115 protein-coding genes, 4 tRNA genes and 2 pseudogenes (2 of these 121 cut by a window edge) are annotated in these 113035 nt (G+C 61.9%); 88 read left to right on the top strand and 33 right to left on the bottom strand.

What is annotated here, in order from left to right; translation table 11 throughout:
* Both nuoN and HMPREF1531_RS01090 read left to right on the top strand, forming a co-directional pair.
* Positions 1-145 carry the 3' portion of an NADH-quinone oxidoreductase subunit NuoN gene (gene nuoN / locus HMPREF1531_RS01095; RefSeq protein ID WP_016668042.1) on the top strand. It extends 1403 nt beyond the left edge of the window, so only the last 145 of its 1548 coding nucleotides appear in the window; the start codon falls outside the window, past its left edge; its stop codon occupies positions 143-145.
* 113 nt (positions 146-258) lie between these two features.
* Entirely contained in the window at positions 259-1224 is a 966-nt protein-coding gene (locus HMPREF1531_RS01090; protein WP_016668041.1) for a polyprenyl synthetase family protein, read from the top strand.
* Between the two features lie 88 nt (positions 1225-1312).
* Here HMPREF1531_RS01090 and HMPREF1531_RS01085 read toward each other — a convergent pair whose 3' ends face one another.
* The 5 genes from HMPREF1531_RS01085 to HMPREF1531_RS01065 all read right to left on the bottom strand — a co-directional run bounded on the left by HMPREF1531_RS01085 (position 1313) and on the right by HMPREF1531_RS01065 (position 8195).
* A complete protein-coding gene (locus HMPREF1531_RS01085; RefSeq protein WP_016668040.1) occupies positions 1313-1690 on the bottom strand; it encodes a DUF805 domain-containing protein in 378 nt (125 codons plus the stop codon).
* Between the two features lie 146 nt (positions 1691-1836).
* Positions 1837-3789: a M13 family metallopeptidase gene (locus HMPREF1531_RS01080; RefSeq protein ID WP_036896913.1), complete on the bottom strand. Its 1953-nt coding sequence runs from the start codon at positions 3787-3789 to the stop codon at positions 1837-1839.
* Positions 3790-3824: 35 nt separating this feature from the next.
* Positions 3825-5357 carry a hypothetical protein gene (locus tag HMPREF1531_RS01075; protein ID WP_016668038.1) on the bottom strand — a complete coding sequence of 511 codons (1533 nt, stop codon included), beginning with the start codon at positions 5355-5357 and terminating at the stop codon, positions 3825-3827.
* 16 nt (positions 5358-5373) lie between these two features.
* Positions 5374-6414, bottom strand: a complete 1041-nt coding sequence (locus HMPREF1531_RS01070) for a 2-oxoacid:ferredoxin oxidoreductase subunit beta (protein WP_016668037.1) — start codon at positions 6412-6414, stop codon at positions 5374-5376.
* A complete protein-coding gene (locus HMPREF1531_RS01065; RefSeq protein WP_156860270.1) occupies positions 6411-8195 on the bottom strand; it encodes a 2-oxoacid:acceptor oxidoreductase subunit alpha in 1785 nt (594 codons plus the stop codon). The genes HMPREF1531_RS01070 and HMPREF1531_RS01065 overlap by 4 nt, the downstream gene beginning before the upstream one ends.
* Before the next feature lie 249 nt (positions 8196-8444).
* Between HMPREF1531_RS01065 and mptB the strand changes: the two genes are divergently transcribed.
* Together mptB and HMPREF1531_RS01055 are read left to right on the top strand one after the other, a co-directional pair.
* Positions 8445-10034 carry a polyprenol phosphomannose-dependent alpha 1,6 mannosyltransferase MptB gene (mptB, locus tag HMPREF1531_RS01060; protein ID WP_016668035.1) on the top strand — a complete coding sequence of 530 codons (1590 nt, stop codon included), beginning with the start codon at positions 8445-8447 and terminating at the stop codon, positions 10032-10034.
* A complete protein-coding gene (locus HMPREF1531_RS01055; RefSeq protein WP_016668034.1) occupies positions 10031-10969 on the top strand; it encodes an enoyl-CoA hydratase/isomerase family protein in 939 nt (312 codons plus the stop codon). The genes mptB and HMPREF1531_RS01055 overlap by 4 nt, the downstream gene beginning before the upstream one ends.
* Before the next feature lie 28 nt (positions 10970-10997).
* On the opposite strand, the gene HMPREF1531_RS01050 is transcribed toward HMPREF1531_RS01055, so the two are convergent.
* Positions 10998-11888: an exodeoxyribonuclease III gene (locus HMPREF1531_RS01050; protein ID WP_036897926.1), complete on the bottom strand. Its 891-nt coding sequence runs from the start codon at positions 11886-11888 to the stop codon at positions 10998-11000.
* 84 nt (positions 11889-11972) lie between these two features.
* Between HMPREF1531_RS01050 and HMPREF1531_RS01045 the strand changes: the two genes are divergently transcribed.
* Genes HMPREF1531_RS01045 through HMPREF1531_RS01030 form a run of 4 tightly spaced genes read left to right on the top strand, consistent with a single transcriptional unit; the run spans position 11973 to position 14469 of the window.
* Positions 11973-12770 (top strand): TIGR03943 family putative permease subunit, encoded by a 798-nt coding sequence (locus HMPREF1531_RS01045; RefSeq protein WP_016668032.1) that lies wholly within the window; start codon positions 11973-11975, stop codon positions 12768-12770.
* A 7-nt stretch (positions 12771-12777) separates the two neighbouring features.
* Positions 12778-13785, top strand: coding sequence for a permease (locus HMPREF1531_RS01040; RefSeq protein WP_016668031.1), 1008 nt, complete (start codon positions 12778-12780; stop codon positions 13783-13785).
* Between the two features lie 28 nt (positions 13786-13813).
* A complete protein-coding gene (locus HMPREF1531_RS01035) occupies positions 13814-14230 on the top strand; it encodes a hypothetical protein (RefSeq protein ID WP_016668030.1) in 417 nt (138 codons plus the stop codon).
* A gap of 8 nt (positions 14231-14238) precedes the next feature.
* Positions 14239-14469 (top strand): RNA-binding S4 domain-containing protein, encoded by a 231-nt coding sequence (locus tag HMPREF1531_RS01030; protein WP_016668029.1) that lies wholly within the window; start codon positions 14239-14241, stop codon positions 14467-14469.
* A 105-nt stretch (positions 14470-14574) separates the two neighbouring features.
* Here HMPREF1531_RS01030 and HMPREF1531_RS01025 read toward each other — a convergent pair whose 3' ends face one another.
* On the bottom strand, positions 14575-15066 hold the full coding sequence (locus HMPREF1531_RS01025; protein WP_016668028.1) for a YajQ family cyclic di-GMP-binding protein: 492 nt from the start codon (positions 15064-15066) through the stop codon (positions 14575-14577).
* A gap of 117 nt (positions 15067-15183) precedes the next feature.
* On the opposite strand from HMPREF1531_RS01025, the gene HMPREF1531_RS01020 reads away from it, so the two are divergent.
* Positions 15184-15268 (top strand) — tRNA-Tyr (locus HMPREF1531_RS01020).
* A 51-nt stretch (positions 15269-15319) separates the two neighbouring features.
* Here HMPREF1531_RS01020 and HMPREF1531_RS01015 read toward each other — a convergent pair.
* A complete protein-coding gene (locus tag HMPREF1531_RS01015) occupies positions 15320-16240 on the bottom strand; it encodes a pseudouridine-5'-phosphate glycosidase (protein ID WP_016668027.1) in 921 nt (306 codons plus the stop codon).
* Between the two features lie 144 nt (positions 16241-16384).
* Between HMPREF1531_RS01015 and HMPREF1531_RS01010 the strand changes: the two genes are divergently transcribed.
* The 6 genes from HMPREF1531_RS01010 to HMPREF1531_RS00985 all read left to right on the top strand — a co-directional run bounded on the left by HMPREF1531_RS01010 (position 16385) and on the right by HMPREF1531_RS00985 (position 18860).
* Positions 16385-16457: transfer RNA gene (locus tag HMPREF1531_RS01010), tRNA-Thr, on the top strand.
* Positions 16458-16514: 57 nt separating this feature from the next.
* A tRNA-Met gene (locus tag HMPREF1531_RS01005) sits at positions 16515-16587 on the top strand.
* Positions 16588-16623: 36 nt separating this feature from the next.
* Complete coding sequence (gene rpmG, locus HMPREF1531_RS01000; RefSeq protein ID WP_016668026.1) at positions 16624-16794, top strand: 50S ribosomal protein L33; 171 nt, start codon at positions 16624-16626, stop codon at positions 16792-16794.
* Positions 16795-16887: 93 nt separating this feature from the next.
* Complete coding sequence (locus HMPREF1531_RS00995; RefSeq protein ID WP_016668025.1) at positions 16888-17310, top strand: FAS1-like dehydratase domain-containing protein; 423 nt, start codon at positions 16888-16890, stop codon at positions 17308-17310.
* A gap of 16 nt (positions 17311-17326) precedes the next feature.
* Positions 17327-17725 carry a MaoC/PaaZ C-terminal domain-containing protein gene (locus HMPREF1531_RS00990; protein ID WP_016668024.1) on the top strand — a complete coding sequence of 133 codons (399 nt, stop codon included), beginning with the start codon at positions 17327-17329 and terminating at the stop codon, positions 17723-17725.
* The gene (locus HMPREF1531_RS00985; RefSeq protein ID WP_016668023.1) at positions 17718-18860 is read left to right on the top strand and encodes a UDP-N-acetylmuramate dehydrogenase; all 1143 of its coding nucleotides are present in this window, start codon (positions 17718-17720) and stop codon (positions 18858-18860) included. Before HMPREF1531_RS00990 ends, HMPREF1531_RS00985 begins: the two co-directional genes overlap by 8 nt.
* A gap of 87 nt (positions 18861-18947) precedes the next feature.
* Here the strand turns inward: HMPREF1531_RS00985 and HMPREF1531_RS00980 are convergent, their stop codons facing one another.
* Entirely contained in the window at positions 18948-20150 is a 1203-nt protein-coding gene (locus tag HMPREF1531_RS00980; protein WP_036896910.1) for an amino acid aminotransferase, read from the bottom strand.
* A 127-nt stretch (positions 20151-20277) separates the two neighbouring features.
* On the opposite strand from HMPREF1531_RS00980, the gene HMPREF1531_RS00975 reads away from it, so the two are divergent.
* The 19 genes from HMPREF1531_RS00975 (at position 20278) to gltX (ending at position 44949) form a co-directional block, all read left to right on the top strand.
* Positions 20278-20350, top strand: a tRNA-Trp gene (locus HMPREF1531_RS00975).
* A gap of 106 nt (positions 20351-20456) precedes the next feature.
* Entirely contained in the window at positions 20457-20843 is a 387-nt protein-coding gene (secE, locus tag HMPREF1531_RS13155; RefSeq protein ID WP_232210205.1) for a preprotein translocase subunit SecE, read from the top strand.
* A gap of 19 nt (positions 20844-20862) precedes the next feature.
* Positions 20863-21702, top strand: coding sequence for a transcription termination/antitermination protein NusG (nusG, locus tag HMPREF1531_RS00965; protein WP_016668021.1), 840 nt, complete (start codon positions 20863-20865; stop codon positions 21700-21702).
* A 101-nt stretch (positions 21703-21803) separates the two neighbouring features.
* A complete protein-coding gene (gene rplK / locus HMPREF1531_RS00960) occupies positions 21804-22232 on the top strand; it encodes a 50S ribosomal protein L11 (RefSeq protein ID WP_016668020.1) in 429 nt (142 codons plus the stop codon).
* A 123-nt stretch (positions 22233-22355) separates the two neighbouring features.
* On the top strand, positions 22356-23057 hold the full coding sequence (gene rplA / locus HMPREF1531_RS00955) for a 50S ribosomal protein L1 (RefSeq protein ID WP_016668019.1): 702 nt from the start codon (positions 22356-22358) through the stop codon (positions 23055-23057).
* Between the two features lie 178 nt (positions 23058-23235).
* Positions 23236-24954 (top strand): AMP-binding protein, encoded by a 1719-nt coding sequence (locus HMPREF1531_RS00950; protein ID WP_156860122.1) that lies wholly within the window; start codon positions 23236-23238, stop codon positions 24952-24954.
* 340 nt (positions 24955-25294) lie between these two features.
* A complete protein-coding gene (gene rplJ / locus HMPREF1531_RS00945) occupies positions 25295-25981 on the top strand; it encodes a 50S ribosomal protein L10 (RefSeq protein ID WP_016668017.1) in 687 nt (228 codons plus the stop codon).
* 15 nt (positions 25982-25996) lie between these two features.
* Complete coding sequence (rplL, locus tag HMPREF1531_RS00940) at positions 25997-26389, top strand: 50S ribosomal protein L7/L12 (protein ID WP_016668016.1); 393 nt, start codon at positions 25997-25999, stop codon at positions 26387-26389.
* 373 nt (positions 26390-26762) lie between these two features.
* Positions 26763-30254, top strand: coding sequence for a DNA-directed RNA polymerase subunit beta (rpoB, locus tag HMPREF1531_RS00935; RefSeq protein ID WP_036897914.1), 3492 nt, complete (start codon positions 26763-26765; stop codon positions 30252-30254).
* A gap of 51 nt (positions 30255-30305) precedes the next feature.
* Positions 30306-34196 carry a DNA-directed RNA polymerase subunit beta' gene (locus tag HMPREF1531_RS00930; RefSeq protein ID WP_016668013.1) on the top strand — a complete coding sequence of 1297 codons (3891 nt, stop codon included), beginning with the start codon at positions 30306-30308 and terminating at the stop codon, positions 34194-34196.
* A gap of 231 nt (positions 34197-34427) precedes the next feature.
* The gene (locus HMPREF1531_RS00925; protein ID WP_016668012.1) at positions 34428-35225 is read left to right on the top strand and encodes a hypothetical protein; all 798 of its coding nucleotides are present in this window, start codon (positions 34428-34430) and stop codon (positions 35223-35225) included.
* Between the two features lie 65 nt (positions 35226-35290).
* Positions 35291-36232, top strand: a complete 942-nt coding sequence (locus HMPREF1531_RS12640; protein ID WP_016668011.1) for an LCP family protein — start codon at positions 35291-35293, stop codon at positions 36230-36232.
* 572 nt (positions 36233-36804) lie between these two features.
* Positions 36805-37593: a TrmH family RNA methyltransferase gene (locus HMPREF1531_RS00910; protein WP_036896900.1), complete on the top strand. Its 789-nt coding sequence runs from the start codon at positions 36805-36807 to the stop codon at positions 37591-37593.
* Between the two features lie 415 nt (positions 37594-38008).
* Positions 38009-38380 (top strand): 30S ribosomal protein S12, encoded by a 372-nt coding sequence (gene rpsL / locus HMPREF1531_RS00905; RefSeq protein WP_016668009.1) that lies wholly within the window; start codon positions 38009-38011, stop codon positions 38378-38380.
* Complete coding sequence (gene rpsG, locus HMPREF1531_RS00900; RefSeq protein ID WP_016668008.1) at positions 38380-38850, top strand: 30S ribosomal protein S7; 471 nt, start codon at positions 38380-38382, stop codon at positions 38848-38850. Before rpsL ends, rpsG begins: the two co-directional genes overlap by 1 nt.
* Positions 38851-38985: 135 nt before the next feature.
* Complete coding sequence (gene fusA, locus HMPREF1531_RS00895; protein ID WP_016668007.1) at positions 38986-41085, top strand: elongation factor G; 2100 nt, start codon at positions 38986-38988, stop codon at positions 41083-41085.
* A 241-nt stretch (positions 41086-41326) separates the two neighbouring features.
* Complete coding sequence (gene tuf, locus HMPREF1531_RS00890) at positions 41327-42517, top strand: elongation factor Tu (RefSeq protein WP_016668006.1); 1191 nt, start codon at positions 41327-41329, stop codon at positions 42515-42517.
* 379 nt (positions 42518-42896) lie between these two features.
* Positions 42897-43436, top strand: coding sequence for a DUF4112 domain-containing protein (locus tag HMPREF1531_RS00885; protein WP_016668005.1), 540 nt, complete (start codon positions 42897-42899; stop codon positions 43434-43436).
* Positions 43437-43548: 112 nt separating this feature from the next.
* Positions 43549-44949 (top strand): glutamate--tRNA ligase, encoded by a 1401-nt coding sequence (gltX, locus tag HMPREF1531_RS00880; protein ID WP_016668004.1) that lies wholly within the window; start codon positions 43549-43551, stop codon positions 44947-44949.
* Positions 44950-44986: 37 nt separating this feature from the next.
* Here the strand turns inward: gltX and HMPREF1531_RS00875 are convergent, their stop codons facing one another.
* A complete protein-coding gene (locus tag HMPREF1531_RS00875; protein WP_016668003.1) occupies positions 44987-45781 on the bottom strand; it encodes a hypothetical protein in 795 nt (264 codons plus the stop codon).
* Between the two features lie 457 nt (positions 45782-46238).
* Between HMPREF1531_RS00875 and rpsJ the strand changes: the two genes are divergently transcribed.
* The 25 genes from rpsJ (at position 46239) to HMPREF1531_RS00750 (ending at position 60473) form a co-directional block, all read left to right on the top strand.
* Positions 46239-46550, top strand: coding sequence for a 30S ribosomal protein S10 (gene rpsJ, locus HMPREF1531_RS00870; RefSeq protein WP_016668002.1), 312 nt, complete (start codon positions 46239-46241; stop codon positions 46548-46550).
* A gap of 11 nt (positions 46551-46561) precedes the next feature.
* The gene (gene rplC, locus HMPREF1531_RS00865) at positions 46562-47221 is read left to right on the top strand and encodes a 50S ribosomal protein L3 (RefSeq protein WP_016668001.1); all 660 of its coding nucleotides are present in this window, start codon (positions 46562-46564) and stop codon (positions 47219-47221) included.
* A complete protein-coding gene (gene rplD / locus HMPREF1531_RS00860; protein ID WP_016668000.1) occupies positions 47218-47889 on the top strand; it encodes a 50S ribosomal protein L4 in 672 nt (223 codons plus the stop codon). The genes rplC and rplD overlap by 4 nt, the downstream gene beginning before the upstream one ends.
* Positions 47886-48197: a 50S ribosomal protein L23 gene (rplW, locus tag HMPREF1531_RS00855; RefSeq protein ID WP_016667999.1), complete on the top strand. Its 312-nt coding sequence runs from the start codon at positions 47886-47888 to the stop codon at positions 48195-48197. The genes rplD and rplW overlap by 4 nt, the downstream gene beginning before the upstream one ends.
* A gap of 23 nt (positions 48198-48220) precedes the next feature.
* Positions 48221-49057, top strand: a complete 837-nt coding sequence (gene rplB / locus HMPREF1531_RS00850; protein WP_016667998.1) for a 50S ribosomal protein L2 — start codon at positions 48221-48223, stop codon at positions 49055-49057.
* Between the two features lie 15 nt (positions 49058-49072).
* Complete coding sequence (rpsS, locus tag HMPREF1531_RS00845) at positions 49073-49354, top strand: 30S ribosomal protein S19 (protein WP_016667997.1); 282 nt, start codon at positions 49073-49075, stop codon at positions 49352-49354.
* Between the two features lie 30 nt (positions 49355-49384).
* Positions 49385-49810: a 50S ribosomal protein L22 gene (rplV, locus tag HMPREF1531_RS00840; RefSeq protein WP_016667996.1), complete on the top strand. Its 426-nt coding sequence runs from the start codon at positions 49385-49387 to the stop codon at positions 49808-49810.
* A gap of 2 nt (positions 49811-49812) precedes the next feature.
* On the top strand, positions 49813-50637 hold the full coding sequence (gene rpsC / locus HMPREF1531_RS00835) for a 30S ribosomal protein S3 (RefSeq protein ID WP_016667995.1): 825 nt from the start codon (positions 49813-49815) through the stop codon (positions 50635-50637).
* A gap of 2 nt (positions 50638-50639) precedes the next feature.
* Positions 50640-51059, top strand: coding sequence for a 50S ribosomal protein L16 (rplP, locus tag HMPREF1531_RS00830; protein ID WP_016667994.1), 420 nt, complete (start codon positions 50640-50642; stop codon positions 51057-51059).
* A 2-nt stretch (positions 51060-51061) separates the two neighbouring features.
* On the top strand, positions 51062-51298 hold the full coding sequence (gene rpmC / locus HMPREF1531_RS00825; RefSeq protein ID WP_016667993.1) for a 50S ribosomal protein L29: 237 nt from the start codon (positions 51062-51064) through the stop codon (positions 51296-51298).
* Positions 51295-51567: a 30S ribosomal protein S17 gene (gene rpsQ / locus HMPREF1531_RS00820; protein ID WP_016667992.1), complete on the top strand. Its 273-nt coding sequence runs from the start codon at positions 51295-51297 to the stop codon at positions 51565-51567. The genes rpmC and rpsQ overlap by 4 nt, the downstream gene beginning before the upstream one ends.
* 354 nt (positions 51568-51921) lie before the next feature.
* Positions 51922-52290, top strand: a complete 369-nt coding sequence (gene rplN / locus HMPREF1531_RS00815) for a 50S ribosomal protein L14 (RefSeq protein ID WP_016667991.1) — start codon at positions 51922-51924, stop codon at positions 52288-52290.
* A gap of 2 nt (positions 52291-52292) precedes the next feature.
* The gene (gene rplX, locus HMPREF1531_RS00810; RefSeq protein WP_016667990.1) at positions 52293-52661 is read left to right on the top strand and encodes a 50S ribosomal protein L24; all 369 of its coding nucleotides are present in this window, start codon (positions 52293-52295) and stop codon (positions 52659-52661) included.
* A 23-nt stretch (positions 52662-52684) separates the two neighbouring features.
* On the top strand, positions 52685-53323 hold the full coding sequence (rplE, locus tag HMPREF1531_RS00805) for a 50S ribosomal protein L5 (protein ID WP_051123389.1): 639 nt from the start codon (positions 52685-52687) through the stop codon (positions 53321-53323).
* Positions 53324-53330: 7 nt separating this feature from the next.
* The gene (locus HMPREF1531_RS00800) at positions 53331-53516 is read left to right on the top strand and encodes a type Z 30S ribosomal protein S14 (protein ID WP_016667988.1); all 186 of its coding nucleotides are present in this window, start codon (positions 53331-53333) and stop codon (positions 53514-53516) included.
* A 74-nt stretch (positions 53517-53590) separates the two neighbouring features.
* On the top strand, positions 53591-53998 hold the full coding sequence (rpsH, locus tag HMPREF1531_RS00795) for a 30S ribosomal protein S8 (protein WP_016667987.1): 408 nt from the start codon (positions 53591-53593) through the stop codon (positions 53996-53998).
* 29 nt (positions 53999-54027) lie between these two features.
* Entirely contained in the window at positions 54028-54570 is a 543-nt protein-coding gene (gene rplF / locus HMPREF1531_RS00790) for a 50S ribosomal protein L6 (RefSeq protein WP_016667986.1), read from the top strand.
* Between the two features lie 2 nt (positions 54571-54572).
* Positions 54573-54956, top strand: coding sequence for a 50S ribosomal protein L18 (rplR, locus tag HMPREF1531_RS00785; RefSeq protein ID WP_016667985.1), 384 nt, complete (start codon positions 54573-54575; stop codon positions 54954-54956).
* 23 nt (positions 54957-54979) lie between these two features.
* Positions 54980-55588, top strand: coding sequence for a 30S ribosomal protein S5 (rpsE, locus tag HMPREF1531_RS00780; protein ID WP_016667984.1), 609 nt, complete (start codon positions 54980-54982; stop codon positions 55586-55588).
* Positions 55581-55763 (top strand): 50S ribosomal protein L30, encoded by a 183-nt coding sequence (gene rpmD, locus HMPREF1531_RS00775; protein WP_016667983.1) that lies wholly within the window; start codon positions 55581-55583, stop codon positions 55761-55763. Before rpsE ends, rpmD begins: the two co-directional genes overlap by 8 nt.
* 2 nt (positions 55764-55765) lie before the next feature.
* Positions 55766-56212, top strand: a complete 447-nt coding sequence (gene rplO, locus HMPREF1531_RS00770) for a 50S ribosomal protein L15 (protein WP_016667982.1) — start codon at positions 55766-55768, stop codon at positions 56210-56212.
* Positions 56213-56333: 121 nt separating this feature from the next.
* Positions 56334-56843 (top strand): PH domain-containing protein, encoded by a 510-nt coding sequence (locus tag HMPREF1531_RS00765; protein WP_016667981.1) that lies wholly within the window; start codon positions 56334-56336, stop codon positions 56841-56843.
* Between the two features lie 257 nt (positions 56844-57100).
* Complete coding sequence (locus HMPREF1531_RS00760) at positions 57101-57721, top strand: succinate dehydrogenase cytochrome b subunit (protein WP_198011052.1); 621 nt, start codon at positions 57101-57103, stop codon at positions 57719-57721.
* Complete coding sequence (locus HMPREF1531_RS00755; protein ID WP_016667979.1) at positions 57718-59718, top strand: fumarate reductase/succinate dehydrogenase flavoprotein subunit; 2001 nt, start codon at positions 57718-57720, stop codon at positions 59716-59718. The genes HMPREF1531_RS00760 and HMPREF1531_RS00755 overlap by 4 nt, the downstream gene beginning before the upstream one ends.
* Positions 59715-60473 carry a succinate dehydrogenase/fumarate reductase iron-sulfur subunit gene (locus tag HMPREF1531_RS00750; RefSeq protein WP_016667978.1) on the top strand — a complete coding sequence of 253 codons (759 nt, stop codon included), beginning with the start codon at positions 59715-59717 and terminating at the stop codon, positions 60471-60473. The genes HMPREF1531_RS00755 and HMPREF1531_RS00750 overlap by 4 nt, the downstream gene beginning before the upstream one ends.
* A gap of 54 nt (positions 60474-60527) precedes the next feature.
* Here HMPREF1531_RS00750 and lysX read toward each other — a convergent pair whose 3' ends face one another.
* On the bottom strand, positions 60528-63788 hold the full coding sequence (gene lysX / locus HMPREF1531_RS00745; protein WP_016667977.1) for a bifunctional lysylphosphatidylglycerol synthetase/lysine--tRNA ligase LysX: 3261 nt from the start codon (positions 63786-63788) through the stop codon (positions 60528-60530).
* On the bottom strand, positions 63785-64966 hold the full coding sequence (locus HMPREF1531_RS00740) for an alpha/beta hydrolase (protein WP_016667976.1): 1182 nt from the start codon (positions 64964-64966) through the stop codon (positions 63785-63787). Before HMPREF1531_RS00740 ends, lysX begins: the two co-directional genes overlap by 4 nt.
* Before the next feature lie 298 nt (positions 64967-65264).
* Between HMPREF1531_RS00740 and secY the strand changes: the two genes are divergently transcribed.
* The 3 genes from secY to map are packed head-to-tail and all read left to right on the top strand — an operon-like array spanning position 65265 to position 67983.
* Positions 65265-66578: a preprotein translocase subunit SecY gene (gene secY / locus HMPREF1531_RS00735; protein WP_016667974.1), complete on the top strand. Its 1314-nt coding sequence runs from the start codon at positions 65265-65267 to the stop codon at positions 66576-66578.
* Positions 66575-67150, top strand: a complete 576-nt coding sequence (locus tag HMPREF1531_RS00730; RefSeq protein ID WP_036896889.1) for an adenylate kinase — start codon at positions 66575-66577, stop codon at positions 67148-67150. Before secY ends, HMPREF1531_RS00730 begins: the two co-directional genes overlap by 4 nt.
* Entirely contained in the window at positions 67147-67983 is an 837-nt protein-coding gene (gene map, locus HMPREF1531_RS00725) for a type I methionyl aminopeptidase (protein ID WP_016667972.1), read from the top strand. The genes HMPREF1531_RS00730 and map overlap by 4 nt, the downstream gene beginning before the upstream one ends.
* 74 nt (positions 67984-68057) lie before the next feature.
* Here the strand turns inward: map and HMPREF1531_RS00720 are convergent, their stop codons facing one another.
* Positions 68058-68675 carry a TetR/AcrR family transcriptional regulator gene (locus HMPREF1531_RS00720; RefSeq protein ID WP_016667971.1) on the bottom strand — a complete coding sequence of 206 codons (618 nt, stop codon included), beginning with the start codon at positions 68673-68675 and terminating at the stop codon, positions 68058-68060.
* 113 nt (positions 68676-68788) lie between these two features.
* On the opposite strand from HMPREF1531_RS00720, the gene HMPREF1531_RS14035 reads away from it, so the two are divergent.
* Positions 68789-72454: an ABC transporter ATP-binding protein gene (locus tag HMPREF1531_RS14035; protein ID WP_016667970.1), complete on the top strand. Its 3666-nt coding sequence runs from the start codon at positions 68789-68791 to the stop codon at positions 72452-72454.
* Positions 72455-72467: 13 nt separating this feature from the next.
* Here HMPREF1531_RS14035 and HMPREF1531_RS00705 read toward each other — a convergent pair whose 3' ends face one another.
* A complete protein-coding gene (locus tag HMPREF1531_RS00705; RefSeq protein ID WP_016667969.1) occupies positions 72468-72749 on the bottom strand; it encodes a YciI family protein in 282 nt (93 codons plus the stop codon).
* Positions 72750-72967: 218 nt separating this feature from the next.
* Between HMPREF1531_RS00705 and infA the strand changes: the two genes are divergently transcribed.
* The 7 genes from infA (at position 72968) to rplQ (ending at position 76619) form a co-directional block, all read left to right on the top strand.
* The gene (gene infA, locus HMPREF1531_RS00700) at positions 72968-73189 is read left to right on the top strand and encodes a translation initiation factor IF-1 (protein WP_036897891.1); all 222 of its coding nucleotides are present in this window, start codon (positions 72968-72970) and stop codon (positions 73187-73189) included.
* 16 nt (positions 73190-73205) lie between these two features.
* Entirely contained in the window at positions 73206-73319 is a 114-nt protein-coding gene (gene rpmJ, locus HMPREF1531_RS00695) for a 50S ribosomal protein L36 (protein WP_016667967.1), read from the top strand.
* Between the two features lie 209 nt (positions 73320-73528).
* Complete coding sequence (rpsM, locus tag HMPREF1531_RS00690) at positions 73529-73903, top strand: 30S ribosomal protein S13 (protein WP_016667966.1); 375 nt, start codon at positions 73529-73531, stop codon at positions 73901-73903.
* Positions 73904-73945: 42 nt separating this feature from the next.
* Entirely contained in the window at positions 73946-74353 is a 408-nt protein-coding gene (gene rpsK, locus HMPREF1531_RS00685) for a 30S ribosomal protein S11 (protein WP_016667965.1), read from the top strand.
* Positions 74354-74383: 30 nt separating this feature from the next.
* The gene (gene rpsD / locus HMPREF1531_RS00680; RefSeq protein ID WP_016667964.1) at positions 74384-74989 is read left to right on the top strand and encodes a 30S ribosomal protein S4; all 606 of its coding nucleotides are present in this window, start codon (positions 74384-74386) and stop codon (positions 74987-74989) included.
* A 51-nt stretch (positions 74990-75040) separates the two neighbouring features.
* Complete coding sequence (locus tag HMPREF1531_RS00675; RefSeq protein WP_016667963.1) at positions 75041-76066, top strand: DNA-directed RNA polymerase subunit alpha; 1026 nt, start codon at positions 75041-75043, stop codon at positions 76064-76066.
* A 28-nt stretch (positions 76067-76094) separates the two neighbouring features.
* Positions 76095-76619 carry a 50S ribosomal protein L17 gene (rplQ, locus tag HMPREF1531_RS00670; RefSeq protein ID WP_016667962.1) on the top strand — a complete coding sequence of 175 codons (525 nt, stop codon included), beginning with the start codon at positions 76095-76097 and terminating at the stop codon, positions 76617-76619.
* Positions 76620-76785: 166 nt separating this feature from the next.
* On the opposite strand, the gene HMPREF1531_RS00665 is transcribed toward rplQ, so the two are convergent.
* Positions 76786-77667, bottom strand: coding sequence for a patatin-like phospholipase family protein (locus HMPREF1531_RS00665; RefSeq protein ID WP_036897888.1), 882 nt, complete (start codon positions 77665-77667; stop codon positions 76786-76788).
* Positions 77668-77808: 141 nt separating this feature from the next.
* Here HMPREF1531_RS00665 and HMPREF1531_RS00660 point away from each other — a divergent pair, with 141 nt between their 5' ends.
* From HMPREF1531_RS00660 to meaB, 4 genes are all read left to right on the top strand, one after another.
* Positions 77809-78702, top strand: a complete 894-nt coding sequence (locus HMPREF1531_RS00660; RefSeq protein WP_016667960.1) for an NAD(P)-dependent oxidoreductase — start codon at positions 77809-77811, stop codon at positions 78700-78702.
* Positions 78703-78939: 237 nt separating this feature from the next.
* A complete protein-coding gene (mutA, locus tag HMPREF1531_RS00655) occupies positions 78940-80823 on the top strand; it encodes a methylmalonyl-CoA mutase small subunit (protein WP_016667959.1) in 1884 nt (627 codons plus the stop codon).
* Entirely contained in the window at positions 80820-83009 is a 2190-nt protein-coding gene (gene scpA / locus HMPREF1531_RS00650) for a methylmalonyl-CoA mutase (RefSeq protein ID WP_016667958.1), read from the top strand. Before mutA ends, scpA begins: the two co-directional genes overlap by 4 nt.
* The gene (gene meaB / locus HMPREF1531_RS00645) at positions 83002-84018 is read left to right on the top strand and encodes a methylmalonyl Co-A mutase-associated GTPase MeaB (RefSeq protein ID WP_016667957.1); all 1017 of its coding nucleotides are present in this window, start codon (positions 83002-83004) and stop codon (positions 84016-84018) included. The genes scpA and meaB overlap by 8 nt, the downstream gene beginning before the upstream one ends.
* 88 nt (positions 84019-84106) lie before the next feature.
* Here the strand turns inward: meaB and zupT are convergent, their stop codons facing one another.
* Genes zupT through HMPREF1531_RS00620 form a run of 5 tightly spaced genes read right to left on the bottom strand, consistent with a single transcriptional unit; the run spans position 84107 to position 87512 of the window.
* A complete protein-coding gene (gene zupT / locus HMPREF1531_RS00640) occupies positions 84107-84889 on the bottom strand; it encodes a zinc transporter ZupT (RefSeq protein ID WP_016667956.1) in 783 nt (260 codons plus the stop codon).
* Position 84890: 1 nt separating this feature from the next.
* The gene (locus tag HMPREF1531_RS12635) at positions 84891-85394 is read right to left on the bottom strand and encodes a hypothetical protein (RefSeq protein WP_016667955.1); all 504 of its coding nucleotides are present in this window, start codon (positions 85392-85394) and stop codon (positions 84891-84893) included.
* Positions 85394-86329, bottom strand: coding sequence for a ketopantoate reductase family protein (locus tag HMPREF1531_RS00630; RefSeq protein WP_016667954.1), 936 nt, complete (start codon positions 86327-86329; stop codon positions 85394-85396). Before HMPREF1531_RS00630 ends, HMPREF1531_RS12635 begins: the two co-directional genes overlap by 1 nt.
* 9 nt (positions 86330-86338) lie before the next feature.
* Complete coding sequence (locus tag HMPREF1531_RS00625; RefSeq protein ID WP_016667953.1) at positions 86339-86548, bottom strand: hypothetical protein; 210 nt, start codon at positions 86546-86548, stop codon at positions 86339-86341.
* 1 nt (position 86549) lies between these two features.
* The gene (locus HMPREF1531_RS00620; RefSeq protein WP_016667952.1) at positions 86550-87512 is read right to left on the bottom strand and encodes an SPFH domain-containing protein; all 963 of its coding nucleotides are present in this window, start codon (positions 87510-87512) and stop codon (positions 86550-86552) included.
* A gap of 185 nt (positions 87513-87697) precedes the next feature.
* Here HMPREF1531_RS00620 and HMPREF1531_RS00615 point away from each other — a divergent pair, with 185 nt between their 5' ends.
* Positions 87698-88654 (top strand): diacylglycerol/lipid kinase family protein, encoded by a 957-nt coding sequence (locus tag HMPREF1531_RS00615; RefSeq protein WP_198010957.1) that lies wholly within the window; start codon positions 87698-87700, stop codon positions 88652-88654.
* A gap of 544 nt (positions 88655-89198) precedes the next feature.
* Here HMPREF1531_RS00615 and HMPREF1531_RS00610 read toward each other — a convergent pair.
* On the bottom strand, positions 89199-89954 hold the full coding sequence (locus HMPREF1531_RS00610) for a type 1 glutamine amidotransferase (RefSeq protein ID WP_016667950.1): 756 nt from the start codon (positions 89952-89954) through the stop codon (positions 89199-89201).
* The gene (locus HMPREF1531_RS00605) at positions 89951-91207 is read right to left on the bottom strand and encodes a Mur ligase family protein (protein WP_016667949.1); all 1257 of its coding nucleotides are present in this window, start codon (positions 91205-91207) and stop codon (positions 89951-89953) included. The genes HMPREF1531_RS00610 and HMPREF1531_RS00605 overlap by 4 nt, the downstream gene beginning before the upstream one ends.
* A gap of 394 nt (positions 91208-91601) precedes the next feature.
* On the opposite strand from HMPREF1531_RS00605, the gene HMPREF1531_RS00600 reads away from it, so the two are divergent.
* From HMPREF1531_RS00600 to HMPREF1531_RS14030, 6 genes and pseudogenes are all read left to right on the top strand, one after another.
* A complete protein-coding gene (locus tag HMPREF1531_RS00600; protein ID WP_016667948.1) occupies positions 91602-93293 on the top strand; it encodes a nitrite/sulfite reductase in 1692 nt (563 codons plus the stop codon).
* Positions 93290-94045 carry a phosphoadenylyl-sulfate reductase gene (locus tag HMPREF1531_RS00595; protein ID WP_016667947.1) on the top strand — a complete coding sequence of 252 codons (756 nt, stop codon included), beginning with the start codon at positions 93290-93292 and terminating at the stop codon, positions 94043-94045. The genes HMPREF1531_RS00600 and HMPREF1531_RS00595 overlap by 4 nt, the downstream gene beginning before the upstream one ends.
* On the top strand, positions 94042-94941 hold the full coding sequence (cysD, locus tag HMPREF1531_RS00590) for a sulfate adenylyltransferase subunit CysD (protein ID WP_016667946.1): 900 nt from the start codon (positions 94042-94044) through the stop codon (positions 94939-94941). The genes HMPREF1531_RS00595 and cysD overlap by 4 nt, the downstream gene beginning before the upstream one ends.
* A complete protein-coding gene (locus tag HMPREF1531_RS00585; protein ID WP_016667945.1) occupies positions 94941-96254 on the top strand; it encodes a sulfate adenylyltransferase subunit 1 in 1314 nt (437 codons plus the stop codon). Before cysD ends, HMPREF1531_RS00585 begins: the two co-directional genes overlap by 1 nt.
* The gene (locus HMPREF1531_RS00580; protein ID WP_016667944.1) at positions 96254-97156 is read left to right on the top strand and encodes a sulfite exporter TauE/SafE family protein; all 903 of its coding nucleotides are present in this window, start codon (positions 96254-96256) and stop codon (positions 97154-97156) included. Before HMPREF1531_RS00585 ends, HMPREF1531_RS00580 begins: the two co-directional genes overlap by 1 nt.
* Positions 97149-97685 (top strand): annotated as a pseudogene (locus HMPREF1531_RS14030) (sirohydrochlorin chelatase); the annotation flags it as partial. The gene HMPREF1531_RS00580 and the pseudogene HMPREF1531_RS14030, both read left to right, overlap by 8 nt.
* A 137-nt stretch (positions 97686-97822) precedes the next feature.
* On the opposite strand, the gene HMPREF1531_RS14025 reads toward HMPREF1531_RS14030, so the two are convergent.
* Positions 97823-98377 (bottom strand): TetR/AcrR family transcriptional regulator C-terminal domain-containing protein, encoded by a 555-nt coding sequence (locus tag HMPREF1531_RS14025; RefSeq protein ID WP_016667942.1) that lies wholly within the window; start codon positions 98375-98377, stop codon positions 97823-97825.
* 132 nt (positions 98378-98509) lie between these two features.
* On the opposite strand from HMPREF1531_RS14025, the gene bioB reads away from it, so the two are divergent.
* Positions 98510-99607: a biotin synthase BioB gene (gene bioB, locus HMPREF1531_RS00565; RefSeq protein WP_016667941.1), complete on the top strand. Its 1098-nt coding sequence runs from the start codon at positions 98510-98512 to the stop codon at positions 99605-99607.
* Between the two features lie 123 nt (positions 99608-99730).
* Here the strand turns inward: bioB and HMPREF1531_RS00560 are convergent, their stop codons facing one another.
* From HMPREF1531_RS00560 to HMPREF1531_RS13465, 8 genes are all read right to left on the bottom strand, one after another.
* Positions 99731-100621 carry an alpha/beta hydrolase family protein gene (locus HMPREF1531_RS00560; RefSeq protein WP_084669347.1) on the bottom strand — a complete coding sequence of 297 codons (891 nt, stop codon included), beginning with the start codon at positions 100619-100621 and terminating at the stop codon, positions 99731-99733.
* Between the two features lie 619 nt (positions 100622-101240).
* The gene (locus HMPREF1531_RS00555; RefSeq protein ID WP_016667939.1) at positions 101241-102305 is read right to left on the bottom strand and encodes a DUF3644 domain-containing protein; all 1065 of its coding nucleotides are present in this window, start codon (positions 102303-102305) and stop codon (positions 101241-101243) included.
* 5 nt (positions 102306-102310) lie between these two features.
* Positions 102311-103654 (bottom strand): Shedu immune nuclease family protein, encoded by a 1344-nt coding sequence (locus HMPREF1531_RS00550; protein WP_198010956.1) that lies wholly within the window; start codon positions 103652-103654, stop codon positions 102311-102313.
* 152 nt (positions 103655-103806) lie between these two features.
* Positions 103807-104340 (bottom strand): excisionase family DNA-binding protein, encoded by a 534-nt coding sequence (locus tag HMPREF1531_RS14020; RefSeq protein ID WP_016667937.1) that lies wholly within the window; start codon positions 104338-104340, stop codon positions 103807-103809.
* Positions 104341-104628: 288 nt separating this feature from the next.
* Positions 104629-105120 carry a hypothetical protein gene (locus HMPREF1531_RS13775; RefSeq protein ID WP_198010955.1) on the bottom strand — a complete coding sequence of 164 codons (492 nt, stop codon included), beginning with the start codon at positions 105118-105120 and terminating at the stop codon, positions 104629-104631.
* Positions 105086-106246, bottom strand: a complete 1161-nt coding sequence (locus HMPREF1531_RS00540; protein ID WP_232210253.1) for a DUF262 domain-containing protein — start codon at positions 106244-106246, stop codon at positions 105086-105088. The genes HMPREF1531_RS13775 and HMPREF1531_RS00540 overlap by 35 nt, the downstream gene beginning before the upstream one ends.
* Positions 106189-106407 carry a DUF262 domain-containing protein gene (locus HMPREF1531_RS14015; RefSeq protein ID WP_016667934.1) on the bottom strand — a complete coding sequence of 73 codons (219 nt, stop codon included), beginning with the start codon at positions 106405-106407 and terminating at the stop codon, positions 106189-106191. The genes HMPREF1531_RS00540 and HMPREF1531_RS14015 overlap by 58 nt, the downstream gene beginning before the upstream one ends.
* A gap of 32 nt (positions 106408-106439) precedes the next feature.
* Positions 106440-106796, bottom strand: a complete 357-nt coding sequence (locus HMPREF1531_RS13465) for an excisionase family DNA-binding protein (protein ID WP_016667933.1) — start codon at positions 106794-106796, stop codon at positions 106440-106442.
* Positions 106797-107319: 523 nt separating this feature from the next.
* Here HMPREF1531_RS13465 and HMPREF1531_RS14010 point away from each other — a divergent pair.
* Entirely contained in the window at positions 107320-107718 is a 399-nt protein-coding gene (locus HMPREF1531_RS14010; protein ID WP_156860118.1) for a hypothetical protein, read from the top strand.
* A gap of 2 nt (positions 107719-107720) precedes the next feature.
* On the opposite strand, the gene HMPREF1531_RS00525 is transcribed toward HMPREF1531_RS14010, so the two are convergent.
* Positions 107721-108557 carry a MurR/RpiR family transcriptional regulator gene (locus HMPREF1531_RS00525; protein WP_269593316.1) on the bottom strand — a complete coding sequence of 279 codons (837 nt, stop codon included), beginning with the start codon at positions 108555-108557 and terminating at the stop codon, positions 107721-107723.
* A 202-nt stretch (positions 108558-108759) separates the two neighbouring features.
* On the opposite strand from HMPREF1531_RS00525, the gene HMPREF1531_RS00520 reads away from it, so the two are divergent.
* The 5 genes and pseudogenes from HMPREF1531_RS00520 to HMPREF1531_RS14005 all read left to right on the top strand — a co-directional run.
* Positions 108760-110409: an NAD-dependent malic enzyme gene (locus HMPREF1531_RS00520; protein ID WP_016667930.1), complete on the top strand. Its 1650-nt coding sequence runs from the start codon at positions 108760-108762 to the stop codon at positions 110407-110409.
* Positions 110410-110482: 73 nt separating this feature from the next.
* On the top strand, positions 110483-110623 hold the full coding sequence (locus HMPREF1531_RS13460; protein ID WP_016667929.1) for a hypothetical protein: 141 nt from the start codon (positions 110483-110485) through the stop codon (positions 110621-110623).
* Entirely contained in the window at positions 110620-111051 is a 432-nt protein-coding gene (locus HMPREF1531_RS00515; protein ID WP_016667928.1) for a hypothetical protein, read from the top strand. The genes HMPREF1531_RS13460 and HMPREF1531_RS00515 overlap by 4 nt, the downstream gene beginning before the upstream one ends.
* Before the next feature lie 126 nt (positions 111052-111177).
* Positions 111178-111546 (top strand): hypothetical protein, encoded by a 369-nt coding sequence (locus tag HMPREF1531_RS12625; protein ID WP_016667927.1) that lies wholly within the window; start codon positions 111178-111180, stop codon positions 111544-111546.
* Positions 111547-111637: 91 nt separating this feature from the next.
* Positions 111638-112043 (top strand): annotated as a pseudogene (locus HMPREF1531_RS14005) (transposase); the annotation flags it as partial.
* 75 nt (positions 112044-112118) lie between these two features.
* Here HMPREF1531_RS14005 and HMPREF1531_RS00500 read toward each other — a convergent pair.
* Positions 112119-113035 carry the 3' portion of a carbamoyl-phosphate-synthetase gene (locus HMPREF1531_RS00500; protein ID WP_232210203.1) on the bottom strand. It continues 43 nt past the right edge of the window, so the window shows 917 of its 960 coding nt (coding positions 44-960); the start codon falls outside the window, past its right edge; it ends in the stop codon at positions 112119-112121.

Below are 113035 nucleotides of genomic sequence, written 5' to 3'. Positions count from 1 at the left end.
CCCCAGCGAGCAGACCGCGGTCGTTCAGCCCGGTGCGGGCACGTGGACAGTCATCTGGACCGGGATCATCGGCACCTTTGTGCTGGGTGTCTGCCCGGGACCGCTGCTCGAAGTACTCAACAACGCTGCGGTGTTCCTGCGCTAAGCGCAGGAGAACAGTTCGCGTACCCGTGTGCGGCCTCGTCATTCGGCAGGGGACCAGCGCACGGGTACTGTGCTGTGTGCGGCTTTCTGCACGTGAGCGATGAACGGAGCGACATGACCGACCAGCAATTCGAGACGTTGGTCTCTGACGCTTTGGAGACCTTCGAGAAACGTCTTGATGCGGTGGTGCGCAGCGACAATCCTTTTGTCGACGCTGTAGCCCGGCACACCACGTCAGCCGGAGGAAAGAGATTTCGCCCCGGACTGGTGATCACCGCTGCCCAGCTGTTCGGCGGGGGCGACCCGGAACAGGTGCTGCGGGCTGGATTGGTTGTGGAGCTCACTCATGCCGCATCGTTGTATCACGACGACGTGATGGACGAGGCGGAGTTACGTCGTGGTGTGTCCAGCGCCAACAATGCCTACGGGAACTCCGTGGCCATCTTGGTGGGTGACTTCCTGTTCGCTCGGGCCTCCTCCGAGGTGGCGGCTCTGGGCCCGGTCTACGTCGACCTGCAAGCCCGCACCTTCGCCGAGCTGGTCACTGGACAGATCGCCGAGACGGTCGGCCCCGCCGATGGTGTCGATGCCATTGAGCACCATCTGGCGGTGATCGGCGGCAAAACAGCTTCGCTAATCCGCACTTCGGCACTGTTCGGGGGAATGGTCGCTGGTGCTGATCCGACCCAACTGGATGCGCTAGCCGCCTACGGGTGGGAGATCGGCATGGTCTTCCAGCTCTCCGACGACCTCATCGATGTGATCTCCGACACCGCCGGGAAGACCCCGGGAACAGATCTGCGTGAGGGAATCCCCACCCTACCCACCCTGTTGCTGAGAGCCTCGAACGATCCTGCCGACCGCGCACTGGTTGCTCAGATTGACGACGGTTTGAGCGACGATGCGGTGCTCGCATCGGTGCTTGCCGAGCTTCGGTCGAATAAGGTGATTGATCAGGTGCGGGCTCAGATTGCGGAGCGGGCTGATGCTGCTCGCACCCACCTAGCCCCGCTACCGGATGGCCCCGCCAAGGATGCCCTGGCACAGCTGTGCGACGAGGTGGTGCGTCGCTCGGCCTGAGCGGTTTCTCGCGGATGGGCCAACGGAAAATGCCACGAGGGCCGACCCGTGGCGGGTCGACCCTCGGCGTGATTTGGTACCGGACTGGTCAGGCCTGATCGGCTGGGGCCAAACCGTACTTGTTCGGGCCCGGGCTTCCGGACATGAACAGCATCACCAGGACGATGAGGGAGCCAACAAAGGGGATCAGACCCAACAGGACGAACCAACCGGAGCGATCCTGATCGTGGAAACGACGGACCATAACGGCCAGGTTCGGGATAAAGATGGCCAAGCCGTAGATGCCGGACAGGATGCTGACGGGCGAGGAACCGGTTTCGGACATGGTGAGGCTGGTCAGTGCGCCAAGAACAATACCGATGGCAAAGTTTGCCACAAACCAGACGGCCCACTCACGTTGGGATGCGCGGCCAGTGAAGGTCGCGTACTGCGACAGGGTGCTCTTGAGAGAATCGGTCACGCTCATGTGTTTGTACTCCTTGTGATTGATCTTGTGAAATGAACCTTAGTGACTGGGGGAGGCCACCTTCGAGTTGTTGGCAATCTTGTTGAGGGATCGGTCCGGGAAAAACCGCCAACACCCGGGCGTGATCTGGCCCGAGGGTGGGGGTATCACCAGATACGCACCCGCTGTTGCGGGTCCAACCACATGGCGTCACCGGGGGTGGTACCGAAAGCCTCGTGAAAGGCGTCCAAGTTACGCGGGGTTTGGTTGCAGCGGACTTCATCGGGAGAATGCGGATCGGTAGCGACCCGCTCCCGGGCAGCTTCGGGTCGGGTGATGGATCGCCAGGTCTGCGCCCAGCCGAAGAAGAAGCGCTGGGCACCGGTCATCTGGTTGATCGGTTCTGGTTCCTGGTCGCCGACGGCCAGTCGCCAGGCATCGTAGGCTATCGACAGCCCACCTAGGTCGCCGATGTTCTCCCCGAGGGTCAGTTCCCCGTTCACCTTCACCTCGGGGGCTGCGGTGGGGGATAGCTGCGAGTACTGGTCGACTAAGGCCCCGGTACGAGCCTCGAAAGCGTCGCGGTCCTCGTCGGTCCACCAGTTTCGCAGCCGACCATCGCCGTCACAGGTGGAGCCTTGATCATCGAAGCCATGCCCGATCTCATGGCCGATCACCGCCCCGATCGCCCCGTAATTCACCGCGTCATCGGCCTCGGGGGAGAAGAACGGTGGCTGCAGAATGGCTGCTGGGAAGACGATCTCGTTGCGCAGCGGGTGGTAGTAGGCATTGACCGTCTGTGGGTACATCAACCACTCGTCGGGATCGATGGGGCCGGACAGCTGGGTGATCATGTGATCAAAGGCGAACGAATCAGCGCGCAACACGTTGCCGATCAGGTCATTTTCCGAGATCTCCAGAGCGGAATAATCCCGCCATTTGACGGGGTAGCCGATCTTCGGGGTGAACTTCGCCAGTTTTGCCAAGGCCTCGTCCCGGGTCTGTTTAGTCATCCAGTCCAGGCGGGAGATGGAGATCCGGTATGCCTCGAGAAGATTGTTCACCAACTCGTCAACGCGCGCCTTGGTCGGTGCGGTGAAGTGCCTGGCGACATAGGCCCGCCCGACGGCCTCACCGAGCACCCCCTCCACCAACGAGACGCCTCGCTTCCAGCGCTCCCGAATGACCGGGATGCCCTGCATCGTGCGGCCATTGAAGTCGAAGTTCTGCTCGACGATCTCCTCGGTGAGGTAAGGGGCCAGGGCGTCGACCAGTTGCCAACGGCACAATGCCTTCCAATCGGCCAGCCGTTCGGCGGTCACCAGTCCGGCCACCTGTGGGCCGTAGGTGTGCTGGGCATTGACCACCTCGGCCACCGTAGAAACCGGCAACCGTGCCCCGGTCAGGAAGCGGTCCCAGCATAGCTCGGGGGTGTCAGCGACAAATTGCTCCCAGGTTTGGGGATGATACATCTGCACCATGTCGCGGGTGCGCACCTTGTCCCAGTGACAGGCGGCGATCCTGGTCTCCAGGTCGAAAACTGCTGTGGCCTGAGCAGGGGCATCGGGCACGCCCGCCAGCTCCAGCATTTTCGTTAGGTGGGTGCGGTAGGCGGAGCGGATTTCGGCGTGTTCCTCGGCCCGGTAGTACTCCTCATCGGGCAGCCCGATGCCCGACTGGCCGACGAAGACCAGGTAGCGGGACGGGTCACCGGGATCGGCGTCATTGTCCATGTCGAAAATGCCGCCTACCCCGTGACGAGTAGCCCATCCCCAGTACTCAGCCAAGTCACCTATCGAATCGATCGCGTCGATGCGCTTGAACGGTGCGGCCAGCGGGGTGATCCCGGCTGCCTCGATGGCCTTGGTGTCCATGAAAGATGCGTAGAGGTCGGCGATGCGTCTGGCGTCCGGGTCATCTGTGACCTGTGCGGAATCCATGACGATCTGCTTGACCGCTTTCTCTGAGGCCTCGCGCAGTTCATGGAAAGAACCCCACGACGGTTTGTCGTCGGGTATCTCGGTGGTGGCAGCCCAAACGCCGTTCACATGCGTGAATAGATCGGTGGCTGGGCTGACGGTATTGTCGAAGGAGTTCAGGTCCAAGGCTTCATGGCTCATCGAGCCCACGTTACCTGCCCTTCCGAATCGCCTGTTCAGGTGGCCCAGGCGATCTGCAGCTGGTCGGCGCTCTGCACCACCAGGGACGCGGATACCGAGGCGGACACCGAGTTCAGGTTCTGCTCGCCGTTGGTGGATCCATCGGTGTAGGTGAACGACACCGAGAACTTCAGCAGCACCGACATCTGGCCTCTGCTTGGATCCCTGGAGTCCAGGGCCGGAGGAGCATTGGAGAAGGGGTCATTGGCCAAGGACCAGCGTACCGACGATGGGTCATATGGGGTGTTAGTGCCCAGCTGGTTGGGGCAGCCGGTGGGGGTGAGGGTCTTGGCCGCCAGACAACTGTTCAGTGCGGCCGATGCGGCTTGGATCAGGGCTGTGCGGCCCTGCTCGGTGATCATCGGGGTGAGGGAACGCTGCACCTGGGCATCGAATTCCAGGTTCGTGATGGTCAGGGAGTTGTCGGCTGGATAGTCGATGAATGGCAATCCGCTGGTCACGGTGTAATGGCCGGGGAGCAGTTGGACAGTGTTAGAGGTGAGGACCACCCCGTTCAACACGATCGGCATGCTGTCGTCGGCGGGACTGGCCAGGGTGATCTCTACCGTGGAATGGGACAGCTGCCACGACCCAGTACTATCGCGCACCACCCTGATCTGGGTATCCACCTGCTGGTCACCTAGTCGGTAGTGGGCTTCAATCGAGGTGGCGTTGTCCGGGGCATTGGGCACCCTGATGTCGGTGATCGGGTGGGTCTGCAGGGAACGAGCATAGGCCTCCTGAGTGATGATCGAGGTATTGCTGGTTCCTGTCGCTCCCAGCGACATGGCGAGCTGGGTATTGCCCTCGGACAGGGCCTGCAGGTATTCACGCACCAACTGGTCGGCTCGTGCGAATCGTGGACCGGTGCTTCCGGATTGGGAGATCTGGGTCTCGGGGGGCGGGGCCGGATGGTGCAGATAGGTGACGTAGGCCCATCCAGCAAGCACCGCCACCAGGACAGTGGCGACTACCAAGGTGGCCATCCGTTTCCAGTTGATTGGTGGGGTCTCTTGCTCCACGACCTCGACGGGGGCCACGTAGCGGTTGACCGGGCGGGCATAGCCACCAACTCGGGGCACCCCAGAGATCCAACTGGGTGTGGTGGTGCCGGTGTCGGTGTTGCGGCTGGCGGGCGTGGAAATGGAGCCGGGATCGCCGGACGGGACCGTGATACTGGACGGGGATGTGACGCTGGTGGGGGTGGTGGGAGTTTCGCGCAGCACTGTTGCGTCGTCGTTGAGTTCCTGCTGGATCGAGAAGGGCTGGACGTGGGCGGACAAGGACTGCTGCGGCTGGGCTGGGTTCTGATGCTGGGCGGGAACCGGCTTTTGGGGTGGGGTGATGCGTTGATCTGGGCTTGTCTGCTGGGCCGGGATCACCGGCTGTGACTGGCCCGGATGAGGCATTGAGGTTGGGGTGTCCCGGATGACCGTGGATTCTTCGTCATCAGGATTCCATCGCCGGGATGGGATGCTCCGGGGCGGGCGCAGCACCGTTGCGTCGGGATCTTCTGGCGGCTCACCCACGGCAACTCCTCCGGTCTCAGTGCACCTGCCACGTGTCCTCCCCGGCTAGCAGGCGCTGGATCGATTCATCGGTCGATGCTCCATTGTTGCTCATGGCGGTGTCCACTTGGGCTCGCGCCATGTCATCAAAACTAGGCCGATCTACCTGACGTAGCACCCCGATGGGAGCCCGACGGATGATTCCGGTGTCGGTCAGCCGGGACAAACCAAAGGCCAGGGTCGGATCGAGGCGGTGGGCGTCGTGCACCAGCACCGACTCCATGCCGACTTCATCGACCGGTGCCACAACCAACTCGCCATCGCTGGCGCGCACTACCCCGAGCCTGCTTGAAGCCGAGAGAATCGGGCGGTTGTGCTCCAGCAACAGGAAACCCTCTGCATCCTCGGCGTGCAGGGAATCGTAGGCGCCATCGTTGAATATCGAGCAGTTCTGGTAGATCTCCACGAACGACGCACCTCTGTGCGCGAAGGCTGCCCGGATCGTCTCGGTGAGATGGGTTTTGTCGGAGTCGGTGGTGCGGGCCACGAAACTGGCCTCCGCGCCCAGGGCCAGCGACAACGGGTTCAGCGGAGTGTCAACGGTGCCTGTGGGTGAGGACTTGGTGATCTTGCCAAGTTCCGAAGTGGGGGAGTATTGGCCCTTGGTAAGCCCGTAGATGCGGTTGTTGAACATCAGTACCGTGATGTTGGGGTTGCGCCGCATGGTGTGGATGAAATGATTTCCACCGATCGACAACGCATCACCGTCGCCGGTGACCACCATCACCGCTAGATCGGGTCTGGTGATCGTCAACCCGGTGGCGATGGTCAGCGCCCGGCCGTGGATGGAATGCATCCCGTAGGTGCCGACGTAGTAGGGGAACCGCCCCGAGCAGCCGATACCGGACAGCACCACCGTGTTCTCCCGGGCAATGCCGAGTTGCGGCAGCAGCCCCTGGACCGCAGCGAGAATTGTGTAGTCGCCGCAGCCCGGGCACCACTTCACCTCTTGACTCGATATGAAATCCTTGCGGGCCAGTTCGGTGCTGGGTGCGGGTACCAAGGACAGGCCGTTCATCGTGTTGTCTCCTTGATCTCGTGAACCAGGTGATCGGTGAGTTCCCCGACCGGCAAGGGCATCCCTCGCACCCGTGACCAGCACCGTGCATCGACTAGATAGACGGAACGCAGCAGCATGGTCAGCTGACCGAGGTTCATTTCCGGAACGATCACCTTCTGGTAGCCGTGCAAGATTTCCCCCAGATTCGCCGGCATCGGATGGAGATGACGCAGGTGCACCTTGGCGATGGCATGGCCTTGTTCGCGGACCCGGCGCACCGCGGCGGTAATCGAGCCCCATGTGGAGCCCCAGCCAACAATCAATACCCGGGCTGAACCTGAGGGGTCGTCGACCACCGCATCGGCCACCGGGATGCGGGCGATGTGCTCTGCCCTGATGCGCACCATGGTGTCGTGGTTGTCGGCGTCATAGGACACACTGCCGCTGCGGTCGGATTTCTCCAGTCCACCGATGCGGTGCTCCAGCCTGGGGGTGCCGGGGACGGCCCACGGTCGGTCCAGGGTTTCGGGATCACGCAGATAGGGCAGGAAAGTGCCGTCGGGGGAATTCGGGGTGGTGGCAAAACCGACGTTGATCGGTTCCATTTCCTTGACCGAGGGGATCGCCCAGGGTTCGGCGCCATTGGATAGATAGCCGTCGGAGAGCACCACCACCGGAGTGCGGTGGGTCAGTGCGATCCGGGCGGCCTCAATGGCCACATCAAAGCAATCGGCGGGGGAGCGGGGGGCCAGCACCGGCAGCGGCGATTCGCCGTTGCGGCCGAACAGAGCCTGTAGCAGATCGGTCTGCTCGGTCTTGGTCGGCATCCCGGTCGACGGCCCGGCGCGCTGCACATCGACAACGACCAGCGGCAGCTCGGTCATCACTGCCAGATTGAGCATCTCTTGTTTCAGGGCGAAACCTGGTCCAGACGTCGTAGTGACTCCCAAGGCACCGCCGAAGGAGGCTCCCAAAGCTGCGCCGATGGCCGCGATCTCGTCTTCGGCCTGGAAGGTCTGCACACCATGGGATTTCATCCGTGACAATTGGTGCAGCAGATCGGAGGCCGGAGTGATCGGGTAGGAGCCCAGGAACAACGGCACCTTCGCCAGGTGGGCTGCCGTCACCAGCCCCAAGGATAGAGCATGGGAACCCGCGATCTGCCGATAACATCCGGCTGGTACCTCGGCCGGATCCACCTCGTAGCGCACGGCGAATATCTCGGTGGTGTCGCCGTGGTTCCATCCGGCACGCAAGGCCGCAGTGTTGGCGTCGCGGATCTGCGGTTTGTCGGCAAATTTCGCCGCAATCCACTCCAGGGTTGGGGTCAATTCGCGGGAGTAGAGCCAGGAGACTAGCCCCAGCGCGAACATGTTGCGGGTGCGGGAGACCGCCTTGCGGCCCAGTCCGAAATCGGCCACCGCCAGTTTTGTGGCCACGGTCAGGTCGAGGCTGACCACCTGGTAGGAGCCCAGGCTGCCATCGTCCAGCGGATTAACCTGGTAACCCGCACGGGTGAGATTGCGTTTGGTGAACTGGGATTCGTCGATGATCACCACGCCCCCTCGCTTGAGGGAACTCAGATGCACCTTCAACGCTGCCGGGTTCATCGCGACCAAGGCATCCAGTTCTTCGCCGGGGGTGACGATATCGCGGTCGGCGAAGTGCACCTGAAAGGAAGACACCCCGCCCAGCGATCCCTGGGGGGCCCGGATCTCGGCCGGGAAATCCGGCAGGGTGGCTATGTCATTGCCCTGGTGAGCAGCGTCGGCACCGAAGCGGTCGCCAGTCAGTTGCATACCGTCCCCGGAGTCGCCGGCAAATCGTACAACCGCCCGGCTGACATGCTCGGCCACGGCGACCTCCTATGAATGTTCAACTACATATGGGATGCGAAAATAACCTATCCCGCCCTCGGAGCCCTACAAAGATGGATCGGAGCGTGGTTGTCGGTTGTTTGCCTACGAGAGCGCGGATGACCACTGGGAACACCCGTGACGACGCCCCGGAATGCGTGCGAGGTTCAGCTGCCAGCGTAGGCTCGTGCCATGACCTCGGCTCCTTCTCCGCCTCCCTGGTGGCGTGTGCAGTGGGATGCCGTCGTTGAGGCATGGTCGGTGCGGATTGTGCGCCGTGGCCTGATCGGCACCGCACTCATCACCCTGGGAGCCCTTTCGCCTGCATATCTACCACGCAATTCAGCGCTGTGGCATATCCAGGACAAGGTAGGTGGGTGGCCCTCTCAGCTTGGGGGAACCCTGGTCACCATGCTCGGGCTGGTCCTGCTGCTCGACGCCTGGCTGAGGTTGCGGCCGCGTTCCGGAGCGGTTGCGGGCGAGGTGCATGCTTATCTGCACGTGCGGCACTGGGCCGTTTTGCTGATCTGGGGATTGCCCTTCTTCTTCGCCCCGCCGATCTTCTCCCACGACGCCTACTCCTATGCTGCCCAGGGCTGGATGGTGCACAACGGCATCAACCCCTACGAGGTGGGTCCGGCTGTGCTACCCGGAGCTTTCGCCGACCAAGTCTCCTGGGTGTGGCGTGACACCCCGGCTCCCTACGGCCCGCTGGCCCTGCAGCTCCAGCACATGATCGTCGACCTATCAGGTTTCCGCCCCTATGCTTCGGCGGTCATGATGCGTCTTTTGGCCCTGTTTGGGGTCGGGATCATTGGCTTGCTGGTTCCCCGCATCGCAGAACGTCGCGGGGCCGATGTCGCCAAGGCTGCTTGGTTCGCCACCCTCAACCCGATCCTGATTATCGACTTCATCGGTGGGACCCACAACGACTGTCTGATGATGGCCTTCGTCATTGCAGGCTTGTGGGCGACCGGTCTTCCTAAACGCCCGATCACCATGCGCGGACGCAGCTTCAACCCGCATCGCTGGGGATCGCTGTGGTGGATTCCTGGGGCAGTGCTTGTCGGATTGGGGGCTGCGATCAAACAGCCCGCCTTCATGGCAGCTTACGCCCTCCCGTTGGTCGTCCATCCGTGGCTGTCGTGGCGGATCAAGGAGGTGGCTGTTGTCATTTTGCGTTCGGTGATCAGCATCGCGGTGTCTATCGGAACCTTTGTGGTGGTCTCAATGGCCACCGGGTTGGGATTCGGCTGGCTGAATGCGGTCAACGTTCCCGGCAAGGTGATCACCATCGCTCCTTTTACAGTGCTTGGACAGGGGGCACAGTTGGTGCTCAACCACTTCGGAGCCGATCCGACCGGCTGGGCGGCCATCACCGCGGCCCGTACCTTCGGGGTTGTTTTCGCCGCGGTGGTCGTCGCGTTGATGGCGGTGACCGTGGCCCGTCGCCACCCGATGCGTTTCCTGTCCATCGGCTACCTGGTGGTAGCCCTGTCCCTGCCTGCGGTGCGGTCCTGGTACATCCTGTGGGGTGGGCTGCTGCTGCCGTTGACCAATCCGTCGAGACGGATGTATCAAATCGCCACCTGGGTGACCATCGTGCTGCTCTGCTACAACGGCATCAACATGGCCTGGCGCAACAATGTGATGGCCTTGGGTATCGCCGCGGCTGCCGGACTGTGGTGGCTGACCAGCGTGCACCTGCGCTCCTCCCGTCGGCGCCGCGTAGGACGGGAACTCCCGGAATCCCTGTTTGACGATATGGAAGGTAAGCGATGAACGACGAGATCTGTTTCGAGGTTCGCGATGGCGTGGGCCGGGTGGTCCTCAATCGACCCAGGCGGATCAATGCCCTCAACCGGGCGATGATCGATGCATTGAGCGTCCAACTGGAACGGTGGGCTAACGACCCGGGAGTGCAGGAGATCACCATTGCAGGGGCGGGGGAACGAGGTTTTTGCGCCGGAGCCGACATCAAGGTGCTGCGCGACCTGATCATTGCTGGCCGCCCCGAAGAGTGTTTCGGATTCCTGGCCGCCGAATACGCAGTCGACGCCTTGATTGCCAACTACGACAAAGCGATCACCTCCTACCTGACCGGAATCTCGATGGGTGGGGGGCTGGGTATCGGCATGCATAACACCCGCAGGATCGGCGAAGTGGGCACCCGGATGGCGATGCCGGAGACGGCTATCGGCTTGTGGCCCGATGTCGGGATGTGCTGGGAACTGTCCCGTACTCCGGGGCGTGTCGGCGAATACCTGGCGATGAGCGGCGAAAGTATCGATGGCGCCTCGGCGCTTTGGGCCGGATTACTCGACGAATGCCGCGGCGCCGATCCCGGGACCAGTGCTCTGGCCAAGGCCGCATGGTGGATCGACGAATGCTTCGGGCTCGAGGAACCGACGACAATCATCGAATCCCTGACCCAGCATCCGGATCCGCAGGCCCGGGCGGCCGCGCAGACCATCTCCCAACGCTGTCCGATGTCGGTGGCTGTGGCGTTGCGCGCGGTGCGCAATGCCCGCCACGCCCCCGACGTGGCGACGGTGCTCGCCCAGGACCTGCGCCTGGCCGAGGCAATCACCGCCAATCCCGCGGATTTCATTGAGGGCGTGCGGGCGAAGATGGTCGACAAGGACGAATCGCCCCGCTGGCGTCATGCATCGCTGGCCGAGGTGGACCCTGCGGAGGTCATCGCCTGGGTTGGGTGAATCGCCTGACCGGCGTGGTCTGGGGCGCTCAGATCGCGTAGTTGACGACCACCGCAGCGTGGTCGGAGATGCGGTCGTCGTAGCTGTCCTCCCGGTCCACGTGGGCAGAAACCGCCGACTTCGCCAGGGCGGGGGAAGCCAGGTGATAGTCGATGCGCCAACCGGTGTCATTAGCGAAGGCCTGGCCCCGCCAACTCCACCACGAATAGGGGCCGTCGCTTTGTGGGTGCAGCGATCTGGTGACGTCGACTAGGGTGCGTGGGTTGATCACCGTCGACAACCATTCACGTTCTTCGGGAAGGAAGCCGGAGGTCTTCTGGTTGGAGCGCCAGTTCTTCAGGTCAAGATTGGTGTGGGCGATATTGAAGTCGCCCACGACCAAGAATTCGCGCCCTTTCCGGTTCGCATCCCGTCGTGCCCGGTCTAGTTGTTTAGCGAAACCGTTCAGGAAGGCCATCTTCGCGTCATAACGACCCTGCACCTTCTCGTCACCGGGGGCGAGTAGCGGGGAATCACCTTTTGGCACATACACGCAGGCAATGGTGAGTGGAGCCTCGGCCAGATCCACCTCTATGTAGCGTCCGTGGGTACGAAACACGGTCAGCTCCCGGGCGAGTGCAGGCACCAGGGTCTGGACGGTGGCCGATCCGCTGGGGGCGAAAGTGACGGCCGCCCCGCTCCAGGAACGTACCTCGACAGGTGGGGTGCGGGTGAGCAGGGCCACACCGTTGCGCCCGGCCAACTCCCCGGGATCATAGGTGGCATATCGGTCGCACCAGACTCCCTCGGGCAGGTCAGCGATCCGGCAGCGCACCTCCTGGAGACCTACGACGTCGTAATTGCGTTCGGACAGCCACGTTGCGAAACCACGCCGATGGGCGGCTCGGATGCCGTTGACATTGTGTGATGCGATGTGCATGCTCCGACGATAGCCCGGCACCCGAACGGCGCCGGGCATGCAAAAGTGGTGTACTGGTGCAGGTATTCCTGAGGAGAGGCCACGATGAGCAGAACTACCAGCACCACCACGGTTCGCCTGCACGAACTGTGGTCCGCTGCGATTCTGGTGCTTCTCGGGATCATGATCGGTGTTCTGGTGGTCACCGGACAACTCAACAATTATCTGCGCCCGGCCTTCTCGCCGCTGCTGGCCGTGACCGGCGTGGTGCTCCTGGGATTAGGAATCTGGAGTGCGGTCGCCACCATCCGCCAGCCGGGTCCGTGGCATCTGGGACAAGGACACCCGGATCAACGGCACTCGCCGATACGTCGCACCTCGTGGATGCTGCTCGTCCCAGTGCTACTGGTGGTGTTGGTGGCCCCCGATCCGCTGGGCAGTGCCCTACTCACCTCGCAGGCAGCTGGGGGCTCCGAGGAGACCTCCACGACTACCACCCGTCGTCCCCGGGCCAGAATCCAGTCACCCTCCGCCAGACCCCGCAATCCCGGCGGGACCGTTGTCTACCCTCCCTTGTCACAGACCGGCATCAATGAGATGACCCTTGAGGAGTTGGTGCTGCGCCACACCGAGGGTGATCCGGCAGCTTTGGAGGGCCGAACGGTGAGCGTCATCGGTTTCGCCAGCCTTGATCCGAAGACGGGTTGGCGATTGGGGCGATTCAGGATCGTCTGCTGCGCCGCGGATGCGATCGGCTATCGAGCCCAGCTGCGTGGGACCAGTGATCTCGTCGATGACCAGTGGTACCAGGTCACCGGGGTTGTCGACACCACCGGTGCGCTGCCGGCCATCCAGGTCACCTCATTGAACGCCATCGACCAACCTGTGACCCCCTATCTGTGAGCCGACGATGAGTATCCGCCGATCGCCCGGTGACCCCACCACGCCTGTACCATCCCTGCCTGCCGGCTGGTGGGGGCCAGTGGTGATGCTGGTGCTGGGTGCCGTTCTGGTTGCTGGGCAGCAACTCCGTGGGCCGGTTCTGAGTCTCGACGGAATCGCCGAGGCCTGGGCCGCGATCACCATCGCGATTGCGGTGCAGGCACTGCCCTTCTTGGTGCTGGGGGTTGTGGTATCCGGAATCATCTCCGTGGTGCTACCTGAATCGCTGGTACGCCGGATGACACCTCGCAGCCAGTTCGTCGCCGTGCCAGCAGTGGCTGCCTGCGGAATGCTGCTGCCCGGCTGTGAATGTGGCTCGGTGCCGGTCAGCCAATCCCTGGTGCGGCGTGGGGTACCGGATGCCGCAGCCCTGGCCTTCCTGCTCGCCAGCCCGGCAATCAATCCAATTGTCCTAGTCTCCACGGCCGTGGCCTTCAGCGGAACCCCGGCGATGGTCTGGGCCAGATTCATCGCGAGCCTGGCCGCCGCGGTACTCGTTGGCTGGGCTTGGATTGCCTTCGGGGGACTGAAGGGGCTGGAGTCCCACGACGCCCACGAACACCATGGCTTGGATCGCGCGGAACGATTCCGCGTCTCGGTGGTCCATGATGTGATGAGTGCCGGTGGTTTCCTGGTCATCGGCGCGATTGTTGCTGGTTTCGTCAAGGTGGCGGTACCCACCGCCTGGTTCGACGCCCTGAACGGCACACCGTTGTTGGGCGTGCTCGTCATGGCACTGTTGGCGGTGGTGCTGAGTTTGTGCTCGGAGGCCGATGCCTTCGTCGCAGCCTCCTTCGTCCAGGTCTCGCCTACCGCGCAACTGGTCTTCCTAGTGGTCGGTCCGATGATCGATATCAAACTGATAGCGATGCAGTACGGGGCTTGGGGTGCAGGATTCGTTGCTCGCTTTGTCCCCATCACCTTGGTCGTGGCGATCGTCGCCGCATCGGTGGTGGGCACCGTGCTACTCGGTTGAGCATTGCCGACGCGGCTAGGCTTGGTTCATGGCATCGAGCTCTGCTCCACGTTTCCGCTCCCGGGCGATCATCACCGCACTGATCGCCTGGTGGTCGGCCGTCGTGCTGGGGGCTGTTGGTTGGCGGCTGATCGATGCTGGGCTGGAGGGCTCTGATGGGCTTATCCGAGTAGGCGTGTGGGGGCTAGGTTTGGCCGCCTTGGGTGCGGTCATCGGCTGGGGCGCATCCATCGGTGCGGTGCTCAACGACGTGGGCCGCGTCCGGGCCGGGGCCTGGTGCCTGGTCGCTATGCCGATCGTCGCCCTGCTCTTCGGTTGGGCGGCGATCTCATCGGCGATGATTGACCCATCGAAGCCCCTGGGGGGGCTGTGGCTGGTAGTCAGCGGCATCCTGCTGTTCGTCGCCACCCTGCTGGTGATTCCCCCAGAGCGGCTCGGACACTAGGGGGAGCGGTGGAGATCGAGACGATCGGGATTGGTGGGACGATCCGGCTAGGACAGTTCCTCAAGTATGCGAACATCGCCGAATCCGGGGCGCACGCCAAGGAGATTCTTGAGGAGGGCCTGGTGGCGGTCGATGGGCAGCCTGAGAAGCGCAGAGGGCGTCAACTGCACGGCGGTGAACTCGTCGAGGTCGGCGACCCGGTGTGGGTCCGGGTCCAGGTCCAGCTGAACTCCTGCTGATGTCCCCAATCCGATGATGCGGGCTACTGTCAGCGAAGTTGCGGCACTACGAACTGCTCATAATCGGCCAGCCTGATCCTTCCCACGTCATCCCGACCAGCAGGTTCACCGGTAGTTCGTGAACTGCACTGCGAAGTCGTAGTCTTGCTCCTTGATCAGGCGCTGCACCGCTTGAAGGTCGTCGCGCTTCTTTGAGGAGATGCGCAACTCGTCGCCTTGGATTTGTGCTTTGACTCCCTTGGGACCCTCGTCGCGGATCAGCTTGGAGATCTTCTTGGCGTCTGCTTGAGAGATACCGTTTTGCATTGTCGCGGTCATCTTCCACAGCTTGCCCGAGAGTTTCGGATCGGATGCGTGGACGGACTTCAGGTCGATACCGCGACGTACCAGTTTGGACTGGAAGACGTCCCACACCGCCTTCACCCGTTCCTCGCCGGAGGCCTGCATGGCGATCTCCTCGCCGGACCACTCGATCCGGGCGTCGGTGCCCTTGAAGTCGAAGCGTTGACCCACCTCGCGGGCAGCCTGGTTGAGTGCGTTGTCGACCTCCTGCCGGTCGACCTTGGAAACGATGTCGAAGGAGGAATCAGAAGCCATGATCCCATCCTGCCAGTCGCACCGACGAAGGTTCCAGCCAGGCCTGGAAGATCAATGGGTGGGATTTTCGCGTGAGAGCCTGGTCTGCTATGTTCTTCAACGCTGGTTCGACAGCGCGGCAGCTTGCCCGAGTGGCCAAAGGGAGCGGTCTGTAAAACCGTCGGCTCAGCCTACGATGGTTCGAATCCATCAGCTGCCACCACACGAGGGCCTCGCCAACACCTTCTTGGCGAGGCCCTTTATCGTGTCCGGGTCAGTCTGTGTAGTACGGGGTGGTGGCCAGCAGCTTGGCGATCTGGGCCGCTAGATCGGCGTTGCGCCGGTAAAGCTCGGTATTGACCCGCCAGGCCTCACCGCCGGTGACCGATTCCAAGGTGGCGAGCAGCACTTGGGTCTCGTCGGCCCCGGCAGGCATGGTTTCTGCAGCGATGACCAGGGCTTTTGACATGTGCTCGGCGAAATCTTCGATCTGCATCGATTCGGGGATCGGGTTCGAGATGAGCAGTGCTTGACCGAGCCCCAGTTCATCGCGGGCTTTAGCGACGTCGGCGATCTCTCGGGCTGAATCCACCCGGTGATCGGTCTTGTAGCCCGAATCAGTGACGTAGAACCCGGCGAAAGCATCCGAGCGATAACCGAGTACCGGCACCGCAAGGGTCTCCAGGCGCTGCAGGGTGCCGGGAACATCCAACATGGGACGCACACCGGAGGTGACCAGCACAATCGGGTGATCGGCCAGTGCAGTCAGATCGCTGGATTCCTGGAGGATGGTGTCCACCGAATGGGTCTGGTGCACCCCACCCAGTCCGGTAGTTGCGCATACCTTGATGCCCACTTGGTGGGCCAGGTGTACTGCAGCTGCCAGGGAAACCCCGCCGGTGAGCCCCTTGGCCTTCGCGAAGGGTAGATCACGGACAGTGATCCGGTGCATGTCCTCCGCGCCTGCCAGGTGCTCCAGTTCCTCAGCAGTCAGCCCGATAACTGCCTCCCCTTTGATCATCCCGATGGTTGCTGGGACGCACTGGGCATCGTGGAGCTCGCGTTCGATTCCTAGGGCGATGTGCAGGTTCAGCGGGCGCGGCAGGGCATGGGTGATCATGCCGGTTTCCAAGCCGACGACCGGTTCCCCATGGTCGAGGGCGTCACGGACCAGTGGGCTGAAGCGGATGCTCATGGTTCCTCCATCGCTCGGACTTTCCTGCACAGGTGGGCGTCCACTAGATTGTGACCCGCGACCGGAGCAGGCAGTAGGGCTGCGATGGTCTGGCGGACAGATTTTGTACTACGGGATTCATCCGCTATGTTTATTCGTCGGCTGGCCCCGATAGCTCAGGTGGTAGAGCGCGTCCTTGGTAAGGACGAGGTCGGCGGTTCAAATCCGCCTCGGGGCTCGGTTGATCCGGGAATAGATCGCCACCGCAGCGGTTACAAGCCCGGGTCGATGCCATGGCGGGATAGCTCAGGCGGTAGAGCAAGCGGCTCATAATCGCTGTGTCACGGGTTCGAGTCCCGTTCCCGCTACGAAGAACACCGGGCACAAGTTGGAGAGAGACCATAATGGCAAAGAAGTCGGCGGACATTCGTCCCAAGATCACTTTGGCGTGCACCGAGTGCAAGGACCGCAACTACATCACCAAGAAGAACCGTCGCAACACGCCGGATCGTCTCGAGGTCATGAAGTTCTGCAAGCGCGAGAACAAGCACACCCTGCACCGCGAGACCCGCTGATCGGGCACGACTGAATCTTTTGATCGGGGCCACCTCAGGGTGGTCCCGATTGCTTTGCATACGATGCTTATGCGGGATTGGTAGCGTTGCGGAGTGCCCATAAACGCAGAACATGCCGGTCGCAGGTATCCGGCCACGAAGCCCTACCTAGTGACCTCCGCGCGGATCGCCGAGTTCGCGGCGGCCATCGGCGATGACAACCCCGCCTATACCGGGGAAGAGCCGATTGCCCCGCCCACCTTCTCCACCCTCATCGCGGCCCAAGCCTGGGGGGCATTGTTCGATGACCCGGAGCTTGAGATCTCCCTGCACCGCACGATGCACGCCGACCAGCGTTTCCGGATCACCCGGTCACTGCGCACCGGCGATCTGGTCAGCGCCACGGCCACCATCGAGAAGGTGCGGATACGTGGGAATACTGAGATGATCACCGTTGATGTCGCTTTGACCGGTGCCGACGGTGAGGATCTCGGCTCGGCGATATCACAGCTCATCCACAACAGGCAGGCATCATGATCCCGGCAGGCATGAGGTGGGCTTCCAGCTTCCACCGATCACCATTCCCATCACCCGCACTACCGTGGTGCGCTATGCCGGGGCATCGACCGACTTCAACCCGATCCATTACTCGGACCATGCCGCCCGGGAACTCGGTTTTGAGCAGGTGGTTGCTCATGGGATGCTCACCATGGCTGCTGCGTTGCGCGTCGTCACCGATTGGGTGGGCGACCCTGACGAGGTGAGCGAGTATTTCGTGCGCTTCATCAACCCGGTTCTGGTACCCGACGACGCAATGGGTGCCCGCCTGGAGGTGTCTGGGACAGTGACCGCGGTCGACGACAAACGGGTGACGATCTCGATTGAGGCCACCTGTGCCGGTCAGAAGATTCTGGGGGCTGCTAAGGCCGTCGTACGGAGGAGCAATGGCTGATCAATCGATTCCCCAGGATGACGAAACTACCGTCGCAGCATGTCATGCCGAATGGCTCTCCCAGTCGATCGGGCTCCCCGGGAACCAGGATTCCCGCAAGCTGGCACACCACACCACTTTCGGTATTGGCGGGCCTGCTGCTGAACTGGTGCGGGCCACCACGACTTCTGAGATCGTGGATGCGGTGCGTGACGCCGATGAGAGCGGGATGCCGCTTATGGTGCTCTCCGGTGGCTCCAATGTGCTGATCGCCGATGAGGGTTTTGACGGCCGGGTGGTGCTCGTCGACAATCATGGCCTGGATGCCGAGGTCTCTTCCTGCGGCGGAGCCCTGGTCCGGGCCGCAGCAGGGGAGCGATGGGATGATTTCGTCGCGCACACCATTGACTGCGAATGGGCCGGGATTGAGGCGCTAAGCGGGATCCCCGGCCTGGTTGGTGCCACGCCGGTCCAAAACGTCGGGGCCTACGGTCAGGAGGTCGCCCAGACCATCGCACGGGTGCGCACCTGGGATCGGAAGGCGGGGGAATACCGCACATTCACTGCTGACCAATGCGGTTTTTCCTATCGCGATTCGATCTTCAAGTGCTCACGCGCTCAGAGCGAGCCCACCGGACGCTATGTGGTGGTCGAGGTATGGTTCCAGTTCGTCAACGCATCCCGCTCAATGCCCATCGGCTACTCCCAGCTGGCCGCTCACCTCGGTGCTGGGATAGGTGACCGGGTGGATGCCAGGGAAGTTCGCGAGGCCGTCTTGGAATTGCGCAGGTCTAAGGGGATGGTCCACGACCCTACCGATCCCGACACCCGTTCGGCAGGCTCCTTCTTCACCAATCCGATCGTTCCGGCTGGAGTCGCCGATGCCTTGCCATCCGAGGCCCCGAGGTTCCCCATCGGCGACGGACGAGTCAAGTCCTCGGCAGCATGGTTGATTGACCATGCCGGGTTTGGAAAAGGTTTTCCGGGAGCTGGTGCCGCTCGGCTCAGTTCTAAGCATGTGCTCGCCTTGACAAACCATGACCACGCGAGTGCGGCCCAGGTCGCGAAACTGGCTCGCACGGTTCGTGACGGGGTGAAGAACCGATTCGGGGTGGAGTTGGTGCCCGAGCCGGTCATCGTCGGGCTGACGATCTGAGACCGCGCCGATCGATTGATACCTCTCACGCTCAACGTGGTCGCTGGGTGCCCGTGAACAGAGTAGGGACGGCGCGATGCGTTGGGCTCAGCGGATCATGCGTACCGCGGCAATGGCGTCGGCAACCTTAGCCAGGTTGGTGTCGTTGAGTCCGGCAATGCAGATGCGGCCGGCATCGGTGCCGTAGACCCCATGATCGGTGCGCAGGGCTCGCATCTGGTCGGCGGTCAGCCCGGTGTAAGAGAACATGCCGCGCTGGACGACGACGTGTCCCATGTCATCGATTCCCCTGGCTTGCAACTCGGTAAGCAGGGCCGTGCGCATGGCCTTGATTCGCTCCCGCATGGTAGCCAGTTCGGCGTGCCAGTCTGTGCGAAGTTCCTCATCGCTCAGGACGGTCGCGGCCACCAGGGCGCCGAAGATGGGCGGATTGGAGTAATTGGTGCGGATCACGATCTTGAGCCTGGAGCGTAGCCGTTCGGCTTCGGCGGCATCGGCGCAGACCACCGACAGGGCACCCACCCGCTGCCCGTAAAGAGTCAGCGACTTGGAAAAAGAGGTGGCCACTAGGAAATTATCCAGTTTTCCGGCGCACAACCGCACCAGGAAGGCATCCTCGGCCAGCCCCTCGGCGAATCCCTGATAGGCCATGTCGCAGAAGGCGACCAGATCGCGCTCGGCAATGATATCGACCACCTTGGCCCACTGCTCGTGGTCCAGGTCGTAGCCGGTCGGGTTGTGGCAGCAGGCATGCAGGACGACGATGGTGCCTGCTTCGGCATCCCGTAGATCGGCCAGCATCCCTTCGACGTCCACGCCGCGGTTGGTGGCGTCGTAGTAGCGGTAGGTGCCCACCTCGAAACCGGCCCGGGCGAACAGGGCCTGGTGGTTCTCCCAGGAGGGATCGGAGACCAACACCTTGGCGCCGGGGGCCACCTCGTGCAGCATGTCAGCACCCAAGCGCAGGGCACCGGTGCCGCCCAGGGCCTCGACTGTCACTACGCGCTTGTCGGCGAGCAGCGGGGAATCGGCGCAGAAGACGAGTTCTCGCACCTGGTCTAGGTAGTCGCCGAGCCCGTCGATGGGTAGGTAGGCGTGTGGTGCGTGAATGGCGGCGATTCGGTCGGCGGCCTTGGCGACGCAACCCAGTAGCAACAGCTTGCCCTCACCGTCGAGGTAAACCCCCACCCCGAGGTTCACCTTGCCAGTACGCTCATCGGCCTTGAAGGCTTCAGTGACCCCGAGAATCGGGTCCGCAGGTGCTTGGGTCAGTTCACTGAACAGGGTCATATCCGTTGCCTTTCGCTCAGCGCACAAGGCTACCGGTTTTCCATTGTGTGTCCGAACCGGGTATGCTTCGGGTCTTGGTGGCTTCACCGCGGCTCCTGCATGTGCAGGATCGCGATGTTGCCAGCGAAGGGCAATAGCTCAATTGGCAGAGCAGCGGTCTCCAAAACCGCAGGTTGGGGGTTCAAGTCCCTCTTGCCCTGCGAACCCGAGTTGAAGTGCGAGGCACTGGTCGGGATGCAGGAGAGGTCCCAGGGGTCATGGCTGGGACTGCTCGGTTCAAAGCATGACACCGGTGAAGGGGCACACGTGGTTGACGAGATCAAGCCTTCGGGCAATGAGGACGACGAGATGACCTCGTCGACCCCAGAGATCAAGGAACCAGCCGAGGAAGCAGCCACCACCGAGTCGTCGGCTCCCGCTGCCCCTAAGCGCAATCGCACGACCGCTCCGGTCCGCAAGGGTCGCCCGACCCCCAAGCAGTCTGCGGCCGTCAAGGTCGAGAAAACCCCCCGTATTGGACCGGTGACGTTTGCCAAGCAATCCATTGATGAACTGAAGAAGGTCAACTGGCCCACGCGCTCCACGCTGAGCCAGTACTTCGTCGTGGTCTTGGTGTTCGTGTTGGTCCTCATGGCCCTCGTGTCCGGTCTTGATGCACTGTTCGGCTGGCTGTTGCTTAAGTGGCTCGGCTGATCGGTCCCCAAGGAGAACCATGTCCACTGATTCCAACGAATTCGAGCAGGAAGACCGGGTCGAGATCGACCTGAATGCCGCCTTCGGGGACACCCCCGAAACCAGTGACGATGCAGGCATCAACTTGGATTTCGCCGACTTCGACACCGAAGAGACCACGGAGTCCGGCCCCGAGCTCAACCTTGAGGTCCTCGCCGACGACGACACCGGCGAACAGGACTCGGATGTTCCGGAGGCCGACGAGGCCTTGGAGAAGGCCCTTGAGGAATTGCGTGCCGATCTGCGGTCGAAGCCCGGCGATTGGTATGTCGTGCACACCTACTCCGGCATGGAGAACAGGGTCAAGCAGAACATCGACGCCCGCGTCGTGGCGCTGAACCTTGAGGACTACATCTTCGAATCCCTGGTGCCAATCGAGGAAGCCGTCGAGATTCGCAAGGGCGAGAAGAAGAATGTCACCCGCACCTTCATGCCCAGCTACGTGCTGGTGCGCATGGAACTGACCGACGAATCCTGGTCTGCGGTGCGGCACACCGCATCGGTTACCGGCTTCGTGGGGCACGCGAACCAGCCCGTTCCACTGTCTCTTGAAGAGGTCGAGGGGATGCTCACCCCGATGGTCGCCGCGAGGGTAGCCGCCGAGTCCCAGGCCCCAGCTGCCAGGCGTCGTAAGAAGATCGAGGTCGTTGACTACGCAGTGGGGGATTCGGTCACCGTCGTGGATGGTCCCTTCGCAGGGGTGCACGCCACGCTCACTGAGATCAACCTGCACAACCAGCGTGTGAAGGCCATGGTCGAGATCCTGGGTCGCGAGACCCCGGTGGATCTGACCTTCGCCCAGATCCAGAAGGTCAGCTGATGCCGGATCTGCCTCATCCTGTCGTGGTGGGGGACGTCGCTCGAACTGCCGTATGAGCGACGTCGTCAGCAACAAACACATCAATCGATAAGGACCCGATAATGCCTCCCAAGAAGAAGGTAGCGGCGATCGTCAAGGTCGCCATCCAGGCTGGCGCAGCCACGCCGGCTCCGCCCGTTGGCACCGCCCTTGGCCCGCACGGCATCAACATCATGGAATTCGTGAAGGCGTACAACGCCCAAACCGAGGCCATGCGTGGAACCGTTGTCCCGGCCGAGATCACGATCTACGAGGACCGCACGTTCTCGTTCATTACCAAGACTCCGCCTGCCGCCGAGCTGATCAAGAAGGCCGCCGGTGTGGCCAAGGGCTCTGGCAAGCCGAATAGGGAGAAGGTCGCCAAGATCACCGCAGCCCAGGTGCGCGAGATCGCCGAGACCAAGATGCCCGATCTCAACGCCAATGACGTTGAATCGGCGATGAAGATCGTCGAGGGTACTGCCCGCTCCATGGGTGTCACCGTCGAGTGACGCTCCCGGGTGCACCTGCACCCAGCCACCTAAGTGGCAATCGAAGAACGATCCTGGCAGGGCAGATGCCCGTACCAGAACTGGTGGATCGGCCCGCGAGGCTGACATGGAAGGAACCAGAACATGAAGCACTCCAAGCGCTACCGCGCATCGGCTGAGCTGCGTGACGGCAACCAGCTCTACACTGCCGAACAGGCTCTCGAGATCATCAAGCAGTTCCCCACCGGGGGATTCGACGAGTCCGTCGAGGTCTCTATGCGGCTGGGTGTTGACCCACGCAAGGCCGACCAGATGATCCGCGGCACGGTCAACCTCCCCAATGGCACTGGCAAGACGGCACGGGTCCTCGTCTTCGCTCAGGGTGCCAAGGCGACCGAGGCTCTGGAGGCCGGCGCCGACGAGGTCGGCGGTGACGAGCTCATCGAGAAGGTGGCCGGTGGCTACTTGGACTTCGACACCGTCGTGGCGACTCCAGATCTGATGGGCAAGGTTGGCCGTCTCGGTCGCGTGCTCGGTCCCCGCGGTCTCATGCCGAATCCGAAGACCGGCACCGTGACCATGGATGTCGCCAAGGCAGTCGGCGATATCAAGGGTGGCAAGATCGATTTCCGGGTCGATCGAAACGCTAACCTGCAGTTCATCATTGGCAAGGCCTCGTTCTCCGCGAAGGCCTTGCTGGAGAACTACACCGCAGCCCTTGAGGAGGTCGCCCGTCTCAAGCCGAACACCTCTAAGGGCCGCTACATTCGCAAGATCACCGTGTCCACCACCATGGGCCCCGGCGTCCAGATCGACGCTGCTGCCAAGCTCGGTGAGAACGTATAGTTCCCGCGTAATCGCTGCTCCGCGCCCCCGGCCACCTGGCCGGGGGCGCGGTTTTTCCATCCTCCGGTCACTGCTGATACCGCCTTCACAAGGTGAGGGAGTTTCCGGCCAGGTTCATTTGGGATCATCAGATGGTCGTAACCTACGGATGCGTAACCAAGCGTGTAGCATGACAGCCATGGTTTATCGAGGACGTCCGGATACTCCTGCCACTCAGGCCGTCCGTGAGATGCGGGATTTTGTTCTCGCCCACACCTACGATTTCGATGCTGTGTGTGCGGGCTTTCGCTGGCCCCAGTTGGAGCAGTTCAATTTCGGTCTCGACTGGTTCGACGTCGTGGCAGGGGAGCATCCTGACCGGGTGGCCGTCAAGATCGTCGAGGATGATCTCAGCTGGTCGCAGTGGACCTACGGGCAACTCGCCGAGCGCTCCAACCGAGTGGCGAACTGGCTGGTGGGTCTCGGTATGAACAGGGGCGACCGGATCATCGTCATGCTGCACAACACCATCGAGTTGTGGGAAGTCCTGCTCGGGGTGACGAAGATGGGCGGGGTTGCCATTCCCACTTCGACCCTGCTGAACCCCGAGGACCTCGCTTGGCGTGTCGAGACGGCCGGTGTCGGTTTCACCGTCTGTGCTGGTGATTTGGCCCACAAATTGGCCGACATCAATCCGCGGGTCACCCGCATCGGCATTGGGGTACGTGCTGAGGGCTGGGTTGATTATGCAGAAGTCGATGAGGCGCCTGCAGAATTCATTCCCGAAGGTCCCACCCCGGCGAAAGATCCCTGCCTACTCTATTTCACCTCGGGAACCACCTCACGCCCAAAGCTGGTTGAACACTCCCATGTGAGTTACCCCGTCGGGCACCTGTCGACTATGTACTGGCTTGGGGTGCGCCCCGGTGACGTGCACCTGAACATCTCTTCGCCCGGATGGGGCAAGCACGCCTGGAGCAATTTCTATAGCCCCTTCCTGGCCCAGGCGACGGTCTTTATCTTCAACTATTCCCGGTTCAATGCCGATACCCTCATGCGGATCATGGACTCCCACGAGGTCTCCAGCTTCTGTGCCCCGCCCACTGTGTGGCGGATGCTCATCCAGGCCGACCTGACCAGACTTTCCCATCCGCCCAGAGAAATCGTTGGGGCGGGGGAAGCGCTCAATCCCGAGGTCATCGAGAAGGTGCGCGCTGCCTGGAAGAACACCATTCGCGACGGCTACGGTCAAACAGAGATCACCTGTGCGATCGGCAATGGTCCGGGCGAACCCATCAAGCTCGGTGCGATGGGCCGACCGACACCCGGTTATGCGGTGGTGCTCGTTGACCCAGATTCCGGTGAACTGGTCACCGGGATAGGGGAGGGGGAGATTTGCCTGGATCTCAGCGTTCCGACGATCGCTTTGATGAATGGCTACTACCACGACCAGGCGCTGACCGATGAGGCGTGCCGCGATGGTTATTACCATACTGGTGACCTCGCATCCCGGGATGCCGACGGCTACCTCACCTATATCGGGCGGGCTGATGACGTATTCAAGGCCTCCGATTACAAGATCTCGCCTTTCGAACTCGAATCAGTGATGATGATGCATGATGCGGTGGCGGAATGTGCCGTCGTAGCCAGCCCGGACGAGGTCCGTGGGGCGGTGCCCAAAGCCTTCGTCCATCTGCGGCAGGGTCTGCAGGCCGGTCCGGATGTGGCCCGTTCGCTGTTCGCCCACAGCACCCAGCACCTCAATGGCTATCAGTTGGTGCGCATCATCGAATTCGTCGAGGAGCTACCGAAGACAATTTCGGCGAAGATCCGTCGGGTAGTTCTGCGCAACAACGAGGCCGACCGGGTGGCTTCCGGGGACTCCACCGGGCAGTACTTCCACCGCGACTATCGCTGAGGGCCGATCGCTCCCAGTCTGTCCCGATGTCCGGGCTGGGGGCTTCGAGCCCCTGCCCGGGTTGGGCGGTTGTTTCCCACGGGATGGCCACGCCCAGAGCAATCCCGCAAAATACCGGGTGAAAGTGGTGTTGGGGCGCGATTTTGTCCTGCTAGTCAGGGGGACTACAGTTGGTCGGGCCGAAGACCGTTGGTGACGATGTCTGAATGCCCACTGGGTGCCAGCGCAGGTGATGGAACAGATCCGCATGGGTCGCCCCGGTCGCCTGAGTCCGGGGATTTTTCTTTCCCGCATCGCCTCCGGTGTCGTCGGCGTCCAAGAGAAGTGGGAAGGAGACCCAATGGCGAGGGCCGACAAGGCAGCAGCTGTTGCGCAGCTGACTGAGAGGTTCAGCAGCTCGAATGCAGTCGTGCTGACCGAGTACCGCGAACTCACCGTCAAGGATCTGAGGGACCTCCGTCGGAGCCTTGGTGAGGACGCCACCTACGCCGTTGCGAAGAACACTCTTGCCCTTATCGCCTCCCGCCAGGCTGGTGTCGAAGGTCTTGACGACCAGCTGACCGGCCCGACCGCGTTCGCCTTCATCTCTGGCGACGTGGCCCAGGTGGCCAAGGGCCTGCGTGATTTCGCAAAGGCCAATCCGCTTCTGATCATCAAGGGTGGTGTGTTCGAGGGACGTATTCTCGACGCAGACCAGGTCAAGAAACTCGCCGACCTTGAGTCGCGCGAGGTTCTGCTGGCCAAACTGGCCGGTGCTATGAAGGCGTCGCTCTCGACTGCCGTCGGCACTTTCGCCGCCCCACTCACCCAAGCCGCCCAGCTGCTGGGTGCCTTGGAGACCAAGGCTGCTGCAGACCCCTCGGTCATTGCAGGGGCCGGATCTGCCGATCAGAAGTCTGACGCTGCCGCTGATGCGGACAGCACTGTCTCGGCCGAGGCCGAGAACGCCGCAAACGCGGCATCCAAGGCAGCCGATGCTGCTGAGGCCACCACTGACGCGGCGGCTGACGCTGCATCGAACGAGTAAGGAAGGACGCCCATCATGGCGAAGCTGAGCACTGAGGAACTGCTGGAGCAGTTCAAGGAAATGACCCTGACCGAGCTCTCCGAGTTCGTGAAGGCCTTCGAGGACCTCTTCGACGTCAAGGCTGCCGCTCCGGTTGCCGTTCCCGCCGCCGCCCCGGCTGCTGCTGCCGGGGCCGAGGCCGAGGCTGCCGAGGAGAAGGATTCCTTCGACGTCGTCCTTGAGTCTGCTGGCGACAAGAAGATTGGCGTCATCAAGGCCGTTCGTGGCCTGACCTCGCTGGGCCTGAAGGAGGCCAAGGACCTCGTCGAGTCCGCCCCGAAGCCGGTTCTGGAGGGCGTTAAGAAGGACGAGGCTGAGAAGGCCAAGGAGGCTCTTGAGGCCGAGGGTGCCACTGTAACCCTCAAGTGATCTGTGATCGCTGACCGTCGGATCCATTGAGATCCGGTGGCTCATGGGCGGGTCGCACGCAACACGCTTCTACCGGTTCGGACTGTTGATCCGGATGAATGGGAGCGGTTCAGTGCGGCCCGCCCGTCGTATCCTGGACGGATGCTGTATGCGTGGGCACCCCGGGGTAGCATCGGTGCTGCTGCTTGACGGGAACGATGCTGTTGAGGCAGTGTGCTTCCCGGCGCAGGTGCGTTCCGGTGTTGTGCAACCGGCTTGCTTTGCTTGCCATGGTCTTCTAATGTGTCTTTTTGCCCTTGGCGTTTGGCGACCCATGATTTGACATGGGTCGTTTGCCATGCTTTCAACTGGCGAGTTCTGGAAGGACCACATCTTGGCCACCTCGCGCACTGCGTCGAAGAACACCAACGTCATCTCCAACAGCGGCCGCATCTCCTTCGCGAAGATCGCCGAACCGCTGGAGGTCCCGAATCTACTGGATCTCCAGATCGACTCCTTCAATTGGTTGATCGGCAGCGATGCCTGGAAGGCGAAGACCGAACAGGCCCTCGCCGAAGGGCGCACCGATATCAATACCCGTTCGGGTCTGGAGGAGATTTTCGAGGAGATCTCCCCGATTGAGGATTTCAACCAGACGATGTCGCTGAGCTTCCGCGACCATCGTTTCGAGGAGCCCAAGCACACCATCAACGAGTGCAAGGAGCGCGACACCACCTACGCAGCGCCGCTGTTCGTCACCGCCGAGTTCATGAACAACGAGACCGGTGAGATCAAATCACAGACGGTGTTCATCGGCGACTTCCCGCTGATGACAGACAAAGGCACCTTCGTGGTCTCCGGAACCGAGCGTGTCGTGGTTTCGCAACTTGTGCGTTCCCCGGGCGTCTACTTCGAGCAGACTCCCGACAAGTCCTCCGACAAGGACATCTTCACCTGCAAGGTGATTCCTTCGCGTGGCGCATGGCTGGAATTTGAAATCGACAAGCGTGACCAGGTCGGGGTGCGGCTGGACCGCAAGCGCAAGCAGTCGGTCACCGTACTACTCAAGGCATTGGGCTGGAGCGAGGATCGCATCCTGGAGCGCTTCGGGGAGTATGAGTCGGTGCGGCTGACCCTGGAGAAGGATTCGGTCACCACCCAGGACGAGGCGTTGCTCGACATCTACCGTAAATTGCGTCCGGGTGAGCCGCCGGCGCGCGAGGCGGCCGAGCAGCTGCTTACCAACTATTATTTCAACCCGAAGCGTTACGACCTGGCCAAGGTTGGCCGGTACAAGATCAACCAGAAGTTGGGTCTGAATCTGCCTTTCGACACCCAGGTGTTGACCATCGACGACATCGCCGCTGCCATTGAGTACGTCTGCGCCCTGCACGAAGGCCGCACTGAACTTGAATGTGCCGATGGTCCTTCGGTGATCGTCGAGCCCGATGACATCGACCATTTCGGTAACCGTCGCCTGCGTACCGTCGGTGAGTTGGTCCAGAACCAGCTGCGCACGGGCCTGGGGCGCATGGAGCGGGTGGTCCGTGATCGCATGACCACGCAGGAGGTCGACGCGATCACCCCGCAGACCTTGATCAACATCCGACCGGTGACCGCGGCCCTCAAGGAGTTCTTCGGAACCTCCCAGCTGTCGCAGTTCATGGATCAGAACAATCCGTTGGCCGAGCTTGCTCACAAACGGCGGCTGTCGGCCTTGGGACCCGGTGGTCTATCCCGTGACCGTGCTGGTATGGAAGTCCGCGACGTTCACCCCTCGCACTACGGACGCATGTGCCCGATTGAGACCCCTGAAGGTCCGAACATCGGTCTGATCGGCAATATGGCTTCTTTTGCGCGGGTCAATGCTTTCGGGTTCATCGAAACCCCGTACCGCAAGGTCGTCAATGGCAGGGTCACTGATCAGATTGACTACCTCACCGCATCAGAAGAGGATCGCTACAACATCGCCCAGGCCAACTCCGCCCTGGATGAGGCGGGCAATTTCGTCGACGACCGGGTCGTGGTGCGCGTGCGCTTCGGCGATGTAGATGCCGTTCCCGCATCCGAGGTGGGCTACATGGATGTGTCCCCGCGCCAGATGGTGTCGGTGGGTACCGCGCTCATCCCCTTCCTGGAACACGACGATGCATCCCGTGCGTTGATGGGTGCCAACATGCAACGCCAGGCCGTGCCGCTGGTGCGTTCCGAAGCCCCTTACGTGGGCACCGGCATGGAGTACCGTGCCGCGGTCGATGTCGGCGATGTCACCTTGGCCCGCAAGGCGGGTGTCATCACCTCGGTATCCGCCGATCTCATCGAGACCGCGAACGACGACGGCACATACGATGTCTTCCGGCTTGAGAAGTTCCGTCGCTCCAATGCGGGCACCTGCGTCAACCAGCGACCGATGGTGCGCCCTGGCGACCGCGTTGATGTGGGCACCCCACTGGCCGACGGTCCCTGTACTGACAACGCGGAATTGGCTTTGGGCCGCAACCTGTTGGTGGCCTTTATGCCCTGGGAGGGTCTGAACTACGAGGATGCGATCATCCTCAATCAGCGGATTGTCTCCGAAGACATCCTCACCTCGATCCACATTGAGGAGCACGAGATTGATGCTCGTGACACCAAGCTGGGTCCCGAGGAGATCACCCGGGACATCCCGAACGTCTCCGACGACATGCTGGCCGATCTCGACGAGCGCGGCATCATCCGCATTGGTGCCGAGGTCGGCCCCGGTGACATCCTCGTTGGCAAGGTTACTCCGAAGGGTGAGACCGAATTGACCCCCGAGGAGCGTCTGCTGCGTGCCATCTTTGGTGAGAAGGCCCGCGAGGTGCGTGACACCTCGATGAAGGTGCCCCACGGTGAATCCGGCACCGTCATTGGCGTGCGTCTGTTCGACCGCGATGAGGACGGTGACGAGCTGTCTCCCGGGGTCAACCAGATGGTGCGGGTCTATGTCGCCCAAAAGCGCAAGGTGCAGGTGGGTGACAAGCTTGCTGGCCGTCACGGTAACAAGGGTGTCATCTCGAAGATCCTGCCTGCCGAGGATATGCCCTTCCTCCCGGACGGCACCCCGGTCGACATCATCCTCAACCCGCTGGGTGTTCCTTCCCGGATGAACATCGGCCAGGTGCTGGAGATGCATCTGGGGTGGATCGCCCATTCGGGCTGGGACATCACCGAAGCTACCGGCGAATGGGCTGACCGGCTGCGTGGAGTCGGGCTGGCCAAGGTGGCCCCCGAGTCGCGGCTGGCCACCCCGGTCTTCGACGGCGCCGATGACGCCGAGATCGACGGTCTGCTGGCCCACGGCCTGCCGAACCGCGATGGTGAGCGGATGGTCAACGCCGAGGGCAAAGCAACTCTCTTCGACGGCCGCACCGGTCTGCCTTTCCCGGAGAAGGTCGGCGTTGGTTATGTCTACATGCTGAAGCTGCACCACTTGGTCGACGATAAGATCCACGCCCGTTCCACCGGCCCGTACTCAATGATCACCCAGCAACCGCTGGGCGGTAAGGCGCAGTTCGGCGGTCAGCGCTTCGGCGAGATGGAGGTGTGGGCCCTGGAAGCCTATGGTGCGGCCTGGACCCTGCAGGAGATGCTCACCATCAAGTCCGATGACGTGCCCGGTCGCGTCAAGGTCTACGAGGCGATCGTCAAGGGAGAGAACATCCCCGAACCTGGCATCCCGGAATCCTTCAAGGTGCTGGTCAAGGAGATGAAATCGCTGTGCCTGAATGTCGAGGTGCTCAGTTCCGATGGCTCAGTCGTGGAGCTGCGGGACTCGGAGGATGACTACCGTTCCGCCGAGGATCTGGGCATCGACCTGTCACGTCGCCCCGGTAGCGACTCTTTCGCCATCGTCGAAGAAGTCTGATCACAGACTCCCTGAGAACACACCTTTTCGACCCAATTAGGGAGACAACAAGTGCTGGATGTCAACACCTATGATCAGCTCCGGATCGGCCTGGCAACCGCCGATCAGATCCGGGAGTGGTCCTTCGGCGAGGTGAAGAAGCCGGAGACCATCAACTATCGAACCCTCAAACCCGAGCGCGATGGTTTGTTCTGCGAGAAGATCTTCGGCCCCACCCGGGACTGGGAGTGCTACTGCGGAAAGTACAAGCGGGTCCGTTTCAAGGGCATCGTGTGTGAGCGCTGTGGCGTCGAGGTGACCCGGTCCAATGTACGGCGTGAGCGGATGGGGCACATCGAGTTAGCCGCCCCGGTAACCCACATCTGGTACTTCAAGGGCGTTCCCTCGAGGCTCGGCTATCTGCTCGACGTCGCCCCCAAGGACCTGGAGAAGGTCATCTACTTCGCGGCCTACATGATCACCGAGGTTGACGAGGAGGCCCGGCACAACGACCTATCCTCTCTGGAAGCCAAGGTGGGTGTTGAGCGTTCCCAGATCGAGAAGCGCCTGGACGCCGACATTGAGGCTCGCACCCTCAAATTGGAGGAGGACCTCGCGGCCCTGGAGACCGAGGGAGCTGCCGCCGATGTGCGCAAGAAGGTGCGCGACGGTGCTGAGAAGGAGATGAAGCAGCGTCGTGAGCGCGCCAGGCGTGAACTCGACCGCCTGGACATGGTGTGGACCCGTTTCAAGACTCTCAAGGTCCAGGACCTGGAGGGCGACGAGATCCTCTACCGCGAGATGAAGAACCGCTTCGGCAAGTACTTCAAGGGATACATGGGCGCCGAGGCGATCAAGCATCGCCTGGAGGGCTTCGATCTCGCCGCCGAGGCTGAGTCCTTGCGTGAGATCATCAAGACGGGCAAGGGACAGCGCAAGACCCGCGCCCTCAAGCGGCTCAAGGTAGTGCGCGCCTTCCTGGACACCGGTAATTCCCCACTGGGCATGGTACTGGACTGCGTCCCGGTCATCCCGCCGGATCTGCGCCCGATGGTGCAGCTCGACGGTGGCCGCTTCGCGACCTCGGATCTCAACGACCTCTACCGCCGGGTGATCAACCGCAACAACCGCCTGAAGCGCCTACTTGATCTCGGGGCCCCCGAGATCATCGTGAACAATGAGAAGCGGATGCTCCAGGAGGCCGTTGACTCGCTGTTCGACAACGGTCGTCGCGGCCGTCCCGTGTCGGGACCGGGTAATCGCCCGCTGAAGTCGATCTCCGACATGCTCAAGGGGAAGCAGGGCCGTTTCCGCCAGAATCTGCTGGGTAAGCGTGTCGACTACTCTGGTCGTTCGGTGATCGTCGTCGGCCCGCAGCTCAAGTTACATCAGTGCGGTCTGCCCAAGCAGATGGCACTGGAGTTGTTCAAACCCTTCGTCATGAAGCGGCTCGCGGAGCAGAGCTACGCGCAGAACATCAAGTCGGCCAAGCGCATGGTGGAGCGCCAGCGTCCGCAGGTGTGGGATGTCCTGGAGGACGTCATCAAGGAACACCCGGTGCTGCTGAACCGTGCGCCAACCCTGCACCGTCTAGGCATTCAGGCCTTCGAGCCGCTGCTCATTGAGGGCAAGGCAATCCAGTTGCATCCGCTGGTGTGCACCGCTTTCAATGCGGACTTCGACGGTGACCAGATGGCCGTCCATCTGCCACTGAGCGCAGAGGCCCAGGCCGAGGCTCGGGTGCTGATGCTGTCGAGCAATAACATCCTCAAGCCGGCCGATGGTAAACCCGTCGCCTTGCCCTCGCACGAAATGATCATCGGCATGTATTACCTGACGACCGAGCTCGATGGTCTGAAGGGTGAGGGCCGGGTGTTCTCCTCGGTGGACGAGGCCCAGATGGCCTTCGACCTCGGCGAGATCGACATGCGCTCTAAGATCAAGGTACGACTCAATGACATCGTGGCTCCCGTGGGCAAGGAAGACCAGATGCGTCCGGACGGCAGCATCCTGCTGGATACCACCTTGGGTCAGATCACCTTCAATTCGATTCTTCCCGACGACTTCACCTTCATCGACTACCACGTTGGCAAGAAGCAGTTGGGCAACATCGTCAACACCTTGGCGGAGTCCTACCCCAAGACGGTGGTCACCGCGGTGCTCGACAGCATGAAGGATCTCGGCTACCGCTGGGGTACCCGCTCGGGGGTCACCGTATCGATCGGTGACGTGCAGACCCCGGTCGACAAGCCGCAGATCATGGCCTCCTACGATGGCAAGGCCGCCAAGATCGACAAGCTCTATGAGCGTGGTGCGGTAACCGAGGACGAGCGTCGTCAGGAGCTCATCCAGATCTGGACCGACGCCACCTCCGAGCTGACCGACGCGATGGAGAAGAACTTCTCGAAAACCAACCCCATCTACATGATGGTGAATTCGGGTGCTCGAGGAAACATGACCCAGATGCGTCAGATTGCGGCGATGCGTGGCTTGGTAGCCAACCCGAAGGGTGAGATCATCGCGCGCCCGATTAAGTCGAACTTCCGCGAGGGGCTGACCGTTCTGGAGTACTTCATCTCCACTCACGGTGGCCGCAAGGGACAGGCCGACACCGCACTGCGTACCGCCGACTCGGGTTACCTGACTCGTCGTCTGGTGGATGTTTCTCAGGACGTCATTATCCGTGAGGAGGATTGCGGTACCGAACGTGGCTTGGTGAAGATCATCGCCAAGCCTGGCGAGACCGGGGTGCTGCGCATGGTGCCGAACATCGACTCTTCGGTGATCTCCCGTTGTCTGGCCACCGATGCTGTGACTGAAGAAGGTGAGGTGATCGCATCGGCCGGGGCCGATGTCACCGATGAGGTTGTCTCAGCCCTGGTCAAGGCCGGAATCACATCGGTGAAGGTACGTTCGGTGCTTACCTGCGACGCCGCCACCGGTGCCTGCGCAATGTGCTACGGCCGTTCCCTGGCCGCTGGCAAGCTGGTCGACGTCGGTGAAGCAGTGGGTATCCAGGCCGCCCAGTCCATTGGTGAGCCCGGTACCCAGCTGACGATGCGTACCTTCCACACTGGTGGTGTGGCCGGTGACGACATCACCTTGGGTCTGCCGCGAGTTGTCGAGCTCTTCGAGGCCCGTACTCCGAAGGGAAAGGCCCCGATCGCCGAGGCCGACGGTCGGATCAAGATCGAGGATACCGACCGTGGACGCAAGCTGATTATCGTCCGCGACGATGGCCAGGCCGATGTCGAGTACCTCGTTCCGAAGCGGGCCCGCCTGGAATTCGAGGACTCCGACCGGGTACGTCATTCGATCCATGACGGCGACCATGTCCAGGTCGGTGACCAGCTCACCGCGGGCACCATCGACCCGCAGGACGTGCTACGCGTCCAGGGCGTGCGCAAGGTGCAGGAACACTTGGTGGCTGAGGTACAGAAGGTGTATGCCACCCAGGGCGCACCGATCCACGACAAGCACATCGAGATCATCATCCGTCAGATGTTGCGTCGAGTGACGGTCATCGACTCGGGCGACACTGGGATGATGCCTGGCGAGTTGGTGGATCGTTCCACCTATGAGACCCAGAACCGGGTGGCGATCACTGAGGGTGGTCGTCCGGCCGAGGGCCGTCCGGTGCTGATGGGTATCACCAAGGCCTCGCTGGCCACCGATTCCTGGCTGTCGGCTGCTTCCTTCCAGGAGACCACCAAGGTGCTGACTGACGCCGCGATCAACGGCAAGTCGGATCAGCTCATGGGCTTGAAGGAGAATGTGATCCTCGGCAAGCTGATTCCGGCCGGTACCGGTCTCGACCGCTATCGCAACATCCGGGTGGAGCCTACCGCCGATGCTCGCGCTCATGCCTACACGCTGAGCTACGACGCCTTCGATTACGATTTCGGGTCGGGTACTGGTGCCGCGGTTCCGCTGGATGACATGGATTTCCGCGAGATGCGCTGAGCCGCTGCTTCTGAGGGGCCGTCACCACGTGGGCCGTGGGGCGGCCCCTCAAGTCGTCCGGTGCCGAAGAGTCTTTAAGCCTGGGGGCTATGGGTAGCCACAGATGGCGGGCAATTTCCTTTGGCTACGGGAAATATGGTAAAAATACCAGGTGTGAACCTGGACGGCTGCGGACTCCTACGCGTGGAGCATCTGACACGGGTCGTCCTCTGATGAGGATCAAGGACAAAGATGAACAAGGCAATCAGACTAGGTGCCGCGGTGGGCGCTTTGGCTCTTTTGGGTTCCTTCGCAGGAGTCACCTCCGCTAATGCCACGCCGATTCCCTTCGTCAAAGCGGCAGACCCGCAGCAGGGTCCGGAGTTCACCTTCCAGGTTGACGGCTGCTCGGTGGACGAGGGCGCCGCTGAGATCAAGTACCAGATCTGGACCGAGGGTGACGTCGTAGTACCGCTTGAGCACAATACTGTTGCAGCTCCCGCCACCGGGGCCGCCACCATCAACGAGGTGATCTCCCACCCGGGCGATGTCACCATCAAGGTGCAATGCACCTATACCGCCAATGGCGAGGCCGAGGCCGAGCTGTCGGCGGTCACGGTCCAGCGCGGTGTGCTTGATCTGGCTGGTGTGGAAACCGATACCTGGCTCGAGGGCTCGGAGGTCGTCGTGTCGGTTCCGCTGATCGAATTCGATGACAATGTGCTGACTCCCTTCGATCCTGATTCGCAGGTCAAACTTGAGGTAAAAGCTCCCAACGGTGAGATCTCTACCTTCGATCTGAGGGCCACCGCCGAGGGCTACTTGGACGCCAAGCTGGTACTGCCCTACGGCCAGGACGGGGCTTACGAGGTTCTCGCAACCGGTACCCGCAATGGTGCGCCAGCGGTCTTTTTCAACAAGTACTCCTCGGTGGCGAAGAAGGCCGATGATTCCACTCCGGGTACTGTGAACCCCGGCACCATGAACCCTGGCACCGCTGATCCGGGTGTTGCTCCTAAGCCCACCAAGCTGCCGAAGACGGGTAACTGATCCAACCCTCGGGGGTCGTCCACAATAGGTGGACGGCCCCCCGAGTTGCATCATCAGGAGGCTCAGTGCCCACCATCGTGAAATCACCTCACCAGAGTCGGTGGTGGATAGTGCTGGGTGTCATCGCAGTGGCGCTGCTCGCCATGGTGGGGAATCTGGTGATGATCACCGCGAGATTCCAGCGAGTGGATCTTCTCATGCCCGCCAGCGCTGGGCCGCGCACCTGGGTGATCGTGGGCCTCGATGACCGCGCGGCCGCATCATCCGAGATCACCCGGACCACCGGGGAAGCTGACACCCAACCAGGGACCCGGGCTGATGTCATCCTCTTGGTTACCGAGACTCCCCGTGGATTGGTGACTACCGCTATCCCGCGCAATCTGTGGTTCCACTCGAACAGCGCCCAGGACGGGGGAGTGCTCAAGGACCTGGATGCGACCGCCAGACTAGGGGCCCAGTGGCAGGTCTCGCCGCAGACCTTCGTCGATAACATGTGCGTGGGCCTGCGGATCCCAGTCGATCATTTGGTGACCATCGATCTGCAGGGCTTCGTCGATGTGGTTGATGTCTTGGGTGGGGTTGAGGTGGAGGTACCGCGGGCGCTGCGTGATACACAGGTCGATCTCGACGTCCCGGCCGGACGGATACACCTGGATGGGGTGCATGCCCTCAGCTATGTGCGCTCCCGGCTCGGAGAGACCCTCATCGACGGGCAATGGGTTCCGGAGCCGGAGGGGGAGCAGGCACGCCGGGAGCGCCAGGCCCAGCTGTTGTCGGCGGTCCTCGGTAAGGTACGAAAATCTCCGCTCAGCTGGCAGCAGGTTATTTGGCGGGTCTCGCCCCACCTCGGGCTGGCCACCGGTACCGGGATCGACGATCTGATGGATTTGCGTAGCCTGCAACAGGCCACGACCCTGCCCACCGAGCCGAACGGATCCGCCGATGAGATCACCGTCGAGACCCGTCGCCATCTCAGTGAACTCGGCTATCGGTCCTGCTATCTGTGAGACCTCCGCTGCAGGTGGCTTCTGGTTTGGTTGCCTCAAGGACGCGGTCAAGAAGCCGGGCACTACTGCTTCCTGGCCCGGGCGCAACTTCAGCCGGTTGTCGTTCGTATGCATGCAATGTGCAAAAACACTTCCCAATTGTGCACCGCCAAGCGTGGCGTATAGATTTCCACGGCTGGCTCCGGCCTCCCGCAAGAATTTATTCGGTAGAGAATCATCAGTATGACGGGCTTGAGAATGGGATCGTTTTGTGAATTTTCCATGCCTTTAAAAATGTGATCTGAAGATAAAAAGATGGGCTCATTCCGGAAGTGGCCGTCATTGCGAGTGGGGCCGGGTAAGCGGATGACGATGCGGAAGTCCGCACTCAACGCGTTCGTCATTACCTTTGAGGGATGGCGCAAGGACAGCCTCACCAATGAAAACCACCGAACTCATACATTGTTCGCCGGGAAGATCACTGTTCGGCGTGGGACGGTGCCCATCGCGTTCCTCACAATCAGGCGAACCTAGAAACAGCAAAACCGGACAGTCCCCAAGAGAAAACCTTGATCGAGGTGTACACTGCCCGGATGCGTCAGCCCGAAATCATCACGTCCCGTTCCGACCCAGCCATCCAGAGGCTGATGGATATCTCGAAGCCAGCGTTCAAGCCGGGATCGATCATGTTCCTTGAGGATGAGATCCCTGTCCGAGAGGCGATCCTTTCAGGAGCCAAAGTCGTCGAGGTCTATGCAGATGAGAACCACTCGCCGCGAGAACTCATGGAACTCTGCGCATCCCGGAGCGTCCCTTTCAGGTTCATCTCGGCGTCTCTCATGTCGGGCATCTTCAAAGCTGGCCGACGTCCGGATGTCGTGGGGGTCGCCGTTCCTCCGCGGCCCGCGCGACTTGAGCAAATAGACGTGGACTCGGGTGACGTACTGATTCTCGACGGTGTCAGGATCGTTGGCAATATTGGTGCCATTGTGCGGTCGGCTCTGGCCCTGAAGGCATCGGGAGTGGTGCTGTGCGACAGCCAGCTTGCGACGGTGATGGACCGACGGCTGGTTCGGGCCAGCAGAGGCTTCGTGTTCTCGCTTCCCGTCGTGCTTGCTGATGCGGCCGACGTCGTGCGCTGGGCAAAGCCGCGTTGCCGCATTGTACGATTCGCGGCCGATGGTGATGTACCTATCAGCGAATTGACCAGCATCAGGTCCCCGCTTGCATTGGTGTTGGGCAGCGAACTACGAGGCGTGTCCTCGGAACTTGGTGCGGCCGCGGATCTCACCGCATCCATCCAGATGAGGACTGGTGTCGAGTCTCTCAACGTGTCCGTCGCGGCGGGCATCGCGTTGTTTGTCCGGTCCGAGGCCCGGTAATCCCGGTAATGGTGTATTGGGCCCATCTGCGTTGCTCCGGTGGCGGCATCCATCCCTCCAGCGTGGAACCACATGGGCATTGTCGGTAGGAGTCAACGAGACAGTCAGCGTGGGCATCAGTCCGCGTGGCCATCCAAGATGAACAACGCGGGTTTTGACCGAGCTGGGCTAGACAGGTAAAGTGCCTCTGTGCTCGGCTTGCGCCGAGACCATGTGCGTGCCCTGGCGTTGAGCCGGGTTCTCCAAACGTTGCTGGGGGAACCTGACGGCTAAGTGCGGAGTTCGCACGGCGACACCGATTCGATGCCCGGATGACGGTGGTCCGGTCGGAGGATGGCAGGAGTCGCAGCCAGGGAAAGATGACGAATGGTCGCGCCACACGGCGTGCCGAACAACCGGAAAGAGATACCAGCAGGTGCCTACAATCCAGCAGCTGGTCCGCAAGGGCCGCACCGACAAGGCTAGCAAGAATAAGACCCCCGCGCTCAAGGGTTCCCCGCAGCGCCGCGGTGTCTGCACCCGTGTGTACACCACCACCCCCAAGAAGCCGAACTCGGCACTGCGCAAGGTTGCCCGTGTTCGCCTCTCCTCGGGCATTGAGGTCACTGCCTACATCCCCGGCGTCGGCCATAACCTGCAGGAGCACTCGATGGTGCTCGTGCGCGGTGGCCGTGTGAAGGACCTCCCCGGTGTCCGCTACAAGATCGTCCGCGGTGCCCTCGACACCCAGGGTGTTAAGAACCGCAAGCAGGCTCGCAGCCGCTACGGCGCGAAGAAGGAGAAGTAATGCCTCGCAAGGGTCCGGCGCCCAAGCGCCCCGTGATCGCTGATCCGGTCTACGGCACTCCGCTGGTTTCCCAGCTGGTCAGCAAGATCCTGCTGGACGGTAAGAAGACCATCGCGCAGTCCATCGTCTACACCGCCCTTGAGGGTATCCGTGACAAGACCGGTATCGAACCGGTCCAGACCCTCAAGAAGGCTTTGGATAACATCCGTCCGGCCGTTGAGGTCCGCTCCCGTCGTGTCGGTGGCGCCACCTACCAGGTGCCGGTTGAGGTGAAGCCCGCCCGGGCCAACACCTTGGCAATGCGCTGGCTCGTCGGCTACGCCCGCGACCGTCGCGAGAAGACCATGGCCGAGCGCCTGATGAACGAGATCCTGGATGCCTCCAACGGCTTGGGGGCCTCGGTCAAGAAGCGTGAGGACACCCACAAGATGGCAGAGGCCAACCGCGCCTTCGCCCACTACCGCTGGTGATCTGCTGAGGATCGCCCTCATGACTGGGGGCGGTCCTTCGCCATGTCAGCACAACATCGCCTGCAGATGAACCCGCGGTGAACAACGCAGGTCATCCCCAAAAAACCATCAAAGCCCGAGACATTAGGGGATCAAGTGGCTATCGACCTTCAAACCGACCTCAAGATGGTCCGCAACATTGGCATCATGGCCCATATTGATGCCGGCAAGACCACCACCACCGAGCGCATCCTGTACTACACCGGTATCACTCACAAGATTGGTGAGGTACACGACGGTGCCGCCACCATGGACTGGATGGAGCAGGAGCAGGAGCGGGGCATCACCATCACCTCGGCTGCCACTACCTGCTTCTGGAACAACTACCAGATCAACATCATCGATACTCCTGGCCACGTAGATTTCACCGTCGAGGTGGAACGTTCGCTGCGCGTCCTCGACGGTGCCGTCGCCGTCTTCGACGGTGTGGCCGGAGTGGAGCCGCAGTCGATGACCGTGTGGCGTCAGGCATCCAAATACGGCGTCCCACGCATCTGCTACGTCAACAAGCTGGACCGCACAGGTGCCTCCTTCGAGCACTGTGTCAAGACCATCCGCGAGCGGCTGCAGGCTATCCCGGTACTGCTGCAGCTGCCGGTGGGCACCGAGGCGAATTTCCAGGGTGTCGTCGATCTCGTCGAGATGAACGCCAAGATGTACCGCGGCGAGACCGACCTTGGTGAGATGTACGCCACCGAGGAGATCCCGGACGACATGAAGGAAGCCGCCGAGACCGCACGTGCCGAGATGATCGAGACTGTCGCCGAAAACGACGACGAGTTGATGGAGCTCTTCTTGGAGGGCGTCGAGCCCACCGTCGAGCAACTGAAGGCCGCAGTGCGTCGCGGGGTGCTGGCCAATGCCTTCACCGCCGTGACGTGCGGCACTTCCTTCAAGAACAAAGGCGTGCAGCCTCTGCTCGATGCCATTATCGACTACCTGCCCTCTCCGCTGGATATCCCGGCCATTGAGGGCTTCAAGCCGGGCGACGAGTCCACCGTGATCGAGCGTCATCCCGACAAGTCCGAGCCGCTCGCGACCCTGGCTTTCAAGATCGCAGCCGATCCGCACCTGGGCAAGCTGACCTATGTGCGGGTCTACTCCGGTGTATTGGAGGCTGGTTCCCAGGTGCTCAATGCAACCACCGGCAAGAAGGAGCGCATCGGCAAGATTTACCAGATGCACGCCAACAAGCGTCAAGAGGTGGAGGCCATCCCCGCAGGTAATATCTGCGCGGTCATGGGCCTGAAGAATACCGGCACCGGTGATACCTTGTGCGATCCAGCTGCTCCGGTGATCCTGGAGTCGATGGAGTTCCCGAACCCGGTCATCGAGCAGGCCATTGAGCCGAAGTCGAAGGCCGATCAGGAGAAATTGTCGACCGCCATCCAGCGGCTCGCCGAGGAAGACCCGACCTTCCAGGTGCATACCGACGAGGAAACCGGACAGACCATCATCGCAGGCATGGGCGAGTTGCACCTAGAGGTGCTCATCGACCGCATGAAGCGTGAGTTCCACGTCGAGGCCAACATTGGCAAGCCCCAGGTGGCCTACCGCGAAACCCTGCGCCGCAAGGTGGAAAATGTCGAGTACACCCACAAGAAGCAATCGGGTGGTTCCGGCCAGTTCGGTAAAGTCATCATCACCGTCGAGCCACAGGAACCGGGCACAGCCTACGAATTTGTCAACGCGGTCACCGGCGGTCGCATCCCGCGCGAGTACATCCCAGCTGTCGATGCTGGTATCCAGGAGGCCATGCAGTTCGGTGTTCTGGCCGGCTACCCGGTCGAGGACGTCAAGGTGACTCTCTCCGACGGTGCTTACCACGACGTCGACTCCTCGGAACTCGCCTTCAAGATCGCCGGTTCGATGGCTTTCAAGGAGGCCGCACGCAAGGCAGACCCGGCCCTGCTCGAGCCGCTGATGGCAGTCGAGGTCACCACTCCGGAGGACTACCTTGGCACCGTCATCGGTGACCTGAACTCCCGTCGTGGGCAGACGCAGTCGATGGACGAGGAACACGGCAACCGCGTCGTGCGTGCCTTGGTGCCGTTGGCCGAGATGTTCGGCTATGTCGGCGACCTGCGCTCGAAGACATCGGGCCAGGCCTCCTATTCGATGGAATTCCATTCCTACGGTGAGGTGCCGAAGAACATCGCCGAGGAGATCATCGCGAAGGCTCGTGGCGAGCAGTGATCAACTGATCCAGATCAACGGCCCCGGAGGATTTCCTCCGGGGCCGTTGCCATCGGTTGCCGACAGGGAGAACGCGTGCCGTCCGGTTTGACTATCGGCGGCCGGATGACAACAATTGGAAAAGTTCGTGGGCGCGTGCCCGCGGCCCTGTCAGCAGACAGGTTCAGCTGCGGGGAAATCCCACAGGCACACAAGCTCGGCCACGTAGATCGCGTGGCGACAAATCAGAAGGAGCCCAAGAGTGGCAAAGGCCAAGTTCGAGCGGACCAAGCCGCACTGCAACATCGGCACCATCGGCCACGTCGACCACGGCAAGACCACGCTGACGGCGGCGATCACCAAGGTGCTGCACGACAAGTACCCCGAGCTGAACGCGGTGTCTGCGTTCGATCAGATCGACAAGGCACCGGAAGAGCGTCAGCGTGGCATCACCATCTCGATCGCTCACGTCGAGTACCAGACCGAGGCTCGTCACTACGCTCACGTGGACTGCCCGGGGCACGCTGACTACGTCAAGAACATGATCACTGGAGCTGCCCAGATGGACGGCGCCATCCTGGTCGTGGCTGCCACCGATGGCCCGATGGCCCAGACCCGCGAGCACATCCTGCTCGCCCGCCAGGTCGGCGTCCCCGCCATCGTGGTAGCTCTGAACAAGTGCGACATGGTCGACGACGAGGAGCTCATCGAGCTTGTCGAGATGGAGGTCCGCGAGGCCCTGTCCGAGCAGGAATTCGACGGAGACAACTGCCCGGTCGTCCGAATCTCCGCCTATCAGGCTCTGGAAGGCGATGAGAAGTGGGCCGACTCCATCATGGAGCTCATGAAGGCTGTCGACGAGTACATCCCGCAGCCGACTCGCGAGACCGAGAAGCCCTTCCTGATGCCCGTTGAGGACGTTTTCACGATCACCGGCCGCGGCACCGTGGTGACCGGTCGTATCGAGCGCGGCATCATCAAGACCGGCGAGACCGTCGAGATCGTGGGCCTGGCTCCTACCCAGACCACCACCATCACCGGTGTCGAGATGTTCCGCAAGATCCTTGATGAGGGTCAGGCGGGCGACAACGTCGGTTTGCTGCTCCGCGGCACCAAGAAGGAAGACGTCGAGCGTGGCATGGTTGTGGTGAAGCCCGGCTCCACCACTCCGCACACCGAGTTCGAGGGTTCCGTCTACGTGCTGACCAAGGAGGAGGGCGGTCGTCACAAGCCGTTCTTCTCGAACTACTCCCCGCAGTTCTACTTCCGCACCACCGATGTCACCGGCACCGTTTCACTGCCGGAGGGCACTGAGATGGTGATGCCCGGCGACAACACCGACATCTCCGTCGTGTTGCAGAAGCCGATTGCCATGGAGGAGGGCCTGCGTTTCGCCGTTCGCGAGGGGGGCCACACCGTAGCTTCGGGCCGAGTCACCAAGATCAACAAGTGACATACTGAATCGAACGAGAACTGCCCGCTCCGGTCACCGGAGCGGGCAGTTCTGTCATGTCCATTGGTTGCCGCTCCCAACCGGAACCGTGTCTCCTGAGGCTCCAGCCCGAGGCCGTGCCGGATCCGAGAACCGTCGTTTTGGCGTGCACGTCTTTGATGACGGTCGAACCTTGCTTCGATTTGGTGTGTGGTGTTCACTGCGGATGCATCCACAAACACATCGTTCGTGGATGCTCTTGGAGACAGCAGGCGGACGTGCCGAGATGATGATGCGGTTCTGTCGGCTGCCCAGAGAAAGGCACGATGAATTCTCAGCTGTCCTGCAGAAGGCCTCACCATTTAGGTGTGGTTCGGGACGAGGTGGTTAGGGTTGGGGTATGACCAGTTCTGAGCATCCGGTTGATCATGGGATTCCCACCTTCACTGGTGAAGTCCTCACGACCACTGACCGGGCCCAGGTACGCCGTGAGGTGATGTGGTCACGCACAGTGGCGTGGTGGATGGATGATCTGGTGCGGGTGCCGGGCACCGGATTCGGGATTGGTCTTGATGCCGTGCTGGGGTTCATCCCGCTGGCCGGGGACGCCACCACCACCGTCGTGGCTGTGGTTATCATGGCAGACGCAGTTCGGTTGCGGGTGCCCTTGCCAGTACTGGCCAGGATGGGTCTGAACATTGCCATCGACGCTGCTTTGGGGGCGATCCCGGTGATCGGCGATCTGGCCGATGTAGCCCATCGCGCCAATCGTCGAAACTACCGGCTGCTGAGGCAGGTGGTCGCCGATCGTGACCGGGCCCGCTCCAACTCGGTGGGCTATCTGCTCGGGGCGGCAGCGCTCCTGACAGGCACAGCGCTATTGCTGGTGGCCGGTGTGGTATGGACGGGATGGATGATCTGGCGGCTGCTCGTCGGCTGACCAAAGCTCACCGACTCAAGGGGTGCGGGTAGGCTGAGGCCTTGTGATCAATCCAGCTCGTACTCGTGTTGCCCCGAGCCCCACGGGAGCCCCGCACGTCGGAACCGCCTATATGGCCCTGTTCGACAAGGCCTGGGCGAACCTGACCGGGGGAAGCTTCGTGTTGCGCATTGAAGACACCGACCGGAACCGGCTGGTTGCCGGTTCCGAGGAACAGATCAATGAGACCCTCGCTTGGCTAGGGCTCGACCCTGATGAGTCGCCCAGCTTGGGTGGGCCCTACGGCCCCTACAAGCAGTCGGAGCGGTTGGATACCTACCGTCCCTTTGTCGACCAGTTGATCGCCGACGGGCATGCTTACCACTGCTGGTGCTCGGCGGAACGGTTGAAGCAGATGCGCGAGCAGCAACAAGCCGACAAACGTTCCGACACAGGCTATGACAGACTGTGCTTAGGGATGACCCGCGAACAGCGTGCCGGACTTCCCGGTTTCTCGGAGACTCCGGTGGTACGCATGCTGATTCCCGACGATGCCGAGTTGACCTTCACCGATCTGATCCGGGGTGAGGTGCATGCCCCGCGTCCGGATGACCAGGTGATCCTCAAGGCTGATGGCTTTCCCACCTACCACTTGGCTGTCGTGGTCGACGATCACCTGATGGGGATCACCACCGTGGTGCGCGGCGAGGAATGGATTTCTTCGACCCCTAAGCACCGCCTGCTCTACAAATGGCTGGGCTGGCAAGAGCCTGAGTTCGCCCATATGCCGCTGCTGCGCAATGCCGACAAGTCGAAGATTTCCAAACGCAAGAATCCAGCCGCCCAGCTGACGTGGTTCAAAGAGCAAGGATATCTGCCTGAGGCGCTGCGCAACTTCCTCCAACTGCTGGCCTACCCGCCTGTCGAGGGTGGCCAAGAGGTATCGAGCTTCGAGGAGTTCACTGCCGGTTTTGACTGGGGCAAGGTTTCCACCGTGGGCCCAGTCTTCGATGTGAAGAAACTGGACTGGCTCAATGGGGTGTACATTCGTTCCCTGCCGACTACGGATCTCGCCGACCGGATCATCGACCACCTGTTGTCTTCTGGGATATGGCACGAGGTTCCCGAGCGGGGGCGGGAGATTGTCACTGCAGCAACTCCGCTGATCTCCGAGCGGCTCACCACCTTGTCCCAGGCTTGGGACAAGATCAACTTCCTGTTCGCCGATGACGAGACGCTAAATTTTGATGAAATCGCTGTTGGCAAGCTGCGCGACGATGCTGTCCAGGTACTCGAAGCCGCACGGAAAGCCCTTGCCGAGGTGGGGGAATGGACAGCGGAAGCCGTCGAGGCGGCGCTGCGCTCCTCGCTGGTCGAGGGGATGGGTCTCAAGCCGAAATTCGCCTTCGCTCCGGTGCGGGTAGCCACTTCGGGAACCCAAGTTTCCCCGCCGCTGTTCGAATCCCTGGAGATCTTGGGCCGGGAATCAACCCTGCGCCGTATCGACCGGTTGACCGAGACCCTGCGTGGCTGAGCAGCGGGAAACCACTAACTGGTGTGGTTTCCGCTTCTCAATCGTCGCGGGTCCCGGTCAACTGGCCGCGGAACAGTTTTAGCCGTTCCTCGTGATCGTGGTGGCAGCACCAGGAGCAGTACTTGTCTCGTACCACATACCACTGACAGCAAGTACGCCGTTCGTAAAACAGTCCGTTTCTGCCGTCATGTTCCAGCACCAGGTAATTTCCCAAGGAACCCAGGGCAGGATGGGTCCCGGCCAATCGGTGCCCCCAGGCCAAGGCTGCCTCGGTGCCGATGAAGGGTTCAAGACGTCGCACCGCCGAACCGAACGAAGCCGCGATGTTGCCGATCAGCCCGCGCCGGGACATCCGGCACACTGAGGTCCAGGCTTCGGCAAGCGGTTCGAGATGGTTGGTCACCAGAGCCTGGACGATTTGCCCGGGGGAGGGATCGGTGATCATCTCGTCGCTGAGCAACAGGATCTCCGAGGGATTCGGTTTCTCGATGATCATGACTGTACTCGTCACATTGAGGGCAGGCATCCCGGAGGTGAGTACCGCGGCGCTGATTCCGAGCCCGCAGATCCGGTGGGAGTAACGTTGAAAAATGAGCGAGGCGCCGTGGCGTCCGTAGGGTAGACCGCGTTGCTCGCACTGGCGGGCGATCACCTCGCGGGCAGCCCCGGTGCTCGGATCGACCAGGTCAGCGGCCAGGTGATGGAAGTCGCCGGTAGCCTGATCCGCATCCACTCGTCGTGCCCGGTAGGTCCGTGAGCAACTGAGGGCAGCATCGAGAGCAGCGGACAATGCCGGAGTAACCGGTGTGCCGGAATCGTCGGTCTGGATCATGGGAACACGGTAGCGGTCGGTGCGCCAATTTGATTCCTGGCTGCGATGGTGAGAGGATTCTCAGGTTGCTCCTTTGGGGTGTTGCGTCTGAGTGGCGGAAATCGGTGGTCTGACCCGATGCATAACTCGGATGCAAGGTTCCGGAGTAGGCTCTCGTGATTGCATGTCGATCAGGCGGGCCGCACCGAGCTGGACGTGGGTACAGCCCACTGCGCCGGGGTTTCCCTGCGGGCTCGTACGATGCTGAAAAGGGATTGAGTAGTGCGGTGAACCTGATACGACACGCCCGACCTCGGGGGTCGAGCAACACGGCATTGACAAGTGGATATGGGCGCCGAAATGGGCATTTTCGCGGTTGACGCCGCAGGGTGACCCGCGAGAACCAGGTGAACGCATCCAACTGTCACCCAAAACCAACCGGTCACCCAGGTGACAGGGACGAGTAGAAGGAACAACCGTGGCGGGACAAAAAATCCGCATCAGGCTTCGGGCCTATGACCATGAGGTCATCGACTCGTCGGCGCGCAAGATCGTCGACACCGTCACCCGTACGGGTGCCAAGGTTGCCGGCCCTGTGCCGCTGCCGACCGAGAAGAATGTGTGGTGCGTCATCCGTTCACCCCACAAGTACAAGGACAGCCGCGAGCACTTCGAGATGCGTACTCACAAGCGGCTCATCGACATCCTCGACCCGACCCCCAAGACGGTTGACTCGCTGATGCGTCTTGACCTGCCGGCTGGTGTCGACATCGAGATCAAGCTTCCGTGAGGTCTGCTGACATGACTACTGAACGCAACGTGAAGGGGCTGTTGGGCACGAAGCTCGGCATGACCCAGCTGTGGGACGAGAACAACCGCGTCGTCCCGATCACCGTCATTGCCGCCGGATCGAACGTCGTGACCCAAGTCCGCACCCCCGAGACTGACGGTTATTCGGCCATCCAACTCGGCTTCGGTGCCGTACGCGCCAAGTCCGTGACCAAGCCCGAGGCCGGTCATTTCGAGAAGGCCGGGGTCACCCCACGCAGGCATCTCGTCGAGTTACGCACTTCCAATGCGGCTGACTACGCCGTCGGTCAGGAGATCGGCCCCGATGTTTTCGCCGATGGCGACGTGGTCGATGTCACCGGCGTCACCAAGGGCAAGGGCACCGCTGGTGTCATGAAGCGCCATGGTTTCGGCGGTCTGCGTGCCAGCCACGGTGTGCACCGCAAGCACCGTTCGCCGGGTTCTATCGGCGGATGTTCGACCCCCGGCAAGGTCTTCAAGGGCCTGCGCATGGCCGGTCGCATGGGCGCCGAGCGCGCCACCATCCAGAATCTGACCATCCACGCGGTCGACGTCGAAAAGGGTCTGCTGCTGGTCAAGGGTGCGGTTCCCGGCAACAAGGGTTCCCTGGTTGTCATCCGCTCCGCAGCCAAGAAGGGTGATGCCAAGTGAGCGAGTCCACCAAGGTTGACGTTCTGGGCGCCAACGGCAAGAAATCTGGCTCTGCCGAGCTTCCTGCCGAAATTTTTGGTGTCGAGACCAACGTCCCGTTGATCCACCAGGTTGTGGTGGCCCAGCAGGCCGCCGCCCGCCAGGGCACTCATTCCACCAAGCGCCACTCCGAGGTATCCGGTACCGGACGCAAGCCGTTCCGTCAGAAGGGTACCGGTCGTGCCCGTCAGGGTTCGTTGCGCGGTCCGCAGTTCACTGGTGGTTACGTCTCTCACGGTCCGTTGCCGCGTTCCTACGCCCAGCGCACCCCGAAGAAGATGATCGCAGCCGCCCTGCGTGGTGCCCTGTCCGACCGCGCCCGTGAGGGGCAGGTCTTCGTCGTGGAGGCCCTGGTCACCGGCGACGAGCCGTCGACCAGGTCGGTTGCGACCCTGCTCGCTGGGCTGGGTGATTTCAAGCGTCACTTGGTCGTGCTCGACCGCGCCGATGAGATCGGCTGGCTGTCGGCACGAAACCTGCCGGGTGTGCACGTGCTGAGCTACGACCAGTTAAACGCCTACGACGTGGTGGTCGCCGACGCGATCGTGTTCACCACTGCGGCCTTGGACGCTTTCGTTGCCGGACCGGCCAAGGGAACGTCCGCTGAGACCAACGAGGAGGAGAAGTGAGCGGCACCGTCAAGATCCGCGACCCGCGTGACATTCTGCTGGCGCCGGTCGTCTCCGAGAAGTCCTACGCGCTGATTGATGAGAACAAATACACCTTCATCGTTTCTCCCAAGGCCAACAAGACCGAGATCAAAATCGCGGTCCAGCAAGTCTTCGGGGTGAAGGTACTCTCGGTTCACACTCTGAACCGTCAGGGCAAGACCCGTCGGACCCGTTTCGGTATCGGCAAGCGTGCGAACACCAAGCGCGCCATCATTCAGGTGGCCCCCGGTGAGCGCATCGACATCTTCCAGGGCCCCGCGGCCTGACCACCAGAAGGACGAAGAGACTAATGGCCATTCGCAAGTACAAGCCGACCACTCCCGGGCGGCGCGGATCGAGCGTCTCGGACTTTGCCGAAGTCACCCGCTCGACCCCCGAGAAGTCGCTGCTGGTTCCCAAGCCGAAGACCGGCGGACGTAACAACCAGGGCCGGATCACCACCCGCCACATCGGTGGTGGTCACAAGCAGGCCTACCGCATCATCGATTTCAAACGCTACGACAAGGACGGTGTCCCGGCCAAGGTCGCTCACATCGAGTACGACCCGAACCGTACCGCCCGTATCGCGCTGCTGCACTACGCCGATGGCGAGAAGCGTTACATCATCGCCCCGGCGAATCTGACCCAAGGCATGACCGTGGTATCCGGCCCTGAGGCCGACATCAAGCCCGGCAACAACCTACCGCTGCGCAACATCCCGGTTGGTACCACGGTGCACGCTGTGGAGTTGCGTCCCGGTGGTGGTGCCAAGATGGGCCGCTCGGCCGGTTCTGAGGTGCAGTTGGTCGCTCGTGAGGGTGCCCACGCCACCTTGCGTCTGCCCTCGGGTGAGATGCGCATGGTGGATGTCCGCTGCCGTGCGACCGTCGGCTCGGTCGGAAACGCCGAGCAGTCGAACATTCACTGGGGCAAGGCGGGTCGCATGCGCTGGAAGGGTGTGCGCCCGACCGTCCGCGGTGTCGTCATGAACCCGCACGACCACCCGCACGGTGGTGGTGAGGGCCGCACCTCCGGTGGTCGTCATCCTGTTTCGCCGTGGGGCAAGCCCGAAGGCCGTACCCGCAACAAGAACAAGGCGTCCAGTAAGTTGATCATCCGTCGCCGCAAGACCGGCAAGAAGCGCTGATTGGGAGTTTGAGAGATGCCACGCAGCCTGAAGAAGGGCCCCTTCGTCGACGAGCATCTGGCCAAGAAGGTCGATGCTCAGAATGAGGCCGGGACCCGCAATGTCATCAAGACGTGGTCACGTCGCTCGATGATCACCCCTGACATGCTCGGCCACACCCTCGCGGTGCACGACGGTCGCAAGCACGTCCCGGTGTTCGTCACCGAGGCGATGATCGGTCACAAGCTCGGTGAGTTCGCTCCCACGCGTACTTTCCGCGGCCATGTGAAGGACGACAAGAAAAGCCGTCGGCGTTGACGCCCGGGCAGACAAGGAACTGATTCAACAATGAGCAACAACAACGAGCGACCCAGCCGTCGCCTTGCCCTGCTCGGGGATCGGCCCGGCTCGTATGCCATCGCCCGCCACGTGCGGATGAGTCCGACCAAGGTGCGCCGAGTGGTCGATTTGGTTCGTGGGATGGACGTCAACGACGCCCTGACCACTCTCCAGTTTGCCCCGCAGGCCGCATCAGAGCCGGTTTACAAGGTGCTGGCTTCGGCGATCGCCAATGCGGAGAATGCCGAAGGCCTGCGTCGCGATGACCTGTACGTGTCGACAGCCTATGTCGACGAGGGTGTGACCATGCGTCGCATCCGCCCGCGTGCCAAGGGCTCTGCCTCGCAGATCCTCAAGCGCGGTTCGCACATCACCGTGGTCGTTGAGCCCCGTGAGAACAAGGCAACCACCAAGAAGACCGAGAAGGAGGCCTGAGCATGGGGCAGAAGATCAACCCGATCGGCTTCCGGCTGGGTGTGACCACCGACCACAAATCTCGCTGGTATGTGGATAAGCAGTATGCCGAGTTCATCGGCGAGGATGACCGCATCCGCAAATTCCTGCACAAGAACTTGGACCGCGCCGGCATCTCGTCCATTGAGATCGAGCGCCGTTCCGAGCGCGTGACCATCTTCCTGCATGCCGCTCGTCCAGGCATCGTCATCGGTCGCAACGGTGCAGAGGCGGAGCGCATTCGTGGCGAGTTGGAGAAACTCACCGGTAAGCAGATCCAGCTGAATATCCTTGAGGTTCGCAACTCCGAAACCGATGCCCAGTTGGTTGCCCAGGGGATTGCCGAGCAGCTCGGAGCCCGCGTCGCTTTCCGTCGCGCCATGCGTAAGGCTCAGCAGTCGGCCATGCGCGCCGGTGCCAAGGGTATTCGCATCAAATGTTCTGGTCGTCTGGGCGGCGCCGAGATGTCCCGCTCTGAGGGCTACCGTGAGGGGCGTGTGCCACTGCACACCCTGCGTGCCGATATCGACTACGGCTTCTACGAGGCTCGGACCACTTTCGGTCGCATCGGTGTCAAGGTGTGGATCTACAAGGGTGACGTGACTGGCACCCGTGCCGAGCGCGCAGCTCAGAAGGCAGCTCGCAATGCCGCCCCGTCCCGGGGTGGCCAGCGCAACAACCGTCGCCCTGGCCGCGGTGAGCGCTCCGATCGTGGCGGTCGCCGTCGTTCCGACGACGCGCGTGCCGAGGCGACCAAGTCTGAGGCGGCCGTTGAGGCTGCTCCCGTCAACGAGAACGCAGGAGCCTGAGCATGCTGATCCCTCGTCGAGTCAAGCACCGCAAGCAGCATCGTCCGCATCGCGATGGTCTGGCCAAGGGTGGCACCCAGCTCGCCTTCGGTGACTACGGCATTCAGTCGCTCGAGTCCTCCTATTTGACTAACCGTCAGATTGAGGCAGCTCGTATCGCGATGACCCGTCACATCAAGCGTGGCGGCAAGGTGTGGATCAACGTCTACCCGGACCGCCCACTGACCAAGCACCCCGCCGAATCTCGTATGGGTTCCGGTAAGGGTTCCCCGGAATTCTGGGTTGCCAATGTCAAACCCGGACGTGTGCTGTTCGAGCTGTCCGGTGTTGCGGAGGACGTGGCCCGCGAGGCCATGCGCCTCGCCATCCACAAGCTGCCCTTCAAGGCTCGTTTCATCAAGCGCGAAGCAGGTGAGAATTGATCATGGCCAAGGCACTGAATGCCGCGGAACTGCGCGGTCTTTCCGCAAAGGAACTCAACGAGCAGGTTGTGGCTCTCAAAGAGGAGCTGTTCAACCTTCGATTCCAGTCAGCCACCGGTCAGCTGGCCTCGACCGCTCGGCTGCGTGAGGTCCGCAAGGACATCGCCCGTATCTACACGGTGCTGCAGGAACGCAACCTGGGCATTATCGAAGACCCCGATCTGAAGGTTGAGGAATGAGCGAGTCAACTGGAATTAAGCGTGCGGGGCGCAAGGTCCGCGAAGGCATCGTGGTCTCGGACAAGATGGACAAGACCATCGTCGTGCTGATCGCTGACCGCGTGAAGCACCCGCTGTACGGCAAGGTCATGAGCAAGTCGACCAAGCTGCACGTGCACGATGAGAACAATCAGGCCGGTATCGGTGACACCGTGCGAGTCATGGAGACTCGTCCGCTGTCCGCCACCAAGCGCTGGCGTTTGATGGAGATCATTGAGCGCGCGAAGTAATTCGTGCAGCTGCGAGCAGCGATGGCCCGTTCCCGGTGGGAGCGGGCCATCGTCGTGCGTGCAGGCATCCACTATCGGGGTGCTTTGCCGCACCACGCGCAGAGCGGGTTGCGGGACGGGCATCCACCGGTGGGGAGAGTGCCCCTCATTGCCGAACCGATTACGTGGTTGATTGACCGATGCGTTAGGCTATCAAAGTTGTCTTGGGTCTGTGCCCTTCACAGGGGACCTCTCCCGGACAGCACAATGGTTCTCGTGCCTGCGGGCAGGAGGCTGCCTCCTGGCAAAATCCAGGGGGAACGTTTCTAGTTTCACCAGGCCAGATGTCTGGAACCGGTGGGACGGAGGAGAAGAATGATCCAGCAGGAGACGCGGCTCAAGGTCGCCGACAACACCGGTGCAAAGGAGATCCTCTGCATTCGTGTGCTCGGCGGTACCAAGCGTCGCTACGCCGGTCTCGGCGACACCATCATTGCAACGGTGAAGGACACCATTCCCGGCGGCAGCGTGAAGAGGGGCGAGGTCATTAGGGCTGTCGTCGTGCGTACCGTCAAGGAGTCCCGTCGCCCGGACGGTTCCTACATCAAATTCGACGAGAATGCCGCAGTTATCGTGAAGAACGACGGAGAGCCCAGGGGCACTCGCATCTTTGGCCCGGTGGCCCGTGAGCTGCGTGATCGTCGCTACATGCGCATCGTTTCGCTCGCTCCGGAGGTGATCTGACCATGAAGCTCAAGAAGGGTGACCGCGTCAAGGTCATCGCTGGCAAGGACAAGGGCGTGGTCGCCGAGATCATCGCTGTGTATCCCGAGCGTGATCGCGTCTTGGTGCAGGGCGTCAACATTATGAAGCGCCACGTGCGTGACACCGGTGATCCCAGCACCGGACGCACCACCAAGGGCGGAATCATCGCTTCCGAATCGCCGATCCACGTCTCGAACGTGCAGTTGGTGACCAAGGATAGCAAGGGCAAGGAGGTCGTCACCCGCGTAGGGTACGACCGCGTTGAAGTGACCAAGCGTCGCGCCGATGGCTCCGAACGCAAGAGCACCCGCGGTGTCCGCATCGCTCGCAAGACCGGGAAGGAGATCTGATGGCTCGCAAGTCCGATGCCCCGATGCAGGTGGCTGAGGTCGCTCGCGCGTCCGCAGGTACCGCCCCGCGTCTGAAGCAACGCTACCGCGATGAAATCCGTCAGGCGATGAACGAGGAGTTCAAGTACGCCAACGTCATGCAAATCCCCGGTCTAGTGAAGATCGTGGTGAACATGGGTGTCGGCGACGCCGCCCACGATTCTAAAGTGCTTGATGGTGCCATTCGTGATCTGACTGCCATCACTGGTCAAAAGCCACAGGTGACCAAGGCACGCAAGTCCATCGCGCAGTTCAAGTTGCGTGAAGGGCAGCCGATTGGCTGCCACGTCACCTTGCGCGGTGACCGGATGTGGGAGTTCGCCGACCGTCTGCTGACCACTGCGCTGCCCCGCATCCGTGATTTCCGTGGTCTGAATTCCAACCAGTTCGACGGTCGGGGCAACTACACCTTCGGTCTCAACGAGCAGGTTATGTTCCACGAGATCGACCAAGACAAGATCGATCGCCTGCGTGGCATGGACATCACCTTTGTGACGTCGGCCACCAACGATGCCGAGGGTAAGGCCCTGCTCAAGCATCTCGGTTTCCCATTCAAGGCCAAGGATGATCCCAAGGCTCCGAAGCGTCGCGGTCCGGTGTATCCGGGCAAGAAGAGGAAGTGATTCCAAGATGGCGAAAACTGCTCTCAAGGTGAAGCAGGGCCGCAAGCCGAAGTTTGCTGTGCGCGCCTACACCCGCTGCCAGCGCTGTGGTCGTCCGAAGTCGGTTTACCGTGCTTTCGGCCTGTGCCGCATCTGCCTGCGCGAACTCGCCCATGCTGGTGCTCTGCCCGGCGTGACCAAGTCCTCCTGGTGATCTTGATCACCTCCGATTCCAACGACGTGGCAGGTCCCCCGGGGAAACCGCTGCGAGAAAGAGGCTGACAAGCCATGACGATGACTGACCCGATCGCAGACATGCTCACGCGTCTGCGCAACGCGAATCAGGCACATCACGATTCGACCACTATGCCCCATTCCAAGATCAAGGCAGGAATTGCCGGGATCCTGAAGTCTGAGGGCTACATCACCGACTTCAAGATCTCCGAGCCTGCTGAAGGTGAGGTTGGTAAGAAACTGACCATCACCTTGAAGTACGGCGAGGATCGCACCCGCTCGATTGCCGGCCTGCGCCGGATCTCGAAGCCGGGTCTGCGGGTCTACGCGAAGTCGAACAACCTGCCCAAGGTTCTGGGCGGCATGGGGATTGCGATCATCTCCACCTCCCAGGGCCTAATGACCGACCGGCAGGCATACCAGAAGTCCGTGGGCGGCGAAGTGCTCGCCTACGTCTGGTGAGCGGACGGAACTGAGAAGGAGGAACACACATGTCACGAATTGGCAGGCTCCCGATCACCGTCCCGTCCGGTGTCGATGTGAGCATTGACGGCCGCGATGTGAAGGTCAAGGGCCCAAAGGGTACCCTTGAGCGGACCATCTCCGAGCCGATCACTATTTCCAAGAACGATGAGGGCCAGTTGGTCGTTGAGCGTCCGGACGATGAGCGTGTCTCGCGTTCGCTACACGGCCTGACTCGTGCCCTGGTCAACAACATGGTCGTCGGCGTCACCGACGGCTACACCAAGACCCTTGAGATCGTCGGCGTCGGATACCGTGTCGTGTCTAAGGGCCCGGGCCAGGTCGAGTTCAACCTCGGTTTCTCGCACCCGGTGATCGTTGACGCCCCTGAAGGCATCACCTTCGAGGTCGAGACCCCGACCCGGATGCACGTCCGCGGCATCGACAAGCAGGTCGTGGGCGAGGTCGCTGCGAACATCCGCAAGATCCGCAAGCCCGAGCCCTACAAGGGCAAGGGCGTGCGTTACCAGGGTGAGTACGTGCGGCGCAAGGCTGGAAAGGCTGGTAAGTGATCATGGCCATGGGACTTCGTGTCAACAAGCACACCGCTGCGAGGCGGGCCGCGCGCGGACGTCGCGCAGCTCGTGGTCGAAAGCGCGTTTTTGGCTACCCGGAGCGTCCGCGCCTGGTGGTCACCAAGACTGCCAAGCACACCTTGGTCCAAGTCATCGACGACGTCGCCGGCAAGACTCTTGCTTCGGCGTCGACGATGGAGGCTGATCTGCGGGCGCTGGTGGGTGACAAGACTGCCAAGGCTGTCAAGGTCGGCGAACTAATCGCCAAGCGCGCTCAGGATGCTGGCGTGACTCAGGTGGTCTTTGACCGTGCCGGTCACCAATACCACGGTCGGATCGCTGCGCTGGCGGATGCCGCCCGCGAAGCCGGTCTGGGCCTGTAATCCACGACGAAAGGTAAGAAGCGATGACTGAATCCCCCCGCGGCAATGGCCGCCAGGGCGAGCGTCGCGGCCGTGATGATCGTCGTGGCCGTGACCGCAACAATGAAGATAAGAAGAATGAGTACCTTGAGCGGGTTGTGACCATCAACCGCGTTGCCAAGGTCGTCAAGGGCGGCCGCCGGTTCTCCTTCACCGCACTCGTGGTGGTGGGCGATGGCAAGGGCACGGTCGGCGTCGGCTATGGCAAGGCCAAGGAGGTCCCCACCGCGATTTCCAAGGGTGTCGAGGAGGCGAAGAAGCACTTCTTCAAGGTGCCGTTGATCAACGGCACCATCCCGCACCCGGTTCAGGGTGAGCGTGCCGCAGGCATCGTCATGCTGCGTCCGGCCTCCGCAGGTACTGGTGTGATCGCTGGTGGATCGACCCGTGCAGTGCTGGAGTGCGCTGGTGTCTCTGACGTGCTGGCGAAGTCGCTGGGCTCGGCGAATGCCATCAATGTGGTCCATGCGACCGTGGCTGCTCTTGAGTCGCTTGAGGAGCCGGAGGCGATTGCCGCTCGTCGTGGCAAGCCGGTGGCCGACGTGGTTCCGGCTGCCATTCTGAAGGCTCGTAAGGAGGCCGACAATGGCTGAGCTGAAGGTGACCCAGGTCAAGTCCGGGATCGGTGAGAAACCGTCCGCCCGGGCAACGCTGAGAGCATTGGGTCTCAAGCGCATTGGTGATCAGGTGTCCCATGCCGATCGTCCCGAGATCCGGGGCATGGTGCGTGCGGTCCGTCACCTGGTTGTTCTCGAAGAGGTGAAGTGAGCATGGCAGCACTGAAGATTCATGATCTCCAGCCGGCTCCCGGCGCTAACCGTCCACGTAAACGCGTCGGGCGTGGTGAGGGCGGCAAGGGTGGCAAGACCGCCGGTCGCGGCACCAAGGGCACGGGCGCGCGCTCTCAGGTCCCCGAGAGTTTTGAGGGAGGCCAGATGCCGGTGCACATGCGTGTGCCGAAGCTCCGTGGTTTCCAGAACCCGTTCCGGGTCAGCTACCAAGTGGTCAACCTGGCCAAGCTGTCAGAGGCCTTCCCGGCCGGTGGCAAGATCACCGTTGCCGATTTGGTGGCCAAAGGCTTGGTGCGTAAGGGCAAACTGGTAAAGGTGCTCGGTGCAGGTGAGGTGAGCGTGAAATTCAACATCACTGCCGACGCCTTCTCGGGCTCTGCCAGGGAAAAGATCGAGGCCGCTGGCGGTTCGGTCTCACAGAACTGAGCATCCCGGTCGGATAACTGATCAGCGGTGGGTGGTCCCGTCATGGGCCCGCCCATCGCTTCATGTAGCGAACGGTTCGTCATGGCGGACCCGGACATCGGTTCCGTGGCAGGATGGGGCAGTGGGTTCGAATAAACTCTTGGGTGCCGACGAGGTCGAGGTCCGCCGCATGCGCACCCATCCGAAAATCCTGCTGTTCCCCGTGTTTGGTGGGGTGCTGCTGATCGGCATCGGCGCGGTCGCAAGCACTCGGCTACCTGACAACTGGCCCGGCTGGGTTCTTACCGTGGTGTGGGCCGTTGTCGTGGCTGGCTTGGTGCCGCTGACGGTGTTTCCCTGGCTGCGGTGGATCACCACCAGCTACACCCTCACCAATCGACGGATCATCACCCGCAAAGGCATCCTCACCCGAACCGGTCACGACCTGCCGCTCACCCGGATCTCTGACGTCACCCACGAGAAGTCGCTTATCGACCGGCTGTTTGGTTGCGGCACGCTGACCCTGCAGACCAGCGCCGATGATCCCCTTGAACTGGAGGACGTGCCGAAGGTGGAACAGGTTCAGGTGGAACTGACCGATCTGTTGTTTGGCGGGAATCGCGTCGAACAAACCGGTACCGATTTCGGCTAGTGGCTGTGGGAGCTGCTGGGCTTTGTTAAGGTCGAAATAAGGACCCAGCAGGTGGAGCCCACGTCGTTGGTGTGAACCCGCATCCGCATCGCTGCGGTTCGGGTGACTTGGACTCCACGGAGCGCCGATGCTCGGTGCCGGGTCAGGGATCCACGCAGGAGACGGCGATGACTTCAGCTCCGACTCTTCGACCACCCCGTTGCGGCCCTGTGCCTGCACCCTCTCGCGAGATGGGGTTGTGGGTATGGAAGGTAGCCATGGCCCTCACCGGTGGTGTCTGGGCCTTGTTTGTTCTCATTCATCTGTTCGGTAATCTCAAGGTCTACCTGGGTGCACATGCCTATGACGGCTACGCCCACTGGCTGCGCGAAGTGGGTTATCCACTGGTGCCGCATCAGTCGGTGTTGTGGGCACTGCGGGTGGTATTGCTGGTGTGCCTGGTAGTGCACATCACTGCGGCCTTAGTGTTACGGTCGAAGTCGCGTCGGGCGCGCGGGGCGGTGAAGGCGGCCGCAGCGCCCACGGTTTCGCGGTGGATGACCGTCACTGGCATCCTCATCGCGGTCTTCATCGTGGTGCACGTGCTTGATCTCACCGTTGGCGCCGGTGTCGCATCCGATCACTTCACGCAGGGTAGTGCCTACGCGAATCTGGTTGCCTCCCTGTCGCGGCCATGGATGGGGATCTTCTACACCCTCATCATGGTGCTGGTCGCGGCCCACCTGTGGCACGGAGTGGTGTTGGCATTCAACGATCTCGGCACGACTTCGAAGCGGTGGCGGGCGGTGGCTAAGGTGATTGCTGGATGCGTTGCTGTAGCCATCGTCTTGGGTAATGCCGTCATTCCGGTAGCGATTCTGGTAGGGCTGATCCGATGACTATCCAGCAGCAGACAACAACTCTTGGCTTCGTCGTTCCTACCTCGCGGGTTGTGGGGGTGAGTCCTGGACAGATCGTCGACGGGCACATTCCCGAGGGGGACCCACGTACCGCCTGGGAGCGCAGGCGGGCCGACTACAAACTGGTGTCCACCGGCAACCGTCGTAAATTCACGGTCATCGTCGTGGGCACCGGTCTCGCGGGAAGCGGTGCGGCGGCCTCGCTTGCCGAGCTTGGATTCAACGTGGTTGCCATCACCTACCACGACGCGGCCCGGCGAGCCCACTCGGTGGCCGCGCAGGGAGGTATCAACGCTGCCCGGGGCCGCAAGGTGGATGGCGATTCCATCCGTCGTTTCGTCGTGGACACCATCAAGGGCGGAGACTTCCGGGCCCGGGAGGCCGATGCCTACCGGCTGGCTCAGGAATCCATCCGGGTCATTGATCACATGAACGCCTTGGCTGTACCTTTCGGCCGCGAATACGGTGGGACCTTGGCTACCAGGTCATTCGGCGGGGTGCAGGTTTCTCGTACCTACTACTCGCGGGGCCAGACCGGCCAGCAACTTCAGGTGGCCGGGGCACAGGCCCTGCTGCGTCAGGTGAACACCGGACGGGTCGCCTTGCATAACCGCACCGAGGTGCTTGATTATGTCATTGATGACGCTGGTGAGGTCCGTGGGGTGGTGGTGCGCGATCTGGTAACCGGGGTGATTGCTCCGATCCTGGGTGACGCAGTGGTGCTGGCCACCGGCGGTTACGGGTCGATCTTCCACAAGTCCACCCTGGCGGTCTCCTCCAATGCTTCCGCCGCTTGGCGGGCGCACCAGCGTGGTGCCTGGTTCGCCAATCCCTCGTTCATCCAATTCCATCCCACGGCACTTCCCGCACCAACCCCCGAACAGGCGAAGACCACTTTGATGAGTGAGTCGCTGCGCAATGACGGGCGGATCTGGGTACCGCGTACCGCCGGAGATGATCGTGATCCAGGCCAGATTCCTGAAGCCGAACGCGACTACTACCTGGAACGGATGTACCCGGCCTTCGGTAACCTGACTCCCCGCGACATCGCTTCGCGGGCCGCTACCGCGCAGATCTCCGCAGGCAGAGGAGTGGGGCCCCAACACGACTCGGTTTACTTGGATTTCGCCGATGCGATGGACAGGTTGGGTCATGATGAGTTGGAGCGTCGCTACGGCAATCTCTTCGAGATGTATGCTCATGCCACCGGAGAGGATCCCTATTCCACACCGATGCGCATCGCCCCGGCCGCCCACTTCACCATGGGCGGGTTGTGGTCCGACTATGACCTGCGCTCCAACCTGCCCGGGCTGTTCACCGCTGGTGAATCGGGTTGGGGCTATCACGGGGCTAACCGGTTGGGTGCGAATTCGTTGTTGTCGGCCTGTGTCGATGGCTGGTTCACTATCCCCAATTCTGTGGCTGATCACTTGGCTCGTCGGTTGGGCCGGACTCCACTGACCCCCGGCGATCCGTGTGTCGCTGCGGCCGTTGAGCGGGCCCAGCAGCGTACCGCCGCGCTGCTGGCGGTGCCGGGAAGTACTCCGCCACGTGAGTTCCATCGCCGACTGGGGGTGATCCTCTACCGAGGATGCTCGGTAGAGCGCTCTCAGCAATCCCTGACCACCGCTCGCGACGAGGTGGTGGAGTTGCGTGAAGAGTTCTGGAAAGATCTGCGGATCAACGGGACCGGGCATGGGTTATCGATCACTTTGGAACAGGCGGGTCGTGTCGCCGATTTCCTCGATTTGGCCGAGCTGTTGTGTGTCGATGCCCTGGACCGTGAAGAATCCTGCGGTGCCCATTTCCGGGTGGAACATTCCAAGGATGGTGAAGCCGTGCGTGACGACGACAACTGGAGTTTCGTGTCGGTGTGGGAATCCAACCCCACCGAATCCGGGCCGAGACAGTTTACTCGGCATGCTGAACCACTGGACTTTGCCACGGTCCACATGACGACAAGGAGCTACGCATGAAGCTCACACTTGAGGTCTATCGCCAGGCATCCCCTGATGCTGCTGGTCATTTTGAGAGTCATCAAGTGGACGGACTGGATCCGACGATGTCGATCCTGGACGCCTTAGATACCCTCAATGACCAACTGGTCCGTGACGGCAAAGAGGCTGTCGCCTTCGAATCGGATTGCCGGGAGGGCATTTGTGGGGTGTGCGGGTTGACCGTTAACTCGCGGCCACACGGCCCAACCCCCAACATGACCGCCTGTCACCAGCGTCTGATGAGTTTCCACGACGGCGATACAGTGCGTTTGGAGCCTTTGCGTTCGGCGGCCTTTCCGGTGCAGCGTGATCTGATCGTTGCCCGGGACCATCTCGATGATGTGGTGCAGTCCGGTGCCTGGGTATCCATCGACGCAGGCACCGCTCCCGACGCGGATACGGTGCTCACCACCGCGGAGGTCTCCGAACGGGCCCTCACCTTTGCCGCATGCATCGGCTGCGGCGCCTGCGTGGCGGCCTGTCCCAACGGCTCGGCCCAGTTATTCGTCGGGGCGAAACTTGCCCACTTGGCGACCTTGCCGATCTCCCAGCCGGAGGCCCGCAAGCGGGCACGCACGATGGTGGCCGTCGCCGACGCCAATTTCGGTCCCTGCTCGTTGCATGGGGAATGCGCCAAGGTGTGTCCGCAGTCGATCCCGCTGGCCGCGGTGGCCGCGGTGCCGAAGGAACGGATCAGGGCGCTGCGCACTGACGCGCACAGTGCCAACGGTTGAGTCTCCTAACCGGCGGCCCCGCCACCAACTGGGACCGGGGCCGCAGCGGCTCGTTCAGCGCTGTGGACGGATGAAGGGGAAAGTCAGCACCTGCCGGATGGAGGAACCTGTGAGGGCCATCACCAGCCGGTCCAACCCGATACCCAGCCCGCCGGTGGGAGGCATGCCCAGTTCCAGGGCAGTGAGGAAGTCCTCGTCCACCTCCATGGCTTCGGCATCACCCATGGCGGCGTGCCAGGATTGCTCCACGAGTCGTTGGCGTTGGATGATCGGGTCGGTCAACTCCGAATAAGCGGTTCCCAACTCCATCCCTCCGGCCACTAGATCCCACCGTTCCACCAGGCCCGGTTGGGTGCGGTGCGGAGCAGTCAGCGGTGAGGTCTCAGCAGGGAAATCCACGTAGAAAGTTGGCGCCACTGTGGTGGCCTCGGCCAGTTCCCCGTACAATTCCTCGATCAGCTTGCCCGCACCCCAGTCGGGGCCGATATGGATGCCGTGTTCCTGGGCAATCCCGATTAACTCGTCAAGGTCGGTTGTCGGGTCGATGCGGGTGCCCACTGCCTCGGAGACGGCATCGCAGACGCTTACCACGGCCCAGTCTCCGGAGATGTCGGTGAGTTCCAGCTTTCCATCGGGTCCGGTGGGCAGGGGCATGACGGGGCGTCCGTGGACCGCAGTCGCGGCTTCCTGGATGATCCGCTGGGTGAGTAGCCGCATGGTGGTGTAGTCAGCATAAGGCTGATAGGCCTCCACGACGGTGAACTCCGGGTTGTGCGAGGCGTCGGCACCCTCGTTGCGGAAATTCTTACCGATCTCGAAGATGGCTCCCATCCCTGCGACGACTAGGCGCTTGAGTGCGAGTTCTGGGGCGATCCGCAGCACCAGATCGGTGTCATAGGCGTTGATATGGGTGCGGAAGGGCCGGGCATTGGCCCCACCATGCACCGTGTTCAGCATCGGCGTCTCCACCTCGCAGAAACCGGCATCTACCAAAGTGCGACGCACTGATGTGATCGCCCGGCTGCGGGCAGCCAGCAGATCCATCTGTTCGGGGTGCACCAGCAGATCAAGGCTGCGCGACCGAGCCCGGGCCCGGGGATCGTTGAATCCCCACCAGGGAATCGGCTGCAGGGCTTTGGCCAGAATCTGCCAGGAGTCAACCAGCAGCGATGGAGTGCCGTTGCGGGATTCTCCGCTGTGGGCGTGCACCCCGAGCAGGTCGCCGCTGTCCACAAGCCTGGCCATCCGGCGCAGGCTCTCGCGACCGATGGCCTCGGCCTCGACCACCAGCTGGCGGTGTGCCATGCCGTCGACCAGGTCGATGAAACAGACTCCGCCATGGTCACGCAGCGAACGTACCCGGCCGACGAGCTCGATCGATGGATCTACGGTGGCGTCCTCGGCGAGATCGGCCAATTCGACGCAGGTTCGTGAGGCAACCGGATAACCCGGCTGCCCTGCATCCTGCAGCTCGTGTAGGTGCCGGATGCGGTGACGGGATTGGTCGGAGCGGGGGACCGTATCGCTGCCTGGGGGAAGCGCCCGGGTGGTCTCCCGTAGTTCGGTCAGCTCGGCAGATGTGAGCCCGGCCCCCGCAGGAGCAGAGCGCAGCATATGGAACCAGTCAGGGATGAATCCCTCGGCGAGCATCGAGGCCACGCCGACGGGGACGAGCATCAACGGGGAGGGCAACCCGAAATAGCGTGGTCGCCAGTCGGGGCGGTACTTGGTATTGGAACGGTAGAGGCGCTGGATCTGCCAGTAGCGGTCCAGGGCGCCCAGCAGCCGGGAGCTGAACCTCTCCCCGGGAGCTGCGGCGACGTCTTCGGCACGGGCGAAGATATGGCGCAGGAAGGCAAAGTTCAGCGAGACTCGCTCAATGCCGTGGTCAGCAGCCCAGGCCATCACCTCGGCGACCAAGAATTCGTTGACCCCGTTGGGGGCTTGCGGGCTGCGACGCATCAGGTCGAGAGACAAACCGTGACGCCCCCAGGGCAGGAAGGTGAGGATCGCCACCGGGTGGCCGGTTATGTCACGGACCATCGCCACCACCATGCGTTCGTCGGCCGGATCGCCGATTCGCCCAACCTCCATGGAGAAACCGCGTTCATCCCCGATGCGCCATCGTGCGGTCAGCGTCCGGGTCTCGTCGATGGCTTCGGGGGTCATCTCGGACTGGAACTCGATCTCGGCAGTCAGACCACTGCGTCGGCTACGGGCATGGGCACGCCGTACCTCGGTCATGGCCGTTGAACCGAGGTCGAAGGATGCGGTCTCCAGCACCGACTCGTCGCCAAGCCGCAGAATCTCGAAGCCTAGGGTCCGGGAATAGGCGCGGGCACCGTCTGGGCCACAAGCGATCACTCCGGGAGTCCAGCCGTACTCGCGGACAGTGTCGTGCCATTCGGTGATGGCATCGTCCCATTTCTCCCGGTTTCCGATCGGATCACCGGAGGCCAGGGCGACCGAGCCGATCACCTGGTAGCCAATGGCGGCTGATCTCGTCGCATCGAAGTGGATGAGCCGGTCGCGGCGGGTGACAACATATGCCAGGGAGTCGTCCTCGGCGTGGTCGTTCAGCAGGTGACGCAGGGCCAGTTCGGTGCTGGGATTCCAGGAATCCTGGGGCCGCACGCTGCGGGTGAACACCGTGACGGTGGCGATGAGGGTGAGGCTAAGAAGGACGGAGACCACGATTGTGGCGGGCCTTGGCGGATGAACACCTCCCCAGCCGTTGTCGCTGGTCATGCCAATGGCCTGCATGAGCACGACCTGCACTTGTTCCCAGACCGTCCAGGGACGGCTCCGGTACACCAGGATGATCAGCGTACCGATCGCGGTGGCCAGGGCTGAGCCGCTGAGTAGCACGAGAAATGCCCGCAGCCATGAGCCGCGTACCAGCTTGGCCGGGAAAACAGGCCACAGCCACCAGCACAGCCATATCCCGAACAGGGAGAAAAGCAGCCAACCGGTGAATATCGCGGTAAGCATGAAATCCTGGGTCGCAGGGTCGGTGATGCTGGGAACAGCAATGACGGTGGAACTCAGCACTCCGAATATCTGGAACAGCAGGACCATAACCAGCCCGGCGCGTTTGCGATGGGCTAAGCCGTGGGTGACAACGGCCAACAGCACCACCGAGATCAGCGATGCCCCGGCCGGTGCGTTGCCCGCCAAGAAAAACAGATCGAGCCATAGCTGGTCGTGCAGTTCGTGGACCAGCCGATAACTCAGCCATATCCATGCGGAAAGGAGTACGGCAGCTGCGTAGTACCAGCACAGCAGGTTGGCGACGCGTTGCTTGCGCAGGCTCATTTCGTCTCCGTCCAGGCGAACTGGGGTGAGGTGGTGCCCAGCCATTCCAGCCCGACCGGAATGCCGGTGGTCCATACTTCGGCGGAGTGTCCGCCGCTGGCCAGCGTGGTGTGGGTGAGTGAGGTGGGGGCTCGTACGTGGGGGGCGAAACGCTGCATCGACTGGTACGGCGCGGCATCGTCGACGGCTACCCAGAACCACAGGCGTACGTCGGGTGCGGTTGTCTCGGCAACTGTATCCAAGTTGTAGGCGGGGTCATCAAGTGGGCGTAGCGCGGGACCGTCGAAGGCTAAGTGGAAGAAACCAGCTAGTGAAACTGCACTCGAGTACAGCTCCGGATGGCGCATAGTGAGCATCGTGGAGCACCAGCCACCGGCGCTGTAGCCGAGGGTTGTCCAGCCGCTGGGAGCATCGGCTGCTCGCAGATTGGTCTTCACCCATTCAGTGACATCCTTGGTGACCCATGTCTCCGTGCGTACGCTACCGTCGGTGGAATCGACACATTCAGTGTCGCCGTTGTTCTCGAAGACGTCGGGGATCACCACGATGGCATGACGCATCTTCTGAGCGTCAACTAGGCCATTGATGGTTTCGCCGATCTTGAGGTTCTGGTAGGTTTCGATCGACCCGGGAACCCCGGGGAAGGCGACGATCACCGGATGGAAGCGGTTCTGGTCACTCAGATAGTTTGGAGGCAGCCAGATCAACGCCTTGTGGGTGCGCTCGGTTCCTGACTCGGGGATCGATACCGTGATGTACCTTCCCTTAGTGGGATCCGACCAGTCCTGGGTACCAAAGGCTGGATTGGTCGTGGGGTCCTTTTGGATTGCGGTGGCCTCCTTTTGCTGTGGGGGCGCATCGGGTTCTCCCGGGGTCTGAGCATCAGGATTGGTGGGGGTCTCGGCTCCGACGGTTGTCTGTTCCATGATGGCTCCGGAACCGAGCAGCGAGGTCCAGCTTCCGTACCAGCCGTTGGCTCGGTTCAAGGCCAGGGCGATCACCAACATGGCGAATACCAAAGTGGTGAGAAATGCTATGAATTGGCGCAGGATTGATCCCCAAACGGTTCTGGTGTGATGTCTGGGAATGTGTATCAAGGCCCACCAGCAAGCTGCGATGAGCAGCGACGCGGCTACGGCCAGCGGTGCCGGGCCGGTTGGTGCGAACCAGTGGGCCATGTATCCATCCTTTCGATGTTGTGAATGTGGCGCTTTCCATCGTGGCTGATGACTATTGTTACGCACCGGGCACCGGTGGGCTTCCCGGGGAGAGGTCAGGGAGTTGGTGGGCCGAAGGCGTTGACCGAAGCCAACTGCGACCTCGCACAGGTCACGGATGGCCGGATTGCGTCGTCAATGCCGTCCTTGCCGCGACAACTGGGTTGTTGGCCTGGTGCTTGATAGGCTGGCCGAGCTGCGCGTGGTGCGTCTGTTTGGGCACGCCCGCAATTCAATCTACTAGGAAAGAGGGGACCGGGTGCTTTCCGCCTTCCTCACGGCATTCAAGACGCCGGATCTACGCAAGAAGATCCTGTTCACTCTGGGCATCCTCGTGGTGTTCCGCCTGGGTTCCACCATCCCCTCGCCGAATGTGAACACCGCTGCGATCAACACCTGCGCAGCCAAGGCGACCACCGGTTCCCAGGCCGGGGTCTACTCGATGATCAACTTGTTCTCTGGTGGTGCGTTGCTGCAGCTGTCGATCTTCGCGCTGGGCATCATGCCCTACATCACTTCCTCGATCATTCTTCAGCTTCTCACGGTGGTCATCCCACGGTTGGAGGCGTTGAAGAAGGAGGGAGCCTCCGGCCAGCAGACGATCACCAAGTACACCCGCTGGTTAACCATCGTGCTCGGTTTGTTGCAGGCTACCTCGTTCACCATGCTTGCGGTAAATGGTCAGTTGTTCCGTGACTGCAGCGAGAATCTGGTCCACTCCACCGATATCTTCCCCATCGTCGTGATGATCCTCACCATGACCGCAGGCACCTCCATCATCATGTGGCTCGGCGAGTTGATTACCGACCGTGGTATCGGAAACGGCATGTCCGTACTGATCTTCACCCAGATCGTGGCCACCTTCCCCTCGGGAATGTGGAACATCCGCCAGAGCCAGTCGGATGTCCGCACCGGAACGATGGTGATGCTCGCGGTGATCGCTATCGGTCTGCTGGTGATGGCTGGAGTGTTGTTCGTCGAGCAGGCCCAGCGTCGCATTCCGGTGCAGTACGCCAAGCGGATGGTGGGCAACCGTTTGATGGGCGGTTCCTCGACCTACATCCCGCTCAAGGTGAACCAGGCCGGTGTCATCCCAGTCATCTTCGCATCCTCAATCCTTTACCTTCCGGTGCTGTTCACCATGTTCAAGACCGACGGCCCGGTCGCCGACTGGATCGCCGCGAACCTGGCCACCGGTACCGGGGGCTGGTACAGCGCCATCTTCTTCGTGCTGATCATCTTCTTCGCCTATTTCTATGTGTCGATCACCTTCGACCCAGTCGAGATCTCGGACAACATGAAAAAGTACGGCGGCTTCATTCCCGGTGTTCGCGCGGGGAAGCCGACGGAGAAGTATCTTGGTTATGTGCTGTCGCGCTTGACCGCCCCTGGGTCTTTGTACCTGGCGGTGATCGCCCTGATTCCCGCAGTGGCGATCATGGCCTTCCATGCCGACCAGAACTTCCCGTTCGGTGGCACGTCGTTGCTGATCATGGTGGGTGTGGGTCTTGACACGGTCAAGCAGATCGAGAGCCAACTGCATCAGCGTCACTACGAAGGGTTCTTGAAGTGAGACTGCTCATCATGGGCGCCCCCGGCGCCGGAAAGGGGACCCAGGCTCCTGCTCTGGCTGCCCATCATGGTGTTCCTGCGATTTCCACCGGCGATATTTTCCGCGCCAATGTGAAGAGTGGTACCGAGCTCGGCAAGAAGGTCGAGGCTCTGCTGGCTGCCGGTGATCTTGTCCCCGATTCGCTGACCGAGGAGATCATCGCCGATCGTCTTGATCAGCCCGATACCGCGAATGGTTTCCTGCTGGATGGCTTCCCGCGCAACATGCATCAGGTTGAGGCCCTGGATGCTTACTTGACGAGCAAAGGACAGGCGCTTGATGCCGTTGTCTTCTTGGATGTTGATCCCGAGGTGCTCATCACACGGTTGCTGCGTCGTGCCGAGTTGGAGGGCCGCGCCGACGACAACGAGGAGACCATCCGGCGGCGTATGGACATCTATTCTTCTGAGACCAAGCCGTTGCTTGATCACTACGCAGCCAAGGGGCTGCTGGTCGACGTGAACGGCATCGGTTCGGTGGAAGAAGTGGATGCCCGTATCCAGGCCGCGGTCAAGGAGCACTTGGCCAAGTGAGCCGTCATGGCATCCAGTTGAAGACTCCGGCTCAGATCGCGATGATGCGCCGAGCCGGGCTGGTAGTTGCCAAAGGACTCGCCGAAATGGGGGCCGCCGCTGTTGCTGGGGCGACCTTGGCAGAGATCGACGCCGTGGGCCGCGACGTGCTCGCCGTGCACGGTGCTACCTCGAATTTCTTGGGTTATGGAGCCGAGTGGGGTTACCCACCCTATCCGGGGGTAGCCTGTATCTCGGTGAATGAGGTTGTCGTCCACGGTATCCCCGATCAACGCAGACTGGTCGCAGGGGATATCGTGTCCATCGATTTCGGTGCGGTCGTCGACGGTTGGCACGGCGATGCAGCGCGGACCTTCATGGTCGGTGAGGTTGATGATGAATCCCGTAGGCTCTCCGAGGTAACTAGGAATGCCTTGTGGGACGGGATCGCCGCGGTGGCCTCCGCCAAACGGGTGGGGGACATCTCCCACGCAATCCAGCGCAGTGTCGAGACCTCCGGGCTGCAAGTTGGCATCGTGCGTGAGTACACCGGGCACGGCATCGGTACCGAGATGCATCAGGAACCGGATGTGCCCAATTCAGGGCGTCCACACCGCGGTGCTCGCATTGTCCCGGGTGTCTGTTTGGCGATTGAGCCGATCCTCACCCTCGGTTCGCCCGAGAACGTAGAACTTGACGACGAGTGGACAGTGGTCACCTGTGATGGTTCACGTGCAGCCCACTGGGAGAACTCGGTGGCGGTGCTCGCCGACGGTATTTTCGTGCTCACCGAGCCTGACGGGGGAGCAGCAGAACTAGCCGCCAGGGGAGTGCGGATCGCGTCACTCGACTGAGTTTCTCGCTTGGCGAGCCCAGCAATCCGGGCGCCAGGGCTGACGGAAGAGATCTGGGACCCGCGCGAGCCGGATCAGGAGTTGATGCGTGTCGACAAGCCGTCGATGATGAGATCGATCTTGCGGTCGAGCCAGCCGCGATCGGTCCATGACTGTTCCGCGTGGAAGGGGCGCGGCAGACTGCTGAACATAGGCTCCGGTGCGGCGTCGTCTACTGGTCGACGGCGCATCGCGACGATTCCGAGGTGGGTTGCGATCGTGGTGTCCGCCACCATGTCGACCATCAGCGCAGCATCGTGTTCGCCGACCCCGGCCTCCACCAGCGCCTGGTACGCGGCACCGATCGTCGTCGCGAAGCACTCGGCTGCCCAAGGAAGCATCTGCAATACCCGGTCGAGTCCGGGATTGGTCTCTAACAGCACCCACAAACACTCGGCTTGGGCCCGCACGGTACGACGCCAGTCTGCGGGATCCGCGATGAAATCGATCCGGGATGCGAGTTCTTCCAGACAAGCCCGCAGCAGATCGTCGCGGGAGGTGATCGTGCGGTAGAGGGCTGATGTCGCTACCCCGAGCCGAGAAGCGACGCAGGCCAGCGTGAAATCCGCGATGCCCAACTCCAGCGCAGTCTCCACCACCTGGTGGCGGCTAAATCCCGGTTTGGGACCGGTGGGGCGGCCCGGACGTGTCATGGGATCACGATAGCCCGGTTGGGCAGGGATGTTGTTGCTTAGCAGTGAGTGTGTATAAGGTTGCCCTCAGCTATTAATGAATGATGTTCTCTATTCGATGCAGGAGGAGCGTCATGACACAACCAGTGGCATCCGGGTCAGATCAGGTGGAGCAGGCAGACAACCGCGACAAACGGCGATCTGTCGAGGGGCAAAAGGCGCTGAAACGGCTGGGTGCCCCGGTGCGTGGCCGAGTTCTGTTCGCGCAGTTCTTGGTGGTCATTTCGGGGCTGCTGGCGGTGGCTCCCTACGTGGCTCTGGTTGAACTCGGGGAGATCCTGCTGGCGGCGCACGATTCGGGGAGTACCCCAGATGCCGGACAGGTACGCAGCATCATCCTGGTCATGGTCAGTGCATACTCCGGACGGCTTCTGCTGTACTTCATCGCTTTGTCTGTCACGCATTTCGCCGATCTAGCGTTGCGTGATCATTTGCGACGCGGCATCGTCGACCGGGTCAGGCACACGCCGCTCGCATGGTTTTCCGAGATCACATCGGGGCGGGTTCGCAATGCGCTCCAAGACGACACCACCGCTGTGCACGTAGTGATCGCCCATGGCCCCGTAGATCAACTGAATGCCATCATCTCCCCGCTCGCACTATTTGGTTGCGCCCTGTGGATCGACTGGCGACTGGCGTTGCTGGCCGTCGCCACCGTCCCTCTGCACGTGCTCACCTATGCGATCTCCATGCGGGGCATGAATGAGAAAACCGTTGAGATGGATCGCAAACTCGCCGATGTCTCCTCCACCATGGTGGAATTCGTGGCAGGCATCTCGGTGGTGAAGGCCTTCGGCAGGGTAGGGCGTGCTCATCGTGCATACCTTGATGCCGCGGAGGGGTTCTCGCGGTTCTACTGGGGTTGGGCGATGCCGCTGGTGAATATCGCCTGTGCGGCATTCGCATGGGTGTCAGTCCCGGTGATCCTGTTGATCAATCTCGGGGTGGGGTCGTTGATGATCCACTCGGGCGCAGTCACCCTGCCGCAGGTACTGGCCACGACCTTGGTAGCGCTGGTCCTGCCCACGACGTTGATGACCATCGTGTCGGTCTCCTGGTCCTACCAGGTGGCCGGGGCCGCTGCCCTGAGGCTGTGTGATGTTCTTGACGCTCCCATCCTGCCCGCACCCCGGGAGACCAGTCATCCACGGGGAGCACTGGTGGAGATCGACCATGTCTGCTTCTCCTACGGCAAAACTCTCGCCGTCGACGATGTCACGCTGAGCCTGCATCCCGGAACCGTCACCGCTCTGCTGGGTCCCTCAGGGTCCGGGAAATCCACCGTGGCCACCCTGATCGCCAGATTCGCGGATCCCGATACAGGAGCGGTACGCATCGGTGGGATTGATCTTCGTGAGATGGACGAGCAGACCCTGTACTCGACGGTCTCCTTCGTGTTGCAGGACGCTCAATTGCTCAGCGCCACGGTGCGGGAGAACATCGCCCTTGGCCGCCCGGATGCCAGCGAGGAGCAGATCCGGGAAGCCGCCCGGTCGGCTTGCATTGATGAGGAGATCATGGCCTTGCCACACGGCTATGACACGGTCATCGGTACGCAGACCTCCTTGTCAGGAGGGCAAGAGCAACGCATTGCCATTGCGCGTGCGATTCTGCTAGACACCCCGGTGCTCATCCTGGACGAGGCGACGGCCATGGCCGATCCCGAATCGGAGGCCGAGATTCAGAAGGCTCTAAGCAGCCTGGTCCGAGGACGCACGGTGCTGGTCATTGCTCATCGGCCGACGGCGGTACGTGGCGTCGACCAGATCGTTGTCATGGAACGGGGTCGGCTGGCGGCGGTCGGCACCCATCAGGAATTGCTGACCGAGCCGCACTACCGGGCGCTGCTGCGGCAGTCGGGACAATTGGCTGGAGAGGATGCGGAGCCGGTGACCGTTCCCCGGGCGGTTCCCGAAGAACCCGGGGAGCAAGACGATGGCCAGCTCTTGGAGGAACAACCCAGACCGGATTCGCCGGTGGGCATCCGCACGGTCGCTCGGTCCATGTTGGCCCATTACCATCGCCTGATGAGCGATGACTCCTGGCGTAGGCTCTTCAGGGGACTGTGTCTCGGGGCGCTCAACGGCGCCGTGTCGGGGATCGCGTTGCTGGTGCTGCTGCCCATTTCGGTTTGCTTGGCTCTCGGCGGCACCTGCTGGGGGCTTGATCTTGGCGGCTGGCTTCTGGTGCTGGGCGTCGCTGCAGTTGCCGCGACCGTATCGGATTTCGTTGGCAAGCGTCAGAGCATGACCGGAGCCCTTGGTTTCATGCGCGATGTTCATCATGCCATCGGGAACAAGGTCGCCAGGTTGCCGCTGCGTTGGTTCACCTCACAGACCGCAGGTGTCATGTCCCGCGCGGTCAGTCAGGAAATGGTGTCACTGGGGGAGTCGGCTGCCCATTTCCTATACCGGATTGCCTCGAACACCGCGGGTTGCGTGGTCATCGGCCTCGGATCCTGGTTCTGGGACTGGCGCCTGGGGCTGCTGCTGGTCTTGGGTGCACCGGTCATGGTGGTGCTCCTAGGGCTTGCCAAGCGCTTGGTGGACCACGGCAAGGCACTCGCCGAACCGACAGAACGCGAGATTGCCACCCGCATTGTTGAATTCGCGCGCTGCCAAGGTGCGCTGCGTGCCTGCCATGCGGCAGGCAGCTTCGGGCGACTGCGAGATGCCTTCGCTGAGGCTCGCCGGATTTCCTGGCGCGCTCTGTGGTGGGAAAGTGCCGGGAACCTGATTTCCGGGGCTCTCACCCAGATGATCATCGTCGCAATGATCATGCTGACCGCGTCCTTGGCCGTCTCTGGGGCGATGGATGCTCTTCCGACGATTGCGACGATCGGCATGTGTCTACGTTTCACGACGATGCTAGAGGACATCGGATCCAGTTCTTTCGGGCTGGAGGAACGTCGTCAGATGATGAACCACCTTGATGATGTGATGGACGCCGAGATCATGGACGAGCCGACGAACCGGGCGGAACTCACCGAACCGGGAGCTGTTGAGTTGGTCGGCGTCGACTTCGGGTACCGGGCCGGTGAACCTGTATTGGACAAGGTAAGTATCCAGGTACCTGCCAAGTCGATGTGTGCCGTTGTCGGGCCCTCGGGTAGTGGTAAGACGACGCTGGCCCGGCTGGTCGCACGTTTCTGGGATGTGGATTCCGGTGTTGTACGGGTCGGCGGGGCCGATGTGCGGGAGATGCCGACTGCTCAACTGATGGAACAACTGTCCATGGTCTTCCAGGACGTCTACCTATTCGACGACACGCTTGATGCAAACATCAAAGTAGGCGGCCCTACGGCCTCGGATGCCCGGGTGCGGTGGGCCGCAGACCTGGCCGGGGTGACCGAGATCACCGAGCGGCTCCCTGATGGGTGGCAGGCCCGGGTCGGTGAGGGCGGACGTGCGCTCTCCGGTGGTGAGCGACAGCGGGTCTCCATCGCCAGGGCCTTGTTGAAGCGTGCCCCGATCGTGTTGCTCGATGAAGCCACCAGCGCTCTGGATGCGGAGAATGAGGCTCACATCATCGCGGCGATGGAGCAGCTCAGGCGCACCTCGACGCTCATCGTGATCGCTCACAAACTGGAGACGATTGCAGCCGCCGATCAAGTGGTGGTGCTCTCCGGTGATGGCCACGTCGCGCAGCAGGGACGCCACGAAGACCTCGTCGGGGTTGACGGACCCTACCGTGACTTCTGGGAACAACGAACTCGAGCGGCAGGTTGGGTCTTGGCCTGAACTTACTCCAGGGTCACTCGAAGACGCGGATCACCGGATTCCACTCAGTGACGGTGCGGGTCTCGATGATGTTGTTGACCGACATCGGGTCGGCGTCGAGCAGCGCGATGAGCGCGGCTTGGTCGGCAGCCTCAAAAATCAGCAGGGCGCGATCACGGTCGGTGCCGACATAAGGACCGGATGCCTTCAGCGAGCCGGAGTCTTTGAGGGTGGCCAGGTAGGCGCGGTGCTCGGGGCGGATGGCGGCCACATCGGCATCGGCGCGGTAGAGGTATTCAACGGCGAAGTACGTCATGGGGTGAGCCTAGTAGTGTGGCGTGGCGGGTTGCGTGAGGGATGGGGTTGATGGCCACAACGGCATCCAGATTTGGGGTCTATGCCCCTGCCGGGCTATGGTTGATCGTCGGTCACGTGGGTAGATCGTGCCCGTGGGCGTTTTTGCGTGCGCTCGGGGAAGGAGGCTCGCGTGGAGACGGCGTCCGAGGAACATACCTACATCCATCTGGAGTGATTTTGGCGAAGAAAGAAGGAGCTCTCGAGCTTGAGGGAACTGTCGTAGAAGCCCTACCCAACGCGATGTTCCGCGTTGAGTTGGACAATGGGCATAAGGTGCTCGCCACTATCAACGGCAAGATGCGACAGCACTACATCCGGATCCTCCCGCAGGACCGGGTGGTGGTCGAGTTGTCTCCGTACGATCTCACCCGTGGGCGCATCGTCTACCGCCACAAGTAATCAAGGAGAAGCTCGAATGAAGGTTCAGCCGAGCGTCAAGAAGATCTGTGACAACTGCAAGGTGATCCGTCGCCGTGGCGTTGTTCGTGTCATCTGCACGAATCCTCGCCACAAGCAGCGTCAGGGCTGAGACGCGCAGCACACAACTGAACATGACAACGTGAGTGCACACCGGCCCTTCGCGGGTCGGCAAGCCGAGGGATCGGCGCCCACCCCCGGACGAAGGCCGGGGTCTCGAGGTCGGTGAATCCGACTGGCGAATCGAGAACGCCTCACGCCACACACCTTCGCGTGACGAACTGAAAACTCGTCGCGACAACCAAGAAAGGTAACCGCCACATGGCACGCCTCCAAGGTGTTGATCTGCCGCGCGAGAAGCGCCTCGAGGTCGCACTCACCTACATTTTCGGCATCGGCAGGACTCGTGCCGCCGAAACCCTGGCAGCCACTGGGATCAGTGGGGACATCCGCGTCAAGGAACTGACCGACGAGCAGCTCGTCGCGTTGCGTGACCACATCGACGCCAACTACGAGACCGAGGGTGATCTGCGTCGTACCGTCGCAGCCGACATCCGTCGCAAGATTGAGATCGGCACCTACCAGGGCCGTCGTCACCGCAGCGGTTTGCCCGTCCGGGGCCAGCGCACCCGCACCAATGCTCGTACTCGCAAGGGCAAGAAGAAGGCCGTCGCGGGCAAGAAGAAGGCCCGCTGACCTTCGTCAGCTTGAACCCAACTGTCAGGAGACAAAGAACTTATGGCTACTGCAGGCCGCAAGGCTGCCGCAAAGACCAAGGTGCGGCGCAAGGAAAAGAAGAATGTGGTCGCCGGTCAGGCCCACATCAAGTCGACCTTCAACAACACCATCATCACCATCACCGATCCGACCGGCGCCGTGATCTCGTGGGCCTCCTCAGGCACCGTCGGTTTCAAGGGTTCGCGCAAGTCCACCCCGTTCGCCGCCCAGATGGCCGCCGAGGCCGCTGGCCGCCGTGCGATGGAGCACGGACTCAAGCGCATTGACGTGTTCGTCAAGGGTCCCGGCTCCGGCCGCGAGACCGCGATCCGCTCGCTCGGCGCCATTGGCCTCGAGGTCGGCACCATCTCTGATGTCACCCCGATGCCGCACAATGGCTGCCGCCCGCCCAAGCGTCGTCGCGTCTAGTCGCCCGAGTCATCAGAAAGGACTGAAACAATGGCCCGTTACACCGGACCCATCACCAAGAAGTCCCGCCGCTTCGGGACTGACCTTGTCGGTAACGACAAGGCCTTCGAGCATCGGCCCTATCCTCCCGGCCAGCACGGCCGTGGACGCAGCAAGGATTCCGAGTACCTTCAGCAGCTCAAGGAGAAGCAGAAGGCTCGTTACGCATACGGCGTTCTCGAGAAGCAGTTCCGTCGTTACTACGAGGAGGCCGACCGTCTGCCCGGTCGTACCGGTCACACCTTGCTCCAGATCCTCGAGTCGCGTCTTGACAACGTGATCTACCGCGCTGGTTTTGCCTCGACCCGCCGCCAGGCCCGTCAGATGGTCTCCCACGGCCACATCCTGGTCAACGGTCAGCGCGTCACGATCCCGTCGTTTAGGGTGTCCCCGCTGGACATCATTGACGTTGCCCCGAAGTCCATGGATCTCGATCCCTTTGTGATCGCACGCGAGACTTTCGGCGAGCGTAATGTTCCCGGCTGGCTGACTGTCAAGATCAACCGCATGCGCATCCTGGTGCATCAGTTGCCCACCCGTGAGCAGATCGTGATCGACGTCAACGAGCAGGCGATCGTCGAGCTCTACTCGAAGTAATCCCATTTCACTGCGTCGTCATATGGCGGGCGGCGCCGAAAGGAAAACCAAATGCTCATCGCACAGCGTCCCTCCCTGACCGAAGAGGTCTTCGGGGAACATCGCTCCCGCTTCGTCATCGAGCCCTTGGAGCCGGGATTCGGCTATACCTTGGGTAACTCGTTGCGTCGCACCCTGTTGTCGTCTATCCCGGGGGCAGCAGTGACCTCGATCAAGATCGAGGGAAACCAACATGAGTTTTCGACCCTCCCCGGTGTGGTCGAGGACGTCACCGAGATCATCCTCAATCTGAAGTCGCTCGTGCTGACCTCGGAGGAGGATGAGCCTGTCGCTATGTATCTGCGCAAATCGGGTGCCGGCGCGGTGGTTGCCGCCGATATCGCGGCTCCCGCCGGTGTGACCATCCTCAACCCCGAGGCGCACATCTGCGAACTCAACGAGAAGGGTTCCATTGAGATGGAACTCATCGTCGAGCGCGGCCGCGGTTACGTGTCTGCTCAGCAGAACAACAACCCGGATGCCGAAATCGGCCGCATCCCGGTTGACTCGATCTACTCGCCAGTGGTGAAGGTTACCTACAAGGTGGAGGCCACTCGCGTTGAGACCCGCACCGACTTCGACCGCCTCATCGTCGATGTCGAGACCAAGCCGGCCATCACTCCGCGTGATGCCATGGCCTCGGCTGGCAAGACCTTGGTCGAGCTGTTCGGACTGGCTCGTGAGCTGAACGTCGATGCCGAGGGCATCGAGATGGGTGCAGGCCCTGTCGATGAGCAACTCGCTGCCGACCTGGCACTGCCGGTCGAGGACCTAAACCTCACCGTGCGTTCGTATAACTGCCTGAAGCGTGAGGGTATCCATACGGTGGGCGAGCTCGTCTCCCGTAGCGAGCAGGATCTGCTGGACATCCGCAACTTCGGTTCCAAGTCGATTGACGAGGTCAAGGCCAAGCTTGCTGAGCTTGGCCTGGCCCTCAAAGACAGCGCCCCGGGCTTTGATCCGCTGGCTGCCGCCGACCAGTTCGGTGCAGTCGAGGGCGATGACGACGACCAGTTCATCGAGACCGAGCAGTACTGATTCGGCACCAAACCTGGAGATTTGAGAAATGCCCAAGCCAACCAAGGGTCCCCGCATCGGCGGCAGCCCCTCTCACGAGCGGATCATCATGGCGAACCTGGCTTCCCAGCTGTTCGAGCATGGCCGCATAACCACCACCGAGACTCGTGCCCGCCGCGTCCAGCCGCTGGCCGAGACTCTGATCACTAAAGCCAAGCGTGGCGATCTGCACGCCCGTCGCTTGGTTCGCCGCACCATCACCAACGGTGACGTGCTGCATACCTTGTTCGCCGACATCGCTCCCATGATGGAAGGTCGTGAGGGCGGCTACACCCGTATCACCAAGATCGGCAACCGCAAGGGCGACAATGCTCCGCTGGCTGTCATCGAACTCGTGACCGAACCCGTGGCCAAGAAGGCTGCTGCGGCCAAGGCAACCAAGGATGAGGTCAAGGACACCACCAAGGCCGACAATCCGAAGCCCGGTGCCGAGGATCCCACCACCGCTGAGGACCTGGTCGAGGAAGAGGCCGTCGAGGCCGAGACTACGACCGGGGATACCGCCAAGGCCTGATCGGATGATCGAAGAGCGACCCTGCCTTCACGCAATGTGCCTTTTCAGCCCATGTCTGGGTGCTCAAAGGTCACGTTGCGCGAAGAAGGGGGCGGTTTGGCTGATGAGAGGGCAAACAGCGCACGAGTCTTGTTCCCTGAGTGCGCACTTTTGGAAAAGCCTGCGCTCAAAAAAGGAAATCCTTCCATGAGTCGATCTCTTGGGCAATTTGGGCGGCACCGCATTGGAAGCTGCGTTCCAGGGTTGCAACGTCGCGTTCTGCTTGGGTAACCAGTTCGCCGGTGGGGAAAAAGACTTTGGCCTGGCCTTGCGCCTCAAGATCCAGCAGCTCGGTGCGGGTTGAGTTGTAGTTGGCGGCTCGGGCGGCATTCCCGTCGGCGATGGCTGGATACTTGCGGAAGGCCGCGCGCAGAGCCGGGGTCAACTTCGTCGGTTTCTTGACATAGCTGCGTGGTCTAGTGAGCACCACCAGGAATTTCTCGAACCCGGCGGTCTTTGCGGCATCGAGGGCGATCCCGCCGCTGGGCCCCAGCGCTCCGTCAACATAGGCATGGTCACCGATGTGGACGATGGGCATGAGGATCGGAAGGGTCGACGACGACTGTACCCGTACCATGAGGTCCTGCATTGAGGCGACGTCATCTTTGGTCCAGTAGAAGGATCTGCCGGTGTCCGCCTCGAAGGTCCCGAAACTCGCCCGGGCCGGATTGGCCATGAAGGTGTCATAGTCGAAGGGAAGCGCTCTCCCAGGGAGTCCGGCTTCTTGGTAGATGTAGTGGGCGTTGAACATCCCGCGACGTCGCAGAAAATGCTGCCAGCCCCCGAACCGGGGATCTGCGGCGAAGTCAACGAAGCACCGATGGGCTCGGCCCGCATCACGGGAGACGTAGTTGGCGGTGTTCGAGGAACCTGCCGAGATACCAGCAACCCAGTCGAAGTGGATCTCTTGACGCAGCAACTCCACCACCACAGCCGCGGTGTAGGCGGCGCGCATGCCCCCGCCTTCGAAGATGAGGGCAGTGTCGTGGACATTCGTCGACAAGGCCATGGCGTCATTCTCACTCCGTGACGGGTGGTCTCGTGCGATGCCCACGGCAACCCGGGCAACGAATTCCTTTGGACGGACTCTCGAATCGGCCAGTGGCAGGATGAAACTCATTTACTACGACGATGTCTTGAGAGGAACACCATGAACGACACCCGGATCGGATTCGTCGGCGCCACCGGCATGATGGGCCATGGGATAGCCAAGAACCTGCTGCTCAAGGGATTCCCGCTGAGCTACACGATGCGCACTCGCGCTCCCGAGGGCCTCGACGAGCTGGGTGCCACCAGGGCCGCTGACCATGCTGAATTGGGCTTCACCAGCGACATCGTCATCATCTGCGTGACTGCCGCCGCCGACGTCGCTTCGGTGGTGGATGGCTTGCTCACCAACCCCAAGCAGGGCCTGATCATTCTTGATGCCTCCACATCCGAGCCATCAACAACCCTGCGCCTCGCCGGGATGGCTGCTGAAAAGGGCGTGCGCTTTGCCGATATCCCGCTCGCCAAGACCCCTGTCGAGGCCGAGCTGGGCACCCTCAACGTGATGGTCGGTGCCGACGACGAGTTGTTTGCTGAGATCAAGCCGGTGCTCAAGGCATTCGCCGAGGGCATCTTCCGGGTCGGGGGGCTGGGCGCTGGTCATACAATCAAGCTGGTCAACAACACAGTCTTCCAGTCGGCCCTCACCATGCTCGCCGAGGGCTTGGCGGTCTGCGCTAAGGCCGGCGTCGACCCGGCCAAACTCATTGAGGTGATGTCCGCTGGTGGGTTCGCCACCGGAGGGCCGCTGAAGATTATGGGTGCCGCTCTCGGAGGCGACTTCACCGGGCTGCAGTTCCAACTCGACAATGCTCGCAAGGATGTGCGCTACTACACTCGGATGGCTGGTGAACTCGGGGTTCCTGCGGTCGTCGGTGAGGGTGTTCACGAGGCCCTGGTGGTGGCGTCGGCGTTGAGCTTCGGTGAGGAGTTCAACCCCGCGCTGATCAAAGCGGCAGCCAAGCTGAATGGAATCGAGATGGTCTCCGGGAACTGACATCTTGTGACGAATTGTGGACGACGGGTGGATGCTTCGTTCCGAATACCTACCCGCCGTCTTGTTCCCCCAAGCCCGTTGTTATGCTGGAACAGCTGATAGCCGAATCATCCAATGCCCGGCTTTGTGGCTCCGGGTGGATGATCCGGCGAGCATTTGTCCGCGGCTATGGAGGGTCGCGGGTGACCATGAGGGACCGAACTGGCCCCCACCCCGAACACTGGGAGGAGTGAACCGATGACGACACCTACTCCACCAGCAGGATCGTCAGCGGAAGACCTCGTTCTCGCCGGTGATTTCGGCATTCCGACCTACGACCAGTGGGCAGCCGAAGTCGCCAAGGTGCTGAACAAGGGACGTCCGGAGAACAAGCTGCTGAGTGCCGATCAGGCCATTGACCGGCTTCGCGTGCACACGGTTGACGGCTTGACCATCGAGCCAATCTATACCGAGGCTGACGCAATCGGAGAGTTGGGTGCTCCCGGCACGGTCCCGTTCACCCGCGGCACCACGGTGCGCAGTGGTGAGATGGACGCTTGGGATGTGCGCGCCCTGCACGAGGATCCCGATGCTGCGCGCACCCGCGAGGCGATCGCCACCGATCTGGAGCGCGGTGCTACCAGCATTTGGCTGCGTGTCGACCCCGATGCCGTGGACGCTGCCGATCTGGGCACCGTTCTTGCGGACGTCCTGCTGGAGCTGGCCAAGGTGGAGGTGTCGAGCCGCACCGATCAGGCCGCGGCTGCGAATGCCTTGCTGGCCTACTATGGCGCTTCCGACAAGCCGAAGAATCACCTGTCGCTGAACTTGGGTATTGATCCGATCGGCGTCGCGGCGCTCAATGGCACTGCCGCTGACTTATCCGATCTGGCCCACTGGGTCTCTGATCTGGAGGGCTTCAAGGATTCCCAGGCCTTCGTCGTGGACGGCACCATCTACCACAATGCCGGTGCCGGCGACGTGCACGAGGTCGCTTGGGTGATCGCCACCGCCGTCGAATACGTGCGTGCCCTGGTCGCCCAGGGTATCTCGGTCGACGACGCCTTCGACGCGATTTCCTTCCGGGTCTCGGCCACCACCGACCAAGTCGCCACGATCGCCCGCCTGCGTGCCCTGCGCACCGTGTGGGCCCGTGTCGGCGAAGTCTTCGGTGTCACCGAGGCTAAGCGCGGTGCTCGTCAGCACGCTGTCACGTCGTGGCGTGAGATCACCCGCGACGATGCCTATGTCAACATCTTGCGAGCCACGATCGAGACCTTCTCTGCCGCCATCGGTGGCGCGGAGGCGATCACTGTGCTGCCCTTCGACACTGCATGGGGCCTCCCGGCAGCGTTCTCCCGTCGCGTTGCTCGCAACACTCAAGTCGTTCTCGCCGAAGAGTCCAATATCGGCCGAGTCAACGACCCAGCTGGCGGTGGTTGGTATTTCGAGTCGCTGACTAACCAGATCGCTCAGGCGGCATGGACCCAGTTCCAAGCCGTCGAAGCCGCTGGTGGCATGGCCGCCTATCTCGCTTCCGGCGAGATCTCCAAGACACTCGAGGATCTCAACGCCAAGCGTGCCAAGTTGCTCGCTACCCGCAAGCAGCCGATCACCGGTGTCTCGGAATTCCCGAACCCGACCGAGGCGGCAGTCACCACCGCGCTCGCCCGCCCGGCGGCCCCCGAATATGGGGGTCTGGTTTGGCGCCGCGATTCCGAGGTCTTCGAGCAACTGCGCGATGCCACCAAGGATTCCGGCGCGAAGGTCTTCTTGGCCTGCTTGGGAACCCGCCGCGATTTCGGAGGTCGTGAAGGGTTCGCCTCGAACTACTTCCACATCGCAGGCTTGGAGACCCCGAGCGTGGAAGGCGGAACCACTGAGGAGATCGTCGCAGCATGGAAGGCGTCCGGTACTCCGGTCGTCGCCCTGTGCTCGTCTGCGAAGGTGTACGCGGTTCAGGGCTTCGAGGTGGCTAAGGCCCTCAAGGAAGCCGGAGCTGCGAAGGTCATCCTCGCCGGCAACATCAAGGAACTGGGAGACGTCTCCACCGACGGCGTCATCGACGGAACCATCGCCTTGGGCATGGATGTCGTCGCTGGCCTGTCCGACGTCCTGAACACCCTGGGGGTGAACAAGTGAACGACCTGCCACGTTTCGACACCATCGAACTGGGCACCCCCGCCATCGCGGCGGACGCCCAGGCCACCTTTGACAAGCTGCTCAGCGAGTCGAATCCCGTTGAGTGGACCACCCCGGAGCAGATTCCGGTGGCCCACCTCTACGGGGCCGATGTCTACGAAGGGCTCGACCACCTGAGCACCATGCCCGGCCTCGCGCCATACATGCGTGGTCCGTACTCGACCATGTACACCTCGCGTCCGTGGACCATCCGCCAGTATGCCGGATTCTCCACCGCCGCCGAGTCGAATGCCTTCTACCGTCGCAACCTCGCGGCCGGTCAGAAGGGCCTGTCCATCGCCTTCGACCTCGCTACCCACCGTGGTTATGATTCCGATCACCCGCGCGTGGCCGGTGACGTCGGCATGGCCGGTGTGGCCGTCGATTCGATCCTCGACATGCGTCAGTTGTTTGACGGCATCCCGCTCGACCAGATGTCGGTGTCAATGACCATGAATGGTGCGGTGCTGCCCATCCTGGCCTTGTACGTGGTGGCCGCCGAGGAACAAGGCGTCAAGCCCGAACAACTCGCCGGTACGATCCAGAACGACATTCTCAAGGAGTTCATGGTTCGTAACACCTACATCTACCCGCCCTCACCTTCTATGCGGATCATCTCGGAGATCTTCGCGTTCACTTCGGCCAACATGCCGAAGTTCAACTCGATCTCGATCTCCGGGTACCACATGCAGGAGGCCGGTGCCACCGCCGACATTGAGATGGCTTACACCCTGGCCGATGGTGTCGAGTACATCCGCGCCGGTGAATCGGTGGGCCTGAAGGTCGACCAGTTCGCGCCGCGGCTGTCCTTCTTCTGGGCAATTGGCACCAACTTCTTCATGGAGATCGCCAAGATGCGTGCAGCGCGCATCCTGTGGGCCCGCCTGGTCCGTCAGTTCGACCCGAAGAATCCCAAGTCGATGTCGCTGCGTACCCACTCGCAGACCTCCGGTTGGTCACTAACCGCCCAGGACGTCTACAACAATGTGGTGCGCACTTGCGTCGAGGCGATGGGGGCGACCCAGGGCCACACCCAGTCGCTGCACACCAATGCCCTCGACGAGGCCATCGCGCTGCCGACCGACTTCTCGGCTCGTATTGCCCGTAACACCCAGCTGTTCTTGCAGCAGGAGTCGGGCACCTGCCGTTCGGTTGATCTGTGGGCCGGTTCGGCATACGTGGAGAGCCTGACCCGTGAACTGGCGGAGCGTTCCTGGGCGCTCATCCAGGAGGTCGAGGAAGCCGGTGGCATGACCAAGGCCATTGAGGCGGGCATCCCGAAGATGCGCATCGAGGAGGCGGCTGCTCGCACTCAGGCGCGCATCGATTCGGGTCGTCAGCCGGTGATCGGCGTGAACAAGTACGTGCTTGAGCATGACGATCCCGTCGAGGCCCTGAAGATTGACAATCACGCGGTTCGTGCGGAGCAGATCGCCAAGCTGGAGAAGTTGCGTGCCGAGCGTGACTCCGCCGCGGTGAATGCCGCCTTGGAGAAACTGACCTGGGCCGCCGGGAACCCGGATTCCTCCGATCCCGAGCGCAATCTGCTCAAGTTGGCCATCGACGCAGGCCGGGCCGGTGCCACCGTTGGTGAGATGTCCGATGCACTGGAGAAGGTCTTCGGCCGTTACACCGCCCAGATCCGTACTATTTCCGGTGTCTACTCCAAGGAATCGGGAACCTCGACGAATATGGACGAGACAAAGACCCTCATCGAGAAGTTCGAAGAGATTGAGGGCCGCCGTCCTCGTATTCTCATCGCAAAGATGGGCCAGGACGGTCACGACCGTGGTCAGAAGGTGATCGCAACCGCTTTCGCCGACCTCGGTTTCGACGTCGACGTCGGTCCGCTGTTCCAGACCCCGGAGGAGGCTGCACGTCAGGCCATTGAGGGTGACGTCCACGTCGTGGGTGTCTCGTCGCTGGCTGCCGGTCACCTCACCTTGGTGCCCGCCCTGCGCGCCGAGCTCGATAAGGCCGGCCGTCAGGACATCGGCATCGTCGTGGGTGGTGTGATCCCCGAGCAGGATTTCGAAGAGCTTCGCGAAGACGGTGCCTTGGCCATCTACCCGCCGGGTACCAACATCGTCGAGTCGGCCAAGGATCTGCTCAGCACGCTGATCAAGACCGCTGAGGACAATGCCTAGGCGTTTCGATGTCGCCGAACTGATCGACGGCGTCAGGGGTGGGGACCGGGTCGCTCTGGCCCGGTCCATTACCCTCGTCGAATCACGCAAGCCGGAGCATCGCAAGCTCGCGCGGCAGATGCTGCGCGAGCTTGCGGGGTCTTCGGGGAACTCGATCAGACTGGGTCTCTCCGGTGTGCCGGGCGCCGGGAAATCCACGTTCACCGATGCGCTCGGCTGCCGCCTCATCGACCAGGGACATCGGGTCGCAGTGCTTGCCGTCGACCCCTCTTCATCGGTGTCGGGTGGGTCGGTACTGGGCGACCGCACCCGGATGGGAATACTGTCGCAGTCCGACGACGCCTTTATCCGCCCCTCACCCACCGGGCTGCACCTGGGTGGTGTTGCCCGAGCCACCCGTGAGGCGATGCTGCTGGTGGAGGCCGCAGGCTACGACGTCGTTATCGTCGAGACGGTCGGCGTCGGTCAGTCGGAGGTTGCCGTGGCGGGCATGGTCGACACCTATCTGGTGTTGATGCTGGCCCGTTCGGGCGACCAGCTGCAGGGCATCAAGAAGGGCATCTTGGAACTCGCCCACGTCATTGCGGTTAACAAGGCCGATGGCGAAAATGCGGCCGAGGCCCGGGTGACCGCCCGCGACCTGTCTATCGCGATGAAGCTCGTCAGTTCCCAGGCCAACGAACGCCGGGTTCCAGTGCTCACCTGCTCGGCTTTGGAGAAAAGTGGCCTCGACGAGGTGTGGCAGGCGGTGCTGGACCACCGTGTGCATCTGGAGAAGACCTACGGTCTGGCCAAGTATCGCGGTGCCCAGCAGGTGTCGTGGATGTGGTCACAGACCGAGGCCGCGGTTCTCGATTCGCTGCACGGAACCCGCGAGATGAGGGAACTGGCTCATCGGATGGAAGAAGCCGTCGACTCCGGTGAAACCAGCGCCCTGGACGCTTCCAGCGAGTTGCTGCGGGTCTTTGCGGCCCAGGTTCCGTCCTTGGATTGGGCACAACCCGATTGAGATACCTGCATCGCGGCCCCGGGCAGAAGGTGTTCGGGGCCGTCGCCATGCCTGCTTCTCTCGGGTGCTGGTCGAGGCACGGGGGCTGTCAGCCCAGCAACAGCAGGCTGAGGGCCATCACCGCCATTCCGGCCATCAGACCGTAGGTTGCGGTGTGATGCTGTCCGTACTCCTGGGCAGTGGGCAGCAGCTCGTCGAAGGAGATGAACACCATGATTCCGGCGACCCCGGCGAGTACCACACCCAGGGTGGTGTCAGTGATCCATGGCCTGAGCAGGGCATAACCGATTAGCGCCCCGAGCGGTTCGGCGAGTCCTGACGCCCAGGCTGCCAGGGCTGCCTTGGTGCGTGATCCGGTGGCTTCATGGATGGGAACGGCGACGGCGATGCCTTCAGGAATGTTGTGGATCCCGATCGCGACGGCGATGGGGATGCCCAGACCGGGATCGTCGAGGGCAGACATGAAGGTGGCGAAACCCTCGGGAAAATTGTGCAACCCGACGGCGGCCGCGGTGATCAGCCCGGTTCTGACTAGGGCATCTTTGCGTGGGGTGGTGTGGGCTGCGAGATTCGGTTCGTGCGGGTTGATTCGGTCGGGCACCAGCCGGTCGATGACCGCGATGAGGGCGATTCCTGCGAAGAAGGAGCCCACCGCCCACCAGGCGCCGAGGCGGCCCGATGCCGTGGCGGTCAGGTTTTCAGTGGCCTGGGGCAGTAATTCGACCATCGAGACGTAGATCATCACCCCAGCAGAGAAACCGAGGGAACCAGGTAGGAAGGACCGCCCACCGGGGCTTCGGATGATCGAGGCCATCCCGCCCAACCCACTGGCCAACCCTGCGAGCAGGGTCAGCGCAGCGGCGAAAAGCATCTCAGCGCAGCCCGTGATAGGTGTTGAATCTCTCGGCGCCCTGGTAGGCGTCAACCAAGCCCCAGACGAAGAAGGCGATGATGCCGATGATCGGGACGATCAGGAATGAGGTGAAGATGCAGGCGAAGAAACCGACGAGGATTCCGATGCCTTTGCTTGTCTCGCCGTTGATTATCGACCCGAGTCCGGGGATGAAGAAGGAGGCAACCAAGGACAACCACGGTTCCTTGCGGGAGACCTGAGGACGACCGTAAACCGGGTTGTAGGGGGCCATCGCTTGGCGCGGCGAGGGAGTCATCGGCTGGGCGTAGGACGGCACTCCGGAGGTGTTCGGCTCCGGCGGCTGGGCGTATTGCCACTGCGAACCGGACTGAATTCCCCCGAAGGTGGCCTGATCATCCCACGGTTGCGGGCTTGCCTGGGCTCCTTGCAACCAGGCATCCTGACCGAGGTTTGGTGAATCCGATGAATAGGAGTCGGATTGTCCGTATGGGTTGGTGGTCATTACTGCTCTCCGGTTACTTGTTCAGTGTTGGTCGAATGTGGTGTGGTGGGTGCTGACAGCATCCAGTACATCGCCTGGTTCAGCGGTGTGCTGATGCCGTGACGCTCTCCCAAACGGATAACTCTTCCTGCGAAGGATTCCACCTCAGTGGGACGCCCGGCGTCGGTGTCCTGACACATCGACGTCCGGCCATCAGGTGCCATCGTAGCGAGCACCTTCAACCAGCGATCCACATCGCTTTGGTCGAGATGGACGCCCTCGGGACCGGCCACAGCGATAACCTCGTCGATGAGCCCCAGCATGAGACTACGCGCGCCGGTCTTGGCCTGGAACGCCCCATAATCGGCACGCATCGCGGCAGACGCCTGGTTGATTCCGACGTTCACCATGAATTTCCACCAGATCTGGTGCATCATGTCATCGCGGATCTCGTGGGCTAGTCCTGCGGCGCTGAGCCAAGAGGCCAGGGTGGTCAAACGCGGGGTGATGGTGCCATCGGGGGTGCCGATCAACAATTTCCCGGGGTGCGCCCAGCGGATGGATGAGCCCTCGCGTACGGCATCCATTCCTGCGGCGACGCACAACAGCACCTGGCCCGGGTCAAATTGGCTGGCCAGTTCGTGCTCGGAATCCAGACCGTTCATCACCGAGATGACCGTCGTGTGCGCCCCGACCACCCGGCTGGCCTCGGTCATGGCCGAGGCCAGGTGGCGATCCTTGACGGCGACGATAGCCAAATCGACGGGAGCGGATTCATCGGTGGGGGAGAGTACCGGGAGCATCAACTGTTCCCCATTGACGACCAGCCCTTGGCGGAGTCGTTCGGCGCGTTGCTCGTCGGCGGCAAGTACGACGCCATGCCCGGTGCTAGCGAAGTGCCATGCGTACATCGCGCCCATGGCTCCAGCCCCGATGATGGCGACGGTGGGTTTCATGGGTGAATCCTAGCCCTCGGAAGCCTTAGGTTTGGCGGGCCGTCCCCGTTTGGGTGGAGGGGTGATCTTGTCGGGCAATCGACCGGCCCGTCTCAGTTCCTCACGCAGCAGCATCTCAATCTGGGCATTCACCGAGCGCAGGTCGTCCCGGGCCCAGCGGGCTACGGCATCGTGAACCGCTGGGTCGAGACGGAGCAAGACCTGCTTACGTTCGGCCATCTCAACTGTAGAGGCTGCCGGTGTTCACCACGGGGGTTGCCCGAGAATCAGAGCACAGCACGACCAGCAGGTTGGAGATCATTGCTGCCTTGCGTTCCTCGTCGAGGGTAACGATGTCGTTTTCCAGTTGGGCCAGGGCTGAGCGCACCATCGACACCGCTCCTTCGACGATTTGCTCGCGAGCCGCGATGACGGCTGAGGCCTGCTGGCGTTGCAACATCGCTTGAGCGATCTCGGGGGCGTAGGCGAGTGAAGAGATGCGGGCCTCAATGACCTCCAGACCTGCGATGGCGATGCGGTCGGCCACCTCGTGGGCGAGTTCCCTGGCTACCAGTTCGGTGGAGCCACGCAACGATTCCTCGCCGGGGGCCGGGTTGTCGTAGGGGTGGGCGGTGGCGACGTGCCGCAGCGCTGCCTCTGATTGGACGGCGACAAATTCGGAGAAGTCCTCGACGGCGAACACCGACTTGGCGGTATCGGCCACCTGCCACACGATGATGGCCGCGATGTTGACCGGGTTACCGTCGGCATCGTTGACCTTGAGCTCGTTGGTCTCGAAATTGTGCACCTTGACCGAGACCTTCTTGCGACCGGCGAAGGGGATGATCATGTGCAGACCGGCCTTGCGGACGGTGCCGATGTAGGACCCAAAGAAGGACAAAACCATGGTGTCACCGGGGGAGACGATGGCGAAGGCTGATGACCAGAGCAGACCAAGGATGAATGCCACGGTGCCGCCGAAGATCATCCCCCCGCCGCCGGCGTTGTTGCTTGCGTGACTTATGCCAACGGTAGCCAAGGCAATGCCGCCGAAGATCAGCACCAGACACAGAAGCAGCCCCAGCCCGCCGTTGATTGCCCAGGCGGGCTTCTCCTTGATGTCGACGCGGGTCCCGTCGAGTCCGACGGGGTGCCCGGCTGGGTCGCCGCCGACCGATTCGGCGATGTCGTGCTCGGTTGCCATGGTGGCTCCTTTCAATGAATGATATTAAAGTGATATCAGATTATTGCTTCCTGTTCAATCCCGGCTTCCTAAGTGGAGGTGACATGCCGAAGCTGGCGGATCTGGCGGGCTCTGGGGCATAAGTGCCCGTCGCCAGTCACCGCATCTTTGGGACCGGGCTTCGGCGGAGCGGGCACAATGGAAGGGTGAACAATCCCGCTGTGCCGCTTTGTGTTCCAGCCGTGACGATCCCGCCGCCTTCGCGAGTTGCCGTGGTGGTCAATCCATTCGCCCGCCGTGCCCACGAGGCGCTGGCCTCGGTCGGCGCCAAGTGCCGAGACTTGGGCATCGGGGCTCCGGTGACGTTATTTACCACCGAATCTGAGCCAGGCGCCCCACAGGCCCGGGCAGCCTTAGACCAAGGAGCCGATCTGGTGGTGGTCGTCGGTGGTGACGGCACGGTGCGCGAGGTGGCAAAGGAACTGATGGGCACCGATGTCGCGTTGGGAATCCTGTCGCGCGGTTCCGGCAATGTGCTGGCCCACAATCTGCGCTTGACCCAGCTGGATCTGACTCGCCAGGTTGATGTGGCGCTGACCGGGGTGGTGGCGATGATCGATGTCGGACGGGTGGAGTTGACCATCGCCGATGGGACGGTTCGTGAGGAGATCTTCACCACGATGGTGGGTATCGGCCGGGATGCAGAGGCCATCGAGGCGACCCGCTACGAAACCAAGCGTTTTATCGGCTGGGTGGCCTATGCCGCCCAGGGGGCGAAGGCCGCGCTGAGCCCGGCCCTCGACATGAAGGTCGGACTCGACGGCGCCCCGGAGGTTCCGGTGACCACCTGGACGGTGCTCATCGGGCTCACCCCATCTACCCCTGGCGGGCTCACTGTCTACCCGGACGCCCAGTTGGATGACGGCTTGCTGCACGTGCTGCGAGTGCCGATCACTCATCCCTGGCAGTGGGTCAAAGCAGCTCGCATCGGCCTCATCACCCCGCGGGGCAATACCGATGTGCTCGACTATGACGATGCCCGTGAGGTTGTGGTGTATCCCAAGGAGCCGCAGGCCACCCAACTGGATGGCGACGTCATCGCCGACGTGGTGGAACTGCGGGCCCGGATCGTGCCCGGGCAACTGCAGGTGCGGGTGTACTGATTTTTGACCATCGGTGATTGGTTAGCCTTCTTGCGGCAAACATCGACCTTTTTCTAGATGAACTGTGGGCCAATGCGCTGATCGTGGCATGGATATGTACCACCGCGCCATGGAGGCTTTCTATCAGTGGCTTCAATAGTCTTGGTTCGTCCGATCCGTTGCGTGATCTTCGCCGCATACCCGTCCTGTTTGTTCAGGTTGGGATTGTTGCTTATCGCGGATACGATGTTGGCGATGTCTGCTGCATCAGAGTCGTCGAGGTGGAAGGTAGCCGCCGTGCCGTCGGGAGATTCTCGGCGACGAGAGCATCGTAGGATATGGGGAACAGCGTGAAAGACGCGTCCCATGAGATGAGCCCAGCCGATACCCAGCAGGGTTCCCCTGCTGCACTGGTGAGCTGCGGCCCATCAATATGGAGATAATGATCTTTCTCAAAGCTGTATGCGATGCTTCGGGTATTTGCAGCACCGAAGTAATTCAGTGTATTCCTTCTTGAAGGCTTCCACCTCACTCATTCAGCCGGACCCCCTCGGATGCGGATTGTTCAGCGGGTCTGTTCGGCGCGGTTCTTCGTCGTGCGCACGACCTGAAACCGCTGGGCGCGCAGGGTCTCGTGTTCGGCGTTCACCACCTGCTTGGGCAGGGCTTCCAGCTTGCGTCCGAGGGCCCATTCCAGCAGGCCATCGGCGAGTTCGGGGTTGCGGGGTAACAGGGGGCCGTGTGGGTAGGTGCCCAGCACCCGGCCCTGGATGGCCCCATCGAAGCCGTCGGTGCCGTTTCCGACACCTATCTCGATTCTGGCGAAGGGAGTTGCGTCGGAGCCAAGAGTGGTGAACCCGCCATGGTTCTCGAAACCGGTGATCGTGGTGGTGGAACCGTCTGGCAGGGTGCCCGTGCTGAGCACCTCACCGACTGCTCGTTCGTTGCCACGACGGGTCTCGATATCGAGCAGCCCCAAACCGGGATGGACCAATTCATCGTCGCCTACGGTAAATGACCGGCCACACAATTGGTATCCGGCGCACACCGCCAGCAGTACCGCGCCGCGATCTAGCCCGGTGCGCAGGCCATCGCCCTCAGTGGCGCTGAGGGCTTTGACCGCGGCCACCTGGGCCCAGTCTTCACCTCCGCCGAGCAGATAGACCAACCCATCGCTGGGCACCGGCTGACCGGGTTCCACGGTGACCACCTCGGCGGGTTCGCCCCGCCATTGGAGCCGCTTGGCGAGCACTTTGCCATTCCCGGCATCCCCGTAGATGCCGAGCAGGGATTGGTAGATGATGACGATCTTGTGGGTCATGACAGTTCAATTCCTCCCAAGCGGCACAACCGCAGGAATGCCGAATAAGTGGCCAGCACGTCAACGGTTCCGTCGAAGGGGCCATTCAGTGCCTCGGAGATATCTGGGATTACCTCGTGGTCCACCTCTGCATAGGACAACCGGATGGCCAGATCGGCTGCTCTCGGCCCGGTGCAGATGACCCGGCGCCCGGCGAGTTTCTCGTACTCGACATCCCACATCCATGACACATCGGTGCCATCAGCAATCAACGAATCGATGGCCAGGATCACCGGGTCGGATTCCATCACCAGCAGCGATTCTGCCCACCCAGCGGGATTCTTGGCCAGCACTAGGCGGGCCCGGGTGTTGCCGAAGACCCCGATGGCGAAACGTCCCGCAGGAGACTCGACCCGGCGCATTCCGGTGATCGCGGCGTTCTCATCGATCCCCATCTCCACCGCCGCGGCCAAGGCGCAGGCGGCATTGCCGCGGTTGAACCGCCCCGGCACCTGTAACTGCAGCGGCCAGCGACGGCCATCGGCGGCCACCACCTCGTCCCCATCGACCCAGTAGTCGGCCGGGTGCTCGGTCAGTTCACAGCCGGGGCAGTCCCACCGGCCGTCCAGATGGGTGAGCATCGCTCCGCAGCCGGGACACAGCGCGGAATCCGCCGACCAGTCGGTGCCCAGGTTGACCCAAACAATCTTGTGGGCGGGGGCTGCCGACCACGCCACGAGGGGGTCCGAGACATTCGCGATGACGACCGGGGCATTTTGTCCCGCCTGCTCCAGGGCACGACGCCACTTCTTGCCCAAGGCATTGATCTCGTGGTGGCGATCCAACTGGTCGCGGGAGAAATTGAGCATGATGAGCGTCTCGGGATGCCCTTTGGCGATGACGTCCGGCACCACCTGCTCGTCCACCTCGAGAACCGCCACCGGAGCGCTCGGATTGGTCGATAGCGCGGAGGTGATTCCCTCGCGGAGGTTTGCCCCGTCGGGGTTGGTGACCACCTGGGATTCCCCCAGAGCTTCCCGCATGGCGGCACTCAGCAGGTGGGTGGTGGTGGTCTTGCCATTGGTCCCGGAGACGACGGCGATCCGTTTGCCGGTGAGCAGGCGATCGAATAGCTCCGGATAAATCTTGCGCATCACCATCCCCTTGATGGATGCGCCGGACCCGCGCCCGGCGATGCGGGAGGCCCACGCTGCCGCGTTACCTAAGCCGAAGGCGAGGTGGCGGCGGATGGTGTCGACGATCGATGCTCTCACCTCGCCATTGTGGCAGATCGGTGGGAGGAATCACCTGCCGATCTGCCACAATGGCCAGTGGCCGGGGAGGAGCAGAGCCGCCCTGTGCCGTCCCATGTTTTCCTGGAGAGGAAATCACTCGTCACCGCGATGAATTTAGGGTCACCTTTGTTGAAATCTCATGTATCCGGTTGTGAATCGATGCCGGTCGTGGGTTATGTTGCACAACATGTTCGAGGCGCAGAGCGACATTCTGGTGAGACGGCATCACGTCGATCTTGCCGACGTTGCTGCCGCCATCTGTCGGGTCCGCTGAACTTAGCCCGACCCATCCGTGCCGGGCCTGCGCGCCCGGATCCCGGACATCACCTTACCTCTGGCAGGCGTAGGCCCTCACCCTCACTGAGAAGGCCTCATGAACGCCAACACCACACGTATTCGTCCATCGTCATCCGGTAAGTCCAACGGCCAATGGGCCGTCGACGGGCGCACGCCCCTCAACGCCAATGAGGAGTTCAAAGCCGTCGAGAATCCGCTCAGGGTGCGCGAACGCATCGAATCCATCTATGCCGCTGCGGGTCACGGTTCTATTCCCGCCGACGATCTGCATGGCCGTTTCCGCTGGTGGGGGCTCTACACCCAGCGTGACCAGTCCATCGGCGGCTCCCGGACCGCTTCACTGAGCCCGGAGGAACTGTCCGGGGAACACTTCCTACTGCGAGTCCGGCTCGACGGCGGGGCGATCACCACCGGACAACTCAAGGTGGTCGGCGAGATCTCCCGGCGCTTCGCCCGCAACACCGCAGACATCACCGATCGGCAGAACGTGCAACTGCACTGGGTCGACATCGCCGACGTACCGGAGATCTGGCGGCGGCTGGAGGCCGCCGGGCTGCGAACCACCGAGGCCTGCGGAGATACCCCACGCGGCATCCTGGGTTCCCCGGTTGCCGGAATAGCCGCCGACGAGGTCATCGACCCGAGCGGGCTGATTGAGCAGATCCGGGAGCGCTACATCGGCGATCCGGAGTTGGCCAACTTGCCCCGGAAATTCAAGACCGCCATCACCGGGCATCCCTCGGTGGACGTGCTGCCCGAGATCAACGACATCTCCTTCGTCGGGGTCGTTCATCCCGAACTTGGCCCGGGCTGGGACATCTGGATCGGCGGCGGGCTGTCCACCTCGCCGAAGCTGGGGGAGCGGCTGGGGGTTTTCGTCGCCCCCGGCCAGGCCCTCGAAGTGTGGCACGCGACGATCTCGATCTTCCGCGACCACGGATATCGGCGGCTGCGCAACAAGGCAAGGATGAAATTCCTACTCGCCGACTGGGGTGTGGAGAAATTCCGGAAGGTGTTGGAACAAGACTACCTCGGTTACCGGCTCGCCGACGGCATCCCCGTCGTGCCCCAGGGAGAGCCAGACCACGTTGGGGTGCACGAGCAGGTTGACGGACGCCGCTGGGTGGGACTTACCCCGATCGTCGGGCGCACCAGCGGCAGCTCGCTAATCGGCCTCGCGGAGGCCGCCGAGGCAGCCGGTTCCCGCAGGCTGCGGCTCACTCCATTGCAGAAAATCCTGGTCATTGATGTCGACCCGCACCAAGTGGCCGGTCTCATCGCCCGCGCCGAGAAGCTGGGATTCAGCGCATCCCCGTCCAGATTCCGCCGCCACACCATGGCATGCACCGGTATCGAGTACTGCAAGATGGCCTTCGTCAACACCAAGGACACCGCTGCAACGGTCATCGCCGAGTTGGAGAACCGCTTCGCTGGGGTAGACATCGACGTGCCGATCACCATTGCGATCAACGGCTGCCCCAACTCCTGCGTGCGTATCCAGACCTCCGACATCGGCCTCAAGGGTCAGCTGGCCAAGGGCGCCGATGGGTCAGAGGTGGAGACCTTCCAGGTGCATCTTGGCGGTGGGCTGACCTCCGGGAACCGGCAACTCCCCGGTCTGGGAAAGACTCTGCGGGCCCTCAAAGTGGACGCCGTTGATCTTCCCGACTATCTGGAACGAGTCATCCGAAGATTCCTCGGCGAACGAAACGACCAGGAGAGCTTCGCCCGGTGGGTGCACCGGGTTAATGAGGAGGCACTGCGATGAGCATCGAACCACTCACCCACGGACCGGGCCGGGTGCGCGGCCCAGAAGAACTGCGTCGCATCGCCGAGTGGGGGGCCGGGCAACTGGCGGGTGCCACCGCTCAGCAGGTGGTGCGGTGGGCTGCCGAGACCTTCGGACGCAATCTGGTCATCGCCTGCTCAATGGCCGCCGACACCATCGTCCCGCACCTCTTCGCCCAACGGATTCCGGGTGTGGACGTGTTGTTCCTGCAAACCGGGTTCCACTTTGCCGAGACCCTCGGCACCCGCGACGCATTGGCACATTCTCTGGACATCACCTTGGTGGAGGCTTTGCCGCGACTCACCGTCGACGAACAGGAGGCCACATGGGGACCTCGGCTTTTTGAACATGACCCGGCTAAGTGCTGCATGATTCGCAAGGTAGAACCGATCAATCGGGAACTCGGTTCCTACGAGGCTTGGGTGACCGGACTGAAACGGGTGGACAACCCGCTGCGGGCGCACTCCGGGCTCGTCGAATGGGACGAGGCCCACCAGATGGTCAAAATCAACCCCATCGTGGCATGGACTGATGAGCAAGTGCGGGAGTACGCCGACCGTCACAGTATTCCGGTGAACTGGCTGCTCGATGAGGGTTATCCGTCGATCGGCTGCGAACCGTGCACCAGACCCGTCGCACCCGGTGAGGATCCCCGGTCCGGTCGCTGGGCCGGGCATGCGAAGACCGAATGCGGGCTGCACCAACTGCCTGGGGTGGAGGAAACACGATGAGTAGGCAATTGGATCAACTAGCGATGCTCGAATCCGAGGCCATCCACATCTTCCGGGAGGTGGTCGGCGAGCTTGAACGCCCCGTGCTGCTGTTCTCCGGCGGCAAGGATTCGGTGGTGATGCTGCACCTGGCCGCCAAGGCGTTCTGGCCCTGCCCGGTGCCGTTCCCGGTGCTGCACGTCGATACCGGGCACAACTTCCCCGAGGTCATCGACTACCGTGACCGCACTGTGGCACGGCTCGGGTTACGACTGGTGGTGACCAAGGTGCAGGACTACATCAAGGACGGGCGTCTGGCCGAGCGTGCCGACGGGACCCGCAATCCTTTGCAGACCCTGCCCCTGCTCGATGCGATCGCGGCCGGGCGGTTCGACGCCGTCTTCGGAGGAGGCAGGCGCGACGAGGAGAAGGCCCGGGCCAAGGAACGGGTGGTCTCCCTGCGCGATGAGTTCGGTCAGTGGGATCCACGCAACCAGCGCCCCGAGTTGTGGAATCTGTACAACCCCCGCCACCGGGTGGGCGAACACGTGCGGATCTTCCCTCTATCGAACTGGACCGAACTCGACGTGTGGCGCTGGATTGAGGCCGAGAACATCGAACTGCCTTCCCTCTACTACGCCCACGACCGGGACGTCTTCCGGCGCGACGGGATGTGGCTCGCTGTTGGGGAGGCAAACCAACCTCGCGCCGGTGAACGTGTCGAGCGTCGTCGGGTGCGTTACCGCACCGTCGGGGATATGAGCTGCACCGGCGCCGTCGAATCCGACGCCGACACCGTGGCCCGGGTCGTCGAGGAGGTGGCCCTGACCAGGATCACCGAGCGTGGCGCCACCAGGGCCGACGACCGACTCACCGAGGCCGCCATGGAGGATCGCAAGAAAGAAGGGTATTTCTGATGGCAACGCTCCTGCGTATGGCCACTGCCGGATCGGTGGATGACGGCAAATCCACCTTGGTGGGTCGGCTGCTCCACGACTCCAAGGCGGTTCTCGCCGATCAGCTCGAAGCCGTTGAGCGGGTCTCCCGGGACAAGGGTCTGGGCCACGTTGACCTGGCCCTGCTCACCGACGGCCTGCGCGCCGAACGGGAACAGGGCATCACCATCGACGTCGCTTACCGGTACTTCGCTACCGCCAAGCGGTCTTTCATCTTGGCAGATTGCCCCGGGCACGTGCAGTACACCCGCAATACCGTGACCGGGTCATCCACCGCAGATGTGCTGGTGGTCTTGGTTGACGCCCGGCACGGCGTTGTCGAGCAGACCAGGCGACACCTGGCTGTCGGACACCTGCTGCGGGTGCCACATGTCGTCGTCGCGGTCAACAAGATTGACCTTGTTGACTGGTCTGAACAGAGGTTCACCGAGGTGGCCGCCCAAGTGCACCGGGTGACGACCAATCTAGGCATCGAATCGGTCCAGGTACTGCCGGTCTCGGCGCTGATCGGTGACAACGTGGTGTCCAGATCGCGGCAGATGGACTGGTACACCGGACCGAGCCTGCTGGAATTTTTGGAAACCCTGCCTGCCGATGATCCTTCCACCCGGCACACCGAGACAGGTGAGGTTGACCGTCCGCTGCGATTTCCGGTGCAGCTGGCCCTGCGTCCCCAGGGCGCGGCCGTCGCCGAGGAACTGGGGGAGTACCGGGGCTATGCCGGTCAGATCAGTTCCGGAGTGATTCGCCGGGGTGAACGGGTGGTGGTGCTGCCCAGCGGGAAGCACACCACCGTCGTGGGAATCGACACCGCGTCCGGGGAACTGACCGAGGCATTCGCTCCGCAGTCGGTGGCCCTGCGGCTGGCCGACGAGATCGACATCACGCGAGGTGAATTGATTGCCTCCGCACAGGATGCCCCAGTGGTGACCAAGGATCTGAGGCTTACCGTCGTGTGGCTCCACGAGCGGGCTCTCACCCCGGGGGCCAAGGTTTTGGTCAAGCACACCACCCGCACGGTGCAGGGAATCGTCACGTCCATCGACGGCCGCCTCGGTCTCGATTCGCTGGATGCGCGGCCCGCCGAGCGACTGGAACTCAACGACATCGGGCGCCTGCGCCTGCGGTTATCCAATCCGGTGATGGCCGATAGCTATGAGCAAAACCGCGGCACGGGATCGTTGCTGCTGGTGGATTCCCAGTCAGGGGCGAATCTAGCGGCCGGGATGATCGACGGCACCGGTGCCGTCGGGCTCGATGAGGAAGGACTGTGATGCGCAAGCTCCTGCTTCTTGGCATGGCAGGCCTGGTGGCTCAATTCGTTGATGGCGCCCTGGGCATGGGATACGGGGTGACCTCCTCGTCGATGCTGCTGGTGGTGGGGCTGTCCCCGGCCCTTGCATCCGCCTCGGTGCATCTGTCGGAGATCGGTACCAATGCTGCATCGGCCCTCGCCCATGTGCGGTTGGGGAATGTCGACCGGGCGATGGTCATCTGGCTCGGGGTACCCGGGGCGGTGGGTGCCTTTCTGGGGGCAACCGTGCTGTCGTCGGTGCCTACCGATGCCGGGGCGCCCATCATGTCGGGATTACTCGCCTGCTTGGGCGGCTACATTCTGGTCCGCTTCACCTGGCGTCCGCCCACCTTGCTGGGTTCCACCGGGCACAGTGCCCGGTTCCTAGCCCCGCTGGGTGTGATCGGTGGTTTCGTGGATGCCACGGGAGGCGGAGGCTGGGGACCGGTTACCACGACCACCCTGCTGTCGGCCGGGCGCTCCACACCACGTAGAGTGATCGGTTCGGTGAGCACCGCAGAGTTCCTGGTCTCCTCGGCCGCATCCGCAGGTTTTCTCCTGGGACTCGGTACGTCGGGGATCAGTCTCGGGATCGTCCTGGTGCTGCTGGCCGGCGGAGTAGTGGCCGCACCGCTTGCCGCCCTGGTGGTGTCCAAGGTGCCTGCGCGGATCATGGGCGTCATCGTCGGCGGGATGATCGTCGTCGTCAATCTGCGGGTGATTCTTGATGGGGTTGGCTTCCACGGTGGGGTGCACCAGGTGGTCATCCTTGTGATGGTTGTTGCTTGGGCGGGGCTAGTGGGCAATGTGATCCGTGTGCACCGCCGGGTTTCCTCGGCCGCCGAGACGCCCCGGATGCTGGTGGGGGTGGGCAATGAGTGATCTGGTCATCGCCTTGCACGGGACCCGCAGCCGGCAGGGAACTCATGCGGCCGAAGAATTGCGCCGGGCAGTCGCCGGACGACTGCCCGATACCGAGGTCGTGACCGGTTTCGTGGACGTCCATGACATGCGGTTGGCCGACGTGGTCGCTGCCCGGGAGGATTGCGTCGTCGTGCCTGCCTTCCTCACCGCGGGATATCACGTTGACAATGACATTCCTGCGGCTCTAGGGAACGCTGGTGGCCGTGCGGTGGCTACTGCGCATCTGGGTGGGGAACTCGTGGGAGCGCTGGCCGACAGGTTGCGGGAGGCCGGCGGCCCCGGCGATGCCGTCGTGCTGGCCTCCATTGGGTCGTCACGCCCAGAATCGAATACCGAAGTCCACGAGGTGGCGCGGGCGCTCCAGCAGGTCATCGGCGTGCCGGTTCGGGTCGGGTTCATGTATGCCGCAACTCCCAGAGTCACACAAGCCCTCTCCCGGTTGCGTTCGGAGGGCTACCTGCGGGTGAGCGTTGCGGTCCATGCCCTTGCCCAAGGCAGGTACCAAGAGATCCTCGACGGGCTGGGGGCCGACGTGGTGGCCGGGCCCATTGGAGTGCATCCCACACTCGTCGATCTGATCGTGTCACGCTATCGGGAGGCTTTGGGTTCTAGCCGACTGGGCATTCACAGACGGCTCGCGATGCCGTCAAGCACCAGCCCCAGTCCGAAACTGAAACTGGTGTCCGGATCGGTGAGCGACGCAACGGGCTTTGGTGTGCTGCCAAACTCCTCACGGTCGCGCCGGGCCTGCTCTTCTGTGACGTGACCCAAGATGAAGTGCAGGCAGGTGGTGGCTGCAATGATCGCTTCGGCCGGGGATAGGCCTGCTGCGGCGATCAATGTGGCCGGGTGCCTCGTCGTGTCGTGCGTGGTCAGCTGGAACCCGCGGGCCGCGGAGACGAGTTCGGCAGAGTCGCGATGCGCTAGTAGCACCTGACGCAGGCTGTGCGCCCAGGCCTCGATGGCTTCTCGCCAGGTGCCCAAGGGTTCGAGGGCCTCGCAGAGGATCTGGTCGGCGACTCCGGCGAGCAGTGATTGCTTGTCCGGGAAATAGTTGTACAAGGTCCCAGGCTGGACGTCGAGGGCACTTGCTACCCGGCGCATGGTCATGTCGGCCAGACCGTAGGCGTCCAGGATTGCCAAAGCGGCGGTGAGGATCTGGGAACGGGTCAGGGCCATGGCAGGAGTTTAAGACCCACCCCACCGGTGAACATTGAGCATCTTTAGCTGAACATCGTTCAATTCTGTTGGTAGAGTGTCACTCGGAGGTCATCGGCGAGGGATGCTCGTCGTGTGCAGGAAGGGGTTGTGATGGATCTCGAGTCGATGGTGGCACGTGGCTTGGAAGGTATGTCCGTGAGCCGTGCCGAGGCTGCGGAGTTGCTCGCTGCCCCGGATGCGGAGGTGATGACCATTGTCGCCGCCGCGGGTAGGGTGCGTCGGCACTTCTTCGGCAACAAGGTGAAACTGAACTACTTGGTGAGCCTGAAATCCGGCATGTGCCCGGAGAACTGCTCCTATTGCTCGCAGGCCCTAGGAGCGACCGCACAGGTGTTGCGCTACACGTGGTTGGATGAAGCCGAGGCCATCGAGCAGGTGCGTGCTGGTGTGGGGCGGGGAGCCTCGACGGTGTGTTTGGTGGCTTCTGGCCGGGGTCCATCGCGGCGTGAGATGGATCGTGTGGCTGGAATCGTTGAGAGTATTCGTGAGCAATATCCCGCGGTCAATATTTGTGCTTGTTTGGGCATCACCGACGAAGCTGGGACGCAACGATTGGCGCAGGCCGGGGTAAGCCGGTATAACCACAACCTGAACACGGCTGAATCCTTTTATCCGAGCATCTGTAGTAGCCATACGCATGCTGATCGGGTGTCGACGGTGCAGGCGGTGCATGCTAGTGGGTTATCGGCTTGTTCGGGATTGCTTGCTGGGATGGGGGAGAGTGATGAGCAACTCGTTGATGTTGCCTTTGGGTTACGGGAGTTGGGTGCCGACTCGGTTCCGGTGAATTTCTTGTTGCCTTTTGAAGGTACTCCTTTGCATGGGTACTGCGGTCTTTCTCCTCAGCGTTGTTTGAAGATCCTTTCCATGGTGCGTTTCGTGCATCCAGATATTGAGGTGCGGGCGGCGGCGGGCAGGGAGTATCACTTGCGGAGTCTTCAACCGTTGGCTTTGGAGATCTGCAATTCTATCTTCTTGGGTGATTACCTGACCAGCGAAGGGCAGTCTGGTGATGTGGACTTGGCGATGATCGCTGATGCAGGTTTCGTGGTGGAGGAACTGGAATCCGGCAAAGCCGGTCAGGTATGCGCGGGAGACAACCAGGCGATGGCCGATGCGATCGCCGACGCTGGCGAGTTGCGACTTAGGCGTCGGGGCGCCGGGACCGGCCTGCCCGCCGGTGTGTGAGGAATGATGGGTCCGTGACCTCTTGCCTGGTAGCCGGTAGCCGCTGAGCAGGACGTCAGAGGAACAGTACGGTTCAACCATCGTTGGTCAATGACATGGGGGCTCCTTGGGCTAAGCCGGTGGTCAGGACGTGATCGTCGGCAGGATGGCGGTGGCCACGGTCTCCTGCGCGGCGGTGGAAAAACCGTGGCCCTCCCCATCCAGCGGCGTGAGGGTGGCGTGGGAGAAGGTGTTCACGGCTCGCTGAGAGTAGGACAGGGGAACGAGGTTGTCGTCCGTGCCGTGGAAGATGGTGACGGTGCCGTGGTAGCCCGCCATGTGGTCATAGATGTCCATGTCCAGCATGTCGGCGTAGTAGCGCCTGCCGACGGTCAGGCCCATGAAGTCCACGGTCTCAGGGATGTCCGAGGCTGTGGCGAAGCGCTGGCGGGCGTCGTCGAACAGTGAGAAGGCAGGGTAGAAGAGCACGATGTGCTCGACGCCGACGGGGTTCTGCTCGGCGACGAGGGTGGTGACCGTACCTCCCTGGCTGGCCCCGATGAGGGTAATGCGGGTGGGGTCTACGCCTTCGAGACTTTTGACGAAGGTGAGAGCGTCCTGGAGGTTCTGGACCTCGGTCAGCACCGACATATCGGTCATGTTGCCCTCGCTGCGGCCGAGTCCATAGCCCGAGCCGCCGGCGAAGTCAAAGCTGTAGACCGCCACCCCGTGTTGGGCCAACAGTTCCTGCAGGTGCAGCTTCTGCTCGTGGTTGCCACCAAAGCCGTGACTGAAGATGACAACTGGATGCTCTCCGTCGCCCGCGGGACGGCGAAGCTTCCCGAAGATGCGGTTGCCCGCGCTGGTGAACCCATGTTCCTCGACGACCACCGAACCGGGGGTTGTTGCCGGGGGCGTGGACACAGAACTGGTCGTTGGCACGTGGCTGACGTCGTCGGAAGCCGGGGCGGAAGCGGAGGGGGTTTTGGTTGCCGAGCATCCTCCCAGGCCGAGTGCCGCGCTGGCCACAGCCATCCCGCCACCTAGCATGGTGCGCCTGCTGATGGTGGTTCCCAGGTAATGCATGGTGTGAGCCCTATCTATGGTGGTTTCTCGTTGACGGTAGTAGCCGAAGAAGGCGCGGGTAACCGAGTCAGCGTCGGCAGCCAGTTCCGCACGTCAACTCGGTTGTCCATGTCTGCAACGATAAGGTGCGGTGGCGAAACGAAACAGGTATAGCTCCTACCCCCGCTCACACTGCCTGCCTTGGTTCTCTCTCCCAAAGTCACACGGCTCGGCGTCCGTGAGGGTTGTCATCAACCACCGTCTTCAACAGGTACCTGTAACCGTCGCCTGCCTATATCACCCGTACCGAAACCGTCACACCTGCCTCCGCTTTCACTCGGCAGGTGAGCGCCTGTACCCGGCGACTTCCACACCCGCCACTCCTTGATCTGCAAGAGGCGTGTGGCGGCGGAAGGAAGTCGGAGCAAAGACCTGAGGAAGAGCCTCGACCTCGCCGCCGAGCACGTCTTCTACTCCAGAACGATGTGGTTCTCCGAACTCAACGAGCCCATCGCCTGCGTCTTCTTCCACCACTCAGCAACGGAGTCCTGCCCTTCAGGCCATGCTGGCACCGCATCTGGGTGCCCTCTCAGCTTCTGTCGTCACTCTTCAGAGTCGGTGGGTGGCCAAGTAGCGCTTGGTATTTCTCTGCTGTATCGACCGCGTTCACGATCCGATCTACGAGTTTCGGTCTATAAACGAACTGTTTAAACGCGGGCGAGTAGACGCAGTAACCATCCGACTCTGGCAACTGTTTCATGGCGCCGCTCTTGGCCGGGCCAATCTGCCAGATTTTCCGGAGCTTGGTGAAGTCGTTGACGCTGAACTTGAAGTCGATTCGTGCCTCCACGGCCATGGCTGCCGCTTTTGGGAGCATTTCATCGACGTGGATCGCTTCACGGTACTTTTCGGCAATGATCACGCTGCCCTCCTGCCCCAAGAGTGCCTGAAGCTCCTCCTCACTGAGGTCTTCCTGTCGCACGAAGTTGAGCGCGAGGTCCGCATCCGTCTTTGGCCCCTTCATCGGAAGTAGCAGAAGGCGGTAGGCGAATCGCTCATCGCTGCGCACTTCGTCAGATAGGCTGACTTGGAACTCGGTGATGAAGTTCGAGACGGTGGTCGGCAGGTCACGCCGGAGGTTGCGTTGTTCTTTATATCTCGATGGGCTGAGCGACTGCACGAAGACTGGGAATTTCATTTCCGAACCCAGGGTTTCGTGGGAGCCGAACCTGCGTACGAGTTCTGACTCAAAGTTGATGATGCACGCGTGCGCCTGTGGGGCAGTTACTACCAGGATCGAGTCCTGGAAACGGTGCTCCACGTGGTTTCGCAGTCCCACGAAGAACTCAATATTGGCCCTGACTGGGTCGTTGTCGTTGAACTCGTGCTTGAGACATTGGCTCAGGTCCCAGGTCTTCTTGGAGCCATCCCGGTTCCGTTTGAAGCGACGCTGACCGCTGGACTCACGGTAGAAGATTTCTGCTTTTCGGCGCATCCGGTCAGCGTGAAGCAAGTTCTGCCAGGCAAGATGGATGTGGACGATAAAGTCGCTGAAACTACGCCGATCGCCGGGTCGGTTGTAAAAGTCAATCGCGACGAGTGCCTGTCGTCGAGCCTCGTCGAGCGTGTGCCTCCACACGGGTGGGCGTGCCATCTCAATCAGACCTCCTCGGCTGATGGAGAAGCCGGTGTGAGGAACTCACGAAGGAGTCTCAGTCGCTCAAGAATCTCGTCGTAGGTCACGATCGTCACGCTGCGAGAGTTCGCGCGATACAGCTCGAACGACTTCTGTCTCGCTGGGTCGCTGGCTAAGGGGGTGCGTCCAGCAACCACGAAGCAAGAAACTGCGTAGGACTCCAGGTCCCACTGTCGCGAACTCTCCTTCAGACTAGTGAGGTTTTTCGTCAGGCTGTACGCCTGGTCCAGCACTTGAGCGACGGCGCCGTTTAACTCCTTCGATGGGCCGAACACGCCCTGCCTGTACTCTCGGCCCTCGAGTAGTTGCGTGGTCGGCTTCTTGATTTCAACGAGAGCGACGTTATTCGTGAGCGAGTTCTTGAACAGGTAGTCTGCGATCTTGTCGCCGCTACCCGACAGCCCTGTACCACCCACATTCGCGCTAGAGCGGACACTGACCATCGGGGCTCCGAAGACCTGTTGCAACGCAAAGGCGTTGTCATCAAAGAAGGACTGCCAGTAGGACTCAGGCTTGTTCTGACTCAGGGAGTCTTCGTATGTCTTGATGAGTCGATCAAGACTGACGAGTTCAATGTCGCGCTTGAGTCGTTGGAACTTCTGGGGCGAATGCGCCGCTAGGCTTGCTGATTCGGAAGCAACCGTGTCGACCAGCGCCTCGCGTTCCACTGTACTCAGCTCTTCGATGCCGCTGGCGGCTTTCGCTATCGTGCGCGAGTTGGGGTGTCTTCCGAGCGATGGTTCCGCAAGGATGAGGTCCAGGTCAGCAGAAAGATTATTGTGAACGAAGGCATCCTTCACCCGAGCTGTTGCGCGAATCCCTCGGTCACTGATCCTACGTATTTCCGCCCAGATATCGGCAAAGCGTGCGAGTCCAAGATGGAACTCAGTGTGATCGACGGCGGCACTTCGGCCATCGACGAAGACTATTTCGTCGCACGCAGTGTTGTCCTCGACCAAGCGAACGATCCGGTTGAGGTCTTTAAGTAGGCCCAAACCGTAATTGAAGTCTTTCACGAATCCATACGGCAGTGCTTCGAAGATTGACTCCAACTCCAACTGGTAGTCTCCGTCGTGGTCGTCTAGTTGGCTATCGAATAGCCCAGAGCTATCGAATAGCCCAGAGCTATCGAATAACTCAGAGCTATCAAATAACCCAGAGCTGTAGTGATCCAACAACGCGACATTCAAGGTGAGGGTATGCACTCGCGTGTACTTCGGACCGAGATAGTCACCATGGCCCTGGAGCGTGTTAATAGGATGTATCTTCAGGATACCTGTCTCAGCGTCGAACTCCACGAGCTTCACACCCTCAGCCAAACGCCGACGTGCCGAGGATTCTTCATGCGGTAGTTCGGTAGGAACGAAAAAAGCCACAACTCGACTACCCTCACCTACTGTGCGAACGTCGAGGTGACCAATGTTCGTCTGATCGTTTCCGAATCGAGCCATCGGCGCCCTCAGCTCTCCTCGAAGCCCGAGCTGGGGTCGAACTTGAGGACGTGGGCGTTCTCGCTGATCGTGCGGATCTCGGATTCGTCGAACCCTTCGGGTTTGACGGCCTGGATGTCGATGGTGATTTCTAGGTGTGCGCTCGCCCCCGCAAGGCGGTCGATGACTTCGCGGGTGACGTTGCCGATGTCGCGGGAGTAACGGTCGGGATCGATCTTGACAGAGCCGAAGAAGCGCGTGAGTGCTGCTTCGAGGGCGAACTCGATCGGTGATGGCTCGTCGCTGTCGGTCGCAGGCTGAGGTGCCCAGGCGATGTCGATCAGGCCGACGTCCTTGCCGTCTGCTTTCGACTGTCGGGCAGCGGCTTCCCGCACCGCCGCGGCGAACCCATTCCAAGCGTCGTTCTCGCTGGCTTGGAGCTTCCAGAGGCGTCCGACCTTGTGGGCGGGCATGGCTTTCTCGGCGATCCAGGTGTAGACGGTGGCTTTGGTGCTCCCGAGGTGGGTGGCGATGTCGTCTGCGGACAGCCACAGCTCAGCCACGTTGGTCCTCCCTCGCCTGATGGCCCAGATAAGGCCAACACTTCTGATGATACCGACACAGGTGTGGCTTGAGTTGGGTTTGTCCGGGTGTGGCCGGATGAAGTGAGTGTCGAGCGGAGCCTCTTCTTGGATCATCAACCCGAGATGCGAGCCCGGAGCCAGGGGGTGATCGTGGCCTGCCAGGGTCAGTGTTCCAGGAGAGCGTGTGCCCGGCGGTGAAGGTCGTCAACTCGACGAGGTCCAGGCGTGCGTCGCGCTTTTGATGCTCACTGCCTGACCGGGTGGTGACTACGTTGACGGCTCATCTTCCGGTATGCTCGGCGTCGTTGCGAGGGCGGCGAGCAGGCGGGTTCGGATGCGCTGTCTGCGCTGCTCGAAGAACGCCATGAAGTCGCTGAGGTCGAGTGGGAGCCCGTCGAGATCGTTCTCGGCCAGGTATGTCGCCCGCTTGTCTTCACTGGGGAACGCGGCCTCGATCCACGCACTAGGAAGGCTGTTCTGTTTCTCGATATTCGCGGTTCCTGCGAGGAGCTGGAGGTTGGGCAGGAGGTTTACGGTCGTCAGGTAGTCATTGATCTTGTCGGCGGGAATGCCCGCCTCGGTGAGTTTCTTATCGGTGAACCGGGACTTTGGGAAGATGTGGTCTTCGTGGAATTTCTTGCTCAAGTCCAGCCCCGGATACAGCACTGAAAGAACTGCGAATGTCCGCTGACCGGCGTATTTGAGGTTCAGCAGTTCGTCGATCTCAGCACTGTTGAACCTCAGGCTCTTGCCGCCCACTGCCATCGCTTCTTCGATCGCGGCTACCGGGAAGCTGCCCTCGGAGTCTGTGCGGAGGACATCTCGGATGCGAGTGAGGAGGGTGTCGAGCCCGGCCCCCCCAGATTCCACGCTTGAGGAGCGAGCGAGTCACCCATCGTTGGAGCGCGAGCCTGTCGGTCGCGTCTGCGGTGGAGTCGAGATATGAATCGCCCGCGCCTCGCAGGTGTAGGTAGTACGCGACCGGCACGATCACGCTGTTAGCGGTGAGGTTGCGCTCGTTGTAACCGAATTGCTGAAGCAAGGTGGCGGCCCGGAGCAGGGCACCCTTGATCTGTGGCCAGGCAGTCTCCACCTTGGCCATGTTCTCCTGGGTGAAGTTGGTGACCTTGAACCGCACGTCAACGTCAGTGATCGTCAGCGCCGTTTTCAGCACCACATCCTTGGAGAACGAGAACTGTCGGCCAGCGTTACTGTTGATCTCCGAGACCAACGAGCGGACCTCCTCGCGGGCATCCAGCTCTTGCCACTGGTTCGTCGCCATCGACAGCAGCAAGTCGGAATACGACAAGGTGGTGCCGCCGCTGTTGACCCGGACGAAGATTTCCAGCACCTTGTCGGCATCTTGATCGGTGACCAGGAAGTAGTTCATCGGCTTGAGGACTCGAACTGCCTCGTACAGGTCGTAGAGCCGTTGGAAGGCGTCGGCCGAACCGGCGATCCCACGCTGCTCCAGTTCTCGCATGATCGCCGGGCCCGCGTTAGCGAGGTCGAGCACCGCCCCGACACGGAACCACTTGTTGGCATCACCTTCGGCAGGAGTTGCCTCCTGGTCTGTGAGAAACCGCAGGTCGTACTTCGTCCCCAGTTCTTCGTCATCGGGGTCATCGACAAGGTTCAGGTAGAGACGTTTAACGGGGAACGCATCCGCGCTGTTCCACCACGCGTACTTCTTCTCTGCGTAGCTGCCGTACAAGGCGATGTTCAACGAAGTGAGTCGCTGCTGCCCATCGAGAACAGCGGTGGTGCCATTCCCGGAAGGCACCGTTGCCTTGTCTGCGTAGGGGTTGTCACGCTCGTGATAGTTGGTCAAGAACTCGTAGAACGTGTAGGACTGAGCGGTCTCAGGCTTGACGTCCCAGAGCAGGAACGAGCCGACCGGGTACCCCCGCGCATGAGGCTGTCGACGAGCTTGGTGATCTGGTCGGCACCCCAGACGAATTCACGCTGGATCGCAGGCATCAGATACTCACGCTTGTGGATGGCAGTGAGCATCTCCTCAATGCTGCGCGGGGTCTGGAAGGACATGTGGTCTCTTTACTCGATCAGGCTGACGGACGTCAGGCGGTGGTCTGTTCATCGATGGCGACCACGGTGTCGTAGAGGCCGTAGCGGTATAGACCCTTGCTCGACTCGATGTAGGTCAGGATATCCGGGTTGTGCCCACGCACGATGAAGGGTGCAGGTATCACGGGATTGCCTCGACGATCTGGCGAACAGTCATCGCTCGAGGGCTTCGCGTTACTAGCTGCTGCACCGGCCCAGACCCAGGTGTCGACCTCGCTGGCATGGAACTTCCAGAGGTGCTCGACCTTGTGGGCAGGCATGGCTTTCTCGGCAATCCAGATATAGACGATATCTTTGGTGATCCCAAGCCGGGCGGTGATGCCGTTTGCGGACAGCCAAGGCTCAGCCACGTTGGTTACCCCTCGCTCCTTGGCCAAACAAGCCAGCAATCGCGAACCTACCGAAGAGCTGCCGCTTGAGTCGGTTTACGGGTATGGCTGGGCGAAATCGGTGGTAGGTGGGCATCGCACCTGCGATCTGGACTGAGAGTCATTCTGTGGTCTGGGCAGACCAGCGGCCAGGGCCGGACTTCTAGGAGAGGGTATGCTCGGCATCGAAGGTCGCCAACTTGACTAGTTCAGGGCGTCCCTGTGAAGCCGGATCGGTACTGAGTTGTTTTCCATGCCGCGGAGGGTGCCGACGCGGGTGCTGCCGAGGCCACGGATATATAGATTGCCCAGGTCGACGGGTCGCCGTCGATGCGTCAGGCGGGGTATCCTCCCGCGGGTCGCGATGGTGATGGTGCGTGCGCTGAATCCGGCGCGCGTGGGGCTGAGTAGCACGTTCGGCAACTCTGCCCCCAAGACGAAGCCCCTGGTCAGTCGCTTGATTCGTGAGGTCTACGAGGTATCCCGGCGGCCCGGGAGTGGCGTTGTGAGGGATGCTCGGGGTCCTGTTGTGGGGATCGTCGAGACGGCTCAAACTGTTCTTACCGCCGTCGAGGTGGACGCGCTGGTCGGCGATTATCTGGCTGGGATGAGCGTGAAGTCACTTGCGGAGAAGTACGGCATCCACCGTGTCACGGTGTTCTCTCACTTTCGTCGGTGCAATGTGCCGAGCCGACGGCCGAGGCTGGGGCTAGACGAGAAGGCGGAGGCGGTGTGGCTGGCCCGAGCAGGTGTCTCGATGCGGGCGATCACTCGTCGGACAGGAGTGGACCGCAACATGCGGGCGGCGATCGTTGGTGGAAGTGTACGTGATCGACCATGGATGAGGGTGTCGGTGCCAAACAGCATGGCGGGCGTCCTGATCGTCGAGCTCGGTTCGGCATGAGGTCAATGGTGTCCCTGCGGGTGTATCGACAGCGTGCTGAACATCCTTTCGATCACTTCCGCACGGTTCTCCACGCCATCTATAGCGCGGGATACTGCGTCGAGAATGCCTTCGAGTACGCATAGCGTCGCAATGCGACTGCCGAACATGGAGCCGCGTTCTGTGGTCGTAGTCAGGTTGACGTCGGCCATACGAACGAGCGGGCTGCGGTGTTGGTTGGTGATGATGATACTAGTCGCGCCCACTTCGCCGGTCATTTGCAGCAGGCCAATCACCGGCAGCGGGTCTCGGTCATAAGTGGCGGCGAGCACTACCGAGTGCTCGTCGAGGCCGGCGAGTTGATGTGGCCAGCGGTCAACGCCGTCAAGGACCTGGATATTGCCGCGCAGGTAGCCCAGAAGGAGTGCGAAGTGCTCCATCAATGGCTGGCCGGATGCGACTGCGGCCAGGTAGAGCGGTCGCGACCCATCAGTCACAAGGTCAATCGTCCGTTCGAAGCTCACGGCATTCAAGCTCGCCAGAGATGTGCGCAAGTCACTCTCGGCGCGCGTGAACGTATGCGAGAGAGGATGGTCGGCGATCGAAGCACTGATTCGGCGGTCTTTAGGTTTTTCCAACTCCCGGCGCGCACCCTCCATGAGCCAGTTGCTCAAGGCACGGAAATCATCGAAACCCAGGCGCTTGGCGAAGCGGGTGACGGTCGCCGTCGAGACGCCGCTGGCCTGACTTGTCTGTGCCAAGTTGAGGAAGGCTGCCCCTGGTAGGGAACTCAGGTAGAATTCTGCCACCCTGCTTTCCGCGGGAGTGAAATCCGTAACAGAGTTGATGCGTGCCCGCACCTCAGCGAGGATGCAACCCGGACCCGGCCGGTGTTTCGTCGAGAGAGAGGCCACAGATCCACCCTACGTGCTTACAGACCGGTATTTGAAGCCAAAGTCGTCGCCCGCCCGTGACTTCTGATCAGTGAAGGATTGTGATAATAGTGACAATTAACGTACACTGTCACTATTCTGACATCATCTCCGATGGAAGGACTGACCGATGGCTCACAACCCGACCGTCATGACAGACCCACTGACCAACCGAGGTACCGCATTCACCGCAGAGGAGCGCGCCAAGCTTGGACTCACCGGTCGGCTTCCCGCCCGCGTCGAGACCCTAGACGAGCAGGCGGCCCGCGCATACCGCCAACTGAGCGGCTTCGACAGGGACCTCCACAAGTATGTTTTCCTCGACCAGCTCCACGATCGCAACGAGGTGCTCTACTACAAGGTGCTCACCGATCACCTGACCGAGCTCTTGCCGATCGTTTACGATCCGACGGTCGGCGAAGCTATCAAGCAGTGGTCGCATGACTACCGCCGCTCCCGCGCCTTATACCTGTCGATCGACCACATCGACCAGATCGAGGCATCATTCAAGACCTTGGGGTTGGGGCCGAACGATGTCGATCTCATCGTGGTTTCCGATGCGGAGGAGATCTTGGGCATCGGTGATTGGGGCGTCAACGGCACTGATATCTCCATCGGCAAGCTCGCCGTTTACACTGCAGCAGCCGGCATCGACCCCGCCCGCACCATCGCGGTGAACCTCGACTGCGGCACTGACAACGAGGCACTGCTCAACGATCCGTCTTACCTGGGCAATCGTCACGCTCGCGTCCGGGGCAAGCAGTATGATGACTTCATTGCCACGTACCTGAAAACGGCGTCAAAGCTCTATCCTCACGCACTGCTACATTTCGAGGACTTCGGCCCGAGCAACGCCCGCCGTATCTTGGTGGACAACGCCGACACTTACCGGATCTTCAACGACGATATGCAGGGTACCGGCGCTATCGTCATGGCCGCGGTGATTTCGGCAATGAAGGCCAAGGGAGAAACATTCGCCGACCAACGCCTGGTCGTCTACGGCGCTGGCACTGCAGGCACGGGGATGGCAGACCAGATCCATGCCGGCATGGTGCGTGCCGGCCTGTCCGAGCAAGATGCCAAGGACCGCGTCTGGCTGATCGACATCAACGGCCTTGTGACCGATGATGTGACCGACCTACCCGACTACCAGCGGATCTACGCACGCAAGGCGTCGGAGGTAGAAAACTGGCGACGCCACGATGACAAGATTGGCCTCCTGGAGGTCGTCACGCAGACCAAGCCGACTATCCTCATCGGCACCTCGACCGATCACGGGGCCTTCACCCAGGAAATCATTGAGGCAATGTGCAAGGGTGTCGAGCGTCCGGTGGTCCTTCCGCTGTCGAACCCGACGGAGAAGATCGAGGCCATGCCGCAGGACGTCATCGTTTGGTCCAAGGGCAAAGCCATGGTCGCGGTCGGCATCCCCACGGATCCGTTCGACTACGACGGCACTACTTTCACCATCGGCCAAGGCAACAACTCGCTGCTCTATCCCGGCCTTGGTCTCGGCGTGATTGTTTCGGGCGCCACCCACGTCACCGACGGGATGCTGCTCGCAGCCGCCACTGCGGTCGCCGGACAGACCGACTCCTCAGCCCTCGGATCAGCGCTGCTACCCCCCGTGGAGAACCTTCGCGCATCTTCGGCCACTGTGGCGGTTGCAGTTGCCAAGCAGGCCGAGGCCGACGGGGTTGCCACCAAGAGGGGCGGCAACTGGGTCCAACTCGTTCAGGACGCCATGTGGCAGCCCATCTACCAAGGTTCGGTCGCCTGACGACCTCAAGCCGGGTGTCCGGCGCGATCCGTGCCGAGCACCCTCACACGCCCACTCCCGGCGTGGGACCGGAATGCTCGATCCCAAAACACAGGTGCTCACCACCACATCCCGCACTTTGATCGGTCACGGGCACCTGACCACTAACACCATCAAAGTCGTTGAGGATCTCGGTCAACGACTTGAACGTCCTGTGCGCTGCATCGTTCAGTGAGGCCATACCACCTGTTCGCGCCGGACGGGCGAGTACTCGCCACCGTCGACGTGCAGCCCGAAAATGTCAACATGACTCGCGTCAACCGTACCCTTCACGCCATCGATGAATTGCCCACCAGAACGGTCAGCAGCCTGGACGACCTTGCAGCCCTTAACGATCGTTTCGACGAGGCTGCTGCCGCCCGCACCTCACCCACCTGGTTGTTCGCCGTGGCCTGCATCACCGGCGCCTGCTCGCTCGGCCTCATCTTCGGGGTGGACGGACCGATCGCACACCTGTGTCCTGGGGCTCACCGTCGCCCATGGCGTCACTCGCCTAGCGAGGCAAAGAACCTGAGGACCAGCATGCCGACAGCCTCAAGCTGCCCTTATCCGGTAGCTCGCGCTTTGGTGCATCATAGGCCCCGTCTAGTTGTGCCGAAGTAGGACCAGCCTTGGGCACGCGCCCGAGGCTGGTTCATCCGGGTGGCTGAGTAGCACGTTCGGCAATTCTGCCTCCAAGACGAAGTCCCTGACTGCTTGAATCGTGGGGTTTACGTGGTGTTGTGAGGGATGCTCGGGGGTCCTGTTGTGCGGATCGTCGAGACGGCTCAAACTGTTCTTACCGCCGTCGAGGTGGACGCGCTGGTCGGCGATTATCTGGCTGGGATGAGCGTGAAGTCACTTGCGGAGAAGTACGGCATCCACCGTGTCACGGTGTTCTCTCACTTTCGTCGGTGCAATGTGCCGAGCCGACGGCCGAGGCTGGGGCTAGACGAGAAGGCGGAGGCGGTGCGGCTGGCCCGAGCAGGTGTCTCGATGCGGGCGATCACTCGTCGGACAGGAGTGGACCGCAACATGCGGGCGGCGCTGGCCGAAGCTGGGCTCATTGTGGATAGCACCGATAACTTGCCTCTGACTGACCCGGCGGGCCCAGTCTGAAAGACTGAAAGTGTTAAGCTTAGCGAAGAGTGGCTGAGAAAGCCCTCCTATACGTGCTAACTCAGATGGGTTGACGCGTGATAAATACTCTGACCAGATCAGCCGTGACCTCAAACCCGTCTACACCGCACTCTCGGTGATGGCCGCGATCGCGGCCCGGGACAAGTCCACGAACCAGTGGGGCCTTGCCTACCCGCCCATCAAAACGTTGTGGCTGAACGCGTGGGAAGGGTTCACCCCGTTCCTCGACTAATCAGACGGGTGCTGCGCTCCACGAACGCGATCGAGTCGCTGAAAGCCATGTACCGGCGGGCCATCAGAGCGTGTGGCCACTTCCCCAACGAGCAGGCAGCGATGAAGACCCTCTACTCGTGACGAGATCACTGGACCCCAAGGGCACCGGTCAGACACGATGGGCCGTGCGATGAAAGCCAGCATTTAACGCGTTCGCGATCACCTTCGTTGACCGCATGCCCACCACAATCGAACACAAGTAGTAAAAATATGCCACTAACATCGTTAGCCGTACAGTCCCTGCGGCATGAGCGTGCGCCGATAGGCAGCCGATGGGCCTAGGAAGTCGCCTCGCGGACTCGGTCGATGAGTGCTGGGGTGATGGCGTATTGGTCGACTGCGGTGGCTGCGATGGTCTCTGCCGATCGTGGGCGCACGAGTGTTTTACTCACGGTGACGGCCATGGGTATCGCGCTGAGCGGGTCTTCTCGGATCGGGGTGAGCACTTCCGAGCCGACCACGGGTCCTCCCTGGCTGCTCAACGCAGCGACGATTCCCCATCGGTAACTAGTTGCGGCTGCCCCGAGTGCCAGGGCCAGGCTGCTGTGGGTACGCACCCCCGGGATGCCGGTCACACAGTCAACCGGCAGGTCTGCACCCAGGGTGAGCGCGATCGTCAATGCGGGTAAGTTGACCCCGGCCGCGTTACCCGGTTCCACGGTGCGCGGATTGCACTCGATGAAGTGTGGGTAGCCGTCCTGGTGGAAGTAGTCGAGAGTCAATCCGCCATGCCAGTTCAGCGCGGTACCGATCGTCCGCGCGGCGTCACGAGCGAGCGGGTGGTCGACGCTTTCCCGGGAGGCTGCGGAGCCACCGATCCCGTTTCCGGTCTGCACACACGTGTGTGCGGCGAACATGCGGCCGTGATCGAACAACGCCTGCACCTGTCCGTACTCTCCCGGCGCGGGCGCCTGACACATCACCGCCGATCCATCCCGGCCCAGCTCGCGGACCAGCACACGACCCTGCTCCGGTGAATGAGCGCGCCGGACACCCCGCCCAGCCGTGCCGAACTCGGTCTTCACCCAAAACGTCGGAGGTACCACCGTGGGTGGGCTATCTGGGAGCCACCACACCGGTTGCGGCAAGCCGAGATCGTCTAGTAGCCGTGCGAACGCGATCTTGCTCTGTACTTGGTCAAACGCGGCCAGATCGGCCACCGCGATCGGCACCCGGGTCCCGAGCAGCTCCAGCC

Origin of the sequence: Propionibacterium sp. oral taxon 192 str. F0372 (genome assembly GCF_000413315.1) — a bacterium.
Lineage (GTDB): Bacteria > Actinomycetota > Actinomycetes > Propionibacteriales > Propionibacteriaceae > Brooklawnia.
This window is presented reverse-complemented; position numbering and strand designations above follow the sequence as displayed.

Bases quoted from the DNA above. Each gene is read 5' to 3' on its own strand.
- rplP (WP_016667994.1), top strand. From the start codon at position 50,640: ATGCTGATCCCTCGTCGAGTCAAGCACCGCAAGCAGCATCGTCCGCAT.
- rplQ (WP_016667962.1), top strand. From the start codon at position 76,095: ATGCCCAAGCCAACCAAGGGTCCCCGCATCGGCGGCAGCCCCTCTCAC.
- HMPREF1531_RS14015 (WP_016667934.1), bottom strand. From the start codon at position 106,407: ATGTCCTTCCAGACCCCGCGCAGCATTGAGGAGATGCTCACTGCCATC.
- HMPREF1531_RS01035 (WP_016668030.1), top strand. From the start codon at position 13,814: ATGGCATCGAGCTCTGCTCCACGTTTCCGCTCCCGGGCGATCATCACC.
- rplB (WP_016667998.1), top strand. From the start codon at position 48,221: ATGGCCATTCGCAAGTACAAGCCGACCACTCCCGGGCGGCGCGGATCG.
- rplO (WP_016667982.1), top strand. From the start codon at position 55,766: ATGGCAGCACTGAAGATTCATGATCTCCAGCCGGCTCCCGGCGCTAAC.
- HMPREF1531_RS01015 (WP_016668027.1), bottom strand. From the start codon at position 16,240: ATGAGCATCCGCTTCAGCCCACTGGTCCGTGACGCCCTCGACCATGGG.
- HMPREF1531_RS01090 (WP_016668041.1), top strand. From the start codon at position 259: ATGACCGACCAGCAATTCGAGACGTTGGTCTCTGACGCTTTGGAGACC.
- HMPREF1531_RS13460 (WP_016667929.1), top strand. From the start codon at position 110,483: ATGCTCGATCCCAAAACACAGGTGCTCACCACCACATCCCGCACTTTG.
- HMPREF1531_RS00800 (WP_016667988.1), top strand. From the start codon at position 53,331: ATGGCGAAAACTGCTCTCAAGGTGAAGCAGGGCCGCAAGCCGAAGTTT.
- mptB (WP_016668035.1), top strand. From the start codon at position 8,445: ATGACCTCGGCTCCTTCTCCGCCTCCCTGGTGGCGTGTGCAGTGGGAT.
- HMPREF1531_RS01055 (WP_016668034.1), top strand. From the start codon at position 10,031: ATGAACGACGAGATCTGTTTCGAGGTTCGCGATGGCGTGGGCCGGGTG.
- HMPREF1531_RS00985 (WP_016668023.1), top strand. From the start codon at position 17,718: ATGGCTGATCAATCGATTCCCCAGGATGACGAAACTACCGTCGCAGCA.
- HMPREF1531_RS00925 (WP_016668012.1), top strand. From the start codon at position 34,428: ATGAACAAGGCAATCAGACTAGGTGCCGCGGTGGGCGCTTTGGCTCTT.
- rpsS (WP_016667997.1), top strand. From the start codon at position 49,073: ATGCCACGCAGCCTGAAGAAGGGCCCCTTCGTCGACGAGCATCTGGCC.
- HMPREF1531_RS00555 (WP_016667939.1), bottom strand. From the start codon at position 102,305: ATGGCACGCCCACCCGTGTGGAGGCACACGCTCGACGAGGCTCGACGA.
- HMPREF1531_RS00520 (WP_016667930.1), top strand. From the start codon at position 108,760: ATGGCTCACAACCCGACCGTCATGACAGACCCACTGACCAACCGAGGT.
- HMPREF1531_RS00675 (WP_016667963.1), top strand. From the start codon at position 75,041: ATGCTCATCGCACAGCGTCCCTCCCTGACCGAAGAGGTCTTCGGGGAA.
- rplF (WP_016667986.1), top strand. From the start codon at position 54,028: ATGTCACGAATTGGCAGGCTCCCGATCACCGTCCCGTCCGGTGTCGAT.
- rpsD (WP_016667964.1), top strand. From the start codon at position 74,384: ATGGCCCGTTACACCGGACCCATCACCAAGAAGTCCCGCCGCTTCGGG.
- HMPREF1531_RS00885 (WP_016668005.1), top strand. From the start codon at position 42,897: ATGACCAGTTCTGAGCATCCGGTTGATCATGGGATTCCCACCTTCACT.
- HMPREF1531_RS00630 (WP_016667954.1), bottom strand. From the start codon at position 86,329: ATGAAACCCACCGTCGCCATCATCGGGGCTGGAGCCATGGGCGCGATG.
- HMPREF1531_RS00620 (WP_016667952.1), bottom strand. From the start codon at position 87,512: ATGGCAACCGAGCACGACATCGCCGAATCGGTCGGCGGCGACCCAGCC.
- gltX (WP_016668004.1), top strand. From the start codon at position 43,549: ATGGCCCTGTTCGACAAGGCCTGGGCGAACCTGACCGGGGGAAGCTTC.
- HMPREF1531_RS00560 (WP_084669347.1), bottom strand. From the start codon at position 100,621: ATGGCTGTGGCCAGCGCGGCACTCGGCCTGGGAGGATGCTCGGCAACC.
- HMPREF1531_RS00580 (WP_016667944.1), top strand. From the start codon at position 96,254: ATGCGCAAGCTCCTGCTTCTTGGCATGGCAGGCCTGGTGGCTCAATTC.
- HMPREF1531_RS01045 (WP_016668032.1), top strand. From the start codon at position 11,973: ATGAGCAGAACTACCAGCACCACCACGGTTCGCCTGCACGAACTGTGG.
- nusG (WP_016668021.1), top strand. From the start codon at position 20,863: ATGTCCACTGATTCCAACGAATTCGAGCAGGAAGACCGGGTCGAGATC.
- rpsC (WP_016667995.1), top strand. From the start codon at position 49,813: ATGGGGCAGAAGATCAACCCGATCGGCTTCCGGCTGGGTGTGACCACC.
- rpsM (WP_016667966.1), top strand. From the start codon at position 73,529: ATGGCACGCCTCCAAGGTGTTGATCTGCCGCGCGAGAAGCGCCTCGAG.
- HMPREF1531_RS00950 (WP_156860122.1), top strand. From the start codon at position 23,236: ATGGTTTATCGAGGACGTCCGGATACTCCTGCCACTCAGGCCGTCCGT.
- rplN (WP_016667991.1), top strand. From the start codon at position 51,922: ATGATCCAGCAGGAGACGCGGCTCAAGGTCGCCGACAACACCGGTGCA.
- lysX (WP_016667977.1), bottom strand. From the start codon at position 63,788: ATGAGCCTGCGCAAGCAACGCGTCGCCAACCTGCTGTGCTGGTACTAC.
- rpsG (WP_016668008.1), top strand. From the start codon at position 38,380: ATGCCTCGCAAGGGTCCGGCGCCCAAGCGCCCCGTGATCGCTGATCCG.
- rplJ (WP_016668017.1), top strand. From the start codon at position 25,295: ATGGCGAGGGCCGACAAGGCAGCAGCTGTTGCGCAGCTGACTGAGAGG.
- HMPREF1531_RS00705 (WP_016667969.1), bottom strand. From the start codon at position 72,749: ATGACGTACTTCGCCGTTGAATACCTCTACCGCGCCGATGCCGATGTG.
- HMPREF1531_RS01040 (WP_016668031.1), top strand. From the start codon at position 12,778: ATGAGTATCCGCCGATCGCCCGGTGACCCCACCACGCCTGTACCATCC.
- HMPREF1531_RS01050 (WP_036897926.1), bottom strand. From the start codon at position 11,888: ATGCACATCGCATCACACAATGTCAACGGCATCCGAGCCGCCCATCGG.
- mutA (WP_016667959.1), top strand. From the start codon at position 78,940: ATGACGACACCTACTCCACCAGCAGGATCGTCAGCGGAAGACCTCGTT.
- HMPREF1531_RS00610 (WP_016667950.1), bottom strand. From the start codon at position 89,954: ATGACCCACAAGATCGTCATCATCTACCAATCCCTGCTCGGCATCTAC.
- HMPREF1531_RS12625 (WP_016667927.1), top strand. From the start codon at position 111,178: ATGCTCGGGGGTCCTGTTGTGCGGATCGTCGAGACGGCTCAAACTGTT.
- HMPREF1531_RS01025 (WP_016668028.1), bottom strand. From the start codon at position 15,066: ATGGCTTCTGATTCCTCCTTCGACATCGTTTCCAAGGTCGACCGGCAG.
- HMPREF1531_RS00665 (WP_036897888.1), bottom strand. From the start codon at position 77,667: ATGGCCTTGTCGACGAATGTCCACGACACTGCCCTCATCTTCGAAGGC.
- rplK (WP_016668020.1), top strand. From the start codon at position 21,804: ATGCCTCCCAAGAAGAAGGTAGCGGCGATCGTCAAGGTCGCCATCCAG.
- HMPREF1531_RS00980 (WP_036896910.1), bottom strand. From the start codon at position 20,150: ATGACCCTGTTCAGTGAACTGACCCAAGCACCTGCGGACCCGATTCTC.
- rpsK (WP_016667965.1), top strand. From the start codon at position 73,946: ATGGCTACTGCAGGCCGCAAGGCTGCCGCAAAGACCAAGGTGCGGCGC.
- rplC (WP_016668001.1), top strand. From the start codon at position 46,562: ATGACTACTGAACGCAACGTGAAGGGGCTGTTGGGCACGAAGCTCGGC.
- HMPREF1531_RS00740 (WP_016667976.1), bottom strand. From the start codon at position 64,966: ATGGCCCACTGGTTCGCACCAACCGGCCCGGCACCGCTGGCCGTAGCC.
- HMPREF1531_RS14025 (WP_016667942.1), bottom strand. From the start codon at position 98,377: ATGGCCCTGACCCGTTCCCAGATCCTCACCGCCGCTTTGGCAATCCTG.
- rplE (WP_051123389.1), top strand. From the start codon at position 52,685: ATGCAGGTGGCTGAGGTCGCTCGCGCGTCCGCAGGTACCGCCCCGCGT.
- HMPREF1531_RS01070 (WP_016668037.1), bottom strand. From the start codon at position 6,414: ATGAACGGCCTGTCCTTGGTACCCGCACCCAGCACCGAACTGGCCCGC.
- HMPREF1531_RS00585 (WP_016667945.1), top strand. From the start codon at position 94,941: ATGGCAACGCTCCTGCGTATGGCCACTGCCGGATCGGTGGATGACGGC.
- zupT (WP_016667956.1), bottom strand. From the start codon at position 84,889: ATGCTTTTCGCCGCTGCGCTGACCCTGCTCGCAGGGTTGGCCAGTGGG.
- HMPREF1531_RS00720 (WP_016667971.1), bottom strand. From the start codon at position 68,675: ATGACACGTCCGGGCCGCCCCACCGGTCCCAAACCGGGATTTAGCCGC.
- rplR (WP_016667985.1), top strand. From the start codon at position 54,573: ATGGCCATGGGACTTCGTGTCAACAAGCACACCGCTGCGAGGCGGGCC.
- HMPREF1531_RS00750 (WP_016667978.1), top strand. From the start codon at position 59,715: ATGAAGCTCACACTTGAGGTCTATCGCCAGGCATCCCCTGATGCTGCT.
- cysD (WP_016667946.1), top strand. From the start codon at position 94,042: ATGAGTAGGCAATTGGATCAACTAGCGATGCTCGAATCCGAGGCCATC.
- HMPREF1531_RS00660 (WP_016667960.1), top strand. From the start codon at position 77,809: ATGAACGACACCCGGATCGGATTCGTCGGCGCCACCGGCATGATGGGC.
- HMPREF1531_RS00625 (WP_016667953.1), bottom strand. From the start codon at position 86,548: ATGGCCGAACGTAAGCAGGTCTTGCTCCGTCTCGACCCAGCGGTTCAC.
- rpmJ (WP_016667967.1), top strand. From the start codon at position 73,206: ATGAAGGTTCAGCCGAGCGTCAAGAAGATCTGTGACAACTGCAAGGTG.
- rplL (WP_016668016.1), top strand. From the start codon at position 25,997: ATGGCGAAGCTGAGCACTGAGGAACTGCTGGAGCAGTTCAAGGAAATG.
- HMPREF1531_RS14035 (WP_016667970.1), top strand. From the start codon at position 68,789: ATGACACAACCAGTGGCATCCGGGTCAGATCAGGTGGAGCAGGCAGAC.
- rplA (WP_016668019.1), top strand. From the start codon at position 22,356: ATGAAGCACTCCAAGCGCTACCGCGCATCGGCTGAGCTGCGTGACGGC.
- rpmD (WP_016667983.1), top strand. From the start codon at position 55,581: ATGGCTGAGCTGAAGGTGACCCAGGTCAAGTCCGGGATCGGTGAGAAA.
- HMPREF1531_RS00910 (WP_036896900.1), top strand. From the start codon at position 36,805: ATGCGTCAGCCCGAAATCATCACGTCCCGTTCCGACCCAGCCATCCAG.
- rpsQ (WP_016667992.1), top strand. From the start codon at position 51,295: ATGAGCGAGTCAACTGGAATTAAGCGTGCGGGGCGCAAGGTCCGCGAA.
- rpmG (WP_016668026.1), top strand. From the start codon at position 16,624: ATGGCAAAGAAGTCGGCGGACATTCGTCCCAAGATCACTTTGGCGTGC.
- HMPREF1531_RS00875 (WP_016668003.1), bottom strand. From the start codon at position 45,781: ATGATCCAGACCGACGATTCCGGCACACCGGTTACTCCGGCATTGTCC.
- rpsE (WP_016667984.1), top strand. From the start codon at position 54,980: ATGACTGAATCCCCCCGCGGCAATGGCCGCCAGGGCGAGCGTCGCGGC.
- rpsH (WP_016667987.1), top strand. From the start codon at position 53,591: ATGACGATGACTGACCCGATCGCAGACATGCTCACGCGTCTGCGCAAC.
- bioB (WP_016667941.1), top strand. From the start codon at position 98,510: ATGGATCTCGAGTCGATGGTGGCACGTGGCTTGGAAGGTATGTCCGTG.
- HMPREF1531_RS01085 (WP_016668040.1), bottom strand. From the start codon at position 1,690: ATGAGCGTGACCGATTCTCTCAAGAGCACCCTGTCGCAGTACGCGACC.
- HMPREF1531_RS00755 (WP_016667979.1), top strand. From the start codon at position 57,718: ATGACTATCCAGCAGCAGACAACAACTCTTGGCTTCGTCGTTCCTACC.
- rpmC (WP_016667993.1), top strand. From the start codon at position 51,062: ATGGCCAAGGCACTGAATGCCGCGGAACTGCGCGGTCTTTCCGCAAAG.
- meaB (WP_016667957.1), top strand. From the start codon at position 83,002: ATGCCTAGGCGTTTCGATGTCGCCGAACTGATCGACGGCGTCAGGGGT.
- HMPREF1531_RS12635 (WP_016667955.1), bottom strand. From the start codon at position 85,394: ATGACCACCAACCCATACGGACAATCCGACTCCTATTCATCGGATTCA.
- rplV (WP_016667996.1), top strand. From the start codon at position 49,385: ATGAGCAACAACAACGAGCGACCCAGCCGTCGCCTTGCCCTGCTCGGG.
- HMPREF1531_RS00600 (WP_016667948.1), top strand. From the start codon at position 91,602: ATGAACGCCAACACCACACGTATTCGTCCATCGTCATCCGGTAAGTCC.
- HMPREF1531_RS01080 (WP_036896913.1), bottom strand. From the start codon at position 3,789: ATGAGCCATGAAGCCTTGGACCTGAACTCCTTCGACAATACCGTCAGC.
- HMPREF1531_RS00595 (WP_016667947.1), top strand. From the start codon at position 93,290: ATGAGCATCGAACCACTCACCCACGGACCGGGCCGGGTGCGCGGCCCA.
- HMPREF1531_RS01065 (WP_156860270.1), bottom strand. From the start codon at position 8,195: ATGCAACTGACTGGCGACCGCTTCGGTGCCGACGCTGCTCACCAGGGC.
- HMPREF1531_RS00760 (WP_198011052.1), top strand. From the start codon at position 57,101: ATGGCCCTCACCGGTGGTGTCTGGGCCTTGTTTGTTCTCATTCATCTG.
- rplX (WP_016667990.1), top strand. From the start codon at position 52,293: ATGAAGCTCAAGAAGGGTGACCGCGTCAAGGTCATCGCTGGCAAGGAC.